The organism is Streptomyces sp. NPDC089919, from assembly GCF_040684615.1.
GTDB lineage: Bacteria > Actinomycetota > Actinomycetes > Streptomycetales > Streptomycetaceae > Streptomyces.
This window is the reverse complement of the sequence record NZ_JBFBGK010000002.1, coordinates 1-115,343: the sequence shown is the minus strand read 5'-3', so window position 1 is coordinate 115,343 and position 115,343 is coordinate 1. Positions and strand designations below refer to the sequence as shown.

Below are 115,343 nucleotides of genomic sequence, written 5' to 3'. Positions count from 1 at the left end.
TCCTCCGGTGATGGAGGCGGTGAGCGAGAAGCCGGCCAGTTCCGCGACGGTCACGGCGAGCCCCACGCCGATCACGGCGCGGCTCGCGGTGCGCAGTCTCAGGTGCCCCGGATCCGGAGCCACGAACATCCTCTTCACGGCGGTGGGCCGCCCCCCTCGTGCTGCTGCTCGCCGGGCCCCGGCCGGCCCGGGGGTGGTGGGCGGCGCAGGCACGACGAAGGCACCGCGGTCCGGTCCGGCCTCGTCGCCGGCCCGGCGCTGCGCGGCGCCGAAAGTATGTGGTTACACCACACATAATCATCCGGAGGGCCCATGGCTCAAGCCGGGCCCGGATCGCTGTGCCATTGGCCCAGGTATTCCGGTAGGCCTTCGGCCATTGGGGTGCCAACGGACCATGCCCCGGCCGGGATGTCCCGAGTGCCCCGCGGGGCGCACGGGTGCCTACTCCCCCGGGAGTACGCCGGGCCACGACGCCCGGCGGACGCGCCGGACCGGGACCGGCCTCTAGCGTGGCCGTATGGAAGACCAGCGGGGACCCCGCCCCGGGCGGCGGCGCGGGCGGTGGGAGCGGCGCGAGCGGTGGGAGCACCGGGAGCGCGAGCGGCCGCGGCGGCACGGCGGCCTGCCGGTGCGCTCGGCGCTGGTCGTGGCGGTGGTGGCGCAGGCCGCCTCCGGCTGGGCGGCGCACGCACAGACCGGGGCCCGGCCGCTGGACGTGCTCGCCCGCCTGCTCCTGCTGGCCGGCCCGCTGCTGCTGCTGGGCCGGGAGAAGTACCCGGTCCCGGTGGTCTTCGGGGTCAGCGCGGTGACCCTGGCCTATCTGGCCGGGGGCTATCCGTACGGGCCGGTCTTCCTGGCGGTGGCGCTGGCGGCGCTGTCCGCGGTGGCGGCCGGGCACCGGTACGCGGCGTGGACGGCGGTGGGCCTGCTGTGGGCGGGGCACCTCGCGATCGCGCACTGGCTCTACCGGTGGCTGCCGCCGGCCGGCGACGGCCCCGCGCCCTGGGAGCCGGAGGCGGGCGCGCTGGCCTGGGTGGTGGCGGTCTTCGCGGCGGCCGAGCTGGTCCGGGTACGGCGGGAGCGGTGGGCGCGGGAGCGGGCCGAGCGGCAGGCCGCCGCCGCCCGCCGGGCGGACGAGGAGCGGCTGCGGATCGCCCGGGAGCTGCACGACGTCCTCGCCCACAGCATCTCGGTGATCAACGTGCAGGCCGGGGTGGGGCTGGCGCTCCTGGACTCCGACCCCGAGCAGGCCCGGGCCGCGCTGACCACCATCAAGGCGGCCGGCAAGGAGGCCCTGGGCGAGGTCAGGCAGGTGCTGGAGGCGCTGCGCACCCCGGGCGCGGCCCCGCGCGCCCCGGCTCCCGGGCTGGACCGGCTGCCCGAGCTGGTGGCGCAGGCCGCGGCGGCGGGACTGGCCGTCGAGGTGGAGTCGGCGGGCGCGGCCGGGCCACTGCCGCCGGGGACCGACCTGGCGGCCTTCCGGATCGTGCAGGAGGCGCTGACCAACGTCGTCCGGCACTCCGCCTCGCGCACCGCGCTGGTCCGCCTCGCCCGCGTCCCGGGAGCCCTGGAGCTGCGGGTGGACGACGCGGGGCCGGCCACCGGCTCGGACGCCGGCGGCAGCGGCACCGGTCTGACCGGGATGCGCGAGCGGGCCGGGGCGCTGGGGGGCACGATCGAGGCCGGTCCCCGCCCGGACGGTGGTTTCCGGGTGGTGGCGCGGCTGCCCCTGAAGGAGACGCAACGATGAGCCGCGTGCGGCAGAAGGAGGTGCGCGGGTGATCCGGATACTGCTGGCCGACGACCAACTGCTGGTCCGGGCGGGTTTCCGGGCACTGCTGGACGCACAGCCGGACGTGACGGTGGCGGGTGAGGCCTCCGACGGCGCGGAGGCGGTGCGGCTGGCCCGGGAGCTGGTCCCGGACGTGGTGCTGATGGACATCCGCATGCCGGTCCTCGACGGGCTGGCCGCCACCCGCGAGATCACCGGCGACCCGGGCCTGGCCGCGGTCAAGGTCGTCGTGCTGACCACCTTCGAGCTGGACGAGTACGTCTTCGAGGCCATCCGCGCGGGCGCCTCGGGCTTCCTGGTCAAGGACACCGAGCCGGCCGAGCTGCTGCGCGCCGTACGTGCCGCGGAGCACGGTGACGCGCTGCTCTCGCCGGGCGTGACCCGGCGGCTGATCGCCGAGTTCGCGGCCCGTTCCCGGCCGCCGGCCGCCGCCGGGACGCTGGACCGGCTGACCGAACGGGAGCGGGAGGTGATGGCGCTGGTCGGGATGGGGCTGTCCAACGACGAGATCGCCCGCCGGCTGGTGGTCAGCCCGCTCACCGCGAAGACCCACGTCAGCCGCACGATGGTCAAGCTGGGCGCCCGGGACCGGGCGCAACTGGTGGTGCTCGCCTACGAGTCGGGGCTGGTCCGGCCGGGCTGGCTGGACTGACCGGCCCGGCGGTCCGTACTCCTCCCGCGCGCGCTCACCGCCCGGCCGTACTCCCCCGGGAGCACCGGGGGTGCCGCCCGGGGGACGACGACCGGCCGGGGCCCCGGGGGTCACTCTCGAAGGGACAACGAGGGACGACTTCCGAGGAGATGGACCGAGATGAACACCCTTGCCTATGGCGGGCCCGGCCCGTGGATCCTGTTCTTCCCGCTCGTCTGGGCGGCGGTGGTGATCGGCACGCTGACCGTGCTGCGCCGTGCCGGGTGGCGCGGCGGCCGGCGGGGCGGACCGTGGCAGGTGCGCGCCGCCGCCAGCGGCGAGCACTCGCCGCTGGCGGTGCTGGGCCGCCGGTTCGCCGCCGGCGAGATCGACGAGGAGGAGTACTGGCGGCGGCTGTCCGTGCTGGAGGAGCAGTTCGGGCCGCGCGCCAAGGACGCCGGCGGGTTGTGAGCCGTCCGGATCCGGCCGCGGATTTCGGCGGAAAACCACCCGTCCGGCACGGAACCGGCGCGGGGCCGGGACACGTCGATCAGGTCAGCGGCGGTCACCGGCGCCGCTGACCGAAGACCGACGGGGAAGGTTCCACTCCATGTTCAAGCTCCTGACCGCCCGCACCGCCGTGACCGCCGCCGCCGCGGCCGCCGCCCTCTCGCTGGCGCTGGTCGCCACCTCGCAGACGCAGGCCGCCGAGCAGCAGACCACGACCACGGTCGCCCCGGTCGCGGCGTCCTCCGCGGCCCAGTCGGTCTCCGGCAGCCCGGTCAGCGCCTTCTCCCGCATCGCGGACTTCTACGGCTCCTACATCGACGCCGTGTACTCCCACACGGACAACGGCAAGGCCGCGCAGGCGCTGCGCTCCTTCTACCTGTCCAAGTCCCTCCAGCGCAGCCTCAAGACGTGGGAGGCCCGGGAGCACGCGGACGGCGTGCTGCGCGCCCAGGACGTCCCGCTGAAGTGGAAGGTCACCTCCACCGGCAGCGGCATGGGCAAGGCCAACGCCACGGTCACCCTGACCTGGGGCGGCGGCACCCACAGCACGATCAAGGTCCAGGCCGACCTGCGCACCAAGGACATCGTCGCGATCAAGGGCTGACCGCCCGGGCCGACGGCCGGGTCCCGGTACCCACGGGGGGGGTGCCGGGACCCGTCGCGTTTCCCGCTTCCGCAGGACGCTTCGTCGAGGTCGACAGGTCCTACGCCTGGGACCCGGCGAAGCTGGTCGGGCAGCTGCCGACCGGGGCCGTGCTGGGCGTGGAGGCGCCGCTGTGGACCGAGACCGCGCGCACCGACGCCGACCTCGACTACCTGGCCTTCCCCAGGCTGCCGGGGATCGCGGAGATCGGCTGGTCGCCGACCGCCACCCACGACTGGGCCTCCTACCGGACCCGGCTGGCGGCCCAGGGGCCCCGGCTGTCCGCCCTCGGTACCGCCTTCTACCGCTCGCCGCTGGTGCCGTGGCCCGCCGGCTGACCGACGGGCCACCGGACCGCCCGGACCCGGGTCCCCCCGGGCCCGGGCGGTCCGGTGGCCGGCCGCTCAGGCCATCCAGAAGAAGACCGCGGTCATCCGCTTGGTCTCCAGGGTGTCGCCGAAGTAGCCGGTGGCGCTGTGGATCAGGTTGGCCGAGTAGAGCAGCAGCCGGTTGTAGCGGTGCGGGACGCTGACGTCCTCGGTGAAGGAGTCGGGTGCCACGAAGCGGGTGCCCAGGGCGTCGACGAGGTTGTTGTGCGGGGCGAGGACCTGGTTGCCGCCGAGCCGGCCGCCGGGCATCGACTGGCGGTAGAAGCTGGTCCCGCAGCCCTTGGGCACGTCCGGGTTGAGGTAGAGGACGGCCGCGTACCGGCACAGACTGCGGGAGTCGGTGTGCGGGCGGGGTTCGCACTCCCCCGCGCCGACGACCTGCACGCAGTTGTGGTTGAAGGTGCCGCCGCCGGTGGGCGGCTGGGCCCAGATCCGGGGGGCGCCGGTGGCCTTGCGGACCAGCGCCTCGACATGGGCCAGCTCGGCCGGCTCGAGGGCGGGGAGGGTGCGCATGCCGGGCCAGGCCTCGGGCTTGTGGGGGTAGCCCTCCGTCCAGTCCTCGCGGGCCAGGCAGCGGGCCCGGACGGCGTCCGGATCGGGCAGGACGTCGTCCAGGACCCAGTAGTCGCGCCCGCGGCCGGGCTTGCGGTAGGGCAGCACGGGCAGGGCCGGGGCAGGGGGTTGTGGGGGCATGGCGGGGACGGTAGTGCGCGGCGGTTTTGGCCCGGGCAAAGCGGTACCCAAGCTTGTGCGCGGCCTGCCCGGCCCGGGCAAAGCGCCGCCCAAGGCGGTGTGCCGGGCCCCCGGCGCGGGCAAAGGGGCCCCCAAGCTTGCGGCAAGAACGCTCCGGATGGGCCGGCGGCGGCCCGGCGGGCGTCCGGACTGGGCCATCGGTATCGTTTGGGGACGTTTGAACGGGATTTCGGCCGGGCCCCTCCGGCGGTTCCCGGACGGGACCGGGAGGCCTGCGGACCATGGCGGTGGACGAGCTCGACGGCCGGATCCTGCGGCTGCTGATCGAGCAGCCGCGCACCAGCGTGCGGGAGTACGCCCGGATCCTCGGGGTGGCCCGGGGCACCCTCCAGGCGCGGCTGGACCGGCTGGAGCGGACCGGGGTGATCACCGGCACCGGGCCGGTGCTGTCCCCGGCCGCGCTGGGCCACCCGGTGCTGGCCTTCGTCCACATCGAGGTCACCCAGGGGCACCTGGACGAGGTGGGCGACGCGCTGGCGGCCGTCCCGGAGATCGTCGAGGCGCACTCGATCACCGGTGGCGGGGACCTGCTGACCCGGGTGGTGGCCCGGGACAACGCCCACCTGGAGGACGTCATCCAGCGGCTGATCCGGCTGCCCGGAGTGGTCCGCACCCGGACGGAGGTGGCGCTGCGGGAGCGGGTGACGCACCGGCTGCTGCCGCTGGTGGAGTCCCTGGGAAAGACAGCCCGCAAACCCTGACATCCTTGAGGTGACAGGTACAAGAGCGGCAGGACGGGCACACCGGATGATTTCCGTCATATTCGATCTCGACGGCACCCTCGTGGACAGCGAGCCGAACTACTACGAGTCGGGGCGCCGGCTGCTGGCCCGGCACGGCGTACCGGACTTCACCTGGGAGGAGCACGCCGAGTACATCGGCGTCGGCACCCGGGAGACCCTGGAGATCCTGCGCGAGCGGTACGGGCTGACCGCGCCGGTGGAGCAGCTGCTGGACGAGCAGAACGCCCTCTACCTGGAGCTGGCCCGCACGGCCACGGAGGCGTACCCGCAGATGCGGGAGCTGGTCGAGCGGCTGCACGCCGAGGGGGTGCCGATGGCGGTGGCCTCCGGCTCCTCGCGGGAGGCGATCGAGGCGGTGCTGGCCGGCACCGGGCTGGCGCCGCTGCTGCCGCTGGTGGTCTCCGCGGAGGAGGTCCCGCGGGGCAAGCCGGAGCCGGACGTCTTCCTGGCGGCGGCCCGGCTGCTGGGCGCGGCGCCGGCCGACTGCGTGGTGATGGAGGACGCCGCCCCGGGCGCCCGGGCGGCCCACGCCGCGGGGATGGCCTGCCTGGCGGTCCCGTACGCACCGGCCGCCGCCCAGGACCCGGCCTTCGCCACCGCCGACCTGCTCTTCCCGGCCGGACACGCGGCCTTCACGGCCGACGAGGCCTATGCCTGGCTGCGGGGCCGGGAGTCGGCCCGCTGAGTCTCAGGGGGCGGGCGGCGGCACGGCGTTGAAGCGGCGGGCCGAGTTGTCGGCCTGGGCCAGCCGGCGCAGGGCGCCGAGCAGGGCGTCGCCGAGCACGGTGCCCACCACCACCCGCTCGACCAGGTCCCCGCGCTCCCGGCGCCGCAGGACGTAGTCGAGGTCGGCGGCGGCGATCTGCTCGCTCGCCCCGGCGAACTCGTCCAGGAAGTCCAGGTAGTCGTCGTGGCCGAGGGCCAGGAAGGCGGCGACGGCCGCGGTGAGCGCGGCGACGGCGGGGTGGTCCGCGGGGACCCGCCAGCCGCGGCGGCCGATCAGCTCGCGGGCCACCTCCGCGGCGTCGTCGAGGTGGTCCCGCACCGGCTCCTCGGGGTAGCGGGGGCAGACGCTGTGGGCGGCGGCGCCCAAGAGGGAGTGCAGGGGGCCTCCGGTGTCCTCGACGGCCGCGAGGACCTTGCCGATCGCGGCCACCGAGAGGCCGCCGACGTCCAGCAGGGCCCGGATCAGCCGGAGCCGGTCGGCATGGGCGTCGCCGTAGTGGGCCTGGTTCGGGCTGGTCAGCTCGCCGGGCGGGAGCAGGCCCTCGCGCACGTAGTACTTGATCGTCGGCACGGGGACACCGGTGGCCCGGCTCAACTCGCCAATCCGCACGGGGAATTCTCCTTCACAGCCTTGCTCCGCAGGACCCCAGCATAGATAGTGGCACTATCAGATAGCGGATAGTGCCGCTATCCGTTAATGATCCGGTGGCGTGGGCCCCCGGAACGCGTTCCGGGGGGAAGCACATGGACCGCTCCGCCGGCCGGCACCGGCCGCTGCTCTGCTTCACCGCCCTCATGGGCGTCCTCGCGCTGGTCAGCGCGGTGGGACTGGTGGTGGACGACCGGATCCTGGTGGGGGCGCGGATCTGGCACAAGCCGCTGAAGTTCGCGCTCTCCTTCGGCCTCTACGGCGGGACCCTGGCCTGGCTGCACTCGCTCCTCACCCGCGGCCGGCGGACCTCCTGGTGGGCCGGGACCGTCATCGCCGCGGCCGGCGCCGTCGAACTGGCGGTCATCGTCGGGCAGGTGCTGCGCGGCAAGCGCAGCCACTTCAACAACGAGACGCCCCTCGACTCCGCGCTGTTCTCGCTGATGGGCACCACCGTCGTGGTCCTGTGGCTGGCCGCGCTGGTGGTCGCGGTCCTGCTGTTCCGCCAGCCGATGGCCGACCCGGCCACCTCCTGGGCGGTCCGGCTGGGCTCCCTCATCAGCCTGGCCGGGCTCGCGCTCGGCTTCCTGATGACCGCGCCGACCGCGGCCCAGCGGGCCGGCCGGGACCCGCTGAGCACCGGCGCGCACGCGGTGGGCGTCCCGGAGGACGGACCGCACCTGCCCGTCACCGGCTGGGCCGCCACCGGCGGCGACCTGCGGATCGGCCACTTCGTGGGAATGCACGCCCTCCAGGTGCTCCCGCTGCTGGCGCTCGCCCTCCTGCACGGCGCGCACCGGCTGCCGCGGCTGGCCCCGGCGGCGGTGCGGCTGCGGCTGGTCGTCCTCAGCGCGGCCGGGTACGCCGCCCTGGTGGCGCTGGTGACCTGGCAGGCCCTGCGCGGCCAGGCCCTCACCGAGCCGGACGGGACCACCCTGGCGGCCGCCGGGGTACTGGCCGCGCTCTGGGCGGTCGGCGCACTGGCCGCGGTCACCCGGACCGGGCGGCCTCCTCGGCGCGCCGCCGGCGCAGGGTCAGCAGCAGGCCCCCCGCGGTGACCACCCAGAAGCCCAGGGCGATCCAGAGCAGCACCCGGCCGGTGCTCCGCAGCCAGTCGACGCCCACGGCATCGGCTGCGGAGAGGCAGGCGGCCGCGGTCATGCCGAGCGGGAAGACCGTCGCCCAGCGCCGGATGTCGTAGGCCGGGCGCGGCCAGCGGGCCTCGGCCGTCAGCAGGACCACGTACCAGGCCAGGTCGAGTCCGACCAGGACGAGGGTGAGCACCTTCAGGGCGTCCTGGCCGCCGCCGGTCCAGCGGTGCGTGGTGATCAGCCCGGAGCCGGCCAGGGCGCAGATGGCGAGCGCTCCCCCGGCGATCCAGTGGTCGCCCGGGCCCTCCCGCACCTGCCGGAAGTCGAAGCGGGCCAGCGCCTCCAGGTACAGCAGGAGGGCGAGCCCGAAGGCCGCGAGGGCCGCGTCGCCGAGCCAGCCGGGGCCGCCGGCGCGGTGCAGGGCGGCGGCCAGGACCGCGAGCCCCTGGGTGGCGACGCACACCAGGAAGGCCGAGCCGGGCATGCCGCGGTGCCAGCGCCGCAGCACGGACACCAGCAGCACCGGCCAGATCAGCGCCGCCGGCGCCAGCAGGGCGTAACCGGCCGCCGTCCAGCCCTGCTGGACGCAGCGGGCGCCCAGCACGGTCGTGGCGGCCACCGCCGTGAGCGCGGGCGGGGTGTCGGCCTCGGCCCGCCATCGGCGCCGGTCCCCCGCCAGCCGGGCCAGGAACTCCCCCGCGAGCACGATCCAGCCCAGGCCCGCCAGGGCGAAGAAGGCCAGGGAGGGGAGCTCGGAGCCGATCAGGTGCAGGTCCACGGACAGGATGCCGGTGGCCATGACGGCGGCGCCCGCGGCGGGCGGCAGCTCGGCCCACCAACGGCCCGGACGATCACGCACGCTCCCAGCGGAACCCGCCCGGGCCCGTTCCGCCACCCGGGGCGGCGCATTCGCGCTGACCACGGGCGGTTCTCGGCCGGATGCCGGGACCGGTGGTTGACGCTTGGACCGGTGGCCGCGACGGTGACCGGCATGAACCCCGTGACCGTGAGGGACAGGGTGCGTCGGCTGCTGCTCGCCGGACTGTGTCTGGCCCTGGTGGGCCTGCTCGGCGTGGCGGCGCTGGGCGCCACCCGGCCGGCCGGCGGGAGCGGCCGGGTGGACCTGCGCGGGGTGGCCCCGGACCGGCCGGCCGCGCGGCCGGGCCCGGACGCCTCGACGGGCCGGGTGCGCCAGGACTGCGGCCGCAACGCGGAGGACCACTTCAACCAGGACAACCTGGTGGTCTCCCCCGGGGTGACCGGCGGCGCCCACCACACCCACGCGTACGTGGGCAACCGGTCGGCCGACGCCCTGTCCACCGACGCCTCGCTCGCCGCGGCCGCCACCACCTGCCGCTCCGGGGACCGCTCCGTCTACTACTGGCCGGTGCTGCGCCGCACCGACCGGCCGGGGGTGCGCCCGTACGAGCGGGACGCCGGCCACGGCAACGCGGGCGAGGTGCTGCGGGAGAGCACGGTGCGGGTAGAGTTCCTGGGCAATCCGAGGAGCAAGGTGGTGGCGATGCCGCGCTTCCTGCAGGCGGTCACCGGCGACGCCCGGGCGGCCACGGCGGCCGACGACTCGCTGGTACGGGCCCGCTGGGGCTGCGCGAGCCTGCCGGACCGGGGCACCACCGGCTATCCGCGCTGCCCGGCCGGCGACCTGCTCACCCGCACGCTGTTCTTCCCGAGCTGCTGGAACGGGCTGGACACGACGAGCCCCGGGCACCGGGAGCACCTGCGCTTCCCGGCCCCGGACGGCACCTGCCCGACGGGCACCTTCCCGGTCCCCGCCCTGCGGCTGTCGCTGGCGTACGAGGTGCCCCCGCGGGCGCCGATCGCGCTGGACTCCTTCCCCGAACAGCGGCACAGCCCCAGGACCGACCACGCGATGTTCGTGAACGTGATGACGGCCGAGGCCATGGCCCGGGTGGTGGACTGCCTCAATTCGGGGCGCAGTTGCTGAACCGGCGGCCCGCCCGGTGCGTGTGTGCCAGGACACGACGAGGGAGAGGGTGAGATGGCCGGACCACTGCGGCCCCGGGCTCGGCGGGGCGGAGCGGAAGAGGCGCTGATCCGCACGCTGTACGAGGAGCACGGCAACGCCCTGCTCGGGTACGCCACCCGGCTGACGGGGGACCGGGCGGCCGCCGAGGACGTCGTGCAGGAGACCTTCATCCGGGCCTGGCGGCACGCCGAGGACATGGTCGACGGCAAGGGGTCGGTGCGGGGCTGGCTGCTGACCGTCGCCCGCAACATCGTGATCGACCGGGCCCGGGCGCGGGCGTCCCGGCCCCGGGAGGTGGCGGGCTCCCCCGCCACCCCGCCGGTGGCCCAGGACCACGCCGAATCGGTCGCCGACGCCCTCTCGGTCCTGGCCGCGCTGGACCAGCTCTCCCCGGAACACCGCGCCGTACTAAGGGAGTTGTACTACCGGGAGCAGAGCGTGGCCGAGACCGCGGACACCCTGGGGATACCGGCGGGGACCGTCAAGTCCCGTTCCCACTACGCCCTGCGCGCCCTGCGCGAGGCCTTCACGCAGGAGATCAGGCCCCGCAGGCCCCGTCGGGCGCCCGGAGCCGAGGAGGTGGTGGCATGAACCGGCAGCGGCGGCCGGAGACGGAACCCGACGGGCCCGCGCACCCGCTCGTCGGGCCCTATGTGCTGGGCGTGCTGGACGCCGGGGAGGCCCGCGGGGTCGCGGAGCACCTGACCGGCTGCGCGGAGTGCACCGGCGAGGCGGCCGGCCTCCGGGAGGTGGCCCGGGCGCTCGGCGAGGTCCCGCCGGAGATCTTCCTGGAGGGTCCGCCGGAGGACGGGGACCTGCTGCTCCAGCGGACGCTGCGTCAGGTGCGGCAGGAGCGCTCCAGCCGACTGCGCCGCCGCCGGGCCCTCGTCGGCCTGGCGGCGGCCGCTTCGCTGGCCGCGGTGTTCTGGCTGGGCGCGCGGACCGGCCGTACGACGGAACCGGTCGCGGTGCCGCCCGCCCCGGCCCCCACGGCGCCGGCCGCCACGCTGCCCGCGGGTACCCGGGTGGCCGAGGCCACGGACGCCTCGACCGGCGCCCGGCTGACCGTCCAGGTGGTGCCGGCGGCCCACTGGGTACGGCTGCACGCGGCGGTGACCGGGATCCCGGCGGGCGAGCGGTGCCGGCTGGTGGTGCTGTCCCGGGACGGCGGACGGGCGGTGGCGGGCGGCTGGGTGGTGGGCGCCCGGGCCGACGGGGAGGGCAGGGGAGCGGCCCTGGACGGGACCGCGGCGGTGGACCCGGCCCGGGTGCGGGGGGTGCTGGTGGAGAACGAGAGCGGCCGGCGGTTCGTGGCCGTCATGCTCTGACCGGTGCGCGGGCGGCCGGCCCGCGCACCGGACCGGGTCAACCCGCCGCGGGCACCAGCCGGTTGGCGGGACGGGCCAGACCGTAGTGGTCGCGCAGGGTGCGGCCGGTGTACTCGGTGCGGAACAGGCCGCGGGCCTGGAGCACCGGCACCACCTGGTCGACGAAGTCGTCCAGGCCGCCCGGCAGGTACGGCGGCATGATGTTGAAGCCGTCCGCCGCTCCCCGGGTGAACCACTCCTCCAGCTCGTCGGCGATCTGCTCCGGGGTGCCGGCGAAGACCCGGTGGCCCCGGCCGCCGCCCAGCCGGGCGATCAGTTCGCGCAGGGTGAGCCCGTCCCGCCGGGCCAGCTCGGCGACCAGGGTGAAGCGGCTCTTGTTGCCGTTGATCTGCCGCTCCTCGGGCAGTTCGGGCAGCGGCCCGTCCAGCGGCAGGCCGGTGAGGTCGGTGCCGAGCATGCCGGACAGCTGCGCCAGGCCGTACTCGGGCACCTGGAGATCGGTCAGCTCCTGCTCCAGCCGGCGGGCCTCGGCCTCGGTCGAGCCGATCACGGGGCAGATCCCGGGCAGCACCAGCAGCTCCCGCTCGCTCCGGCCGAACCGGGGCAGCCGGGACTTGAGGTCCTTGTAAAAGGCCTGGGCGTCGGCCAGGGTCTGCTGGGCGGTGAAGACCGCCTCGGCGAACTCGGCGGCGAACTCCTTGCCGTCCTCGGACGATCCGGCCTGCACCAGCAGCGGCCGGCCCTGCGGGGAACGCGGGACGTTGAGCGCGCCCCGGACCTGGAAGTGCTCGCCGCGGTGTTCGATCGGGTGGACCTTGGCGGTGTCGGCGTAGACGCCCGCCTCCCGGTCCAGCAGGATCGCGTCGTCCTCCCAGCTGTCCCAGAGCTTGGTGGTCACGTCCAGGAACTCGCGGGCCCGCTCGTAGCGCACCGCGTGCTCCAGGTGCTCCTCGCGGTTGAAGTTGCGGGCCTCGTCCACCGATCCGGAGGTGACGATGTTCCAGCCGGCCCGGCCGCCGCTGAGGTGGTCGAGCGAGGCGAACTTGCGGGCCACGTGGTACGGCTCGTTGAAGGTGGTGGAGACGGTGGCGATCAGTCCGACGTGCTCGGTGACGGCGGCCAGGGCGGAGAGCAGGGTCAGCGGTTCGAAGCCGCCCAGGGCGTTGTGCCGGACCTTGCCCCACAGGGCGACGCCGTCGGCGAGGAAGACGGAGTCCAGCCGGCCGCGTTCGGCGGCCCGGGCCAGGTCCTGGAAGTAGCTCAGGTCGGTGATGCGTTCGGGCTGGGTGCGGGGGTGGCGCCAGGCCGCGTCGTGGTGGCCGGCGTTCATCAGGAAGGCGTTGAGGTGCAGGGTGCGCGGAGGGGTCTCGCTCATGGGGTGTGTCCTCGGGTCGGGGCGGTACGGGGAACCGGTGGCGGAGCTGCGCCGGGTCAGGGGGCCGCGGGGACGCGCCAGGCGGTGAGCCGGCGCTCGACGGCGACGAGCGCCTGGTTGAAGACCAGCCCGATGGCGGAGATCGTGATGATCCCGGCGTACATCTGCGGGATGGCGAAGTTGAACTGCGAGGCGTTGATCAGGTAGCCGAGGCCCGCCTTGGCGCCGATCATCTCGGCCGCCACCAGCACCAGGATGGAGACCGCCCCGGCCAGCCGGACGCCGGTGAAGACGGTGGGGACCGAGGCGGGCAGGATGACCTTGCGGAAGAGCTGCGCGGTGGACAGGTCCATCGACCGGGCGAGCTTGACCAGGGTCGGATCGGCGGTGCGGACGGCGCTGATGGTGTTGAGCAGCACCGGCCAGGTGCAGGCGTACACGATGATCGAGATCTTCGAGGTCTCGCCGATGCCGAGCAGCAGGACGAACACCGGCAGCAGGGCCAGGGCGGCGGTGTTGCGGAACACCTCCAGCAGCGGGTTCAGGAGGTCGGCCAGCGGCCGGTACCAGCCGATCAGCAGGCCCAGCGGGACGGCCAGCCCCACCGCGATGCCGAAGCCGGCGAAGGAACGCACCAGGCTGGCACGGGTGTTCTCGCCGAGCTGGCCGTCGGCGGCCAGGCCCCACCAGGCCTTGGCCACCTCGCTGAACGGCGGCAGGAAGGTCCGGTCGACCAGGCCGAGCCGCGGGGCGGTCTCCCACAGCACCAACAAGGCGGCGACGGCCGCCGACTTGAGTGCGGCCCGGCCGAGCAGTCGCAGCACCCGCCGGGACCGCAGCCGCAGCAGACGGGTGAGGCGGGGCGGCCGGGCCGGGGCCGGCGCGGGGCGGTCCTGGGGCGCCTCCTGCTCCGCCGGGCCGGCGGGCCGGGCGGGGGCGGCGGGCTCCTCCGTACCGGCCGGGGTCTTCGTCAGGCTCATGTCCGGACCAACTCCTTCTCCTGGCGCTGCGCCTCGGCCACCTCGTCGTGCAGCAGTTCCCAGATCTCCCGCCGGCGGCGGGCGAACTCCGGGCTGGAGCGCAGGTCCCCGCCCTCCTCCCGGTCGCCGAAGGAGACCGGGACCACTTCCTTGACCCGGCCGGGCCGGGAGGTGAGGACGGCCACCCGCTGCCCCAGGTAGACCGCCTCCTCGATGCCGTGCGTGATGAACACGACGGTCTTGCCGGTGCGTTGCCAGATCCGCAGCAGCTCGTCCTGGAGCGATTCGCGGGTCTGCGCGTCCAGCGCCGCGAAGGGTTCGTCCATCAGCAGGACGTCCGGGTCGTAGGCGAGGCTGCGGGCGATGGCGACGCGCTGGCGCATGCCGCCGGAGAGCTCATGCGGGTGCCGGTCCTCGAAGCCGGCGAGGCCGACCAGATCGAGGTGGGCGCGGGCCCGCTCGGCACGCTCCCGGCGCGGCACGCCGGTGGCCTCCAGGCCGAACTCCACGTTGCCCAGGGCGGTCCGCCAGGGCAGCAGCGCGTACTGCTGGAAGACGATGCCCCGGTCCGGGCCCGGGCCGGTGACCGGCCGGCCGTCGAGGAGGACCTGGCCGGAGGTCGGCCGGGTGAGCCCGCCGAGCAGGTCCAGGAGGGTGGACTTGCCACAGCCGCTGGGCCCCACGACCACGGTGAACTCGCCCGCCGCGATGGACAGGTCGACCCCGTCGAGCGCGGTGAAGGTGCCGCCGCGCCCGGCCCGGCCGGACTCCTTGCGGGGGAAGGTCTTGCCGACCCCGTCGAAGACGATCTTGGGTTGGGGGGTGGATGCGCTCATCGTCAGCTCCCGCTTCCCTTGCCGTAGGCGTTGAACTCGTTCGTGTAGAGCTCGTCCACGCTCTTGATGCGGGACTTCGGGACGTCGCCACGGTCGGCGAGCCAGTCCACCCACAGCCGGAAGGACTTCGGGTCGATCCGGCCGCCGGTCTCGGCGACCCCGTACGAGCGCCAGAACTTCAGCGCGGCGGTGTCCTCCTGGCGGCGGCGCTTCTCGACGATCGCGGTGAAGCGGGCGATCACCTGGTCGCGGGGGGTGGTGCGGGACCACTCGATCGCCTTGGCCACCCCCGTCACGAAGGTCCGGGCCGTCTCCGGGTTGGCCTTCAGGAAGCGCTCGGTCATGACGTACGTGCCGGCGCTGAAGGCCCCGAGCAGCTGGAAGTCGGTGAACAGGGGCCGGATCCCGCCGGTGGCCAGGGCCTTGTCGCGCAGGATGCCGCCGAGGACGCCGACCTGGATCTGCTTCTGGCGCAGCGCCTGCTCGGTGTTGACCGGCGGCACGACCAGGGGCGTGACCTTGCCGATCTCGGCGCGGCTCAGGCCGTGGCGCTCGAGGTAGATGTCCAGCATCGCCTCGGAGTGGGCGCCCAGGGTGTTCATCCCGACCTTCTTGCCGATGAGGTCGCGGGGGGCGCGGATCGGGCTGTCCTCGAGGACGTAGAAGCCGTTGTAGGCGTCCTTGTCCGAGCCGTAGTAGCTGATCACGGCCTTGACGGGAGCGCCCTGCGAGGCGAGCTTGACCACGGCGCCGTTGAACGCGCCGCCGAAGTCGGTCTGACCGGTGGCGGCGGACTGGATGTCCTGGGGGCCGCTGATCGTGTTGCCGACCCACTCCAGCTTCACATCGCCCAAGTAACCCAGGTCCTCGGCGAGTTCGGGCAGGGTCACGGCGCCCGCGGCGCCCTGGTAGCGCAGGGTGCGCTTACGGCCGCCGGCTCCCCCGGCGGTCCCGGCCTCGGCCTTCCCGCAGGCGGCCGCGGCCGCGGCGAGACCGGCGAGGGCGAGGAAGTGGCGTCTGTTCGGCGCCGGGGTGAGGGGCATGGCGGGTTCCTTCGGGTTCACGGGGACGGACGGGGTCGGGCGGGGCGGGTCAGCGTGCGGCGGAACCGGCCAGGGCCGGCCGGGCGGGCAGGGCCTCGACGAACTCCTCGACGGCATCGGCCAGTCCGAGCGAGGCCTCGGGGCGCAGCCGCACGCCCTGGGGCAGCCGCTCGATGTGGGAGTCGAGCAGGAAGCGCCCGGCGGTGACGTGCCGGGCACCGAGCGCGACCAGCACCGGCCGCAGCGCGTAGTCGATCGACAGCACGTGCGCCAGGCTGCCTCCGGTGACCAGCGGCAGCACGGTCTTGCCGGCCAGCCCGTTCTGCGGCAGCACGTCGAGGAAGACCTTGAGCAGCCCCGAGTACGAGGCCTTGTAGACGGGGGTCGCGATGATCAGCCCGTCCGCGGCCGCCACGGCGTCGAGCGCGGCCCGGATCCCGGGCGCGTCGGCCCGGGCGGCCAGCAGATCGGCGGCGGGCAGCTCCCGCACCGCGAGGTGCGCGGCGGCGAACCCGCCGAGCCCCAACCGGTCGACGACGTGCTCCGCGACGAGCGCGGTCCGGGAGGCGGTGGAGGGACTGGCGGAGAGAGCGAGCAGCTGTGACATGGGGCTCCTTGGTGCGCTGGTTGAGACGTTGCGTGTGCCGCGGGGTTCGGGGTGGTGCGCCGGGTTCGGTGTACGTGTGCCGCGGCTGCATGCGATGTGGTGCGTCGGGCCGGGTTCGGCGTACGCGCGCCGCGGGTGGGTGCGGTGTGCGGGGGAGCCGCTTGACGGCCCGTGGCAGGCTGGTCCGGACGCGGGCCCGGGCCGGGGATCGCCGCAGGCGACGGGCGAAGCCCGCTTGTCCCCGGGGTGGGCCTGCCGCAGGGCCCGCAGGCCACGGGCCGTCAAGCGGCGAGGGGACCCGCACACCGCACCCACCCGCCCGAAGCCCCCACCCGCCCCGGAGACCCGCACCGGCCCTGCACCCGGCCGAACCCCCAGCCCCCCAGCCCCAGCCCCCACCCCCCCACCCTCAGACCGACAACCCCCCCGCCCCCGAGGCCGCCCCGAACGGCGGCGCCGGGATCTCCGCCGGCTCCAGCAGCCGGGAGGCCGCACCGTCCGGGCCGACCGGGACGTCGCCGTCGACGGTCACCCGGCGGAGTTTGCGCTCGTGGGCGTCGGAGTCGTCGACGCCGTAGTGCTGGGTGGCGCGGTTGTCCCAGATGGCCACGTCACCGGGCTGCCACTGCCAGCGGACGGTGTTCTCCGGCAGTTCGACGTGCGCCTGGAAGAGGTCCAGCAGCGCCCGCGAGTCCCGCCCGGACAGCCCGGCGATCCGCTCCACGAAGTTGCCCAGCAGCAGCGTCCGCTCCCCCGTCTCGGGGTGCACCCGCACCACCGGGTGCTCGGTCCGGTAGACGGTGGAGGTGAACACCTCCCGGTACTGGGCCAGGAGTTCGGGCTCGGCATCGGGCCGCAGCGCCGCGTAGTCGTACTCGTTGGAGTGCACGGCGCGCAGGCCGTCGGCGAGCGTGCGCAGCGGCTCCGGCAGCCGCGCGTAGGCGGTGGCGGTGTTGGCCCAGAGGGTGTTGCCTCCGTACGGCGGGACGGTGACCGCCCGCAGGATCGAGAAGGCCGGGTAGGCGGGGACGAAGGTGACGTCGGTGTGCCACTGGTTGGCGCGGGCGCCGTGGTCGGAGTCGATGCCGAGGGAGTAACGGCCGTCGGCGGCCGGGACGGTGGGGTGCGCGACCGGCGCGCCGAGCAGGGCGGCGAACCGCTCGTGGGCATCCTCGTCGAGGTGGTCCTGGCCGCGGAAGAAGACCACCTTGTGCTCGAGGAGCGCGGCGCGGATCGCCCCGACGGTGGCCGGGTCGAGGTCCGGGCCGAGCCGCACGTCGCCGAGCAGGGCGCCGATCCGGCCGCCGAGCCTGGTGACGGTGACGGCCGGGGCCGCGGGGGCCGGTGCTGCGGCCGCGGCGGATTCCCCGGCCACGGCGGGTGCGGTGGGTGCGACGGGTGCGGAGGTCATGGAAGTGTCCTTTCCTGATTCTTTTCGCAGCGGAAGGAATGGGGTGCGAGACTTCCCCGGGAGGACGACGGGCGGGGGAAGTGGCCGGAAACGTGGTGGCCTTGGCCGGGAGCGTGTCAGCGCCGCCGAGGCCGGTCAAGGGCGGTGGGGCGGGCCGCGAGCAGCACCCGCTACCCTGCGGTGGACCTCCCGCCGGAGGTCGGTACACCCGCTCTGACCTGCGAAGGACCGGGACGATGCCGGCCGGCGGGGGCACGGCCGGGGCCCGTCGACCGGCCGTACGGGCGGCCCGGGAATTCATTCCGCCGCAACACCGCGCAATCACCCGCAACACTCGGGAAGGGACAGCCGTGACACTCGGGAGGCGACAGCCGTGACGCTCGAGACGCCCGGACCCCGGATGGCGGGCGACGGCCGGCGCGAGGCGAACGCGGCGGCCGTGCTGCGCACCGTCCTCGCCGAGGGGCCGGTGGCCCGCGGTGCGATCGCCCGGGGCTCCGGGCTCAGCCCGGCCGCGGTCTCGCGCCAGTGCGCCGAACTCCTCCGACTGGGCCTGGTGAGGGAGTTGCCGGCGCTGGCGGCACCGGCCGGGGTGGGCCGCCCGCAGATGCCGCTGGACCTGCACACCGGTGAGCTGGCCGGGCCGGTCGCGGGCGCGCTGCACATCGGCGTGCCGGGCTCGACGGTCGGCGTGGTGGACCTGCGGGGCCGGGTGCTGGCCCGCCGGGTGGTGATGCACGAGCGGCTGCCCACCGACCGCATCCCGGCCCGGATGGCGGCCGAACTCCTGGACCTGATCGCGGAGTCGGCCGGCGACCGGCCGCTCCTGGGCGTGGGCGCGGCCATCGGCCGGTGGGTGCGGCCCGCCGACGGGGTCGTGGTCCGGCACGACGCGCTCGGCTGGTACGACCGGCCGCTGGCGGCCGAGTTGGAGCGGCTGCTGGGGCTACCGGTCCGGCTGGACAACCACGCCCGGGCGGTGGCGCACGCGGAGATGCTGTTCGGCCGGCCGGCCGCCCGGCGCAGCCTGGTGCACCTGTTCGTGGGCAACGTGGTCGACGCGGCCTTCGGTACCGCGGGGGTGGTCCACCAGGGCCCGGGGGCCGGCGCGGGCGAGGTGGCCCATCTGCCGGTGCCGGAGTCGACGGTGCCGTGTCCGTGCGGGCGGACCGGGTGCCTGGGCGCCACCGCCTCCGACGAGGCGCTGGCCGCGGAGGCGGTCCGGCGCGGGATCGTCGGTGAGCCCCGGATGGCGGACCTGCTGGCCGCGGCGGCGGCCGGCCACCGGGCGGCGGCGGAGCTCCTGCGGGAGCGGGCCCGGTCCGTGGGCCGGGCGGTGGCGCTGCTGCTGGACGTCTTCAATCCGGACCTGGTGGTGGTCACCGAGCAGTCGAGCCTGGCCGATCCCGGCACGCTGGCGGAGGTCCGCGCGGCGGCGCTGGCCCATTCGCGGGTGTGCGCGGACCCGGAGCGGATCGTCACCCCGCACGCGGGACCCGACGTCCTGGCGGCGGCCGCCGCCACGGTGCTGCTGCACCCGCTCTTCGCCGACCCCACCCGGCCGGCGCCGTTCACGGGACCGCCCTGCTGAACCGGACGACCGGCGGCGTTCGCGGGCTCCCCGGCGCGGGTCGGTCCGGCGGGGTCAGTGGTGGAAGGCGGGCCGGTCCTCCGGGGCCGGGGCCCGGCCGGAGGTGAGCCGGTCCACCGCGGTCTGCAGGTCGGCGGCGAGCAGGGCGACCTTGTCGTGGCTGATGCCGTGCCGGATCAGAGCCCGCTGGATGACGGTCTCCTCGCGGTCGGCGGGCAGCGGGTAGGCCGGCACCTGCCAGCCGCGCAGCCGGAGTTGGTCGCCCACGTCGTACAGGGTGAAGGGGCTCGCCGGGTCGGTCAGCGTCCAGGAGACGGCGGGCAGGGCGCCGTGGCCGTCGTAGAGCAGGGTGAAGGGGCCCATGCCGGCGACCGCCCGGCCGAGCGCGCGGGCGCTGGCGGCGGCGGCCTCGTAGACGTGCTGGTAGCCCTGCCGGCCGAGCCGCAGCATCGTGTAGTACTGCGCGATCACCGCGCCGCCGGGGCGGGAGAAGTTGAGGGCGAAGGTGGGCATGTCCCCGCCGAGGTAGCTGACCTTGAAGACCAGTTCCTCCGGGAGCAGTTCGGGTGAGCGCCAGACGACCCAGCCGACGCCGAGCGGGGCCATGCCGTACTTGTGGCCGGAGGTGTTGATGGAGGCCACCCGGGGCACCTGGAAGTCCCAGACCAGGTCGGGCTGGAGGAAGGGCGCGACGAATCCGCCGCTGGCCGCGTCCACGTGCACCGGTACGTCGAAGCCGGTGTCGGCCGCGATGGCGTCCAGTTCCTCGGCGATGGCCCGTACCGGCTCGTAGTCGCAGGTGTACGTGACGCCGAGGATGGCGACCACGCCGATGGTGTTCTCGTCGACGTACTGGCGCAGTTGGTGCGGGCGCAGGCCGGTGGCATCGGGCTCCAGCGGGACCTGGCGCAGTTCCACGTCGAAGTAGCGGGCGAACTTCTCCCAGCAGACCTGGACCGGCCCGCAGACCAGGTTGGGCCGGTCGGCGGGCTTGCCCTCGGCCTGGCGGCGGGCCCGCCAGCGCCATTTGAGGGCGAGCCCGCCGAGCATGGCGGCCTCGCTGGAGCCGGTGGTGGAGCAGCCCATGGTGGTGGCGCCCTCGGGGGCGTGCCACAGGTCGGCGAGGATGTGCACGCAGCGGGACTCGATCTCCGCGGTCTGCGGGTACTCGTCCTTGTCGATCATGTTCTTGTTGAGGGACGCGTCCATCAGGGCGTGCACCTCGGGCTCGCTCCAGGTGGTGCAGAAGGTCGCGAGGTTCTGCGCGGCGTTCCCGTCCAGGTCGAGCTCGTCCTGGATCAGGGCGCGGATGGTGCGCGGGTCGGAGGTGCCGTCCGGCATCCGGTACTTGGGCAGGGCCTCGCGGCTGACCGGGGTGGCGTAGATGTCGGCGAAGGGGCGCTCGGTCTCCTCGCGGTTCGTCTCGTGCAAGGCCATGAACGCTCCTCCGCTCGGTCGGGTCCCACCCGCCCGATGCTCGGCGACCGGCCGCCGGCCCGCCGCCCCGGTGAGCCGAACGGGTGAGGGCGGGGGCCGGCGCGGCGGCCTACAGGGCGGTCCAGTCGAGCACCGGGCGGACCAGTGCGGCCACGCCCTCCAGCAGGGCCAGCCGGGCCGCGCGGACCGCCGGGTCGGGGTCCATCACCAGGACCTCCTCGAAGAAGGCGTCGACCGCCGCGACCAGCGGAGCCGACACCTCGATCAGTGCGGCGAGGTCGTCCTCGCGCCCGCTCAGCGCCCGGCGGGCGGCCTCCGTCGCCTCGGCCAGGCGCAGCTCGGCGGGGGCGGCCGGGACCGCGCCCGGCTGCGCGGCCGGGGCCGGGGCGGCGCCGGGCAGGATCCGCACCACCCGCTGGACCGCGGCGGTGAGCGCGTCGAAGGCGTCGGTGCCGACCTGCTGCGCCAGCACGGCGAGGGTGCGGTCGGCATGGGCGGGACGGTCGGCCCGCGCCAGGACGGCCTGGACCAGGCGGTGCTCGTGGCCCTCGTCCGTGAGCTGCTGCTCGTAGCGGCGGGTGATCAGTTCGGCGGCCTCCGCCAGCCGTTCCCCGGGTACCTCGACCCCCTGCGCGGCATAGCGGCCGGCCGCCGCGCGCAGCGCCTCGCGCACCCCGGTGCCGGCGAGCGCCGGGACCCTCCGCAGGACGTTGAGCAGGCCGATGGCGGCCCGCCGCACACCGTAGGGGTCGGAGCTGCCGGTCGGCGCCGCACCGATCACGAACATGCCGGTCACCAGGTCGAACCGGTCGGCGAGGGAGAGCACGGCGCCCGGGCCGCCGGTGGGCAGGGCGCCGCCGGCGGACCGGGGCAGCTCCATCTCGGCCAGCGCCCGGGCGACCTCGTCGCTCTCGCCGGCCCGGCGGGCGTACTCCTCGGCCATCACCCCGGCCAGTCCCGAGAACTCGACCACCATCTGCGAGGCCAGGTCGAACTTGGCCAGCTCGCCCGCGCGGCGCACGGTGGCCCGTGCGTCCTCGCCGAGGCCGGCGCGGCCGGCCAGCTCGAGGGCGAGGGCGGCGATCCGGTCGGCCCGGTCGGCGACCGTACCGAGCCGGTCCTCGAAGGTCAGCCGGGACAGCCGGCCGCGGAACTCCTCCGGCGTCACCGCCAGGTCCGCCCGCCAGAAGAAGGCGGCGTCCTCGTACCGCGCCCGCAGCACCGCCTCGTTGCCCGCCCGCACCACGTCGTCGTCGCAGACGCCGTTGGCGAAGGTGACGAAGTGCGGCAGCAGGCGGCCATGGCCGTCCAGCACGGGCAGGTAGCGCTGGTGCTTGCGCATCACGGTGGTCAGCACGCTGGGCGGCAGCTCCAGGTAGCGCTCCTCGAAGGCCCCCCGGACCGGGTACGGGTACTCCAGGATGTCGGTGATCTCGTCGATCAGCCCGGCCTCGCCGGCCACGTCGACGCGCCCGCCCACCTCGGCCGCCGACTCCTCGGCCCCGCGCACCACCGCGATGCGCCGGGTCTCCCGGTCCAGCAGGATCCCGTGCACCGAGAGGAAGCCGGTGTAGCCCTCGGCCGCCATCACCTCGACGACCGGGTCCGGGGCGGTGCGGTGCACCCGGGTGGTGGTGCCCGAGGCCAGCGAGGAGACGGCCACGGGCAGCGGGGTGCGGCCCAGCAGGGCGAGCAGCCAGCGGACCGGGCGGGAGAAGGACAGGGCGGGGTCGTTCCACCGCATGTTGCGGGGGGCCCGCAGCCCGGACACGACCTCGGCCAGCAGCTCGCTCAGCACCTCGACGGCGCTGCGGCCCGCCTCGTCGCGGGTGACCGCGACGTGCGCGACGCCGTTGACCTCGACCACACCGGTCTGCGCCGGGTCCACGCCCTGGCTGCGCGCGAAGCCGAGGAGGGCGGGGGTGGGCGCGCCGTCCCGGTAGGCGGCGGCGACCTTGGGGCCGCGCACCGTCCGCCGGACGTCGGACTCGTGCGGCTGGACGGCCTCCACGGTCACCACGACCCGGCGGGGCGTGGCCAGGACCGTGACCGGTCCGTGGCCGAGGCGGGTGGCGGCGAGCTTGGCCGTGACGGCCTCGCGGACGGCCTCGGTGGTGGCCACCACGTCGGAGTACGGCAGTTCCTCGAGACCGATCTCGAAGAGCAGCGTCTCGGTGCCGGGCACGGTGGGCAGCGGGGCGCGCACGGCGGGCGCGGGTGCCGGGGCCTGCCCGAGCGGGTGGTCCAGGGCGGCGCGGCTCTTCGCCCACAGGCCGGCGGACTCGTGCGTCAGGCCGCGCATCAGGGAGAAGGCCTTGGCGCGTTCGGTGGTGCTGATCGCGCCCCGGGCGTCGAGGATGTTGAAGGCGTGGCTGCACTTGAGCACGTACAGGTAGGCCGGGACGGGCAGCCCCAGGTCCAGCAGCCGCCGCGCCTCGGCGGCGTACGAGTCGAAGAGGCGGTGGTTGGTGGCCACGTCGGCGTCGTCGAGGTAGTAGCGGCTCATCTCGTACTCGTTCTGGCCGAACACCTCGCCGTAGGTGATGTCCGCCGTGTACGCGATGTCCTTGAAGTGGGAGACGCCCTGGAGGTTCATCATGATGCGTTCGAGGCCGTAGGTGATCTCCACCGACACCGGTGCCAGGCCCATCCCGCCGACCTGCTGGAAGTAGGTGAACTGGGTGACCTCCATGCCGTCCAGCCACACCTCCCAGCCCAGCCCCCAGGCGCCCAGCGCCGGCGAGGCCCAGTTGTCCTCCACGAACCGCACGTCGTGCGCGGCGAGGTCGATGCCCAGGGCCCGGAGGCTGCCGAGGTAGAGCTCCTGCGGGTTGCCCGGGTCGGGCTTGAGGATGACCTGGAACTGCGTGTGGGTCTGGAGGCGGTTGGGGTTCTCCCCGTAGCGCGAGTCGTCCGGCCGGACGCTCGGCTCCACGTAGGCGACGTTCCAGGGCTCGGGACCGAGCACCCGCAACGCCGTGGCCGGGTTGGCCGTACCGGCCCCGACCTCGGTGTTCAACGGCTGCGTGATCATGCAGCCGTTGTCGCTCCAGTACTTCTGCAGGGTGAGGATGGCGTCCTGCATGGTCAGCGTCGTCCTGCCGGTACTCATGCGGTGATCATTCCATACGCCGAAATACCGTCACACTCCCGCGATTTAGCGATCCGCCGGCCCGCCCGGGAGCCTCGGCGCCGGGTCAGCCGAGGAAGCTGAGGCGGACCTGGCGGTCGGGGTTGTCCTTGTTGGTGTCGACCAGGCAGACGGACTGCCAGGTGCCGAGGGCCAGGGCGCCGCCGATCACGGGGAGCGTGGCGTGCGGCGGGACGAGGGCGGGGAGGACGTGGTCGCGGCCGTGGCCCGGGGAGCCGTGCCGGTGGCTCCAGCGGTCGTCGGCCGGCAGCAGCTCGCGCAGGGCGGCGAGCAGGTCGTCGTCGCTGCCCGCGCCGGTCTCCAGGACCGCGATGCCGGCCGTGGCGTGCGGGACGAAGACGTTGAGCAGGCCGTCGCGGCCGGCGGCCGCCCCGGCGAGGAAGCCGGCGCAGTCGGCGGTGAGGTCGGTGACGGTCTCGGCGCGGCCGGTGTGCAGGTGCAGGACGTGCGTCGCGAAGGGAGCCATGCGCCCCATTCTGGACCGGTCCGGGCGCCGGGAAGATCCGGCCGGCCGGCCCGGTTGGTAGAACCGTGAACGATTTCGGTGTGCAGGAGCTGCGGAACACGGAACCGGACGTGGTGGTCGTCGGGGCCGGGCAGGCCGGCCTGTCCAGCGCGTACCACCTGCACCGGGCCGGGCTGGTGCCGGGCGAGGACTTCGTGGTGCTCGACCACGCGCCGCGGCCGGGCGGGGCCTGGCAGTTCCGGTGGCCCTCGCTCACCTACGGCCGGGTGCACGGGATGCACTCCCTGCCCGGCATGGAGCTGACCGGCGCCGATCCGGCGCGGCCCTCGTCCGAGGTGATCGGCGGGTACTTCCGGGCGTACGAGGAGGCCTTCGGGCTCGCGGTGCTGCGGCCGGTGGACGTGCGGGCGGTACGGGAGGGCGAGGGCGGGCGGCTGCGCGTGGAGACCTCGGCCGGGGTGCTGGCGCCGCGTGCCCTGATCAACGCCACCGGTACCTGGGACCGGCCGTTCTGGCCGCGCTATCCGGGCTGGGAGGAGTTCGGCGGCCGGCAGCTGCACACGGCGGGCTATCCGGGGCCGGAGGCCTTCCGGGGCGCCCGGGTGATCGTGGTGGGCGGGGGCACCTCGGCGGTGCAGCACCTGCTGGAGGTCTCCGCGGTGGCGGCCGCCACGACCTGGGTCACCCGGCGGCCACCGGTCTTCCGGGAGGGGCCCTTCGGCGAGGAGCAGGGCCGGGCGGCGGTGGCACTGGTCGACGAGCGGGTGCGGCGGGGGCTGCCGCCGCAGAGCGTGGTGTCGGTGACCGGGCTGCCGCTCAACGAGGCGGTCCGGGCGGGTCTGGCGAGCGGGGTGCTGGACCGGCGGCCGATGTTCGAGCGGATCACGCCCTCGGGGGCGCGCTGGGCGGACGGGTCCGTGGTCGAGGCGGACGTGATCCTGTGGGCCACCGGCTTCCGGGCGGCCGTCGACCACCTGGCGCCGCTCCGGCTGCGCGAGCCGGGCGGCGGCATCCGGCTGGCGGGTACCCGGGCGGCCCGGGACGAGCGGGTCCACCTGGTGGGGTACGGGCCCTCGGCGAGCACCGTGGGCGCGAACCGGGCGGGCGGCGCGGCGGTCCGGGAGATCCGGCGGCTGCTGGCTCGTGAGCCGGTGCCGGCCGGCTGAGGGACCCCTCGGGGGCGGGCCCGGGGCGGTCAGCCGGCGGAGCCGGCCGGTCCGGCGGCGGCCCGGCGGTGCGCGTTGAACTCCGCGACGTGCCGCTTGTGTTCTTCGTAGTCGGCGCTGAAGCGGGTGTCCCCGGGCTTGACCGTGACGAAGAAGAGCCAGTCGCCGGGGGCCGGGGCGACCGCCGCGCGCATCGCGGCCAGTCCCGGGTTCCCGATCGGGGTGGGCGGCAGGCCCTGCTTGCGGTAGCTGTTGAACGGACTGTCGATGCGGGTGTCGGCCAGGGTGGTGTCGAGGGTGCTGCGGTGCAGCGCGTAGTTGATGGTGGAGTCCATCTGCAGCGGCATCGACCGGGCCAGCCGGTTGTGCACCACCCGCGCCACCTTCGCCATCTCGGCCGGGGTCTGCGCCTCCGCCTCGATCACGCTGGCCAGGGTGGCCGTCTGGTACGGGGTCATGCCGTGGGTGCGGGCGCCGTCGGCGACCGGCCGGCCGGCGAGCTTCCGGTTGGCCGTGTCGACCATGTACCCGAGCAGCCCGGCGGGGGTGGTCGTGGAGGTGACCGGGTAGGTCGCCGGGAACAGGTACCCCTCCGGGTTGCCCTTGGCCTCCGGCGGGAGGGCGAGGTGGGCGGTGGGGACGGCGGCCGCGGCCGAGCCGGCCGGCAGGCCCAGCGCCTTGTCGACCGCGGTGTACACCTGGGCGGCCCGCCAGCCCTCGGGGATCAGCAGGTAACGGGGCTGTTCCGGCTGCTCGGCGCGCGGCAGGAGCGTGACGAGCAGGCCGGCGCCGGTGGTCAGCAGCAGGCCGAGGAAGAGGGCGAGCCGGCCCCGGCGGGTGAGCCGGGCGCGATGTCGGTGCGGTGCGGGTCGGTGGCTGCGGCGGCGCATGGGGCGACGCTAACCCGGCATTCGTACGCTTTCCGGTATATCGGGCCGGTTATGCCCTCGGGATCCTCCGATCGGCGGGGCTCCCGGCCGGCCGGGCGCCCCACCCCGCCGCCCCGCCCGGCCTCAGCCGGCTGTGGGCGCCAGCTCCGTGTCCCGGCGGACCAGGGCGGCGTACCGGCCCTCGGCGGCGAGGAGTTCGTCGTGGGTGCCGCGCTCGGCGATCCGGCCGCCGTCCAGCAGCACGATCTGGTCGGCGTCCCGCACGGTGGAGAGCCGGTGGGCGATGGTGATGGTGGTCCGGCCCTGCGAGAGGGCGTCGATGGCCTGCTGCACGGCGTGCTCGGTGCGGGTGTCCAGGGCGCTGGTGGCCTCGTCGAGGATCAGCACCGGCGGGTCGCGCAGGATCGTGCGGGCGATGGCGAGCCGCTGCTTCTCGCCGCCGGAGAAGCGGTAGCCGCGCTCCCCCACGAGGGTGTCGTACCCGTCGGGCAGCGAGGTGATGTGGTCGTGGATCTGCGCCGCGCGGGCCGCGTCGGCGATCTCCTCGTCGGTGGCCTCGGGCTTGGCGAAGCGGAGGTTGTCCGCCACCGAGGCGTGGAAGAGGTACGTCTCCTGCGAGACCACGCCCACCGCGCGGGCCAGCGAGTCGAAGTCGAGGTCGCGGACGTCCACGCCGTCGAGCGTGACCCGGCCGCCGGTGACGTCGTACAGCCGCGGCACCAGGTAGCTGAGCGTGCTCTTGCCGGAGCCGGTGGGGCCGACCACGGCGAGGGAGCCGCCGGCGGGGACGGTGACGTCCACCCCGCTGAGGGTCGGGCCGTGCCCGGCCTCGTAGGCGAAGTCGACGTCCTCGAAGCGGACCTCGCCCTTGACCGTCTCCAGCCGGACCGGGTCGGGCCGCTCGGTGATGTCCACCGGCAGGTCGAGGTATTCGAAGATGCGGGCGAAGAGGGCGAGCGAGGTCTGGATCTGCACGCCGGTCGACAGCAGGCTCACGGCGGGCCGGAACAGGCCCTGCTGGAGGCTGACGAAGGCGACGAGGGTGCCCACCGAGAGCGAGGGCGCACCCGACTGGAGGGCCAGCCCGGCCGCCCAGTAGATCAGGGCGGGCATCGCGGCCATCACGATGCCGATGGTGGACATCCGCCAGCGCCCGGCCATGCTGGAGCGCACTTCGAGGGAGACCAGCCGCTCGGACTCCTCGGCGAAGGAGCGGGTGAGCGAGTCGGCCCGGCCCATCGTGCGGCCGAGCAGGATGCCGCTGACCGACAGCGACTCGGTGACCGTGGCCGCCATGGCCGCCATCTGCTTCTGGCGCTGGGTGGTGATCTTCTTGCGCTCGCGGCCGACCCGGCGGCTGATCCACACGAAGACCGGGAGCAGCAGCAGCGAGACGAGCGTGAGCCGCCAGTCGAGCGCGAGCATCGCGACCACGGAGGCGATCACCGCGGTGGCGTTGGAGACCAGGGAGGTGGCGGTGGAGGTGACCGTGGCCTGCATGCCGCCGATGTCGTTGGCTATGCGGGACTGCACCTCGCCGGTGCGGGTGCGGGTGAAGAAGGCCAGCGGCATCCGCTGGAGCTGGGCGTAGACGCCGGTGCGCAGGTCGTGCATGACGCGCTGGCCGACGGTGGTGGAGATGAGGGTCTGCAGGACGCCGAAGACGCTGGTGACCACGGCGGTGGCGATCATGCCGAGGGCCAGCAGCGAGAGCAGGCCGGTGCGGCCCTGCGGGATCGCGACGTCCAGGATCTCCCGCAGCAGGAACGGCGAGGCGACGCCGACCAGCGAGGAGGCGGCGACCAGCAGGCCGACCACGGCCAGCCGGCCGCGGTACGGGCGGAACAGGCCCAGGATGCGGCGCAGCTCGCGCGGCTGCTCCGCGTCGGCCGGGCGGCGGGGGTCGATCGGGCGGGACCCGGGGGTCCACTCAGGTGCTTCGGGGCGCATGGGCTCCTTCACGGAGGTGTGACGACACTGTCTCGTGGAGCATAGCTCATTGTTACCTATACTCACAATGAGCCTGGTCCTGTATCGTTTCCGTATGAGCACCGCCCCCGCCGGCCCCGCCGATCCGCCCGCCCCGTCGACCGCAGCCGCGGCCGGCGACGCCGACGGCCTGCTGGCCGAGCAGCTGCTGCGGCTCACCCGCCGCCTGCACCGCATCCAGAAGCACCACCTGGAACCGCTCGGCATCACCCCCGCCCAGTCCCGGCTGCTGCGCATGGTCGCGCACCAGGACGGCCGGCCGCCCCGGATGGCCGACCTCGCCGCCCGGCTGGAGGTCGTCCCCCGCGCGGTGACCACCCTGGTCGACGGCCTCGAGGCGGCCTCCTGCGTGCGCCGGGTGCCCGACCCGGAGAACCGCCGGGTGGTGCGGATCGAGCTCACCGACACCGGTCGCGCCACGCTGGGGCGGCTGCGCAGCGCGCGGCGGGCCGCCGCAGAGGAGATCCTGGCTCCATTGACCGCCGCTCAGCGGGAAGTCCTCGGCGGTCTGCTGACCGCCCTGGCCGACGGGCCCGGGCTCCGCTGCTGAGACCCGAGGTGAGGGGCCCCGACATGCCGCTGCTGGAGCCGAAGCCGGGAGCCCTCCGCCCCCGTACGATCACCGGCCCCGCGCCCGACCGGGTGCCGGAGCACCGCGCCCAGGGCACCCCCGAGCGGCTGCGGGCCGACCTCACCGAGCTGCTGGGCGCCGAGAAGGTCCTGTGGCGGGTCTCCGACCTGGTCCGGTACGCCTCCGACGCCTCGCCCTACCGCTTCGTGCCCCAGGTCGTGGTGGTCGCCGAGGACATCGACGACGTCTCGGCGGTGCTCTCCTACGCCCACGGCCGCGGCCGCGAGGTGGTCTTCCGGGCCGCCGGCACCTCCCTGAACGGCCAGGCGCAGGGCGAGGACATCCTCGTGGACGTGCGCCGCCACTGGGCCGGGGTCGAGGTCCTGGAGGAGGGCCGCCGGGCCCGGATCCGGCCGGGCACGACCGTGCTGCGGGCCAACGCCGCACTGGCCCGGTACGGCCGGGTGCTGGGCCCGGACCCGGCCAGCGCCATCGCCTGCACCCTGGGCGGGGTGGTCGCCAACAACGCCTCGGGCATGACCGCGGGCACCAGCAGGAACTCCTACCGCACCCTGTCCTCGCTGACCTTCGTCCTGCCCGGCGGCACCGTCGTCGACACCGCCGACCCGCTCGCCGACGAGGAGCTGGCGCGCGCCGAACCGGCCCTGTGCGCCGGGCTGCTGGCCGTCAAGGCCGAGATCGAGGCCGACCCCGCCCTGGTCGCGCGGATCCGCGCCAAGCACGAGATCAAGAACACCAACGGCTACCGGCTGGACGCCTACCTCGACGGCACCACCCCGGTCGAGATCCTGCGCGGCCTGATGGTCGGCTCGGAGGGGACCTTCGGCTTCATCGCCGAGACCGTCTTCGACACCCTCCCGCTGGACCGGCTGCTCTCCAGCGCCCTGCTGTTCTTCCCCTCGCTGACGGCCGCCGCGGCCGCCGTCCCGCTCTTCAACGACGCCGGGGCGATCGCCGTGGAGCTGATGGACGGCAACACGCTGCGGGCCTCCGTCGCCGTCCCGGGCGTCCCGGCCGACTGGGCCCGGCTGCCCAAGGACACCACCGCGCTGCTGGTGGAGTTCCGGGCCCCGGACGAGGCCGGGCGCTCGGCCTACGAGGCGCGGGCCGCCGAGGTGCTGGCGGGGCTGGAGCTGGTCGCGCCGGTCCCCTCGGTCACCAACGCCTTCACCCGCGACGCGGCGGCCATCGCCGGCTACTGGAAGGCCCGCAAGGCCTTCGTGACGGCGGTGGGCGGGGCCCGGGCCGCCGGCACCACCCTGATCACCGAGGACTTCGCGGTGCCGCCGGGCCGGCTGGCCGAAGCCTGCGCGGCGCTGCTCGAGCTCCAGGCCGAGCACGGCTTCGACGCCGCCGTCGCCGGCCACGCCGCCCACGGCAACCTGCACTTCCTGCTCGCCTTCGACGCCGCCCGGCCGGCCGACGTGGCGCGGTACGGCGCCTTCATGGAGGCCTTCTGCCGGCTGACCGTGGAGCGCTTCGACGGCTCCCTGAAGGCCGAGCACGCCACCGGACGCAACATCGCCCCGTTCCTGGAGCTGGAGTGGGGACCCCGGGCCACCGAACTCATGTGGCGCACCAAGCAGATCATCGACCCGGACGGCGTGCTCGCCCCGCGGATCGTGCTGGACCGCGACCCGCAGGCCCACCTGCGGGGGCTCAAGACGATCCCCCGGGTCGAGGCCGTCGCGGACCCCTGCATCGAGTGCGGCTTCTGCGAACCGGCCTGCCCCAGCGCGGACCTGACGACCACTCCCCGGCAACGGATCGTGCTGCGCCGCGAGATGATGCGGCAGAGCCCCGGCTCCCCCGTGCTGGACGGCCTGCTCGGGGCGTACGGGTACGACGCCGTGGACACCTGCGCCGGCGACTCCACCTGCAAGCTGGCCTGCCCGGTGGGCATCGACACCGGCGCGCTCATGAAGGACTTCCGGCACCGCCGGCACAGCCCCCGCGAGGAGCGGGCGGCCGAGTTGGCCGCCCGCCACTTCACGGCGGTGGAGCGGGCGGCCCGGCTCGCGGTGGCGGCGGCGGACACCGTCACCGCCCGGATCGGGGACGCCCCGCTGCGGGCCGTGACCGGCGCGGTGCGCAGGGCCGTACGCCCCGATCTGGTGCCCGAGTGGCTGCCGGAGGTTCCGGGCGCGGCGGCCGGGAAGCTGCCGGACTCCGCCCCGCGCGCCCGGGCCGCGGCGGTGTACTACCCGGCCTGTGTCAACCGGATCTTCGGCGGCCCGGCGGACGCGGCGGGACCCTCGCTGCCGGAGGCCGTGGTGGCCCTCTCCGCGCGGGCCGGGCGCCCGGTGTGGATCCCCGACGACGTGACCGGCACCTGCTGCGCGACCATCTGGCACTCCAAGGGCTACGCCGCGGGCAACGCCCTCATGGCCAACCGGATCGTCGAGGCCGCCTGGGGCTGGACCGCCGGCGGCCGGCTGCCGCTGGTGGTGGACGCCTCCTCCTGCACCCTCGGCATCGCCCACGAGGTGGTCCCGCACCTCACCCCCGACAACCGCGAACTGCACGCCGAACTGACCGTGGTCGACTCGGTGGTGTGGGCCGCCGAGGAACTGCTCCCCCATCTCGAGGTGTTCCGCACGGTCGGCTCGGCGGTCCTGCACCCCACCTGCTCGATGCGCCACCTCGGCGACGAGGACCGGCTGCGGACGGTGGCCGAGGCCTGTGCGCGGGAGGTCGTGGTGCCCGACGACGCGGGCTGCTGCGCCTTCGCGGGCGACCGGGGCATGCTGCACCCGGAGCTGACCGAAGCCGCCACCGCCCGGGAGGCCGCCGAGGTCCGGGGCCGGTCGTACGACGCGCACCTGTCGGCGAACCGGATGTGCGAGGTCGGCATGGCCCGGGCGACCGGCCGGTCCTACGAATCCGTGCTGCTGCAGCTCGAGCGGTGCACCCGCCCCTGACGCGGAAAATCGATTGCCCCCAAGGCTCCCGGAAGGCGAACCTTGCACGGTTTGGACCACTCACCGTTCCTGGGGCGTCATGCAGATCAGCGATCTTCCGTATCCGGACCCCGGCGAACCCGACGCCCGCTCCGGACCCCGGTTCCTCCTGTGGCTGGGCCGCGGACAGCTGGGCGGGCAACTGCGCAGCTTCGCCTGGGGCGTGCTGCACTTCTGCGGGATCGCCGGGCTGCCGTTCGCCGTCGGCACCGGCGTGCAGGCCGTCGTGGACCGCGACGGCGGCCGGCTCGCGCTGGCCGGCGGCCTGCTGGTGCTGTTCGGGGTGGCCGTCACGCTCGGCGACACGATGCTGCACCGCACCGCCGTCACCAACTGGATCACCGCCGCGGCCCGGGTGCAGCAGCTGCTGTCCCGCAAGACCGCGGAGCTGGGCTCGGCGCTGACCCGGCGGGTCGCGGCGGGCGAGGTGGTGGCCGTCTCCACGGGCGACGTGGAGAAGATCGGCTGGTTCGTCGAGGCGGTTTCCCGGTTCCTGGCCGCCGCCTTCGCGGTACTGGTGATCTGCGTGGGCCTGCTCTGCTACGCCCCCTCGCTGGGCATCGTGGTCGCCCTCGGGGTGCCGGTGCTGGCGCTGGCCGTGCTGCCGCTGCTGCCGCACGCCACCAAGCGGGCGGACGTGCAGCGCGAGAAGGCCGGCAAGGCCACCGAGCTGGCCTCCGACACCGTCGCGGGCCTGCGGGTGCTGCGCGGGATCGGCGGCGAGGAGCTGTTCCTGAGCCGCTACCGGGAGGCCTCGCAGGAGGTGCGCCGGGCGGCCGTGCGCAGTGCCCGGATGTGGGCGCTGATCTCGGCCGTGCAGGTGCTGCTGCCGGGCCTGCTGCTGCTGACCGTCGTCTGGTACGGGGCCTCGCTGGCCCTTGAGGGGAGGCTGGCGGTCGGTGAACTGGTCGCGGTCTTCAGCGCCGTGGCGCTGATGTTGTACCCGTTGCGGCATTTCGAGGAGATCGCCATGGCGTACTCCTTCTCCCGTCCCTCGGCGCAGCGCGCCGCCCGGGTGCTCTCGCTGGCCCGCACCGAGGAGCCGGTACCGGCCCCGGCCCCGGGCCCCGAGCTGCCGGAGGGGGAACTGCCGGACGGGGACCTGTACGACCCGCAGACCGGGGTGCTGGCCCCGGCGGGCCGGTTCACCGCAGTGGTCTGCGGGGACCCGGACCTGGCCGGCCGGCTCGCCGAGCGGCTGGGCGGGCACCCCGCCGAGCCGGACGGCGCCCCGTCGGTACTGCTGGGCGGGGTGGCGCTGGGCGACCTGCCGCTGGACGCGGCGCGGACCTGCGTCCTGGTCCAGGACAAGGACCCGGTGCTGCTCTCCGGGACGCTGCGCGAGCTGTTCGAGGTACCGGCCTCCGGCGCGGTGCCGGCGGCCGGGGCGCTGGCCGCGGCGCACTGCGGTGACGTGCTCGACGCGCTGCTGCAGTCCGCTCCGGAGGGGGTGGCCGACCCGATGGACGCCCGGATCACCGAGCGCGGGCGGTCGCTGTCCGGCGGGCAGCGGCAGCGGCTGGCGCTGGCCCGCTCGCTGGTGACGGACCCGCGGGTGCTGGTGCTGGACGAGCCGACCTCGGCCGTGGACTCGCACACCGAGGCGCGGATCGCGGAGGGCGTGGCCCGGCTGCGGGCCGGCCGGACCACGGTCGTGCTGGCCTCCTCGCCGCTGCTGCTGGACCGCGCGGACCGGGTGGTGCTGGTCCACGAGGGCCGGGCCGCCGCGGTCGGCACGCACCGGGAGCTGCTGGCCGGTGAGCCGCGCTACCGGGCGGTGGTGACCCGCGAGACCGAGGAGGAGCAGCGGCTCGCGGACCCGGCCGGCGACGGTCCCGGGGCCGCCGGGACGACGGCGGGTCGGGAATGGGAAGAACTCTCCGAGATCGAGGAGTCGGCATGATCGGCATGGCGCCGCCGGAGCACGATCCGGCGGCCCCTGAATCGGCCGCCACCCTGCCCGTGGGCGCGCCGGCGACGGTCCGCGCGTACGTGCGCGGGCTGGTGCGGCGGCACCGGCGGGCCTTCGCCCTGCTGGTGACCTGCAACGCGGTCGCGGTGCTGGCCTCCATGGTGGGCCCGTACCTGCTGGGCGACGTGGTCGAGGACCTGGCCGACGGCGCCCGGGAGCTCCATCTGGGGCGGATCGGGCTGCTGTTCGCGGCGGCGCTCGTGCTGCAGACCTTCTTCACCCGCATGGTGCGGCTGCGCGGGGCGATGCTCGGCGAGGAGATGCTGGCGGACCTGCGCGAGGACTTCCTCGTCCGGTCGGTCGGGCTGCCGCCGGGCGTGCTGGAGCGGGCCGGTACGGGCGATCTGCTGTCGCGGATCACCACGGACATCGACCGGCTGGCCAACGCGATGCGGGAGGCCGTACCGCAGCTGGCGATCGGCGTGGTGTGGGCGGGGCTGCTCTTCGGGGCGCTGGCCTTCACGGCCCCGCCGCTGGCGCTGGCCGCGCTGGTGGCGCTGCCGGTGCTGGTGATCGGCTGCCGCTGGTACTTCCGGCGGGCGCCCTCGGCGTACCGCTCGGAGGCCGCCGGGTACGCCGCGGTGGCCGCGGTGCTCGCGGAGACGGTGGACGCGGGGCACACGGTCGAGGCGCACCGGCTGGGCCGGTCCCGGATCGCCCTGTCGGAGCAGCGGATCAAGGAGTGGACCGCCTGGGAGCGCTACACGCTCTACCTGCGGTCGGTGCTGTTCCCGGTCATCAACGTCACGTTCGTGACGATCCTGGGTGCGGTGCTGCTGATCGGCGGGTACTGCGTGCTGCAGGGCTGGATGACGGTCGGTCAGCTGACCACCGGTGCGCTGCTGGCGCAGATGATGGTCGACCCGATCGGCCTGATCCTGCGCTGGTACGACGAGCTCCAGGTCGCCCAGGTCTCGATCGCCCGCCTGGTGGGGGTGCGCGAGATCGAACCGGACTCCGGTGACGCGGGGACCGCTCCCGACGGCCGGGACGTCCGGGCGGACGCGGTGCGCTTTGGCTACCGGGAGGGCGTGGACGTCCTGCACGGGGTGTCGCTGTCGGTGCCGCCGGGCACCCGGGTGGCCCTGGTGGGGCCCTCGGGGGCGGGCAAGTCGACGCTGGGCCGGCTGCTGGCGGGCATCTACGCGCCCCGGGCCGGCGAGCTCACCCTGGGCGGGGCGCGGCTGTCGGCGATGCCGGCCGAGCGGGTGCGCGAGCACGTGGCGCTGGTCAACCAGGAGCACCACGTCTTCGTGGGCACGCTCCGGGACAACCTGCGGCTGGCCCGGACGGGCGCGCAGGACGCGGAGCTGTGGGCCGCGCTGGGCGCGGTGGACGCGGACGGCTGGGCGCGGGCGCTGGCGGAGGGGCTGGACACCGAGGTGGGGTCGGGCGGTTCGGCGCTGACGCCGGCGCAGGCGCAGCAGATCGCACTGGCCCGGCTGGTGCTGGCGGATCCGCACACGCTGGTGCTGGACGAGGCCACCTCGCTGCTGGACCCGCGGGCGGCCCGGCACCTGGAGCGGTCGCTGGCGCGGGTGCTGGAGGGCCGGACGGTCGTGGCGATCGCGCACCGGCTGCACACGGCGCACGACGCCGATGTGATCGCGGTGGTGGAGGAGGGCCGGATCAGCGAGCTGGGCAGCCATGACGAGCTGGTGGCGGCGGACGGCGCCTACGCGGCGCTGTGGCGCTCCTGGCACGGCTGATCCGGCGGATCGGGAGCGGACGGCGGGCGGTCACCCCCTGGGGGTGGCCGCCCGCCGCCGTCGGTGCGGGTGCGGGTGCGGGTGCGGGGGTCAGGAACCGGCGGGCGGGAGGTACGCCTGCTTCGACGCGCAGGTCCAGACGACCGGGTGCATCACGTCCGCCGCGTCCACCGCGAAGCCGCCGACCCGGTCGTCGTCGCTGACGGCGTAGGCCCCGGCGTGGGCTCCGGGGGTGCCGGCGAGCCGTGGCAGGGCCAGCACCGGGCCGCTGCCCTTCCAGTACTGCGCCTGGTACGGCGGGGCGGTGTCCGGTGGGAAGGGGCCGATGATGAAGGAGTCGGAGGCGATGCCGACGCTGACGCCGGTGGTGGGGCTGATGTCCTCGAAGGTGCCCTTGGTGCGGTCGCCGAGGTCGGGGGCCGGGGTCCGCGTCGTGTACGGGGGCAGCCAGGTGGTGCCGTTGGTGACGTCGATGCGGGTGAAGCCGTAGGTGCCGGTGATCCGGCCGGACTCGTCGATCTCCCGGGGTTCGTACGTGCTGTAGCTGTCGCCGGGGTAGACCTCGGGGAGCTCGGTGGCGGGCGCGGCCGGGTCAGCCGTCCACAGCAGGGCGGCGTCGTAGCCCGCGTCGTCCGCCAGGCCCCAGGACGTGCCGGTGATCAGTCCCGCGTTGTTGATGGCGGTGACGCTCCGCAGGTGCGTGGTGTGCGCGGGCAGCACCAGCTCGCGGCGCAGGGTCCCGCCGGTCCATTCGAGGCCCACGCCCTTGCCGTCGGGCAGGGCGCGGTAGCCGGCGATGTGGCCGCGGTCGTTGATGTCGGCGGCGTAGTCCCCGCCGGGCAGCCGCTTGGCCGCCCGCATGCCCGGGGCGTAGCGGAACGCCGCCGGCGGGTGCCCGGGGCCGGACATGGCGCCGACCATCACGCCCCAGCGGTTCACGGCCTCCACGGCGCCCGAGGTGTAGCCGGCGGGCAGCGGCACGGCGTGGACCGAGGTGCCCCGCCAGTAGGCGGGGCGGTTCTGGGACCGGCCGACCGCGAGTCCGGCCCGGCCGAGGTCCCGGACCTCGGTGGAGGCCGACCAGGGCGCGGGGCTCTCACCCGGGCCGGGCAGCGAGGCCAGGACCCGCAGAGCGGGCTTGCAGGGCCGGGCGTGCGCCCCGGGGGCGGCGTGCGCCGCCGGCCCGGACAGGGCCAGCGAGGCGAGTAGGGCGCCCGCCGCGACCGCGGCCAGTCTGCTGGTGCTCTTGGGCATACGTGTTCCCCCCACGTGAGTGCCGGCCGCCGGTCCGGCGGCCCGCACTCATCATGGACAGGTCACGCACCCCTGCCTAGACGACGTGGCTCAGATGAAGTTCAGGGCGGCGGCCCCGCCCACCCCGCCGAGCAGCAGGAACGCCGGCATGAGGACCTTCAGCTCGACCCAGCTGCCGGCCCGGAAGCGCAGGGCCTTCGGGGGGCCCAGCGGGTACCAGCGCTTGCCGCCGATGGGGATGGGCCACAGGACCGGGCAGCCGGAGACGGTCAGGGCGTCGCCGATGTCGTGGACCAGGGCGCCCAGCACGATCGGCAGGCCCAGCCAGAGGTATTCCTGGCCGGGGCTCGTGAAGAGCCAGTCGGCGCCGTTGCCCGGCTTGTCGAGGACGCCGGCCAGTATCCAGGCGCTGGTGGCGCCCAGCAGCCACACCAGGACGTCGCTGGACATCCGGGCGGCCCGCCACAGCAGTCCTTCCACGGCGAGGACGAGGTGGACGAAGAGGATCGCCAGCACGCCCCAGCGGTCCCCGGTCACGGCGATGGCGGAGGCGCCCGCGCCGATCAGCACGGCCCAGACCCAGGTGTGGGTGAGCGTCCGGTGGCCGCCGGACCGCCGCGGGTCGCGGGTGGTGCGGGTGGCCTTGTAGACCGCGTAGGAGATCTTGTCGACCACCTCGCACAAACCCCGGGAGAGCGGGCCGAAGGCGCGCGAGATGGTGGCGGACTTGTGGTCCAGGTCCGGCGCGAGCGCCGCCCCGGCACAGACCAGCGCCCCGACCACGAGCACCGGCCAGGGCATCGGATGGCCCGCGGCGGCCGCCGCCGCTCCCACCCCCAGCCAGGCCGCTGCGCCGGAGAGTGAATGCGCCGGTCCCATCATGTCCGTCCCGCCCCAGGTGGTGTGGTGTGCAGGCCCGTCCGACGGTGGTGCGGGGGCCCGGTGACGGCACAGCGTACCTTTGATGATCTTCGTGCCACCGTCCGGTTCCCTCTTCCGGGGTGAAGCCAGGCAAGATGGGGGCGTGACCCTCATTGATCAGCTCCCGCCCGACGCCGACCCCGACGCCCTCTTCGAGGCCTTCTCCACGTGGGCCGAGGACCAGGGCATCACCCTGTACCCGGCTCAGGAAGAGGCGCTGATGGAGGTGGTCACGGGCGCGAACGTGATCCTCTCCACCCCCACCGGCTCGGGCAAGAGCCTGGTCGCGGCCGGCGCGCACTTCACCGCACTGGCCCAGGACAAGGTCACCTTCTACACCGCCCCCATCAAGGCGCTGGTGTCGGAGAAGTTCTTCGACCTGTGCAAGCTCTTCGGCACCGAGAACGTCGGCATGCTGACCGGCGACGCGTCCGTGAACGCCGACGCGCCCGTGATCTGCTGCACCGCCGAGGTGCTGGCCTCCATCGCGCTGCGGGACGGCAAGTACGCGGACATCGGCCAGGTCGTGATGGACGAGTTCCACTTCTACGCCGAGCCGGACCGCGGCTGGGCCTGGCAGATCCCGCTGCTGGAGCTCCCCCAGGCGCAGTTCGTCCTGATGTCGGCCACCCTCGGCGACGTGAAGCGGTTCGAGGAGGACCTGACCCGGCGCACCGGCCGGCCCACGTCCGTGGTCCGCTCCGCCACCCGGCCCGTGCCGCTGTCGTACGAGTACGTCACCACCCCCATCACCGACACCATCACCGAGCTGCTGGAGACCCGGCAGTCGCCGGTCTACATCGTGCACTTCACGCAGGCCCAGGCGGTCGAGCGGGCGCAGTCGCTGATGAGCATCAACATGTGCACCCGCGAGGAGAAGGACAAGATCGCCGAGCTGATCGGCAACTTCCGCTTCACCACCAAGTTCGGCCAGAACCTGTCGCGTTACGTCCGGCACGGCATCGGCGTGCACCACGCCGGCATGCTGCCCAAGTACCGCCGCCTCGTGGAGAAGCTGGCCCAGGCCGGTCTCCTGAAGGTCATCTGCGGCACCGACACCCTCGGCGTCGGCGTCAACGTCCCGATCCGCACGGTGCTCTTCACCGCGCTCACCAAGTACGACGGCAACCGGGTCCGCACGCTGCGCGCCCGGGAGTTCCACCAGATCGCCGGCCGGGCCGGCCGGGCCGGCTTCGACACCGCCGGCTTCGTCGTCGCCCAGGCCCCCGAGCACGTCATCGAGAACGAGAAGGCGCTGGCGAAGGCCGGGGACGACCCCAAGAAGCGGCGCAAGGTGGTCCGCAAGAAGGCCCCGGAGGGCTTCGTCGCGTGGTCGGACACCACCTTCGAGAAGCTGATCGCCGCCGACCCGGAGCCGCTGACCTCGCGCTTCAAGGTCACCAACATCATGCTCCTGTCGGTCATCGCCCGGCCGGGGGACGCCTTCCAGGCGATGCGCCACCTCCTGGAGGACAACCACGAGCCGCGCAAGGCCCAGCTGCGGCACATCCGCCGGGCCATCGCGATCTACCGCTCGCTGCTGGACGGCGGGGTGGTCGAGAAGCTCGACACCCCCGACGCCGAGGGCCGCACCATCCGCCTCACCGTCGACCTCCAGCAGGACTTCGCGCTGAACCAGCCGCTGTCCACCTTCGCGCTGGCCTCCTTCGACCTGCTGGACCCGGAGTCCCCCTCCTACGCCCTCGACATGGTCTCGGTCGTCGAGTCCACCCTGGACGACCCGCGCCAGATCCTCGCCGCCCAGCAGAACAAGGAACGCGGCATGGCCGTGGGGGCCATGAAGGCCGAGGGGATCGAGTACGAGGAGCGGATGGAGCGGCTTCAGGAGGTCACCTACCCCAAGCCCCTCGAAGAACTGCTGCTGCACGCCTACGACGTCTACAGCAAGAGCCACCCGTGGGTCCGCGACCACCCCGTCTCCCCGAAGTCGATCATCCGCGACATGTACGAACGCGCGATGACCTTCACCGAATTCACCTCCTTCTACGAGCTCGCCCGCACCGAGGGCATCGTGCTGCGCTATCTGGCGAGCGCCTTCAAGGCACTCGACCACACCATCCCGGACGACCTCAAGTCCGAGGACCTGGAAGACCTCATCGCCTGGCTGGGCGAGCTGGTCCGGCAGGTGGACTCCAGCCTGCTGGACGAGTGGGAGCAGCTGGCCAACCCCGAGGTGGAGTCCGCCGAGGAGGCCCAGGAGAAGGCCGACCAGGTCAAGCCGGTCACGGCCAACGCCCGCGCCTTCCGGGTGCTGGTCCGCAACGCGATGTTCCGCCGGGTGGAGCTGGCGGCCCTGGACAACGTCGACCAGCTGGGCGAGCTGGACGGCGAGTCCGGCTGGGACGCCGACGCCTGGGGCGAGGCCATGGACGCGTACTGGGACGAGCACGACGACCTGGGCACCGGCCCCGATGCCCGCGGCCCGAAGCTGATCATGATCGAGGAGGACCCGGCACACGGCCTGTGGCGCGTCCGCCAGACCTTCGCCGACCCCAGCGGAGACCATGACTGGGGCATCAGCGCCGAGGTCGACCTCGCCGCCTCGGACGAGGAGGGCCGGGCCGTCCTGCGAGTCACCGCCGTCGGCCAGCTCTGACCCGGACGCCCCGCGCCCCACCTCACGCCCCGCCCCACCGGACGCCCCCGACCGCCCGACCGCCCGACCGCCCGACCGCCGGAACCCGACAGCAGTGGAGACCCTCTGATGACGAACCCAGCCGAGAGACTCGTCGATCTGCTCGACCTGGAGCAGATCGAGGTCAACATCTTCCGCGGGCGCAGCCCGCAGGAGTCGCTGCAGCGCGTCTTCGGCGGGCAGGTCGCCGGCCAGGCACTGGTGGCCGCGGGGCGGACCACCGAGGGCGACCGGCCGGTGCACTCGCTGCACGCGTACTTCCTGCGCCCGGGCATCCCCGGGGTGCCGATCGTGTACCAGGTCGAGCGGGTGCGCGACGGCCGGTCCTTCACCACCCGCCGGGTCACCGCCGTGCAGCAGGGCCGCACCATCTTCAATCTGACCGCCTCCTTCCACCAGCCGGAGGAGGGCAGCATCGAGCACCAGCTGCCCCCTCGCATGGACTTCCCCCACCCGGACACGCTCCCCAAGGTCGCCGACGAGATCCGCGAACACCTGGGCGCGCTGCCCGAGGCGCTGGAGCGGATGGCCCGCCGCCAGCCCTTCGACATCCGCTACGCCGACCGCCTGCGCTGGACCCCCGAGGAGATCAAGGAGGCGGACCCGCGCAGCGCGGTGTGGATGCGCGCGGTCGGGCCGCTGGGCGACGACCCGCTCGTGCACACCTGCGCGCTCACCTACGCCAGCGACATGACCCTCCTCGACGCCGTGCGCCTTCCGGTGGAACCCCTGTGGGGGGTCCGCGGTTTCGACATGGCCTCGCTCGACCACGCCATGTGGTTCCACCGTCCCTTCCGGGCTGACGAGTGGTTCCTGTACGACCAGGAGTCACCGATCGCGCACGGCGGCCGGGGCCTGGCCCGGGGCCGCATCTACGACGTCGAGGGCCGGCTGCTGGTCTCGGTGGTCCAGGAAGGGCTCTTCCGTCCCTACGCACCTCTGAAGGACTGACCTCGCGTGCCCACCCCCTCCCCCGCCGCCTGCCCCTGCGGGCTGCCCGCCGAGTACGCCGCCTGCTGCGGCCGCTTCCACTCGGGCGCCCAGCAGGCCCCCACGGCGGAGCTGTTGATGCGCTCCCGCTTCAGCGCCTTCGCCATCGGTGACACCGCCTATCTGATCCGCTCCTGGCACCCCTCGACCCGGCCCGCGCACCTGGACCTGGACCCGGCCCAGCGCTGGGTGCGGCTGGAGATCCTGGGTACCGAGCGCGGCGGCATCTTCGAGACCGAGGGTGCGGTGGAGTTCCGGGCGCACTACCAGGAGGGCGGGCACGCCGGGTCACTTCAGGAGAACAGCAGCTTCTCCCGGGAGGGCGGCGCCTGGCTCTATGTCGGGCCGCTCACCCCGGTGCTCTTCGACTGACCGCCGCCCGCCCGGCCCGGCCGGCGGTGGCGGCAGCGGTCCGGCCGCCGACCTGGCTTCGGCCAGGGCCAGCTCCAGCCCGGCCCGGTACCAGGCCACTTCGCCGGGCCCCCGGGCCTTGAGCAGCCGGTCCCCGACGGCCCTGGCCCCCGGCCGGACCGGATGTCCGTAGGGCGGGGGCGGGGCCAGCCCGCACAGCAGGATCCGCTCCCCCTCGTCGGGCACCGCCAGGGACAGCTCGGGCGGCTCCAGCACGGCGGCCACCGCCGCCGCCCGCTCCCACGGATCCGCGGTCCGGCGCAGCAGCCGGCCGGTCCGGCGGGCGCGCCAGGTGCGCGGCCGCTGGTCCTCGCCCGCCGCGAGGGCGGTCCGCTGCCCCGGCGCGGGGAACCCCCGGATCAGCTCGGGCTCCCGCGCGGCGAACGCCCGTAGCTCCTGGGCGAGATAGAGCCAGACCACCGCGTGGTAGCGGTTCACCCGGTAGGCCACGGGCGTGACGTACCCGCAGCGGGCCAGGCCGCGCAACTGCTCGGAGCCGATGCCCAGCAGGCCCGCACCGGCCGCGGTCTGGACCGTGCGGACCTGGTCGTACAGCTCCTGCGGATACTCCGGCCGGGACCTGACCCGGTCGATCTCCGCCCTGCTCCACCGCTCCGGCCCGGCGTCCGCGCACACCGCGCCCAGCTCCACGGCGATCTCGAACTCGCTGCGCCGCAGGCCCAGTTCCTCGGCGGCCCGGCCGGCGTCCAGCGCCTTCCTCGCGTCCATGACGGTCTCCCTCACGCATCGTCGATTACCCTGCGTGACGACCGTAGCCCAGATCGCAACCCTCCGTCCGAGCCTGTGGACAACTCACTCCGCTCGCGAGCGCTCCGCGACTCCGAGGTGTTCGCCGACCCGGTTGACCAGCAGCGTCATCTCGTACGCCACCTGCCCGATGTCCGTCTCGGCCGCACTCAGCACGCACAGGCTGCTCCCCGGCCCGGCGGCCATGACGAACAGCACGCCCTCGTCGTACTCCACCATCGTCTGCCGCACCCGGCCGGCCCCGAAGTACACCCCCGAGCCCTTCGCCAGGCTCTGCAACCCGGCCGCCACCGCCGCCAGGTGCTCCGCGTCGGCGCGCTCCAACGCCGTGCTGGCGCCGGTGACCAGACCGTCGTTGGACAGGACCACGGCGAGCCGCACCTGGTCCAGCCTCTGTGTGAGATCGTCCAGCAGCCAGTCGAGCTGCTTGTCCAGCGGCATGTCGTCGCCCTCCCCGTTTCGCACGGTCGCCCCCGCCCCCGCGTCACCTGTCCCGCCAGCCTTCCCCACCAGCGGCTTTCGGGCAAGGAGATGCGCCCTCGGCGAAGAGAATGACTCAAGAGGAGTGGCGGGAGCGCTTCCGGCCCGGCCCCGGCCCCGGCACGCAGTGCCGCGTTCGCGCAGACGGGAGCCCTCACATCACTGCGATACGGTCCCTTCCCGGCGCCGCCGGCCCCGTCCCCGGCTCCCGCGGGACGGCTGTCAAGGGGCACAATCCGGCCCGTGAGGGGCCCGGGAGCACCCCGCCACCGGGCCCGGCCGCACCGCGGCCGCCCCGCCGGGACTTCTCAGACCGGACCCGCCGGGGACTCCACCGAGTCCAGCAGCCGCGCGGTGTGCACCCGTCCCGCGTACTCCACCAGCCGGATCAGCACTTCCTTCCCCGAGTCCTTGTCCCGGGCGTCGCACAGCACCACCGGGGTGCCCGGTTCGAGGTCCAGCGCCCGCGACACGTCGAGCGCACCGTAGGCCCGCGCCCCCGCGAAGCAGTTGACGGCCACCACGAAGGGGATCCGCCGGTGCTCGAAGTAGTCCACCGCGGGGAAGCAGTCCTCCAACCGCCGGGTGTCGGCCAGCACCACCGCGCCGAGCGCGCCCTGCGACAGCTCGTCCCACAGGAACCAGAAGCGGTCCTGGCCGGGCGTGCCGAAGAGGTAGAGCGAGAGCCCCGACCGGATGGTGATCCGGCCGAAGTCCATCGCCACGGTCGTGGTCCGCTTCTGGTCCACGCCCCCGGTGTCGTCGACCAGTTCGCCCGCCTCGCTGAGCAGTTCCTCCGTGCGCAGCGGGCGGATCTCGCTGACCGCGCCGACCAGGGTGGTCTTGCCCACCCCGAAGCCGCCCGCCACGAGGATCTTCAGCGCGAGGGCGGCCAGCTCCCCGCCGTCGGCGGTGGTCCCCTCGGGTCCGACGTCCTGTCCCATCACAACGCTCGCAATCCCTCGATGACTTCCCGCAGAATCCGCTCGTCCGGCAGCCGGGCGGGGGGCACGGGCCGGCTCACCCGCACGTGGCCGGCCTCCAGCAGGTCCCCGAGCAGCACCCGCACCACCCCCACCGGCAGATCGGCCTCCGCCGAGAGCTCGGCGACCGACTGGGTCTCGGCCCGGCACAGCGACAGCAGCGCCCGGTGTTCCGGTCCCAGCAGGGACTCGGCCGCCGCGTCGGCGCCGCCGGGGTCCACGACCACCAGCGCTATCAGGTCGAACCGCACCCCGCTGGGGCCCGGCTTGGTCCGGCCGCCGGTCAGGGCGTACGGCCGCACCAGCGGTCCCGCCTCGGCGTCGTACCAGCGCCCGCCCGCGCCGCCCGGACCGCCGGGGGTCCCCGGTCCCGCCGGGTCGTCCGCGCCGCGTCTGCCGTCCCCGCCGTCCGTCATGGCCGTCCCGCCCGTCGTCGCCGTCGTGCCCGTCATGTGCCCGGCCGTCCCGCTCAGCCCGCGGCCGGCGGGTGGTCGGCGAACCGCGGCGGGGTGTACAGGTGCTCGCCGACGCGTTTGACCAGCCGCGCCATCTCGTAGGCGATCAGCCCGATGTCGGCCCCGGCGGCGGCCAGCACGGCGAGGCAGGAGCCGTCCCCGGCGGCGGCCACGAACAGGAAGCCGTCGTCCATCTCGACCATCGTCTGGCGCACTCCGCCGGCCCCGAAGTGCCGGCCGGCGCCCTTGGCCAGGCTGTTGAACCCGGAGGCCACGGCCGCCAGGTGCTCGGCGTCCTCGCGGCTCAGGGCGCTGGAGGCGCCGACCGCGAGCCCGTCGTTGGACAGCACCACGGCGTGCCGGACCTCGCGCACCCGCATCGCCATGTCGTCCAGCAGCCAGTCCAGTTCACCCGATCTGCGGGTGCCGTCCCGGTCGACCCTCTGGTGTTCGATCACGAGCGCTCTCCTTCGGTGCCTTCGTGGGTGGCTTCGTCGGTGCCCCGCGCCCAGCCGTCGCGGTAGGCGGCCATCCGGTCCCGGGCCTCCTCGGGACTGCGGACGGGCTGGTCCTCGGCGGAGTCGGGTCCCCCGGCCGGGCCGGCGGGCGCCTCGCGCAACTGCGGTACGAGACTGGCCTGGCGGACCCGGCGGGGCAGTTCGGTGACGCCTTCGGGAAGCGCCGCCGTCCCCGGCACCGCGGCGGGCGCCGGCGGCCGGCCGCCGCTCCCGCGCGGCCGCAGGGTCGCCACCGGGGCCGGCGGCGCTTCGGCGACGGACGGCTCCGCCTCGCGCCCGGCCGCCCCGGCCGGACCCGAGGGGCCGATGGACCCCGGCGCTGCGGACGGGGCGGACCCGACGGGCGCCCCGCCGGCCGACCGGCCGGCCATGGCGCGCGCGGTGACCTGCCGGGCACCCCGCCCGACCGCCAGCGGCTCCGGCTCCGGTTCCAGGTCCTGGGGCCGGCCGCCGGGGCGTTCGTTCTCCCCCGGCGGCAGCGCCCCTTGGAGGAGGGCGGTGGGCAGCAGCACCACCGCGGTGGTCCCGCCGTACGGCGAGGGGCGCAGGTGCACCTTGACGTCGTGGCGGGCGGCGAGCCGGCTGACGACGAAGAGGCCGAGCCGGTCGCTGTCGAAGAGGTCCAGCGCCTCGGACTGCTCGATCCGCCGGTTCGCCTCGGCCAGCGTCTCGGGCCCCATGCCGAGCCCGCGGTCCTCCACCTCCAGCACGTAGCCGGTGCCGACCGGCTCCCCGCTGACCCGCACCTTGGTGTGCGGGGGCGAGAACTGCGCGGCGTTCTCCACCAGTTCGGCCAGCAGATGGGTGAGGTCGGCCACCGCGCCGCCGATCACGGCGGCCTCGCCGAGCTGGCGGACCTCCACCCGCGGGTAGTCCTCGATCTCGGAGACGGCGGCCCGCACCACGTTGGTGAGCGGCACCGGCAGTCGCCAGGCCCGGCCCGGGGCCGCGCCCGAGAGGATGATCAGGCTCTCGGCGTGCCGCCGCATCCGGGTGGTGAGGTGGTCCAGGCGGAAGAGGTCGCCCAGCTCGGCCGGGTCGTCGGCCCGCCGCTCCATCGCGTCCAGCAGGTTGAGCTGCCGGTGCACCAGCACCTGGCTGCGCCGGGCGAGGTTGACGAACACCCCGGAGACCCCGCTGGCCAGTTCGGCGCGCTCCACGGCCGCGCTGAGGGCGGCCCGGTGCACGGTCGCCAGGGCCTCGCCCACCTGGGCGATCTCGTCCTCGTCGGAGGGCCCGGACGGCGCCTCGGCCACCACGTCGATCTCCTCGCCGGCGCGCAGCCGGTCCATCGCGTCCGGGAGTTTGCGGTGGGCGATCTCCAGCGCGCCGTTGCGCAGCGAGACCAGTTCGACCACCAGTCCCCGGCCGATCCGGACCGAGATGACCAGGGAGGCGCCGACCGCGAGCAGGCCGAGGAGGACCGCGCCGCCGGCAGTGCCGAGCACCCCGTCGGCCAGCGGGTCGACGCGGTCGGCGGCCGCGGCGCGGGCCTTGGCGTCGAGGTCCCGCATCGCGTCGGCGACCGCGGCTCGGGCGCTCTCCCACCCGGCGGGCACGCCCCGGCCGCCGCCGGCCGTCACCTGGTCCTCGGCCGCGGTGAGCGCGGCGTACGGCCGGCCGCGGGTGACGGCGCGCCAGCTCGCGCGCCGGGCGGCGGGCAGGTCGGGGGCGGCGGCTTCGAGGAGGCCGCGCCGGGTGGCGGCCGCGGCGGCGAAGCGGCGTACGGTGTCGGCGGCCGGCGGACCGGCGGCGCGCAGGGCGAGCAGCGCGTCCTCGCGGGCGAGTTGTTCGGCGGCCCGGCCGTACTCCAGCAGCACCCGGGCCTCGGCCCCGTGCGGGTCGTCGTGACCGGTGCCGAGCGCGCCGCCGACGGCGAAGGCGGCCCCGATCACCGCGGTGTAGTCGTCCAGGGCCGCGACGGGGGTGCGCTTGCGGGCGGTGACGTCGGTGCGGGCCACCTGGAGGCCTTCGGCCGCGGTGACGAAGGTGCCCAGCCGGGCCGCGACCGCGGGCGGGTAGTCCCCGGCGTCGGCGACGGTGTGGCGGTCGCCCAGCCGCAGCGCGGCGATCGCGGCGTCGGTCCGGGCGGCCTGCGCGTCCAGGGCAGCGGCCCGTTCGGGGCCGGGTGCGGCCAGGTAGCGCACCGCGGCGATACGTTCCGCCTGGAGCTCGGCGACCGCGGCGCCGACCGGGGCACGTACCTCCTGGTCGGCCCGCTGCAGGCGGCTCAGCCGGGCCACGTCCTGCGCGGTGCCCACGGTGGCGAACGCCCACAGCGCCAGCAGGGAGACCACCGGCACCATCAGCAGCGAGACGATCTTCGCGCGGACGGTACGGGGCCGCAGGCCCGGGCGGCCGGGGCCGGCGCCCGGGGCCGGCTCGGGCGGACCGGCCGGGGCGCGGTGCTCGGCGGGACGTTCCTCCTCGGCCGGCGGGCCCGCATGCGCCCGGCGGCCGCGCGCCGGTGGCACGGGCAGCGCGGGCCCTCCTGCGTCCGGGGTCCTGCGGGGTGTGCGCATGAGCTCCTCGTTCCGGAAGGTGCGGTCGGTACGTCTGCGGGCGGGCGGCGGTCAGTGGGCGCCGGCGGGGTGCTCCTCGCCCAGCCGGCGGGCCGCGGCCGAGGCGGCGCGCTCGTCGGCGGTCGGGGAGAGGGCCACGAAGGCGGAGGTGAGGAAGAGGTAGGAGCCAAGGCCGACGGCGAGGGGGAAGATGAACTGCACCGCCGTGGCCCCGGGGAGTGCGGCGCCGGAGGGGTCGACCTCGACGGCGATGGCCATCATCCCGGTGTAGTGCATGCTCGTGACGGCGGCACCCATGATGAGCGAGGCGACGGCGGCCACCATGAGCGGGGACCTGATGTTGAGCGCGGCCCAGAGCGCGGCCGTGGCGGCGACCACCGCGATGGCGACGGACAGCCCGACGGTCGCCGGGCGGTACGAGATGTGGCCGTGCAGCCGGAGCGCGGCCATGCCGATGTAGTGCATGCTCGCCACGCCGAGTCCGGTGGTCAGCCCACCGAGCAGCAGCGAGCGGCCGCGGTCCTTGCCGTATCCGACGGCGAACACCCCGGCTCCGACCACCAGCATGGCGACCAGCAGGCTGAGGACGGTCAGCGGCACGTCGTAGTGGATCTCGGTGCCGGTGACGCTGAAGCCGAGCATGGCCACGAAGTGCATGGTCCAGATGCCGGTGCCGATGGCGGAGGCGGCGGTGAGGAGCCAGTTGCGCCGGGAGCGCCCGGTGGCGCCCAGCGCGCGCAGCGTGCAGCGCAGCCCGAGGGCGGCGCCGACGGAGGCCATCACGTATGACAGTACGGGTGTCAGCCATCCATAGGCTGCGTGGTCCAGGTGTCCCATGGCCACGGGACGCTAGTCCGGGTGAGGGCGCGAACAAGGGGCGCATTTCGAAAGCTGCTGGAATATGACAGAGAGACGTTCACACCCGATCACAAGCGGTGACAGGCTGCACACGCTTGGCATGGCCCCGGTACGGAATCATGGACGCATGACTGACGACCAGACACACGTCCAGGAGTTCTTCGGTGCCCGTGCCGCGAACTGGGACGCCAAGTTCCCGGACGACGGACCCGCCTTCGCCCTCGCCGTGGCCGAATTCGGTCTGCGGCCCGGCGACCGCGTGCTGGACGCGGGCTGCGGCACCGGCCGGGCGCTGCCCGCCCTGCGCGCGGCGGTGGGCGCGGCGGGGACGGTCCTCGGCGCGGACCTCACCCCGGAGATGCTGGCCGCCGCGGCCGGCGCCGGGCGGGACGCCGACGGCACCCTGCTCCGGGCGGACGTCGCCCGGCTGCCGCTGCGGGACGGCGTGCTCGACGCGGTCTTCGCGGCGGGGCTGATCGCGCACCTGCCCGACCCGGCCGGGAACCTGCGGGAGCTGGCCCGGACGGTCCGGCCCGGCGGCCGGCTCGCGCTCTTCCACCCGATCGGCCGGGCCGCGCTCGCCGCCCGGCACGGCCGCGAGCTCAGCCCGCAGGACCTCCGCGCCGAGCCCAACCTCGGCCCGCTGCTGGCCGGTTCCGGCTGGCGGATGGTCTCGTACGCCGACGAGGACGCCCGCTTCCTGGCCCTGGCCGTACGTCAGGACTGAGCCGGCTCCCCCGGGCCCGCGGCGGGCTCGGCCGCGTCGGGTCCCGCGGTCGGGCGGGCGTGCGGGACCGGGCAGCCGCGCAGCCCCGGCACCGGCGTGGTGCCCAGCCCGGCCAGCCGGTAGCCGTTCGGGTAGCCCTTGATCTCGGGGTTCTGCCGGGCGTAGTGCGGGGCGGTGCGCGGCGGCAGCAGCCGGACGGCCCGGCCGCGCAGCCGCAGCGCGCCGCGGACGAGGGTGCGCAGCGCCGGGCCGGGGGCCTCGTACCGGAAGGCGCGCAGCAGCGGCTCGTCCAGCAGCGCCAGGCTCGCCGACCGCAGCAGCGGGGCCAGCGGGGCCGGGTACCAGGAGGCCATCAGGTCGAGGGTGGCGTCGGCCACCCGCCGACCGCCCTCGTCCCAGCCGAAGTGCGCGGCCTCGTAGGCGTCGAGGAAGCCCTCGAACTCCTCGAACGTGTCCGGTACGTCCGTGATGCCCAGGTGCCGCCCGAGGGTGGCGTAGTAGCGGGCGGAGGCCTGCCGCTCGACTGCGCACAGCGGGCGCCAGCCGTAGTCGTCCAGCCAGCGCTTGGGGATCACGACGAACGTGCACAGGACGTAGCGCATGTCGTCGTCGGTGATGTCGTAGCTGCGGTGCATCTGGTTGATCCGGCGCACGGCGGTGCGGCCCTGCTCGGTGTCGAAGCCGTGCTCCACCACCGCGTCGAGCAGCAGCGCGGTGTCGTCGTAGCGCTTCTGGGGGCGCTCGGTGAACTCCCCCGTCGCGGCGAGCAGCGCACCGATGCTCGGCACGGTGTAGGTGCGGTAGAGGGCGAGCTCCAGGGCCCGGGTGAAGTCCCAGGGGAACTCGTACGTGGCGGTGAGCCGGTAGATCGCCAGGAAGTCCTTCCCGGGGTCGAGCCGGCGGATCTCCTTGAGCCGGTCGTATCGCTGCACCGCACGCCCTCTCCGTCGTGGAAGGCCAACTCTACGTGCGGGAACATCCCTTGGCCCGCCGCCGGGGCCCGCCGGCCGACCCGCCGGGGACGGCCGCGGAAATCGGTCCCGGCGGGCTCTCGACGCGCGGGTTACCCGCTGGTTAGGGTGCGCCGACAAGCATGCGACGGGGAGGGACACGTGGCCGGTACGGGCGAGGGGACCGCAGGGGCGGACGCCGCCGTGGAGGACGCCGTGGGCGGGGAGCCCGCCGGGGCGGACTCGGGCGGCTCGCTCTTCGTGCTGTCCGCCGTGCTGCTCACCCCCGCGCAGTTCCCCAGCGTCCTGGGGGACGACTACCCGCAGGCCTGCGGGCTGCTCGGGCTGACGCCGTACGAGGAGGGCTACGGCCTGGTCCTGGGGCAGGACGAGGACGGCGCCCGCTGGACGGTCGTGGTGGACGACGTCTCGCTGGTCGCGGTGGCCATCGCCTCCTGGGACTGCGGGATGGAGTACGACCTCTCCCCCGACGAGCGGACCATCGTCTCCTCGCTGGCCGGCTGGCCGATCGCGCTCGCGGTCGCGGCCCCGGACCTGCCCGAGCCGCACGATCCGGAGCAGGGCGCCGACGGCACCAACCGCGTCCCGCTGGCCCCGCCGGCCCCGGACGGCTGGGGCCCCGCACAGCGCCGGCTCGGCGCGGACGAGATCGCCGTGCAGTGGGGGGCCTGGCGCGCGCAGTTCGACATACCGGGACCCGAGGACCCCGAGGACCCCGACGCGGAGGCCGAGACGGAGGCCGCCGACGGCGACGCGCCCCGCTACGGCCACGAGGGCGTGCGCCGGGTGCTCGACGAGGCCCGCGCCTACACGGTCACCCCGCCGCCGCCCGGCCGGATCCGCTCCACTTTCGGCACCGAGGAGGCCCGCACCCTGCGGGTGGACGGCCCCGGCTGGTCGCTGGTCGCCCGGACCGACGACATCGCCTTCGTGCTCCTGGACGAGGAGCCCGGCGGCGTGGTCCCGATCGGCCGCGGCAGCGAACTCCCGGGCCTGCTGGAGGCGTTGGAGAAGATCGCGGTCCGGCCGGCCTGACCCCGCCCGGTCCCCCGGTTACGATCGGGCGCCGGTGTCGGCACGATCACGGGGAGGTACGGGATGACAGTGGTGGAGTGCGAACCCATCGGCGTGGTGCTCGGCGGCCGCACGGCCGTGACCGACGACGACTGGGACAAGGAGAGCGCGGTCATCCGCCTGGACGCCGCGCGGTTCGGCCCCGAGGCCCTGTACGGACTCGACGCGTTCTCGCACATCGAGGTCGTCTTTCACTTCGACCGGGTGCCGGTGGCGAAGATCGAGGCGGGCGCCCGGCGCCCGCGCGGCAACCCCGACTGGCCGCTGGTGGGGATCTTCGCCCAGCGCGGCAAGAACCGCCCCAACCGGCTGGGCGTCTCCCGCTGCCGGATCCTCGCCGTCGACGGGCTGGACGTGCACGTGGCGGGGCTGGACGCGGTCGACGGCACGCCCGTCCTGGACATCAAGCCCTACCTGGCGGAGTTCGGGCCGCGCGGCGAGCTGCGGCAGCCGCAGTGGTCGGTCGAGCTGATGCGCGACTACTACTGACCGGCTCCGGGCAGCGTGCGGCGGGCCGGGACCGCGGTCCCGGCCCGACCCGCCTGCTCAGACCCGCTCGAGCGGGACGTGCGGGCCGGCCGGGGCCTCGACCTCGATCCCGTCGCCGGGCCGGATGGTGCCGCCCTGCCGGACCACGCCCATGACGCCCGCCTTGCGGACCACCGCGCCGCTCTCGTCCCGGCCGACCACCTGCTTGAGCAGGCCGTCCTGGAAGTGGTCGATCTGCAGGCAGGGGTTGCGCAGGCCGGTGACCTCGACGACGGCCTGCTCGCCCAGGCGCAGCAGGGTGCCGGCGGAGAGCGCGAGCAGGTCGATGCCGGTGGTGGTGACGTTCTCCCCCAGCTGACCGGCCCGCACCTCGAAGCCCGCCCGCGCGACCTCGTCGAAGAGCTCCTCATGGATGAGGTGCACCTGGCGCAGGTTGGGCTGCGTCGGGTCCTGGGCCACCCGGGAGCGGTGCTTGACCGTCACCCCCGCGTGCACGTCCCCCTCGACGCCGAGCCCCGCGAGCAGGGTGATGCTCTCCCGGTTGGGCTTGGTGAACGAGTACGCCCCGTTGCTGCTGACCGCTGCGACCGAACCGCTCATGGCCGTCTTCCTCCCCGTAACCGCCGGCCGGCGCGCCGGAGCGACCACCGGACGACATGTCGACATCGCGCCCGGCACGACCCTAACCGGCGGCCGCACGGCAGCTCGTGGCGGCCCCGCGAGGCAGGCCTCAGCGGCCTATGCGCTTGCGCCCCATCCCGCGCACCCGCCGCCGCTGCGAGTCGTCGAGCAGCAGGTACGCGGCCACCGGTACGCCGATCAGGACGAGCAGCCCGGCCCAGAAGCCGACCGTCCAGAACAGCACGACCGCCGCCAGCACTCCCGCCGCGGCCACCTTCCCGCGGTTCGACATCCGCCACCTCCTCGCGCGTTCCGTACCCCCTCAACGGTCCGCCCGGGCCGGCCGTTCCCGCAAGCCGGAAGTGACCCGGGTCACGGCGCGGGCGCCCTCGTCGGGCCGGGGCGCTGGGGTACCCTCGGCCGCCCCCGGCCCCGAGACGTCGAACAAGAGGAACGCGTGCCTCCAGAGTTCTCCGACCTCTTCCTCGAGCTCGCCGACTGCCACGCCGTCTTCCTGCCCGCCGACCCGGCCCGGACCGGACGGATCGCCTTCTGGTTCCCGGGGTGCACCGAACTGCCCGAACTGCCCGGCACCGACGGCGGGACGGTCGAGGAGCTGACCGTCGTCACCGCGGAGCTGCGCACCGCGCTCGTACCCGTGCTGGTGCTGCCGCTGCCCGCGGCGCTGCCCCTGCTCACCCGCGCCCGCGCGGCCGCGGGGGCCGGGCCGACGCCGGCCGGCGGGGCCCCGGCCTTCTGGGGCGCGGCCGTGCTGCTGGCGCTGCACCTCGCCGCCCGCGGGCTGCTGCTCCCCGGACTCAGCCCGGCCGGCCACGACGCCTGGCGGCTCGGCCCGCTCGAAGCGGCCGACGTACAGGCCGTGCGCGACCTTGCGGCCGCGATGCCGCCCGGCGCGCACTGCGTCCCGCTGCCCGGTCCGGGGCCGCTGCGGCTGCCCGATCCCGAGGCCCTGGTCCGTGCCTTCCTCGACGCGGTGGCCGACACGCTGCCGCGCTCCCCCGCAGCCGCGCTGGCCGCGGGCTCCGCCGCCTTCGCCGGCCCGGCGCCCCGGCGGATCGATTCGCCCGCGGTCCGGGCCTGGGCCGCGGAGGTGTCCGCGGGGCACGACGCGGGCGTACGGATCTCGCTGCGGGTGGAGCTCACCGACGTACCGGAGGGGGCGTCCCCCGAGGCCGTCGCCGATCTGTCGGCGGCCGGCTTCCGGGCCGTCCTGCAGGTGCACGGCCTCGGCGACCCGGCCGTGGTCGCGGACGCCGCGGACGTGTGGGCGGGCCGGGGCGCCGCCGCCCGCTCCTTCCCGCCGCGGGCCCGGCTGGACGCGCTGCTGGCGCTGCGCCGGGCGGCCCTGGTGTGGCCCCCGCTGGAGCCGTTGCTCTCCTCGGCGGTACCGGACGCCGTGGAGCTGACCGACGAGGAGGTCGTCGAGCTGCTCGGCCCGGCCGCCCGGGAACTCGCCGCGGACGGCGTCCCGGTGCACTGGCCCCGGGGCCTGGTCCAGGACCTCGACGCCCGCGCGGTCCTCGGCGGGCCCGAGGAGGAGCCGGGGACGCCGGACCGCCGCGACGACCGGGCCCCGGCGCCCGGCGTGCCGGCCCCGCCGGCGGCCTTCACCTGGTGGTTCACCCTGGGCGACCAGCAGTTGGGCCGGGCCGAACTGGACCGGCTGGCCGAAGCGGGCCGCCCGCTGGTCCGGCTGCGCGACCGCTGGGTGCTGCTCGATCCGGCCGAACTCCACCGGGCCCGGCGGCGCCAGGACCACAAGCTCCCCGCGGCGCCGGCGCTGGCCGCGGCGCTCACCGGCACCGCCGAGGTCGACGGCGAGCAGGTACCGGTCCTGGCCACCGGCGCCCTGGAGCGGCTACGGGCCGCGGTCGCCGATCCGGCGGCCCCCGGAGCGGCGCCGGTGCCCCAGCCGGCCGCCCTCGCGGCGACCCTGCGCGACTACCAGCTGCGCGGTCTGGACTGGCTGGCCCGGATGACGGCGCTGGGGCTGGGCGGCTGCCTGGCCGACGACATGGGCCTGGGCAAGACCGTGACGGTGATCGCGCTGCACCTGCACCGGGCCCGGCAGCCCGCCACCGCCGGGCCCACGCTGGTGGTCTGCCCGGCCTCCCTGATGGGCAACTGGCAGCGGGAGATCGAGCGGTTCGCCCCGGGCACCCCGGTGCGCCGCTTCCACGGCCCGGCGCGGAGTCTGGCGGACCCGGCGCCGGACGGCTTCGTGCTGACCACGTACGGCACCATGCGCCTGGACGCCCCGCGGCTGGCGGCCGTCCCCTGGGGGCTGGTGGTCGCCGACGAGGCGCAGCACGTCAAGAACCCCCGCTCGGGCACGGCCAAGGCGCTGCGGACGCTGCCCGCGCCGGCCCGGGTGGCGCTCACCGGCACGCCCGTGGAGAACAGCCTCTCCGACCTGTGGGCCGTACTGGACTGGACGACCCCGGGCCTGCTGGGGCGGCTCGGCGCCTTCCGCACCCGCTACGCGCGCGCCGCCGAGGGCGGCGACCCGGCCGCCGCCGCCCGGCTGGCCGCGCTGGTCCGGCCCTTCCTGCTGCGGCGCCGCAAGTCCGACCCGGGGATCGCCCCCGAACTGCCGCCGAAGACCGAGACCGACCACCCGGTCGCGCTCACCAAGGAGCAGATCGGCCTGTACGAAGCGGTGGTGCGGGAGGCCCTGGCGGAGATCGCGGGGGCCCGGGGTCCGGCCCGGCGCGGGCTGGTGCTCAAGCTGCTCACCTCGCTCAAGCAGATCTGCAACCACCCGGCGCAGTACCTCGGGCAGGCCGACGCGGAGCCGGCGGCCGGGCCGGAGCGCTCCGGGAAGCTGGAACTGCTCGACGAACTGCTCGGCACCATCCTCGCCGAGGGCGGCGCCGTGCTGGTCTTCACCCAGTACGTGGCGATGGCCCGGCTGATCCGGGAGCACCTGACGGCCCGGGGGATCCCCTCGCAGCTGCTGCACGGCGGGACCCCGGTGGCCGCCCGGGAGGAGTTGGTGGACCGCTTCCAGTCCGGTGAGGTCCCGGTGTTCCTGCTGTCGCTCAAGGCCGCCGGCACCGGACTGAACCTCACCCGGGCGGGCCATGTGATCCACTACGACCGCTGGTGGAACCCGGCCGTCGAGGCCCAGGCCACCGACCGCGCCTACCGGATCGGGCAGACCCAGCCGGTGCAGGTGCACCGGCTGATCGCCGAGGGCACCGTCGAGGACCGGATCGCCCGGCTGCTGGAGCGCAAACAGGCCCTGTCCGAGGCGGTGCTGGCGGCCGAGGGCGAGGGCGCCCTCACAGAGCTGACCGACACGGAACTGGCCGAGCTGGTCGAACTGCGGGGAGGCGCGCGATGAACCGCCGTACGGACGACCCGGCGGACGGGCCCGAGGGGCCGGTCCTGACCTTCGCCGCGCTGCCCCCCGCGGCCGGCGGCCGGGCCTTCGCGGGCACCTGGTGGGGCCGGTCCTGGCTGCACGCCCTGGAGGCGAGCGCTCTCGACGGGCAGCAGCTCCGGCAGGGCCGGCGCTCCGCCCGGGCCGGTGCCGTCGGGGCGGTCTCGGTGCGCCCGGGCCGGCTCACCGCCGTGGTCACGGACGGGGACGGCACCGCGCACCGCACCGACGTACTGGTCCGGCCGCTGGACGACCGGGACTGGGCGCGCTTCCTGGCCCTGGCCGCGGCGGAGGCGGGGTACGTCGCGGCGCTGCTGGACCGGGAGGTGCCGCCCGGGCTGGACCGGGACGCCACCGCGGCCGGAGTCGAACTCCTGCCGGGGGCGGGCGATCTGGAGCCCGCGTGCGACTGCGGCGAGTGGGACCACTGCGCGCACACCGCGGCCCTGTGCTACCAGGTGGCGCGGCTGCTGGACCAGGACCCGTTCGTCCTGCTGCTGATGCGCGGGCGCACCGAGCGGGCGGTCCTCGACGGGCTGGCGCAGGGCAGCGCCCCGCCGCCGTCCGGAGCCGGACCCGACGGCCCGGACGGCGCGGAGCCGGCCGGGATGCCGGCCGCGGAGGCCTTCGGGACGGCCGGGGTCCTGCCGCCGCTGCCCGCCCTGCCGGGGCTGCCCGCCGTACCCGGCCAGCCGCCGCTGCTGGAGGCGGAGGCCGAGCCGGACGGCGGGATCGACGTGGACGCGCTGTGGTTCCTGGCCGAGTCCGCCGCGGGCACCGCGCACCGGCTGCTGGCCCGGGCCCTGGAGCCGGACCACCCGGAGCACCCGGCCACCGCGCCGCTGACGCCCGATCAGGACGCGGTACGGCTGGCCGCCGAGGCCGCCGACGCCCGGGTGCTGGCCCGGCTGGCGGCCGGCACCGGTCGGGACCGGGCGGGCCTGGCCCGGGCGGTACGGGCCTGGCGGTACGGGGGCCCCGCCGGCCTGGCCGTACTGGAGGAGGAGTGGGCCCCGGGCCCCGCCGGACTGGCCCGGGCCCGGGCCGCGCTGGCCGCCGCCTGGGAGGAGGGCGAGCGCCCGGACCTGCGGGCGGCCGGCAACCGCTGGACGCTCGCGGACGGGTCGGCCCAGCTGCGGTACGGCCGGGACGGCCGCTGGTGGCCCTACCGGCAGGACCGCGGCCACTGGGCCCCGGCCGGCGGGGCCGAGGCCGATCCGGCGGCGGCCCTGGCTGCGGCGGAGCCGGAGGAGGCGTGAGGTCCGATCACCTCGCGGGACCCCGGCGGCGGGGCGCGACGGTCTCCCGGATCTCCTCCGTCGCCTCGCGGAAGGCGGGCGCGGCCCGCCCGAAGTAGTCGAAGAGCAGGGCCCGCTGCTCGGGGGTGTACGTCTCGATCAGGTCGGCGATCCGGCGGCGGGCCGGGGCCACCGCCGTCTCCACGTCGGCCAGCGCGTACGGCACCGGTTCGACCAGCACCCGGCGGCGGTCGGCCGGATCGTGGGCGCGCCGGACGTAGCCGGCCCGCTGCAGCCGGTCGATCAGCCGGGTGGTCGCGCCCGTCGTCAGGCCGGTGCCGGTGGCCAGCTCACCGGAGGTCAGCGCGCCCGCGCGGGTGAGCAGGCTGAGCGCGTACCACTCGGAGGGCTGCAGGCCGGCCGCCTCCGCCCCGGCCATGCCGTGCAGTCCGACGGCGTCGACGTACTCGCGGAAGACGGCGCGCCGGTCGTCGCCTGCGCTGCTGGCCATGGGGATCCCCCTGGGGTGTTGCCCTGCGGTGGTGCGGCGTGCGTCGCCCGGTCGCACACGGGCGTTCGCAGGGCAGCGTACCCAGCCCCCGCCCGGGCCCGCGGGCGGGGCACACCCAACCGGCCGCGCAGACGGCCCCGCTGGCCGACGCGTGCCTTGCCGGACCCGTCCGGCGGTACGACGATGAGGGCGCGGCGGGGGCGGTGCCGAGGCCTGGAGGGCGAGTTGAGCGATCCGTGGGTGGCGCTGCCGGCCGGCGCCGATCCGGCGGAGCGGTCCCGGGCGCTGCGCCGGGCGCACGCCGCCTTCACGGCCGACGGCCGGCTCGGACCACCGGTCCGCGCCGTGGTCGCCGAGTCCTGGCGGCGCTGCGCCCGGGCCCGGGTGAGTCCCGAGGCCGCGGCGCGGGTGGACCTGTCCGAGGGCGAACTGGCCGCGTACCGCGAGGAACACCCGCTGGCGCGGGTGATGCCGGTGGTCCGGGAGCTGGTGGGCGCGGTGGCCTCGGACGGCGAGCACCTGCTGGCCGTGTGCGACGCGGGCGGACGGCTGCTGTGGGTGGAGGGGCATCCGGCCACCCGGCGCCGCGCGGACCGGCTCGGCTTCGTCCCCGGCTCCCGCTGGGCCGAGTCGGCGATGGGGACGAACGCCCCGGGCACGGCGATGGCCCTGGACCGGCCGGTGCAGGTCTTCGGCGCCGAGCACTTCAGCCGCCGCGTGCACCCCTGGACCTGCGCCGCCGCGCCGCTGCACGATCCGCGCGGCGGCGGCCTGCTGGGGGCGGTGGACATCACCGGCGGCGACGGACTGGCGCATCCGCACTCGCTGGCCTTCGTCCAGGCGGTGGCGCGGGCCGCGGAGGCCCAGCTGGCACTCCTCGGGACGACCGCGCCGGACGTGGCCGAGCTGCGGGTACTGGGCCGGGACGAGGCGGAGTTCAGCTGCGGCGGGCGGCGGCTGCGGCTGGGGCGGCGGCACAGCGAGATCCTGCTGCTGCTCGCCGACCGGCCGGAGGGGCTGACCGGGGACGAACTGCTGGTCGCGCTCTACGAGGACGAGCGGGTCTCACCGGTCACGCTGCGGGCCGAGCTCTCGCGGCTGCGGGGCCTGTTGGGTCCCGGGACGCTGCTGTCCCGCCCGTACCGGCTGGCGGTGCCGGTGGCGACGGACGCCGGACGGGTCGCCGAACGGCTGGCCCTGGGCGCCGTGTCGGCCGCGCTGCGCGGCTATCCCGGGCCCCTGCTGCCGGGGTCGACGGCCCCGGAGGTCGTCCGGCTGCGGCGCCGGCTGACCGACCGGCTGCGCTCGGCGCTGCTGGACCGCGGGGACGCGGGGCTGCTCGGCGACTGGGCGTACAGCCCGTGGGGCGAGCAGGACGTGAGCGTCTGGCGGGCCCTGGCGGCGGCCCTGGCACCGGGGCGGCGCGGGCCGGCGCTGGAGCGGGTACGGGCGCTGGACGCGGAACTGGGGACGGCGGACGGGACCGTGTGAGGGCGTTCGCGGTCGGGCGGCCGGGGTGCGGGCGCGGGTGGTCCCGGCCGGGGGGGGCGCCGCGCGAGCGCAACGTCCGTGCAACGTGCCGGCGCCTAGCGTCCTGCCGACGCCCGCCGCACCCGGCGGGCGCCGGACACCGGGAGGACCAGGGATGACACGTTACGCAGCGCCCGGCACCGAGGGCTCGATCGTCGAGTACGCCGCCCGCTACGACCACTGGATCGGCGGCGGGTACGTGGCCCCCGCCCGCGGCCGATACTTCGAGAACCCCTCGCCGGTCAACGGGCAGCCCTTCACCGAGGTGGCCCGCGGTACCGCCGAGGACGTGGAGGCGGCCCTGGACGCGGCCCACACGGCGGCTCCCGCCTGGGGCCGGGTGCCGGCGGCGGAGCGGGCCCAGGTGCTGCTGCGGATCGCGGACCGGATGGAGGCGAACCTGGAACGCCTCGCGGTCGCGGAGAGCTGGGAGAACGGCAAGCCGGTCCGCGAGACCCTGGCGGCCGACATCCCGCTGGCCGTGGACCACTTCCGGTACTTCGCGGGCGCGCTGCGGGCGCAGGAGGGCGCGCTGAGCGAGGTCGACGAGGACACCGTCGCCTACCACTTCCACGAGCCGCTGGGCGTGGTCGGGCAGATCATCCCCTGGAACTTCCCGATCCTGATGGCGGTCTGGAAGCTGGCCCCGGCACTGGCCGCGGGCAACGCGGTGGTGCTCAAGCCGGCCGAGCAGACCCCGGTCTCGGTCCACTACTGGATGTCCCTGGTGGCCGACCTGCTGCCGCCGGGCGTGGTCAACATCGTCAACGGCTTCGGCGAGGAGGCGGGCAAGCCGCTGGCCTCGAGCCCCCGGGTGGCGAAGATCGCCTTCACCGGCGAGACCGCCACCGGCCGCCTGATCATGCAGTACGCGGCCGAGCACCTGAAGCCGGTCACCCTCGAACTGGGCGGCAAGAGCCCCAACATCTTCTTCGACGACGTCTGGGCCGTCGACGACGACCTGCGCGACAAGGCGCTCGAGGGCTTCACCATGTTCGCCCTCAACCAGGGCGAGGTGTGCACCTGCCCCTCGCGCGCACTGATCGAGCGCGGCCGGTACGGGGACTTCCTCGACGCGGCGGTGGCCCGCACCGAACTCATCGTCCCGGGGCACCCCCTGGACACCGACACGATGATCGGCGCGCAGGCCTCCGCCGACCAGCTGGCGAAGATCCTCTCCTACCTGGACATCGGCCAGCAGGAAGGCGCCAAGATCCTGACGGGCGGTCAGCGGGTCGCGTACGACGGGGAGTTGTCCGGCGGCTACTACGTCCAGCCGACCATCTTCGAGGGCGACAACAGGATGCGGATCTTCCAGGAGGAGATCTTCGGCCCGGTCGTCTCCGTCACGTCCTTCCAGGGCTTCGACGACGCGATCCGCATCGCCAACGACACCGCCTACGGCCTCGGCGCCGGCGTCTGGACCCGCGACATCAACACCGCCTACCGCGCCGGCCGTGCCATCCAGGCCGGCCGCGTCTGGACCAACTGCTACCACGCCTACCCCGCCCACGCTGCTTTCGGAGGAGTGAAGCAGTCAGGCATCGGCCGGGAGACCCACAAGATGATGCTCGACCACTACCAGTCGACCAAGAACCTGCTGGTCAGCTACTCGCCGAAGCGCCTCGGCTTCTTCTAGAGCACGGGAGAAGGGCGCCGTCGGCCACACGTCCAGGGGCGGGTGGCCGAACACACGATGCACGAGATAGCCGGGACTACCTGTCGTCACCGGCCGGGAGTGCGGAGGGCTCCGAGAAGACGAAGGAGAACTCGGCGGGCCCGGCCCGCAGAACGTGCTGCGGCAGCGGGCCCGGGCCGCAGGACTGCGAGCAGATGCCGTGCTGGCCGTGGTCGAGGTTGACCCACACCGTGTGGCCGGGCGTCAGGTCGGTCAGGTGTCGGGCCGTGTCGAGGTGTTCGGTGGTCCAGCACCGGGCGGTGAAGCAGAACTCCGGGCCGCCCTCGATCCGCAGGCCGCCGAGCTCCACCCAGCGGACGTCGGCACGGGCGCCATTCTCCTGCGGGCGGACGTACGGGGTCTGCGGGCTGTCCACCGTGGCCTGCCAGCGGCCGGCCACGGACGCCGACCTGGTGTCCGGGTAGGCCTCGCCCGGGCCGCCGCCGAACCACCTCACCTGGTCGGCCTGCGGCAGGCCGAGGCGGATGCCGAGTCTGGGCAGCGGAACGGTCCAGTCGCCCTCCGGCGTCACCGACACCGTCAGCCGCAGCCACGTGCCGTCGGAGGTCCAGCGGTACGCCGTGGCCAGGCCCACCTCGCGGGTGGCCGGCGCCACCCGGGTCCTGACCGTCAGCGCCTCGCCACTCGCCTCGACTCCGTCGAGCCGATGCTCAATCCGGTGCAGGCCCAGTTCACGCCACAGACGGCTGTAGTGCGTGCCGTCGTACAAGGCGATGCCGTCGTCGTTGTCGGTCGGTGCCCGCCACACATCCAGCAGCGGAGGGACCACCGGGATGCTGCCGACGGACCTGAGCGCGCCGGTGCGGGCGTCGAACGCGGCCGGGCCGAGGGTGATCAGCTCCTTACCGCGCACGGGGCGGTCCCCTGCGGCAACGGGCGGTACCGCCCGGGCGATCACGACGGCCTGTCCCCACGCCACCTGGTGGCCCTTCGCCGCCCACCCGGTGTCGGACGCGAGCAGGGCCCGTACCCGTCCAGTGCCGCTCACCGTCCGGCCCCTCGGCGGTGGACGGCTGCGGCAGCTACACCTCCGCCAACTCGCCCGGCACGAGCGGCGGCACGGGCAACCGGCCCTGCGCCACCGTCTCACGGTCCACCCCACGGAGCTCCCCAGTCGATGCTCACGCCAGTCGGCACGTTCGAATACTCGCAGCCTGTTTCGAGGAGGGCGAGCCTCGATCGCTTCGAGGGCCCGCCCGTACCCGATCCGGCCAGTCAGACCTTCAGGATCAGTGCTTCCACCTGTTCAAGCGTTGTCACGCTGGCGTGTGCCGCGGTCCGTACCTTTGCCAGCTTTTCCATCCACTCGATCCGCTGCTGGGCCGGGAGCGGATCCTCCCCGAGTTGGACGCGCAGGCGGTGCGCCTCCTCGAAGTCCGTCATCAGGGTGTGGGCGGCGTCCACCGCCTTCAGGTAGCTCCCCTCGACGAGCTCGACCCGTGCTGGCAGCTCTCGGCGCAGGGCAGTCAGCTGGTCGCGTGGGTCGGCAGCCGCCTCGCCGTACGTGGTGGTCAAGGTACCGGCGTCCGCCGTATTCCCGTCGCCCGCAAGAGCGTTGACAGGGCTTTCCGGCACCGGGATACCGAGGTCCACGGGGAACAGTTCGTCGAACCACGCCTTGTCGGCGACGTAGTGGGTGGGCCGGCCCTCGGAATCCGGAGCGATCACCATCCCCGCGGTGATCGCTGTCCGGTCTGCTTCGGCCCAGTGCTGCTCCCCGTAGCAGATCAGGGGCGTGCCGTCGTCCGGCTCGGGCGGCCGCGGCGCGTCCGGGTGCTCCAGCACAGTTTTCGCGAACGCGAGGAGAAGGGCCCGGCTGACACCCGGCGCGCCCGCCGTGTACGCCAGCGTCAGGGCGGCGAGGGCGCTCTTGGGGGTGCGGCGCACGCCCTTGCGTCCGGCACCCGCCTCGCTGCCCTGGCCGGGGGTGATGAACGACTGCGGAGCGTGGATCAGCGCCGGCGCCATCCGCTGGACCAGTGCGGCCCATGCGGCTGCATCACCGGCCTCCGCCCCCAGGAACAGTTCTGTGAGCGGCCTCGGATCCTGTCCGGCGCCTTCCCTGGTCTCCGTGGTGCCGAAGAGACCGAGGGCGGAGAGGATGTTGCCCCGGTGTACGAACAGCTGCGCGACGGCGGCGGACCACAAGCGCGTACGCGCCTCGGCCGTCCTCGCCCGGATCTGGCTCCACGCCGGCTCTTGCAGCGTCCCTCTGACGACGGGCCAGAACTGCCCGGTGTCGCGGACGGTGCGCCCGTTCGTCTTCTGTGGAGTCTCGGGCGGGATCCCGGGAAACACCAGCCCGGTGATGGCACGCACCGCGATGTCGCGCAGCACGACCGGGGAGACGTTGGCACCTGCGGGCACGAGCGGCTCCAGCGGATCCAGCGGCCCGTTGACCGTCAGCGCGTCGCGCACCCCTGTCAGATCGAGCAGGTCCACGGCGCGCGCGTCGGGGAACGCCTCGGCGAGCGCGTCCGCGAGGAGGGACTCCCTGGCGTAGGCGTCGACGAGCGTTGCGAACAGGGCGATCAGCCGTGCGTCCTCGTCGTAGGGCTGAATGCCGCGCAGGTGGTCGTTGACGTTCAGGGCCCGCAGGACGTGTTCCAGGGCCTCGGGCTTGGTACAGCCGATCACGATCTCCGCGGACACCGTGGCGATCTTCGCAGCCCTGAGCGATGGGTCGGTCGCCTCCGTTTCCGGCTTCGCACCGTCCCTGTTGAGCCGGGCGGAGAGCCGGTTCAGGATCTCCCGCAAGCTCAGTAGCAGCGGCTCGGGGCCGTCCTTCTTGTCCTTCGGCATGGGCACGAGGGACTGGGGCATGCCCGTGACCAGGTGCTCCGGGCGCACCCGGAAGACGTTGAGCCGGGCCAGCGCACGGTTGTTCCCGGTCACGGCGGCCAGCCGCCACAGATTCGACACCGTGCCAACGGAGTCGGTGATCTGCCACTGCTGCAGGACGTTCATGCCCTTGGAGAGCTGGCCCGCGTCCGCGAGGGACTCGGCCAGGTCGTACCCGCGGGTCTTCCCGGCGCGCTCCAGGTTGTCGGCGGCGTACCGCTGCATGTGGACGGCCACTGCGTAGGGCTGCTCGGCCAAGGAGAGCGCCGCCTTCGGCTGCCCGTCCTCCTGCACGGCGCGGACGACCGGCCGTGGCCGCCGGTGGCCCAGAGCGGAGAGGAGAGCGCGCTTCTGGCTCTCGAACTCGTGTACGCGGCGGACGGCGTCTTGGTGCTTCTGCGTGGCTGCAGCCAGCGCCTGCGGCGCGTACGCGTCGTCCCCAGGCGCTCGGCGCAGGGCTTCCCGCTCCTTCTCCGCGGACTTCGCGCTCTTCGCGGCGTCCTGGAGCGCCAGCTCGGCGGCGACGAGGTCCTTGACGCGCTGGCTGGCCTCCGGAGCAGGCGACGACCAGCAGACGGCGGTCCGGTCGTTGAGGTCCCACGGGACCACTGCGGCGCCGTGAACATCGCAGGTCAGCAGCAGCACCTGCTCGTCACCGGCCTGCACGAGCCGGTAGGCGTTGGGCTTAAGGACCCTCCTGCCACGCAGGGTGGCAATCAGTGCCTTGACCTCCGTGTCCGGGAGCGCTGCGGCCAGACCCTCGAGGATTGCCTGCCGCGGAGGCGGCACGACTCCGTGGTCCGCGCAGGTGTTCTCGATCGCGTCCGCGAGGCGATCGCCCCAGAGGACGTTGCCAATCTGCGGGTAGATGTCATCGGACCGTTTCACGGCCATGGCGTCGTCCTTCCACCCGAGCGTCCCGGGCGAGCACCGAAGCTCCCGACCATCGGGAGCGTGTCACGCGCCCGAGTCCCGAAGCCTCGTGCTGGCAAGGAATCAGGCCGCCCCCTGGAGGGTGCGGCGGTTCCTCGCCCCGTACGGTCCACCTGCCAACGCCCGAAGAACGATCAGCCCCAACAGCGCCTCGGCGGCGCCTGGACCTCTCGCAGCTTGCTCCTGCTCCGCCGACGGCGGCATGAGGCGGACGCCGATGATGAGCCACCGACGTGCATCACCGAGCCTGCCGCTGCCGTCGACACAGCGGCGAGCCGAAGCGGCGGAGTTCACCGGATGAGGTGAACCAGCAGCCCAACGAGGCTGCGCGCAGCCCGGGTTGGGGTATTTGCACGCCAGCGGTGCGTCGGCGTGTTCCACGGAGTGCCGGCGGCGAGCAGCGGCATGTGCCGGGCGGCCCAACCCAAGACCGCAGTCCTCGTCTCACACCTCGCACAGGCGGGCGCCGAGATCACCCTCACCTCTAGGTTCCGCGATTCCATGGACATTTCCGCGTGATCATGGACACCGGTTGGACACTTCCGCATGATCATGGGCAACGGCAACGCTCGGTAGCAGTCAGTTGTCGACTGTTATCGATCTTCCGGTTTGGGCGGCGCGTTCCTTTCGCACCGTCTCAGTATGGCTGCACAGCAGCCAGGAAGATCCGTAGCAAGCACAACACGAGGACGCGACCGAAGTCAGTTGCGCCAGGAGCCCGTGCTTCGGTGGAAAGATCAGGAAGCCCGCCCCTCAATACGTTGCCTCTGCGGGGACTCGTGCGGTGAGATGAGTCGTGCGCAAACAACGGGGACTTGTGATTCTGGGAGGCGTAGCGATAGCTATGGCTGCCATCGGTGCGGTGCTGCTTGTATGGCGCGGGCCCTGGTGGGCTGACGGCGAGTACCTCAGCGACAAGGAACTGCGCACCGGTTCGGCCGCGCTGGTCACTGGCTTTCGGACCTCTGTCGTGCAGTTGTTCGCCCTCTTCGGGGCGGGCATCGCCCTTCTGTTCACCGCATTCAACTACCGACTCACCCAGCGAGGCCAGGTCACTGAGCGCTTCACTAAGGCATTGGAACGCCTCGGCTCAGCAGAGATGTACGTACGAATCGGAGGTCTCCTGGCCCTCGAGCAGATCGTCCAAGATGCCCCTGGCCAGGCAGAGCACGCGACGCAGGTACTGAAAGCCTTCGTACGGGACCGGGCCGCTCGCGGTGCCGCCCCATCACCTCCAGTTGCCCGATCCATGCGCATTGCCGAGGCACGTCGGGCCGCTCGCGGCAGGGGTGGGGTAGCCAGCATCCCGGCCGCCTCCGTACGCACAAGGCCCGATGCGGACGTACAGCAGGCGTTGACCGCACTCATCGGACCACCGGCCCAGCCGGGCGGGCACCCAGACGACAGCATCTGGGAGTGGAACGGGGGCTCTGAGCACGTGGATTCGGGCAGAAAGATCGATCTTGCTGACTTGAACCTCGCCGGAGCCAACTTTCACCGCGCGGACCTGTGTGGAGTCCGGTTGGACGGTGCCGATTTGAGCGGGGCCCGAATGACTCGGGCATACCTGCAAGGTGCCAGCCTGGAGGGGGCGAACCTGACGGGGGTTGAGATGTATCGGGCGAACTGCAACGGGACCCGGATGGACGACGCGGATCTCACCAATGCCTACATCGACGGTGCAGACATGGCGAACGCCTACGGGCTGGCAGTGGAACAAGTGCTGGTGGCGGGGGTGACTAGCCGGACGTCACTTCCGAGCTATATCGCGCAGGACCCCCGTGTGCTCGCGCGTATGGCGGAAGTGGAGAAGATCCTCGAAGACGATTGGGCGGGTGCTCACCGCGCAAGTACCGAAAGGACTGCTTCGCTCCCGGTAGGCGAGTGAACGTGCTGAAACCCTTCAGTTGAGCAGGCCCCGCCGTCGGGGCTTGTTCAAGGGATCGGGCTCGTAGAAGGCCAAGAGCACGGCTTCCGCGCGGTCCGGCGACGTCATGCCGCGGGCCTTCATCGCCTTCTTGCTCTCGATCTGGGTGTAGCCGCTCGTCGTGGAGAGCTGCGCAGCCGCCTTCCTACCGACGTGCAGGCTCAGCCGCCCCGGCCGGACGACGACAGAGACCGGCCGTGGACGGGCCCTGACGACGCGTGGTGCGTGCACCCGCGCGGGTGCGGAGAGGCCGGCCCGGCTCTTCCGGCCTACCGTTCAGCAACACGGTCCCTTGGGATGTTCTGGACGCAGGCCGTCGGGGTCGTCACCTCAGGAACCTGCGAACCGCCGGATTCGCGTGGCCGACACACCAGGGCTGCCCGCTGAGCGCCGTCTGTGGCCCGGCTCATGACCCCGGAGTCACCGCGGCTTCTCCTTCTCGGGCCACCGGGTGCCGGAAAGGGAACCCAAGCGGCGTTCCTGAAGAAGGTGCTCAACGTCCCGAAAGTGCAGCTCAGAGACATCCTGCCTGTTCCGGTGACATGAACGCGGGCGAGCCGACCACCCAGCCGGTCTGGGTCAGCTCGAGACCCCTTTGGCCCGCCGGGCAAGCTCCGGGTAATCCGCCATGCCCTTCGGGAGCCCACAGGCCAGCCCGCGGGCCACGGTCCCCATCTACGGCAGTGGCACTTTAGGAAGCCCGATCAGGACTCGTCTTCGGCTCGGTGAGTGTGTTCGGGTCCGGGGTGGGCCACACCTGGGACGAGTGGATTGTCGTAGTCGAGTTCGATCTTGCTGAAGACTGAGCCCGGGATCGGCGCTGAGTCGTTGTCCGCGATGATCAACTGGGCTTTGGAGCCGTGGACCTCGGCGAGTGTTTGAAATCGTTGGTAGGTCCGATGGCCCCGTGCCTGGTCGTCAAGGTTAGTCCCGGACGCCTTTCGCGGGGAGTCGATGATCAGCATGGACGGCACTCGGACGTCCGGGTGCGTGATTCCGAACTCCAGCAGGGAGAGGCTGTACGCGACATTGATGCAGGTCACGATGCCCCCGCCGTCGGCCTGAAGGCTCTCGAACGAGACGTTGTCCACTACGGGCAGGTACGACGACGGGTCGATGGTCGCGGACCGGATCCACGGCGCAGGGCGCAACTGCGCGATCATCGTGTTGAAGTCCCGTCCAAGGTCGCTCACGAGGGTCTGCCGTGCAGCGAGTTCGGCCGTACGGGCCTTCTTCCCAGCGGTTGCGCGGGTTCGCTGCTCCTTGATGGCTCTGACGTCGCGGGCGATCGCGTGCGCCCGCGTCCAGGAGTCTCGTAGCTGGGTCACGGAGTCGATGGCTGCTCTGAGCGAGGCCGCGCGGGCGCTGGCTTCGGCGATGGCATCGAACCGTGGCGCCACGAGATCGCGGGTCTGCGCGTCGAGTTGCCGGCGGAGGCTGTGGGCAAGGAAGTCGGTCTGCTGGGCTCGCTGTTGTGCGGCCATCAGGACGGCGCTGTCGGCCTCGAGTACGGCTCGGGCGTCCTGGAGCTGGAGGTCAAGGGTCCTGCGGGTCTGCGCGATGACGGCAGGGTCGACGTCTTGGTCGTGTGGGTCGGCCTGCAGGCAGACCACGCAGTGGTCCTCGGGAACGGGGCGGGTGCTGAGGCGCTGCATGCAGCGTGGGCAGACAACAAAGTCGAAGGGTGACAGCTTCTCGATGGCGGTCGTTGAGCGATCGAGCCGGGATAGGTCGAGTTCAACCTGGGCGACGACCGCGGCTCGGGCCTCGACGAGGTCCTGTGCCGCAAGGACGTCCTGCGTGGCGTTGCGGGCACTGTCCACGGCCGCCCGCAGGTCTTGGCGGAGGACGGCGTCGGCGGCGGTGCTCTCCTCCAGTTCATGGCGCAGGGATGCCAGTGCTGAATCGGCTCGCTGCAGCCTGTCCCGCAGGTTGGTAAGTTCGGCCCGCAGTTGGTCCTCGGTGCGGGGGTCAGTGGCACCGAGGAAGTTCTTGACGTTCTCGTACTCGTCCGTCTTCTTGCGGAGCTCCTCCTTAAGCTCCCCCAGCTTGCGGCTGAGTTCCAGCACGGTGCTGTCGGTGAGCGCGAACATCAGCTTGAAGAGGGCGGTGCGTTTGGTTCTGAACCAGGTGTCGAGGTGTCCCACGACTTCGCGGTCGATGTTGCGGGCTTCCCGGTACACGTAGGCGAACAAGTCGGTGAAGGTGAGGTCCCGCGTGGTGGCTTTGCCGTCACGGCTGGAGGGGATCGTCTCGCGGGGGAAGTCGAGCGCCGTCAGGAGGTAGTCCGACAGGAGTGGCAGGCCACCGTCCGCCTGTACGGCATAGGTGTTGAGGGTGGTCAGGGTCCGTGGATCCAGGACATCGACCTGGCCGGAGCGGGTGTCGTTCACGGTCCTCTTGAGGATCACGTGCTGCTCGCCGATTACGACCTCGGCCCGGGCCGAGAGGACGTGGTCGCGGACGGCCGGGGTCAGTACTGCCTTGCCACCCACCACATGCTTGAGCAGCATCAGGAGGCTGGACTTGCCGGTGCCGCTGGGACCGCTGACGACCGTGGCCCCCCCCCGTCGAAGCGGTAGGTCTTCTCCGCGTCGGCGGTCGTGACAGTGAGGGATCGGAAACGAAGGTGGACTGCCATTTCAGATCTCCGTCCGCCAGGGCCTGTCGACCGCGTCCGGCAGACGGTCGTAGATGAGGGTCTTCAGCGTCGAACCCGACTTGTTGAAGTGCTCCTTGAGAAGCGCGATGCGTTGCGCCACGACAGCCCACTCGTCCGTTTCTCGCAGCATTGCCGCGGCGACCGCGCCGTTCGCTGTGATGCGGAACTCGGCCCGGTCAGTCCCGCCGTATGTGATCAGGTCGCGGGCTGCCAGGGATCCCAGGACGGTGTAGTAGCGGTGATCCCAGGGCCCGTACTTGTAGCGGGTCATGCGGCTCTCGACGGAGAGTCGTTCAGCGGAGGTGGGTTGGGCTCCGTCGGGCCACGGAATCCCGTCTACGGCCAGGAGTCGCTCCGGCCATCTTCTTGCGCAGGATGCCGCCGCCCGGGGCGACGATCGGCAACTGGCCGCGGGCGAAAGTGGGCACGACGGAATGGCTGGAGACGAACGTGTCGAGGACGGTGTCCTTTGTCAGCCGGCGCCTCGCGATGCGCTGCTGAATCTGCACGCTGTGCAGGACCCTCGCCGGGTCTGCAATGTAGACAGCGAGCTGTCCACGATCGCTCTGGTCACGGTTGGACTGCTCGATTCGCTCGATCAGTGCCCGATAGGTGGCCTCGACATCCACGCGTCCCCGCTGCAGGGTCGCGATCGCAGGCATGAGGAGACTCTGGAGGTTGACGTCCGTGATGTGCCGGCGGGACGGCAGTTCGTCGTCGAGTTGCAGCGCACCGAAGAACAGCTCCACCACGCCGGTGAAACCGTCCGGGATGGCGATGTCGGCAAGCCGCGAAACCTGGGGGACTTCGGGGATCGTGGCGTAGGGCTGCTTCCACCGGACTTTCAACAGGTACTGGGCGACGACCTTGGCCATATCGTCCACGCCAGCAGTGACCGCCGGTTCGGGCCCGCACATCGCCTTCAGCATTGTGGCGCCACCCTTGCCTGTGGTGAGGCCGGCGTTCGTGGCAAGCCGAAGGCGGACATTGCTCAGGCCATCACACGCACGCCATCGGTCGAAGAGGTGTGCCAGCCCGCCGTCCTTGCAAAGGTCCGCCACGTTCCAGGGGTTGCGCCGCTTTCCCCGGTGCTTCACTGAAACTAGTTCGACCGAACCGTCCGCGTAAGAGACCACGAAGTCCTCGTGCCACTCACAGACAACCGATTCGACCGAATCCTGCGTGAGCAGCGCAATACAGATCTGGGCGGCTACCTCTGCCTGATACCGGTAGTTGCCCAGGGTGTCCGACCCGCTGTCCTCCTGAGGTGCCACACGGAAAATCGGATGCACGAACGCTTCATCAGAATCCGCGTCCTCTGCCGTCTCAGCCTCAACCGCCACTGCACACCCCCCACCCCGCCGCTGGAGGTACGGCCCCAGGGCCGACAGCGGAAGATCACCACAGATACCACAGCACCCATGCACCCCGTAACCGGTCGATCACATTCGAGGTGGGCCGGTAGACGTGGAGCTCTCTCCGCCTCGGCCGACGTCGGCGCACGACCGTTCCGACGCCCCCTGGTCTTGGAGCAGCCCACAGGCCTGCAACCACATGTCGCCTTGCTTGGCTGGCGTCCAGCCCGGTGGCCGAAGACCCAGCGGTCACTCGTCTTCGTCCTCGGTCAGGTGCTCCATGAGTAGCTCCAGGGTCTCCGTTGAGAGAGCCGGAGCCCGTTGCAGCCAGCGATCGAGCCACTCTGCATCCGTCATCATGCCTGGTCAGCCACCTTCCCCATATACGGAACTTCATCAAACTCCGCACACAGTGCTTTTGGAGGCTACAAGCAGTCGGGCATCGGCAGGGAGACCCATAAGATGATGCTGGAGCACTACCAGCAGACGAAAAATCTCCTCGTCTCGTACTCGCCGAAGAAGCTCGGCTTCTTCTAGGAGCAGGCGAAACGGCGCCTGACGTGGTCTTTGCCGTCAGGCGCCGCGGGCCGCCGGCCCGGTCCCCGCTGCCGGCCAACCGGCTTGCCTTCAGAAGGCTTCGTCCTGTCACCACCCGGCGGTATCGAAAGGTGGCGGAACGAGCATGGGGAACGCGAGGTGGAGCCGGTTCTCACCCGGGGGGGCTGGGCAGACGCCTGCCCCCCCGGGTCGCCTCGGTCCAGCCGAGTCGTTTTCTCAGATGGCTCGTACCTCTTGGACGAACCGGTCGGCCAGCGCCTCGTAATAGCGCTGGTTGGGCAGTTTGTGGCCGCTCGGATCCGTGAAGTGGTACTTGCCCGCGTCCACCGGACCGGTCGCGGTGCCGTCGGTGGAGACGGCCGCGGCGAAGTCGACCGAGCCGTCGGCGTTCCCGCCGAGGGCCGTGCCGGCCCCCGTGCAGGCGCCGTTGGCCGGGTCCGACCTGCTGCACAGGATGTAGTTGTTCACGGCGCGCCGGACGTTGTCCTGTTCCGGTGTCATGGCCAGGACCTGGGGGATCGTGGCGACCCGGACCTGGATCTTGCGTGACGTGCCGACCTGTTCGTCGACGTACCTCTGGCGGATCTGCTGTGCCAGGGCACCAAGGCGTTGCTGCACGTCCGTGGCGGTGGCGTTGTTCATGATGTCCGACGCCCCCGTCGACAGGAGGACGGTCCGCACGTTCGCCTGGCCGAGGACCACCCGGTCCACCGGGTTCGCCGCGCTGGGCGGGCTGAGCCTTTCCGGGCTCGTGGACAGGGCGGGCAGCAGGTTGTTGGTCGTGTTCCAGCTGTTGCGGCCCAGATTGAGCACGCCGTACGGTGCCGGGTTCTCGAGGGGGTCACTCGCGTACTGGGCCGCCACCCGCTCGTAGATGAGGTCCGACAGGTGGTGGGCGTTGTCACCGGTGGTCGTGTCGCTGTTGACCGTCTGGTCGCCGTAGAGCGCCAGTGCGCCGCTGTTCTGCTCGGTCGGTGTCACGTCGACCGCCGCCAGGTACGGGATCTGGGACTTGACGGTGGTGAAGGCGTCGGGGGCGGTGTCCGTCGTGTGGTCGCCCGCGCCCTCGCCGGTGGCCCAGATCTTGGCCTGCGCGTCGTTGTGGACGGGGACGTTCGGCACCATGCCCTTGATGTGGAGGCTGACCAGTAGCGTGCTCTGCTGCGGGACGTCGAGGTCCAGGGCGTCGCTGGTGACCTCGCTTCCGGAGGGGATCGTCACCGAGGCCGACCCTGTCACGGAGGCCGACCCTCCGAACACCAGCCCGATCGGGGCCCCTGAGGTCTGCGCGGTGCCCGCGGCCCCCTGTCGGGCGACGGTGACATGGGACAGGGTGACCGGGTGGCTGCTCACCGCGTTCGAGAGCCGGATGCGGACCTGGCCGCCCGCGCCGTTGCCGACGGTGACCCGGGCCGGGATACGGACGGTCTGCTCGTTCCACGTACCGCCGTTGGAGTCCAGGTTGGCGCCCCAGGTGCCGTTCCAGTTCTGGGCGTTGCCCGCGTCGGGCACGTACGAGGCGGTGCGGATGCCGACGCCCATGATGTGCAGGGCGGTGGTTCCGTAGGTGAGCTGGTCGGTGACGACCGGGAGGCGGATGGCGCTGATCGGCAGGCCCGGGCAGGGCAGGGCGACCGACACCGCGAAGAGCTGCGGCTTGTAGGGGTCAGTGGCTCCGCCCCGCAGGTTGCGGGTGGTGAAGCCGGCAGCCCGGGTCCTGGGGTCTCCCGTGACCCAGTCGGGGACGCTGTCGAGGGTGTAGGTGTGGGTGAGGGACGCCCCGCAGGGGCTGGTGCCGTCCTCCTTGGGCCGGTAGGTGATGGACCCGCTGGCCCCTTGGACGGTGCCTGCGGTGGAGAAGGCGAGGAACACCAGGGCGTTGCCGCTGTTGGCCGCGCCGGCGGTGTCGACGGTGACCGTCTGGCCGCTGGCGAGGATGTTGTCCGCCTTGCCGGTCCCGTACGAGGGCACCTTCATCGGGGCGCCGTTGATCGTGAGGGCAGTACCCGGGGCCCAGCCCGCGTCGCTGAGATCGCGGGCGGAGAAGCTGACGCCGCCGCCGTCGGCGTCGGCGCTGTCGTGGTCGGCGTCCGGGCTGATCGAGATGTTGTTGCGGCAGTCGGTCAGGTCGGTGAGCTTGCAGCTCGGGCTCATCAGGGCGATGCGGAGGGTGTCGATGCCGAGTTGGTGGCCGCCGGAGGAGGCGTTCTTGCCCGTGACCTTGACGGTGAGGGTGTGGACGCCCCGTGCCAGCTCGATCGGCTTGTCGTTCGCGCGCTTGGGCGCCCCGAAGTCGCGGTAGACGGTGGTGACGGAGGGGTTGTAGCCGTCGATGTCAGTGGCGAGCGCCGCTTCGGTGGCGGCGCCCTGGTCGAGGGTGAGGCTGTAGCGGCCGTAGTCGTAGGACTGCGTCAGGCTGGCGCCGAAGTTCCAGTATCCGGTCTGGGGCACTACGAACCGGAAGGTGGCCGTGTCTCCCACGGAGACGGGTCCTGCCAGCATGGCCTGCGTCTCATCGCCCCACCGCACACCGCCGTTCCAACTGTGCTGCGCGATGACCTTGGCACCGCCGTCGGCGGTCGTCCAGCTCGCGGGCGGCGTGCTCAGCGAGTCCTTCGTGTAGCCGTTGGCGAGAGCGCTGCCGTAGACGAACTCGGCTCGTGTCAGGCCTGCGTAGAAGGGGTGCTGGCCCTGCTGTGCTGAGGTGTGGCCGGCCTTGTCGACGGCCTTGACGTTCAGCCAGTGGGGGCCGACCGTGCCGGGCGCGAGGCGCACGGCTGCGAGGCCGGAGGCGCCGACCCAGTACTGCCGGCCGCGGACGACCGGCTGCCCCGGGACCCAGGGCTGGGGCTGCCGCTGCTCGCTCCACACGGCCGAGCCGAGGTCGCCGTCGAGGGAGAAGATGTAGCCGGCGATGTCGTTCGCGCCGGGGGCGTCGATGTTGAAGGTTCCCTGGTCGCTGTAGACACCGCCGTAGCTGTTGCGGGGGAAGTCCAGCGACGAGATCGTCGGCGTCGGCGGAGGCGTGGTGTCGACGATGAAGTCCTCCCACGGCGACCAGTCCGACCAGAGGTCGCCCTCCTCGCTGTGGATGGCGGCGTGCCAGGCGTAGGAGCCTTCAGGGAGCCCGCCGTACGTGTAGGGACCCCCGTTGCCGGTGTGCGCCGTCACGAGCCAGGGCGTGCGGGTCGAGGTGGGCTGGCCGTTGGACCAGTTCCAGATCTCGTAGACGCTCGCGACCTTCTCACCGGCGCTGTTGCCACCGGTGATCTGCATGGTCACGTCGCTCGAGTTCAGGTACCGGCCGCCGAAGGCGGTCATGAGGGGGGTGGTGCTCTGGCCGGGGTTGCGGTACGGCGTGAGGAAGTAGGTGACGGTCCAGTACGTCCTGGTGGGGTCGATCTTCTTCCACTGGTACTTGTCCGACTCGTTCTGCGCCTTCACCAGGAAGGTGTGGCGACCGCCGCCGGCGGCTCCCTGCGCGGCGCTCAGGACGTCGAACCACACCTCGCCGTCACCGCAGGAGTCGTTGCCCTTGCACGAACTCTCGGCCCGGAGGTACCAGGGGTCGCCGGGCTGGCTGCCCCAGCCCATGTTGCCCGGTATGTCCTGCGTGAGCCAGGCCTCGGTGGGCTGGGGGCTGGAGTCTGCGGCGTGGAAGAAGTACGGGCGGAAGGAGGCCGCGGTGACCTTTCCGGCGCCGCGGAATCCGTCGGTGTTCATGGTGAAGTACGACCGCGCGGTGGAGTTGCAGTACGAACCGCAGCCCGCCCAGTTGCCGAGGTAGCCGACGCGGGCCTCGGTGCCGGTGGTCGCCTTCCAGCCCATGCTGTTGATCGATGCCCAGCTCGTCACCGAGGGATTTCCCTGCCAGACCGGATCGATGTACAGCGGGTACACGACGTCCCGGCTCCGGAGCAGTGCCTTGTCCGGCGCGAGGGAGATCCGGTCGTTGCGCACGGTCATCGCCATGCGGGTGTGGTGCGCACGGGATCCGGGACCGCGGACAGTCGAGCGGGTCGAGGCCTCGGAGGCGGCCTTCGTGGCGGGCCCGCCACGCGCCGTGCCGCCTGCGGCAGGACTGACGGGCCGCTCGCCCGCGGAGTCCCACACGAGCGGCGGGTCGGCCCGGAAGACCGTCCGGCCGGCCTTGTCCGTGGCGACCACGTCGCCGCTGCTGTTCTCCGTGAGGGTCACACCCCGGGTGTCGGCGCCCAGCTTGAGCTGCGCAACGGCCGGGTCCGATGCGGCCTTGGGCGTCTTGACGACCAGGACGTGCCGGAATCCGTCGGCGTTCGCGGTGACGGCCAGGTCGACGTCGGGTAGGACCGAGCGGTACGTGGCGGTGTCACCCGTGACGACGGGCGCGGGGAGCCTGGTGGGCCAGGAGAGGGAGATCTTCTTGCCGTCCCGGACCATCGACACGAGGGGTCCGTCGCCACCGGGGGAGAAGGACACCTCGGTCACGACGGCGGCCGGTGCGAACCGTCCGTCCGAGCGCCGGCCGAGCGTGGTGTCGACGGGAACCCACCCGCGGGCCTTCTTGACGCGGACGGGCTCGGCGTTCTGGGTCATGGTGAAGGACCCGTCGGGGTTCGCGACGGTCCGGGCGTTCGCGGTGGTGAGCGCGTCGACGGGCGCGGCCTTCCCGGCCTTCCTGGCCCGGACGGATGCCGCCTCCTGCGCCGCACGGCCGGGCGGGATCCTCCGGATCTCGTGCCCGGGCGCTCCTCCGGTGCCGGGGTTGCGCCCTGCGGACGCGGCCTTCCCGCCCTCGGGTCGCGGGTTGGGCTGCGCCGGCGGCAGTTTCGGTGCCGCGCCGGGCGACGGCACGGCGTGCGGCACGGGCCCACCGGTCGTCGCCGCTGCCGGCGCCGCGGCCCCTGCGAGCAGCCCTGCCGTGAGGGCGGCGACGGTGATACCCGAACCGGATCGGAGCAGGCCGCCCATTCGCGACCTCCGGTCGCGGACATGTCTGAAGAAGGCCATGTGGCCGAATTCCCCCCTGTTGGGGCGCGCCGACTTCTCCGGCCGCGCCCGAGGTCAACATTCTGCGTTCCTTCGGCCGGAAGTCGCCTTGCACCCAGGGCGAGTTCACTGCAAGCGAACAGCCATCTGTGGAGCATTGCGGGATCTTGTCGGATTTTGGGAGGCAGAAACGAGACGCACGACCCCCGGGGTGAAATCGGCACGCCTGTAAGGATGTTGCTTGATCGCAACCTCTTGTGAACAGGAGTAGGTCTCCATGGGGGAAAGAACGTCCCGCCGACTCAGCCGAAGAAAAAAGGGGGTGTTGGCTTCCGCTTCCGTCCTGGTGGCCGGCGTACTCCTGGTCCCGGGGGTGACCCCGTGGTCATGGCCAGGCCAGCGCAATACATCGGAGGCCCTTCAGGGCGACCGACTCGAATACAGCCTGAGCAAGCCGGGTGAACTGCCACGGCCGGCCGAGTACCGTACCTACGACCCGACTCGCGCGCGGACTTTGCCTTCCGCCGACTCGGCAACCGTCGAACTGCACGCCGCGGCAGGTGAATTCAAACGGAATCGACCGGTCCGCGCCGGAAGGCTTCCTATTCTGCTCGCGGACAGCAGCAGAACGCCCGACGGAAAGGGGAAGTCACCCCTCCGGATAAAGGTGACGGCAGCCGCCACCGGCAAAGCACAGGCCGCCGGGATCCGCGGCCTGCTTTTCTCCCTGGAAGCCGAGGACGGAACCAGGGCGGCCAGAACCGCCACCGTCACCGTCGACCCCGCCTCCTTCCGGTCCGCTTACGGCGGCGACTATGCCTCCCGGCTCCGCCTCGTCCGGCTGCCCGCCTGCGCGCTCACGACGCCCGAGCGGCCCGCGTGCCGCGAACGCACACCGGTGAAGACCCTCGCCGGTACGGCACTCAGCGCCGACATCGCCATGGGAACCACCCGTTCGGCAGCCAAGGGCGCCTCCGCAACGGCCGGCACGGGCCCCGTCGTCCTGGCCGCCACGGCCACCGCGGCCGGTGCCGCGGGTAGCTACCAGGCCACGTCCCTCTCGCCGACCGGTACCTGGACGTCCGGCTCCAACACGGGCGGCTTCACCTACACGTACCCGATCGTGGTGCCCGCCGCCGCCGGCGGCCCCACTCCGGACGTCTCGCTGCACTACGACTCCTCCCTCCAGGACGGCCGTACCGCCGGCACCAACAACCAGTCCTCATGGCTCGGGGACGGCTGGACCTCCGGCGAGTCGTACGTCGAGCGCAGCTACCGGCCCTGCACCGACGACTCCTCCTCCGGGGCGCCGTCCGACTCCGGAGACATGTGCTGGGGCGGACAGGTGCTGAGCCTGTCCCTGAACGGCACGACGACCCCGATCGTCGCCGACGGCAACTCCTTCCGACTGCTGTCCGACGACTCCACCACTAAGGTCGAACGCCTGACCCTGACCGGTGGGGCCTCCAACGGCACGCGCAACGGCGAGTACTTCAAGGTCACCGAGAAGGGCACCGAGTACTACTTCGGCCTCAACCAGCTGCCGGGGCATGCAGCGGGGAAGGAGGAGACCGGGTCCGCCTGGACCCTCCCCGTCTACCGCACGCCCGAAAGCGCTTGCCAGGGCACGGACTTCGCTTCCACGGCCTGCCAGCTCGGCTGGCGCTGGAACCTGGACTACGTCGTCGACCCGCACGGCAACGCCACCGCGTACTACTACCAGCCGGAGACCAACCGCTACCGGGCGGCCGGCACCTCCACCGGCAGCCCCTACACCCGCGGCGGATACCTGCGACGCATCGACTACGGCATGACGTCGGCGACCGTGAACACGACGACGGCGCCCCAGCAGATCGTCTTCCAGGTCGCGGAGCGCTGCATACCGGGCACCCCCGCCGGAGCCACCTGCGGCGAGGGGGAACTCTCCACCGCCCGCGCGTCCTGGTGGCCGGACGTGCCCGCCGACCTCGACTGCGCCGCCGGAGCCGTCTGCTCCTCCTCGTCGCCGTCCTTCTGGTCACGCAAGCGGCTGACCGGCCTGACCACTCAGGTGACGGTCGGCGGTGAAACCAAGCCCGTCGACAGCTACGCCTTCACGCACTCCTTCCCCGACGGCGGCGACCACGCGCCCACGCTGTGGCTCCAGAGCATCAAGCGCACCGGCCTGGACACCACGGCCGACAGCCCCACGTCCGTCGAGATGCCCCCGACCGACTTCGGGAAGCCGGCCCAGCTGGCCAACCGGGTGGGCACGGTGACGGAACAGCCCGCGATGTTCCACGACCGCATCCAGGCCATCACCACGGAGACCGGCGCGAAGATCACGGTCGACTACAACCCGGCCACCTGCACCCCGGCAAACGTGCCCGCCGACCCGGCGGCCAACACGATGCCCTGCTTCCCCGTCATCTGGCAGCCACCGGGCTACAGCTCGAAGCAGAAGGACTGGTTCCACAAGTACACGGTGGCCTCGGTCCGCACCCAGGACCAGAACACCGACAACCAGGACGGCACGTACCCGAGCCTGCTCACCACCTACCGCTACCTCGGCGGCGCCGCCTGGCACCACGACGACTCCGACTTCACCACCGCCGACGCCCGCACGTACAGCCAGTTCCGCGGCTACGCGGCGGTGGAGACCCGCACCGGTGACACCGCCGTCTTCCACCGCAGGAACGGCGACCGCGTCGACGACCAGCTGACGAAGACGAAGACCGTCTATTTCCGGGGCATGTCCCGCAACACCAAGGACGGCACCGGCGGCACCCCGGTCACTCTGTCGTCCGAGGACAACCGCTTCAGCTACGAGGACCGCGACGAGCTCAGCGGCCTGCCGTTCGAGGAGACCACCTACCTCGGCGACACCAACACCGTCGCCACCACCAAGGTCTCCCTCCCCACCACCCTCGGCCCCACCGCCACCCGTACCCGCACCGGCCTGCGTCCCCTGAACGCCCTCATGGTCCGCACCGCCCGCGTGCACGAGCGCGAGGCCGTCTCGTACGGCTGGCGCGACACCGAGAGCGCCACCTTCTACGACACGACACTGGGCAGGACCACCACCGGCATGCCCGTGCGCGAGGTCGACCGGGGTGAACCGACCGCGGCCGGCAACACGGCCGAGTGCACCTGGCGGTACTACGCCGTCAACGCCGACAAGGCCATGGCCCTCGAAGCCGAGACCATCACCACCGCCCAGGACTGCAACGGCCCGGACGACACCCGCTCCGGCACCCTGCTGTCCCACAGCCGCACCTCCTACGACGGCCACGCGTTCACCCGTGAGGGCCTGTCCGGCGGCACCGCCCCCACCCGGGGCCTCGCCACCACCCAGGAGGTCGGGAAGACGGCGGCCGGATCCGAGGCCGCGTCCTTCATAGTGGCCTCCCGCCAGAGCTACGACGGCCAGGGCAGGCTGGTCTCCGAGACCCGCACGCCCGACTCGACCGCGCCCGACGGCAGCAGCCTCGCCCGCACCGTGACGACGACGTACACGCCGGCCACCGGTCTGCCCACCAGCGTGCAGACCAGGCAGCAGGTGACGGGCGGCGCCTCGCCGACCTACCACGTCTCCACCGACACCCTGGCCCCGACCCGGGGACAGCCGGTCGAGAAGATCGACATCGCGGGCACGCGCACCAGCCTGCGGTACGACGGCCTGGGCCGACTCGCGGCCGTGTGGCTGCCCACCCAGGCGAAGGCCGCCAACCAGCCGGCGACCCGGCGCTTCGAGTACCGGATCAACCAGAACGCGCCGAGCGCAGTCACCTCGTCCACCCTGCTGGAGAACGGCTCGTACGCGAACAGCACGGAACTCTTCGACGCCCTGCTGCGCAGCCGCCAGACCCAGTCGCCCGGTGACAACGGCTCGATGGTCGTCACGGACACCCAGTACGACTCGCACGGCTGGACCGTCCGCACGAACAACCGCTACACCCTGGCCGGGTCCCCCGTGCCGACCGTCGTCCGGGTCGCCCAGAACGACGTGCCCAGCAGTACGGTCACCGACCACGACGGCCTCGGCCGCGTCACCGCGACGCACGAGGAGTCGGCCGGGAAGGTTCCCGCCGGCATGAGCACTGCCATCGCCTACACGGGCGACACCACCGTCACCGTGCCGCTCGCCGGCGGGGTCGTCACCCGGACGGTCACCGACGCGCGGGACCGCCGCACCGAGCTCGGCCAGTACACCGCACCGCCCACGATGACGGGCAGCCCCACCACCGGCTACACCGCCGGCGGCGGCACGCTCGCCCGGACCGCGTTCACCTACACGCCGACCGGGAAACCGGCCACCACCACCGGTCCGGACGGCAGCGTCTGGACCTCGCAGTACGACCTCCTCGGCCGCCGTACCGTGCAGGACGACCCCGACGCGGGCCGAACCGTGTCCACGTACGACGACGCGGGCAACCTCGTCGCCACCAAGGACGGGCGCGACACCGAGATCGCGTACACCTACGACCTCGCCGGCCGCAAGGTGGCGGCGGTCGACAAGACGCACGGCAACTTCACCTTCGGCGTCTGGAAGTACGACAGCCTCCGGCCCGGCAAGCTGACCTACTCCGCCCGCTACGTGCCGGGGGTGAGCGGCGCGTACGCGGTCCACAACACCGGCTTCACCGCACTGGGCCAACCGTCCGGTACGAAGATCACCCTGCCCGCGAGCGAGGCGCCCCTCCCCACCACCTACTCGACGACCTACTCCTACTCCCCCGCGACCGAGCAACTCCTCACCGAGCGCGCACCGGGCGTCGGCGGCCTCCTCACCGAGGACGTCACCTACGGGTACACGCCGCTCGGCAAGCTCTCCGGTGTCAGCGCGACCGGTGTCAAGGCCACGACGAGCTTCACCGATGACGGGCTGGCCAAGGAGATCACCTACGGGACGTCCGACAACCCGGCGTCCACCAACTATCAGTACGACAAGCAGACCCGCAGGCTGCTCCGGGCCATCGTCCACCGCAGCCAGTACCCGAACCTCGTCGACGACACCGCCTACGCCTACGACCCGGCCGGCAACCCGCTCTCCGTCACCGGCTCGGCGACCGAGACCGGTGCGACCGTCACCGACGCGCAGTGCTTCCAGTACGACGCGCTCGGCAGGCTCGCCGAAGCGTGGACGGCCGGCGCGACCTGCCCGGCCCCCGGATCGGCACCGGCTGACATCGCCTCCGGCCCGGCCGCATACTGGCAGTCCTTCCGTTACGACCCCGTCGGCGTACGGACCTCCTCCGTCGACCACGCCACCGCGGGCCAGACGGGCGACACCACCACCACGTACACCCACGGCTGCACCGGCAACGCCGCGCAGTGCCCCCAGGGGCCGCAGCCGCACACCCTGACCGCCACCGCCCTCAGCGGCCCCGGCGGCAGCGCCAGCACGTCCTTCACCAACGACAAGACCGGCGCCATGACCTCGCGCGCCCCCTCCACCGGTACCGCACAGGACTTCACCTGGGGGCCCGAAGGGAAACTCGAGCGCATCGCCCACGGCAGCACCGACACCCGGTTCGTCTACGACGCCGACGGCAACCAGCTGATCCGCCGTGACCCGGGCAGCACCACGCTGTTCGCGGGCAGCACCCAGATCGTCGTGAACACCGCGGTCACCCCCAAGGTGATCAAGGGTGCCATCCGCGGCTACGGCATCGGCGACAAGCAGGTCGCGGTGGCCTCCACCTTGCCCGGCGGCGGCGTGCACTACACGGTCGCCAACCTGCAGGGCACCGTGAACCTGACCCTGGACAGCACCACGCAGGCCGTCTCGCGCAAGCGCTACAAGCCGTACGGCGAGACCCGCGGCACGGTCACGGGCTGGCCGGACCCCTCACGCGGATTCCTCGGCGCGCCCGTCGAGGCGACCGCCGGCTACAGCGACATCGGGGCACGCAAGTACGACCCGGCTCTCGGCCGCTTCCTCAGCGCCGACCCGCTCTTCACCCCGGACGATCCCCAGCAGTTCGGCGGCTACGACTACGCGGGCGGCAACCCGGTGACCCGGAGCGACCCGAGCGGCCTGATCGCCTACGACGACGCGACCGGCTCCACTGCCGGCTCGGCCGCGCAGCTCCAGCAGAAGGTCAACACCGTCCGCGCCGAACCCGAGTACAGGGACGACTTCGCCCCGTTCCCCTGCGGCAAGCTCTGCAAGACACTGGGCTACAAGTCCGAAGACGACGAGGGGTACCGGAACCTGATCAAGTCGTTGGACCACCCGCGCAAGATGGAGTTCAACGCGAAGCCCCAGCCCGGCTGGAACCTGGGCAATCTGAAGCCGCTCAAGCCGGTCTGGGACCATGCGTTCGTCGGCGGCTCGGTCTGCAAGAAGGCCTGTATCAACGTCAGCCTCCAGCAAGGTGACCTGAGCGTCAACGTGACCTACGGAGTCACCAAGGACTTTCCAAAACTCCCCAACCGCGGCCTTTTCGGTGCGATTCCCGGTGGAGACCTCATGGGCGCGTCCGCGGGCTGGAACACCGCCACCCCGGCGGACGGCGCGACCCAGGTCGGCGCCGCCACCGCAGCCTACGGGCCCTACGGCGCCACGTACGCGTACCAGAGGAACGCGCAGGGGAAGTCCTTCCACCAGTTCGGGTGGGCCGGCGGCCGGGGTTACACCCTCCAAGGCCCGCCCATCGCCGGATTCACCGTCAGCAGCCAGGGCACGAGCTGGTTTGCCCCCTGGAAGAAGTAGCAGCGCCCCGGTGATCCAGGAGGCGACCTCCCCGTACGCGGACAGCCCGTCACGCCTACCACCACGGTGACCTGGCACACCCCACCTACCGGCGGGCCCCGACGAAGTCGGGGCCCGCCCTCGTGCGCGGCCCACACCTTGGCCCGACGTCAGGTCGGCGCCCCATGGCGGACGGCGACCCCACATACCGTGTCCGGCCGCCCGCCACGCCGGTCCACGAGACCGCGCCGCTCCCCTACATCCCGGCACCCCGCTCTTGCGAGTCCCTCTCGAGCACAGCGCCCGCGGCGACGGGGGCGCTGCCGATCGCCTACCGGGGCAAGTGCGGGGCAGGAGTACCGCCATGCGGGGCGCACGCGCACTTCTATCGCGCCGGATGGCTCTGCGCCGACCACCAGCCGCCGCCGACGGCAAGGGCCACCTGCGGGAGTCTCCCCATCAGGCCACTCGCAGTGGATTCGTCCGTGGTCTTCCCTCCGAGCCGACTTCGAGCCTCGCAAGCCCGAACTGGCTGCGCAGACCCGGTGATCACTCGCCTTCGTCCTCGGCGAGGTGCTCCGTGAGGCGCTCCAGGGATTCCACCGAAAGGGCCGGAGCTTGTTGCAGCCAGTGATCAAGCATTCCGCTTCCGTCATCATGCCTGGTCGACCTCCTGCCAGCCCTACGGAGTTGAATCAAACTCCGCACATTCTGCTTTTGGAGGCTATAAGCAGTCGGGCATCGACCGAGAGACCCACAAGATGATGCTGGAGCACTACCAGCAGACGAAGAACATGCTGGTCAGCTACTCCCCGAAGAAGCTCGGCTTCTTCTAGGGACGCAGCCATTGCTGCTCAGTCCGGCTCGCACCCCTGCCGGACGGGGGTGCGGGCCGCTGGGTAGGAGCTGCGGCCTCGGTGTCCGGGAGGGCGTCGTCCCGCAGGCCTCGTGGGTCAGGCTCGCAGGTAGGCGAGGACGGCCTGGACCCTGCGGTGGGCCTTGTCCGTCGGGGGCAGGTCCAGCTTGGTGAGGATGTTGCCGATGTGCTTGCCGATCGCCGCGTCGGAAACCACCAGCTCCTTCGCGATCGCGCCGTTGGACCTGCCTTCGGCGATCAGTGCCAGCACCTCGCGTTCGCGCGGGGTGAGCTGCTCCAGCGGATCGCGGCGGCGGCGCAGCAACTGGCGCACCACTTCGGGGTCGACCACCGTGCCGCCGTCCGCCACCTCGTGCAGCGCTCGTACGAACTCCTCGACCTGGCCGACCCGGTCCTTGAGCAGGTAGCCGACGCCCGTTCCGTCGCCGGAGTCGAGGAGTTCGGCGGCGTACGTCCGCTGCACGTACTGGCTGAGGACCAGGACCGGGAGCACGGGGTGCTTCTCGCGCAGCCGCACGGCCGCGTGCAGCCCTTCGTCCTGGAAACCGGGCGGCATGCGGACGTCCGTCACCACGATGTCGGGGGCATGCTCCTCGACAGCGGACATCAGTGCCCGCGCGTCCCCGACGGCCGAGACCACCTCGTGGCCGCAGCGGCTGAGCAGGCCGATGAGTCCTTCCCGCAGCAGCACGCTGTCCTCGGCCAGCACTACCCGGAGCGGTCGGCCGCCGTGGTCAACTCGCAAGGAAACTCCACACGCAACAGGGTCGGTCCGCCCGGCGGACTGGTCAGGGCAAGTCTGCCATCCAGGACCGATACCCGGTCCGCGAGACCGGTGAGGCCGCTGCCCGCCGAGGGGTCCGCGCCGCCGCAGCCGTCGTCGCGCACTTCGAGGAACAGGCGTCCGTCGCGATGGCCGCCGCTCACCTGCGCGCGGCCGGCCCCGCTGTGCTTGGCGACGTTGGCCAGCGCCTCGCAGACCACGAAGTACGCTGCGGACTCGACCGGCTCGGCCGGCCGGCCCGGCAGCTCGAGGTCGACGTCGACGGGGACCACGCAGCGGTCCGCGGCGTCGCTGACCGCGGCGTGGAGGCCGTAGTCCGTGAGGACCTTGGGGTAGATGCCCTGAACGAGCTCGCGCAGTTCCGCGAGCGCCTTGCCCGCCTCCTCGTGGGCCTTGGCGAGCTGGTCGGCGAGCGGGCCGGGCGGGGCGTCGAGGCGGGCCAGCCCGAGGGCCATCGTCAGGGCCACGAGGCGTTGTTGGGCGCCGTCGTGCAGATCGCGCTCGATCCGGCGCCGCTCGGCATCGAAGGCGTTCACCAACCGGGCCCGGGAGCGGGCCAGTTCGAGCACCTCGGCACCGAGCTCGCCCTCGCGGGAGGCGATCAGCAGCCGGGCCAGCTCTGCGCGGGCGCCCGCCGTGGCGCCGAGCACGTACGCGCCCAGGCCCATCAGGATCAGGCCCAGTACGGCGACGCCGAACGCGGTCGGCCAGGTGGTGACCGTCCACTGCTTGAGCACCTTCACCTCGTGGCCGTCGCCGACCGCGGCCATCAGCAGCGGGGTGGCGACCATGGACAGGGGGAAGAGCAGGGCGACCGTGATCGCCAGGGCGTCGAGCGGCCACAGCAGCCCGGCGAACAGCAGTGCGTACCCGAGCTCCCGCCAGGTCCCCCGTTCGCGCAGCCGGGTGGTCAGCCAGGCCCACAATCCCGGCGCGGCCGGCACCTGGTGCCAGCCGGATGCCGGGTTGCGGTCGATGAGGCGCAGTCTGCGCCGCTCCACCCAGGCCACCGGGATGCCGCTGAGGGCGACGACGACGAGCAGGGGCAGCCCCACCAGGACGACGGCGAGTGCACCGCAGACCGCTGACACCGTCACGATCCCCAGCAGGGTGGCGATACCGGTCACCGTTCCGGTGAGCAGGTACGCGGCGGCGCGCCAGGGCCAGGCCGACAGCAGGAAGCCCGGCCGGGACATGGCCTGCCACACGTTTCGAGGGTGCATGTGCATGACCGTAAGCGGCCCCACCCGCCGGGTGCCATCGGTCCCGGGCCCGTATCGGGGGTAGGCCTGGCACTACCCCAAGTCTCGTCCGGGCCGTACTGCGCCGCGCGGGGCTTCCGCGGTTTCGTGGAGGGACCGACGAGCCGAGGAGCAGGTACTGGTGGTCAGACGTATGAGCAACGACGCGATCCGATTGCGGTCCGTGACCCGGCGATACGGCTCGGGCGGCACCTCCGTCACCGCCCTCGACGAGGTGTCGCTCGCCTTCCCGAGGGGGACCTTCACCGCCGTGATGGGCCCGTCCGGGTCAGGCAAGTCGACCCTGCTGCAGTGCGCCGCGGGCCTGGACCGGGCCACGTCCGGCTCGGTCACCGTGGGCGACACCGAGCTGACCGGGCTGAGCGAGACCAAGCTGACCCTGCTGCGCCGCGAGCGCATCGGCTTCGTGTTCCAGGCGTTCAACCTGCTGCCCGCGCTGACCGCCGAGCAGAACGTGGCCCTGCCGCTGCGGCTGGCCGGCCGCCGTCCGAAGAAGGCCCAGGTGCGCGAGGTGCTGGAACAGGTCGGGCTCGCCGACCGTGCTCGGCACCGCCCGACGGAGATGTCCGGCGGCCAGCAGCAGCGGGTCGCCCTGGCCCGCGCCCTGATCACCCGCCCCGAAGTGCTCTTCGGCGACGAACCGACCGGCGCGCTCGACTCGCAGACCGGTCGCGAGGTGCTGACCCTGCTGCGCGGCATGGTCGACCGGGACGGCCAGACGATCATCATGGTGAGCCACGACCCCGTAGCGGCCTCCTACGCCGACCGCGTCGTCTTCCTCGTCGACGGCCGGGTCAACGGTGAGTTGAGCGGCGCCTCCGCCGGGGACATCGCGGCGCGCATGACCACGCTCGAGGCGGCGCCGTGCTGAGCACCACGCTGCGTACCCTGCGCACCCGTTGGGTCACCTTCGTCGGCAGTTTCCTCGCCGTCTCCCTGGGCGTGGCGCTGATCGCCGCGATGGGGCTGGCCCTGGCGTCCTCGCTGGACGCACCCGACCGGGGGCCGGAGCGGTTCGCGGCCGCGCCGGTGGTCGTCAAGGGCCGGGACACCCTCCAGGTGCCCACCCCGGTCGGCGAGCGCAGCCAGAAGCTCGCGCAGCCGCGGGCCGTGCCCGAGGACGTGGTCGCGAAGCTGCGGGGCCTCGGGACCGTCGTCGAGGACCGGTCGTTCGCCGTACGGGCCGAGGGCGGGCCGGCCGGCCTGGTGGGCCACCCCTGGTCCACGGCGGCCTTCGCGCCGTACCACCTCGACGCCGGACGCCCCCCCGAGGCCGCGGACGAGGTCGTCGTCACCGGTGACTGGGCCCGTCCGGGCACCGGGGTGCGGACCGACCGCGGCACGGTGCGCGTCGTCGGCACCGTGGCCGGGCTCGGCATCGAGAACGCCGTGTTCTACACCGACACCCGCGCCGCCGAACTGTCGCCGCGCAGCCGCCAGCTCGTGGTCGACGCCGGTGCGGCGGCCGTGCGCAAGGCGGTACGCGGCAGCGGGGGCGTCCAGGTCCTCACCGGCGACGCGCGCCGGTACGCCGACGCCGACCCCGACCGGGACAGTGCGGCCCTCACCGCGATGAACGCCATGTTCGGCACGGCCGGCGGCGTCACCGGGTTCGTGTCGGTGTTCGTGGTGGCCTCGACCTTCGCGTTCGCGGTGGCCCAGCGGCGCCGCGAGTTCGGGCTGCTGCGCACCGCCGGGGCGACCCCGGGCCAGATCCGCCGCATGGTCCTCCACGAAGCGCTCGCGGTCGGTGCACTCGCCTCGGCCGCCGGCTGCGTGCTCGGTTCCTACCTGGCTCCGAAGCTCGCCGAGTGGGCGGTCGGCCAGAGCCTTGCGCCCCGATGGTTCACCATCGGCGACTACGCCTGGCCCTACCACATGGCTTTCTGGACGGGCCTGTTGGTGGCCCTGTGCGGCGCGCTGGCAGCATCCTGGCGGGCCGGGCGCACCGGTCCCACCGAGGCGCTGCGCGAGGCGTCCGTCGACACCGGGCCCATGACGTGGGGCCGCCGGCTGTTCGGCGCGGCCCTGCTGGTCACCGCCGCCGTGACCCTGGCCCTGGCCCTGGTGACGAACCCGGGCGACCTGCTGCAGCGCAAGACCTACGTGAGCCGGCCCATGCTGCTGATCACCGCGGTCGCGCTGCTCGCACCGGTGCTGGTGCGGCCACTGGCCCGGCTGGTCGCCTGGCTGCCGGCCCGGCTGCCGGGCGCCGGCGGGATGCTGGTGCGGGAGAACGCCGCGACCGGGGTCCGCCGCACCGCCGCCGTCGCGGCGCCCGTGCTGGTCACGGTCGCGCTGGCGGGCTCGCTGCTCGGCGCCGCCGCCACCCTGAACGGGGCGAAGGCGACCGAGGTGCGCGAGCGGACGGCCGCCGACTTCGTGGTCACGCCGGCGGGCGACGCCGGCTTCGGCGAGGCGACGCTGCGGCGGCTTCGAGCCGTGTCCGGTGGCGAGGTCTCGGCGAGCTCGTCGAGCGCCGTGTACGTCCTGGAGGACGGTGTGGCGCTCATCAGGTCCGATGCCCGGGCCGTCGAACCGGGACCGCTCGCGGCGACGACCCGCCTCCCGCTCGCCGCGGGGACGGTGGGCGGTCTGGACGACGACTCGATCATCGTCAACGAGGAGTGGGAGAAGCACACCGTGGGTGAGCGGGTGGACGTGTGGCTGGGTGACGGCACGAGGAAGTCCCTGAAGATCGCCGCGGTCATGACCACCGGCACCGGCGACAACGGCGCGTACGTCACCCCGCGCAACGCCCCCGCGGCGCCCGTCGACCGGGTCGACGTACGCCTGGCGCACGGCGCCGACGCGGACACCGTGGCTGCCGGTCTGCGTCAGGCGGTGGGGGCGTCGGGCGGGGAGGTTCTGACCAGGGGAGCCTGGGTGCGGGCGAGGTATCCCGAGAGCAGCCGGACGACCCGGACGGGGTTCTTCCTGGTCCTGGGGATCGCTCTCCTGTACACCGGCATCTCACTGGCCAACACGATGGTCATGGCGACCTCCGACCGGGTCCGCGAGCTGGCCGTGCTGCGGCTGGCCGGCGCCACCAGGTGGCAGGTGCTGCGGCTGGTGGGCGCCGAGGCGCTGATGGTCGTCATGGTCGGCGGACTGCTGGGAGCGCTGGTCGCCGGGCTGAACCTGGTGGGCATGTGGGGCGCGCTGGGCCTGCTCTCGGTGTGGACGTCCCTCGTGATCCCGTGGGGGACGCTCGCGGCGGCCCTGGGTGCCTGCGCGGTGCTCGCGGTGATCTCGGCGATCGCTCCGGCCGGCCTCGCCCTGCGCCGCAGAGCGGTGGAACTGGCGGGCGTACGCGAGTGACCACCGACCTGCGCCGCCCCGGCGGCCGCGGCAGCGCGTGAGCCGGAGCGCCGAGGGTCCGCGGAAGGGGTCCGACAAGGCGTCTTTTCGTCCTCTTGACGATAGGCGGGGGGATGGTTATCGTCATGGTGACGAGATCGAGGGGGTTTCTCATCGTGGCCGACATCACGCGGCGCTTCGGCTGGCGTCATCTGCGCTCCGCGCCCACCACGCACATCCGGCACCACAAGCGAGGGCGTCTCGTGCACGACGGGCGGGGGCTCAGCTTCTGGTACCGGTCGCTGTCGGCGGCGCTGTCGGAAGTGCCGGTCGACGACCGGGAGTTGGCCATGGCGTTCCACGCCCGCACGGCCGACTTCCAGGACGTCACCGTGCAGGCCACCGTCACCTACCGGATCAGCGATCCGGGTGCGGCGGCGGACCGGCTCGACTTCTCCGTGGACCCGGACAGCGGGAGCTGGCGCGGTGCGCCCCTGGAGCAGATCTCCACCCTGCTCACCGAGACCGCGCAGCAGCACACGCTGGACGTACTGGCCCGGACCCCGCTGGCCGTGGCCCTGGTGGACGGCGTCGCCTCGGTACGGCAGAGCGTCGCCGCCGGTCTCGGCGCCGAGCCCCGGCTCCCGGACACCGGCATCGACGTGGTGGCCGTGCGCGTGGTGGCGATCCGGCCCGAGGCCGAGGTGGAGCGCGCCCTGCGCACCCCGGCCCGCGAGCAGATCCAGCAGGAGGCGGACCGGGCCACCTACGAACGGCGGGCCGTGGCCGTCGAGCGGGAGCGGGCGATCGCCGAGAACGAGCTGGCCAGTCAGATCGAACTGGCCCGGCGCGAGGAGCAGTTGATCGAGCAGCGGGGCGTCAACTCCCGGCGCGAGGCGGAGGAGAGCGCGGCGGCCGACAGCGTGCGGACCGAGGCCGAGGCGGCGCGCAAGGTCCGGCTGGCGCAGGCGGAGGCCGCGGCGGCGCGCGAGACGGGATCGGCCAGGGCCGAGGCGCAGGCGTCCTGGCTCCAGGTGCACGACGAGGTCGGCGCGGGCACGCTCTACGCCCTGGCGGCGACCCGGCTGGCGGAGAACCTGCCGCGCGTGGAGAGCATCACGCTCACTCCGGACGTGCTCACCGGCCTCCTGAGCAGGCTCGGGCGCCCGGACACCGGGGCGGATGCGTGAGCCTGGCTCCCCGGGCGGTGCTCGTGCACCGCAGGACCGAGTACGAGGAGCTGATCGACCGTCATGGGACGCACGGGCAGGCGGCGTTCTTCCTCTCCAGCCGGGGCCGCTCGATCGACGACGTGGTCGGCCGCCACGACCGGACCCGGCGGGCGCTGCGCGAGGTGGCGGCGGCGGTACCGCTCACCTGGCGCAGCTCCCAGGTGGAACGGGCGGACCTGGACCGCTTCCTGTTCGCGCCGGAGGACGTGGTGGTCGTGGTCGGGCAGGACGGCCTGGTGGCCAACACCGCGAAGTACCTCGCCGGGCAGCCCGTGGTCGGCATCGACAGCGACCCGGGGCGCAACCCCGGAGTCCTGGTCCGGCACCGCTGCACCGACGCGGCCGCCCTCCTGCGCGCCGCGGCCGGCGGGGGGCCGACGGAGGACCTGACCATGGTCGAGGCCGTCGCCGACGACACCCAGCGCCTCCTCGCGCTGAACGAGATCTACCTGGGCTCGCCCGGCCACCAGACGGCCCGCTACCGCCTGGGCCCGGACGGCGAGGACGGTCCGGGTGAGGCCCAGGCCTCCTCCGGCGTGCTCGTCGGCACCGGCACCGGCGCCACCGGCTGGCTGCGTTCCCTGTGGCTGGAGCGCGGCGGCACGGAGCAGCTGCCCGCACCGTCGGACCCCCGGCTCCTGTGGTTCGTCCGCGAGGCCTGGCCGTCGCCCGCGACCGGCACGTCGAGGGTCGGCGGCCACCTGGACCGGCGCGAGGGGCTGCGGCTGACGGTGGAGTCGGACCGGATCGTGGTCTTCGGCGACGGCATGGAGGCGGACGCCCTCCAGCTGACCTGGGGGCAGAGCGTACGCCTGGGCATCGCGGCGACGGCGCTGCGCCTGCTGACGTGAGAGCGCCCCGCCCGGCGGGACGTCTCATCAACTCCACCAAATGCATGCGGACTTGACTCACCGGTCAGTAACATCCGGTCGGAAGTGACACCTCGTCAGAACCGTCACCCCGAAAGGGTCTCCTGCATGCGCCGGACCTCCCGCCTCGCCCCCGTCGCCCTCGCCGTGGCAGCCCTTCTCCTCGGCGTCCTGCCCGCGCAGGCCCAGGCCCGCCCCCACCGGGCTCCCGACCGTGTCACCGTCGGCGACCGCACCTTCATCACCGACGGCCAGGGCCGCGCACTGCAGTGGCGCGGCTTCAACCTCGCCGACAAGAGCAGCCGGGGCGCCGAGGCCTTCGCCGACATCCACGAGAGCGACCTCCGGTCCATGGCCGCCAAGGGGTTCAACCTCGCACGCCTGGCGTTCTTCTGGGACGACCTCGAACCGAGCCCCGGTCACTACGACCGCGGCTACCTCGCCAAGATGCGCCGCATCCTCGACTGGGCCGACCGCTACCACGTCAAGGTCGTCCTCGACGCCCACCAGGACGTGTACGGACCGCACTTCGGCGCCCGGGGCGTGCCCGCCTGGGCCACGCGCGACGAGGGCCTGCCGTTCTGGCCGATCCCCGAGGACTGGTTCTCCGAGTACTTCGAGCCGTCCGTACAGGCCGCCTTCGACCACCTCTACAAGGACGCCGACCTGCGCACCGCGCACGCCCGGATGTGGACGACGGTCGCCGCCGCCCTGGGCGGGCACCCCGCGCTGCTCGGCTACGACCTGATGAACGAGCCGTTCGCGAGGTTCCTCGAGGGCGAGGACCTCCCCGCCGCCGCGGCCCGCTTCGAGGCCGGCGAGCTCACCGAGATGTGGAACCGCCTCGCGCGCGCCGTCCGCCTGGTCGACCGCAGGTCGTGGGTGTTCGTCGAACCCACCGTCATCGTCGGCCTCGGCATACCCACCCGGTTGGGGGCCATCGACGACCCGCATGCCGGGTACGCGCCGCACTTCTACGAGACCGCGATGGAGACCGGCGGCGACTACGACCCCGACGGCCCCTTCATCCCCGCCTACGAGGCCGCGATCGGCGACTACCCGGCCCGCCACCGCATGCCGGTGATCGTCGGCGAGTGGGGCGGCAACCCGGACGTCGCGCACGGCAGCCGGTTCGTCACCGACATGACGGCCGCCCTGGACCGCTTCTCCAGCGGCTGGACGTGGTGGCAGTGGTGCAAGGGCGGGGGCTACTGCTTCCTCGACCGGACGGGCGCGGTGAAGCCCAACGCCCGGCTGCTGGTCCAGCCCTACGCGCGGGCCGTCGCGGGTGACCCGCTCGGCTTCGCGTACGACCCCGCCACCCGCACCTACACCCTCACCTTCCGCACCCGCGACACCGCCGGGGGCCCCACCCAGATCACGGTGCCCGAGGAGGCCTACCCGGACGGTTACCGCGTCACGGTCCAGGGCCGCCACGCCGGGTGGGACGCCCACGGCCGGACCGTCACCGTGCACACCCGGGGCAGGAGCGGGACCACGTACACGGTCGCGATCAGCCCGAGGTAGCCCGCCCGCGCGGTCACGGCGGCCCCGGTTCCGCCGCGAGCGCGTCCAGCACGGCCGCCGCGACGTGCCGTTGACCGGTGGGGGTGAGGTGGACGCCGTCCTCCTCCCAGTGGCCGTGCGCGGCGGCCCGGGTGTCGACCGTGACCTCGGGCTCGGTGAGCAGGAGGTCCGCGACGGCGTCGAGATCCGCCCCGGCCCAGCCGAGACCGGCCCGCCGGAAGTGGACGTACTCAGCGACCCGACCGGGATCGACCCCGGTCGGGGTGAGCCAGACCCAACGGGCCCCGGTCCGCCGGACCGCCAGGTCGCGCAGGGCCCGCAGGGCGCGGCGGGTCTCGGCGGCAGAGACCAGCGGGACCCCGTCCAGCCGCTGGACGTCGTTCGCCCCCAGCATGCACAGCACCCAGTCGGGCCGCTGGAACGCGAGCGCCGGGAGGTTCGCCAGCGCCTGGGTCGTCGTACTGCCCGTCACGGCCAGGTTCGTGCAGCGCACCCCGTCCGGGAGCAGGTGGCGCAGGATCTCGAACCAGGACAGCCGGTCGGCCGTGGTGCTCTCCCCCACGGCCACCACGTGCTCGCCCGGCCGGAACGGCAGGCCGGCCAGGCGTGCCGCCGCTCCCGGTTCGGCCGCGAGCGCGGCGGCGGCCGCCCGGTTCCTCGCCTCGAAGTCGTCCAGGCGCGTCCGGTAGCCGGCCGGGTCGAGCCCGAACAGAGCTCCGAGCGCGGCCTCGTCGGGGGCGGGGCCGAGGTGCCGCAGGACCTTCTCGGGCTGGTGGAAGCGGAGCATGCGGGCGGCCGGGTCGGGGGCGGCGGCAGCGGTGGCGCTCGTCATGGCGGTCAGCCCTCCGTACGGACGCGGCGGCGCGGCAGCAGGAACCCGGCCGCGATCAGCCACAGCAGGCCGGCGAACCGGGCGACCGGCAGCAGCGGGGCGGCCCCGTCGGCCAGCAGGACCAGCGTGGACAGTTCGGCGACCGCCGCGACGGCCAGTCCCGCCCAGGCCAGGGCGCGCGGGAGCAGGCCGGCGAGCAGCCCCGGTACGGCGATCCCGGCGACCAGCAGTCCCAACAGAACGACGTGACCGGGTCCGCCGAGCCCGAAGGCCAGGTACTGGAGGGCCCGGACGACATCGCCGTGTCCGGCGACCTCGGGCCGGGACAGCACCCAGGTGACCAGCCCGGAGCAGGCGAGGAAGGCCGAGGCGAGGACGCCTCCGGCGAGCGCGATCGTGGCGCCGGGGGCGCGTACGCCGAGCTTGTGCAGCCGCGCCGAGACGGTCGCGGCGTAGATCGCCAGCGGCACCGCCGCCGCGAACTGCAGGGCTCCGGACAGGCGTACCGCGTCGGTGTTGTCGCGGAAGTACGAGGTCACCGTGTCGGTGGCGCCGAAGGGCGAGGGGAAGGCGTCCCCGCCGGCGAGGAGGGTGCTGAGCACCAGCCCGGTGAGGAAGAGGGCGGCGAAGACCACCGCGAGGACGCCGGGCGGCGGCCCGGCCTGCGGGTCCCGTCGGCTGTGCGGCTCTCGGGCGGCGGCGGCGGTCTCTGGGGTGGCGGTCACGGCAGAATCCGTTCTCTGAAGTTAATCGTTCACCAAGGAGAATCATTTCGCGTGGCTTACGATAGGCCGGTGACCAGCTCCCGGCAACCGCATACGACGGACTCCGCCCCGGCCACCCGGCCGCGCGGGGCCGCCTTCCTGCTCGCCCAGCTCGGCGCGCACGCCGCCGGACGCTTCGCGGAACGCGTCGGCACGCTCGGACTGACCCCGGCGGACGTCGGGCTGCTGCGCATGATCGCCGGGCAGCCGGGGCGCAGCCAGCGGGCCCTCGCAGAGGACCTGGGCGTGGTCCCGAGCCGCGTCGTCGCGCTGATCGACGGTCTGGAGGGCAAGGACCTCGTCGAGCGACGGCGCAGCGCCGAGGACCGCCGCAACCACGAGCTCCACCTGACGGCGGAGGGCAGGCGCACCCTCGGCGCGGTCTCCCGCGCGGCCGCGGCCCACGAGGACGCCCTGCTCGCCGCGCTCGACCCGGAGCAGCGCACGCACCTACTCGACCTGCTCGAACGCGTCGCGGCCGAACAGGAACTGACCCCCGGGGTCCACCCCGGCTACCGCACCCGCGGCTGACGGCCGGCCGCCGTCCCACCGCGCTCGACCACACCCAACAGGGTTGATCCCACAGCGAGTTGGCCCCCGCAGCGAGTTCACTCTCCGCTCTATCGTGGGCACGCTGGGTGGGGCATAGTGGCGGCAAGGGGAGTTCGGATGTGGGGGGTTGTTCCGTGATCGATCAGGCCTACGTTCAAGCCGACGACAAGACCACGCCGGCGGTCAAGGACATCAGGGAGCGGATCGCGACGGCGGTGGACGCGACCACCGGGACCGCGCTGGCACGGCTGACGTGCTGGCTCCAGATGCCGCAGGACGTCACGTTCGCCAAGATGGTGGACCCCGACTGCAAGCCGCGCGCCACGAGGGTGGGCGGTCTGCTGAGCGGGGAGGGCGGTCTGTACGAGCCCGCCGACCTCTCGGTGGCCCTCGGTGTCCCGGCCAAGTGGGCCGCCATCGACAAGGCCCTGGCGGCCGACCGGGCCGTGTTCGTCAGCGGCTCGACCGGACACGTGGGCGGGGACAAGAGCAAGTTCCTCAACGACCGCGGCACCGGATTCCACGTGATCGTCTTCCTGGCCGTCGGGAAGGAGTCCGACGGACGCGTCTACTACCTGGGCCTCGACCCGGACGTCAGCGCCACGAAGGAGTCCCGGGAGGCGTGGGAGGGCCTGGTCAAGGTCAAGAGCGTCGAGACGAAGCCGGCGGACTTCACCGCCGAGAAGAGCGTGGAGCTCGTCAAGGCGATGATCCTCGGCACCGCGGACGGCGGCTTCGGCCCGCTGGTCCGCAAGTACTACGTCGACACCACCAAGGCCTTCCCCAAGGTCCTGCGCGGCTGAGCCCGTCCACTGCGCCCACCGGCCCCGGCGAAGATCCTCTCGCCGGGGCCGGTGGGCGTGGGCTGCGGTGTCAGGTGCGGGTGGGGGGCTGGTGGAGGTCTTCCGGGTGGGTGGTGTGGTGGACGGCCTGGGCGTGGGTGATGGTGCCGGCCGCCATCAGGGCGTTGAGGCTGGATTCCAGGGTCTGCATGCCGTCCCGGTGGCCGGTGGCGATCATGTTGCGGATCTGGCGGCTCTTGCCCTCGCGGATGAGGTTGCGGATCGCCGGGGTGCCCACCAGCACCTCGAAGGCCGCCACCCGGCCGCCGCCGGTCCGCGGGATCAGCGTCTGGTTGAGGATGCCCACCAGGGTGTGCGCCAACTGCAGCCGGACCTGCGGCTGTTGTTCGGCCGGGAAGACGTCGACGATGCGGTCCAGGGTCTGCGACGTGTCGTTGGTGTGCAGGGTGGCGAAGACCAGGTGCCCGGTCTCGGCGATGGTGAGGGCCGCAGAGATGCTCTCCGGGTCGCGCATCTCGCCGAGGAGCAGGACGTCGGGGTCCTCGCGCAGGGCCGAACGCAGCGCGGCGGGGAAGGAGTCGGTGTCGGTGCCCACCTCGCGCTGGTTGACCGCCGAGCGCTTGTGCCGGTGCAGGTACTCGATCGGGTCCTCGATGGTGAGGATGTGCACCGAGCGGTGGGTGTTGACGTGGTCGAGGAGCGCCGCCAGGCTGGTCGACTTCCCCGACCCGGTCGGCCCGGTGACCAGGACGAACCCGCGCGGCAGGCCGGCCCACCCGGTGACGACCGGGGGCAGTCCCAGCTGCTCGGCCGAGGGCACGGTGAACGGGATGATCCGCAGCGCCAGCGCGGACGCGCCGCGCTGCACGAAGGCGTTCCCGCGCAGCCTGGCCTTCTCCCCCCAGCTGAACGCGAAGTCGACCTGCTTCTCCCGCCGGAAGCGTGCGGTGAGTTCGGGGCCCAGTACCCCGGTCACCAGGCGGTCGGCCTCCGGCTCGGTCAGCGGGGGACCCTCGACGGGCACCAGGGCGCCGTCGACGCGCAGGAAGGGCGCCGATCCGGTGGTGAGCAGCAGATCGCTGCCGCCCCGCTCCCACAGCTCACCGAGCAGGTGGTCGATGGTCGCGGAACCCGGCCCGGACATGGTGGTCTCCAAGGTCTCGTGCGTGTCGTACGTGTCTCGCGTGTCGTGCCTGTCGTGCCTGTCGTGCGGGTCATGCCTGTCGTACGTGGCGTACGCGTCGTGCGTGTTCATGGCAGGACCGTCCACTGCCTGACGGTCGCGGCATGGCCGTCGAAGGAGACGGCGGCCTGGACCAGGGGCCCGGACAGCAGGGCGATCCGGGTGCCGCCGAGGTGGGCGGTCCCGCCGCCGCTGCCGGCGGTCACGGTGTACGTCACCGTCAGCCCGTCCAGTTGGGAGGCCCGGGTCAGGCCGCAGGGCGCCAGGTCGACCTGGTCGGTCACCGGGTCGCTCGAACCGGTGCGGACCGGGACGGTGAGCGGGTCGGCGGCCGTGCAGGTGCTGCCGGTGAACTCCACCGCCAGCCGCAACGACCCCACGTCGCCGTCCTCTTGGTGCGCCACCTGGAGGACGGCGTGGTCGAGCGCCGCGGTCGCGGCCGGGGCCGGCGGGGCGTAGCCGCCGAGCGTGACGGCGGCCCGGCCCCCGCCGGGGACGGTCGCCGCAGTGACGTCGACGGGAGCCCCGGCGGCCGGGGGCGTGAAGCCGGTGACCGCGGTGGCCGAGTCCGGTCGTGCCGTGACCGCCGGGTAGGTGGTGAACTGCACCGGCTCCGGCGGGATCCCGATCACCGGACGGCGGTACCCGGGGGCCGGGGTGATGCCGAGGGCGATGGTCCGGGCGATGATGCCGCGGGTGACCACCTGGGAGTCCACCCGGCTCATCGACAGGTCGACCGCGCCGGTCGGTGCGTAGACGGTGCCGTTGACCAGCAGGCGGCTGTGCCCGGTGGCGGTGTCGGCCCCGTCGGTCGACTTCAGCAGCGGGCACGGGCGGTCGGCGGTGAGGCAGCCGGACAGCGGCCGCAGGGACGGGGCCCGGAAGGCGATGTCCAGCTCGACGCCGTCGAGTCGGAGGGCGGCGCCGGTGCTGTCCTTGCCCAGCCGCGCCGTGTACCCGACGGCCAGTTCGGCGAGCTGGTCGGCGGTCCTGACCCCGCAGGCGCCGAGGTCGACCTGGTCGAGACCGAGCGCCCCCTCGCGGGTGGTCAGGGGGTGCGGCGCGTCGCAGGCGGTACCGGTGCCGGAGACGGTCAGCCCGGTCGTGGGCGGGGTGGCCGAGGGCGCAGGCGGTGGCCCCGGGGCGGGCGGTGCCGGGGTGGTGTCGTCCTCCTGGTGCGCGACGCGCAGGACGGCCTTGTCGAGGACCGCGCCCGCCGGCAGCGGCAGCATGGTGAACGCGCCGAGGCGGAGGGAGGCCGACGCGGTGTCCGCGGCGAGTGCGGCGGTGGCGGCGGTGCCGTCGATCGCCTCGGCCTGCTGCGGATCGGTGAACGCGGCGGCGTCGGGGGTGCCGGTGCCGTCCGCCGTGGTGGGTCGTACCGAGAGCACGGGCCGGTAGGCCAGTTCCAGGGTGATGCCGTCGAGTCGGTCGGTGGCGGCGGTGCTGCCGGCGCCGAGGGCGGCCGTGTAGGTCACGGTCAGGCCGGTCAGCTGGGCGGGATCGGTCAGCCCGCAGCCGGCCATCAGGTCCACGGTGTCGGTGGCCAGGGCGTCCTGATGGACGCCCAGCTGCTGCGGGGTGCTGCAGGAGCGGGGCAGGCCGGGTCCGGCCAGGGTCACCGCGACGGTCGGCGGCGGCCCGCCGGCCGGCCCCGGCTCGTCCTGGTGCGCGATGTGCAGCAGGGCCCCGTCCAGGACCGCGCCGGGCGGCACCGCCGGGGTGTCGTACCCGCCGAGGGTGAGGGCGGCGGTGGGCGTGGTGACCGGGTCGAGCACGGCGCGGGCCGTGTGCGTGCCGTCGATCGCCTGGGCGTCGCTCGGGGAGTCGAACGTCGTCGACTGCGCGCTCAGCGCCGGCCGGGCCGGCGGCGGGTCGTGGACCACCTCGAGCCAGACGCCGTCCAGGGCGTCCGTGCCCGCGGAGCCGTCCGCCTCCAGTGCGGCGGTGTAGGTGACGGTCAGGCCGGTCAGCCGGGCCGGGTCGGTGATGCCGCAGGCGGCCAGGTCGATGCGGTCCTCGCCCGGGCCGGGCCGCGCGGTGAGCGGCCGGTCGGCACACCCGCCGCCGCCCGCGGGGGTGACGGTGATCCGGGGGGCCGCCGCGTCGCCGGTCTCCCGGTGCGCCACCCGCAGCACGGCGGACTCGATCCTCGACCCCGGCGGGAAGGGCAGCTGGACGAAGCCGCCCAGGGTGAGCGACGCGGCCGGGGCCGCCTCCGTCAGGTCGGCGGCGGCCACCGAGGGCTCCGGCTGTTCGCCGATCTCCAGGGCGTTGCCGGCGGCGGTGAACCCGCTCGACGCGGTCACGGCGGTCGGCTTGAAGGTGGTGGGCGTGCGGTAGGCGACCTCCAGCCGGATGCCGTCCAGGCGTTCCGTGGCCGCGCCGCCGTGGGCGTCCAGGGTGGCGGTGTAGGTCACCCGCAGCCCGGCGAGCCGGGCCGGGTCGGTGAGCCCGCAGGCGCCGAGCAGGTCGATCGGGGGATCCTCGGTGAGCTCCGGGTGCCGGGGCAGCCGGTCGGTGCGGCAGGTGTCCTCGCCGACCGCGGTGGTGGCGGTCACGGCCCCGGGGTCGGTCAGGTCGCCCTCGTCCTGGTGCCGGATGCGCAGCGTCGCGCTCGTGATGACGGAGCCCGGCGGCACCTTGGGGGTGAAGCCGGCGAACTGCACCGTCGCCGAGCGGCGGCTCACCGGGTCGAGGACGGCGTCGGAGGTGCAGCCGGCGGTGCCGGTGGGCTGCGGGCAGCCGGGCGGGGTGGGCCGTTCGCCGGTGGTGAGGGCCTGGCCCGGGGCGGCGAAGCCGCTGTCGGTGACCACCGCCGTCGGCTTCAGCGTGTGGACCGGCTTCGGCGGCTGCACTCCGTACACCGCCACCTGCTGGGCGTCCGGGGTCACCGGGGCGCACAGTTCGGCGTGGCCGCGGTCGACCTGGAGGCGGCTCTCGCCGCCCATCATGACCTGGACTCCCTCGGGCCGGGTCCGGTCGCAGCCGCCCGGGGCGGGGACGGTGGGACGGGTGGCGGCGCCGGGGTGCCAGCCCGCCGGTGTGCCGCCGACCACACTGACCGTGGGGTCGTCGACCGTCCAGGCCGCGGGGCCGCCGGTGAACGTGAAGTCGAAGTAGTAGAGGCCGGGTTGCAGCCATACGACGACGTGCGGGCAGTCGCCACCGGTGAGCCGGGTCAGGGCGCGGGCGTCGTCGTAGGAGCCGGGCGCCAGCTTCACCAGCCAGGAGCCGGCGGCGGGGCAGGCGGGCACCGTCCGCCGGACCGGGACGGCCGTGGCGGGCGGGGTGAAGTCCGGGTCGCCGCCCACGGCCTCGTCGGCCGGGGCCGGCGGGGTGTCGTCGGCGCAGCCGTGCGCGTACGGCGCCTGGGTCGCGGGCAGTTCGGTCTGCGACACGGCGCGCGAGCAGTCGCCCACGGCGGACACGTCGCCGGAGACGGTCATCGAGGCGCCGGGGCCGGTGGTGATCTTCGAGTGGGAGAACACCCCGCCCTGCACGCGCAGTCCGGGGGTGCGCACCGCGAGGCCGTCGTCGGCGGTCCGGCCCAGGCTGAGCAGTGCGTGCTGCGGCTGGGTCGCGCGGGTGGCCCCGGCGGAGGCGTTGAGCGGGTCGCAGTGGACGGTCATCTGCCGGCCGTTGACCGGCGGGGCGGTGTAGTCCGTGCACGGGTTGCCCTGCGAGAAGTTCTTGATCGCGAGCTGGGTGGCCCCGTCGGCGCTGTACGCGCGCCTGCTCTGGTCGGCGTAGGCGACCGTGGCCTTGAGCCCGGTGCCGACGAAGGCCAGTACCGAGACGGTGAGCAGGCCGAAGACGACGACGAAGACCAGCGCGAGGATCAGCGTCGCGCCCTGTTCGTCCCGGCGCGCGCGGCGCGGGCTGCGGCGGCCGGTCATGAGGCGCCCGCCCGTCGGACGGCGGTCAGGGCCGTCGGGGGCGTGCCGGGGTCGCTCTGCACGGTCAGGGTCACCTCCATGGGCGAGGTGCACGAGGTCTCGGCACCGCAGGTCAGCGTCACGGGACGGGTCGACGCGGCGGGGTCGAGCCGGCCCAGCAGCGTGGTCACCACGCCCCGGTCCGTGCACGTGACCCGCTCCAGGGCGGCCGTCGGCGGGTCGTAGGTGTAGACGATGTCGGTGCCGGGCCGGCCGAGGTGGACGATCACGGCGGTGACCCCGCAGGCGGGGGCGGTCGTGACCTCGTCCGCGCCGTGCACGTCGCCGTAGAAGTAGCGGCCCAGGGCGCCGAGCGCGCTGGTGGCCGCCACCCGCTTCTCGGTGCCCGCGGTGACCCGCAGTCCGAGGACGATCGCCTGCGGCAGCAGGGTCGCGATGATGCCCAGGATGACGATCGTGACCAGCAGTTCGGGCAGGGTGAACCCCGACTCCCGCTGCTCTGCGGGCTGTTGGGTCCTCATGACGGCATCGGCTCCCGCTTGACCACTTCGAGCGTGGCGTCCCCGACCGGGCGCGGGCCGGTGGCGTGCACGGTGAGCCTGACCTTCTGCACGCCACTGTCGGCCGCCGGGCAGGCCGGGCCGAAGGCACCCGTCCCGTCCCAGTACTCGACCTCGACGGTGAGGGTGAACCCGGCCGGTGGCGCCGGGGTCTCGTAGCCCCGGGCGCAGGACACGTACGGGGCGCCGACGACCGTCTCGGCGGCGCTGCGGACCAGCGAGTCGGCGCCGGTCACCTGCTGCTGCCTGACCGCGCTGACGATCGCGGTGCCAATGCCGCCGAGGATGGTCACGAAGGCGATGCCGATGAGCACCACGGCGACCAGCACCTCGACCAGGGTCTCGCCCTCCTCGCCGCGGCCGCGCCGCGGACGGTGCGCCGGGCCGGTCACTGGACGCCGGCCTGGTCGTAGACGCCGTAGATCGCGGAGATGAGGGCGACGGCCACGAAGCCCACGACCACCCCGACCATGATCACCACGGCCGGCTCGAAGAGGCTGGTCAGCCGCTTGACCTTGTGCTGCAGTTCCTTCTCGTAGAACTCCGAGACGTTCTCGAGCTGTTCGTCGAGGGTGCCGGTCTCCTCGCCCACCCGCATCATCTGGGTGACCGCGCCGGGGAACAGCTTGGTACGGGCGATCGGCCGGGAGATGCCGCCGCCCTCCAGCATCTCGGTGCGGGCCGCGTCGATGGACCGCTCGTACACCCGGTTGTTGGCGCCCGCCCCGGCCAGGCTGAGGGCTTCCGGGATGGGCACGCCGGCCTTGATCATCGAGGTGAGGATGCGGCAGAAGCGTTCGATGACCATGTACCGGACCACGTCCCCGACCACCGGCGTCGCCAGCAGGAGGCGGTCCCGCAGGACCCGGCCCCGCTCGGTCCGCAGCGCACCGATCAGCGCCGCGGCCAACGCGACGAGCGCACCGCCGATGACGGGGTACCAGGCGGTGACGAAGTCGGTGAAGCCGAGCAGGATCCGGGTCGGCAGCGGCAGTTCGGCGTGGAAGGACGCGAAGAACACCTTGAACCGGGGCAGTACGAAGATGACCAGGACCAGGACCACGGCCAGCGCCAGCCCCATCACCAGCAGCGGGTAGGTCAGGGCCGAGCGGATGCTGCGCCGGCCCTCCACGTCGCGCTCGATGTAGCGGGCCAACTGCGCCATGACCACGTCGAGTTCACCCGTCGCCTCGGCCGAACGCAGCACGGACATGTAGAAGGGCGGGAGCGCCGCCGTGTGGACGGCCATCGCACCGGCGAAGCTCTCGCCGAAGCGCAGCGAGTCCATGACGGCCACGAGCACCTTGCCGAGCTTCTTGTCCTTGGTCTCGCCGCGGATGATCTCCAGGGCGTCCAGGATGGGCACCCCGGCCTTGATGAAGGCGGCCATCTGGCGGGAGAAGTTGCTCAGTTCGACCAGGTCGACCTTCTCCGCGGTGAGTTCGAGCTGCAGCAGGTTGCGGCCCGCGGCCTTGACCGACTCGACGGCGTAGCCCTGCCGGGTGAGGCTGTCGGTCACGCCCTCGACGCTGGTGCCGGTGAGCGCGCCGGTGGCGCGCGTCCCGTCCGGGCCGACCGCCACGTAGTTGAAGGTGGCCATGCCGATGCCTTCCTGGTTTCCGGTGTGAGAGGTTCGGGTGGTGGCCGCGGGCTAGAACACGTACACGCTGGACATGATCTCGGCGATGGTGGTGGTCCCCTCCTCCACCAGCCGGACGCCGCCGTCCAGGAGGCTGTCCATGTGCTGCTCGCGGGCGGCCCGGCGCAGGCTGTCGACGGGTGCCTTCTCGACCAGCAGCCGCTTGACCTCGTCGCTCATCACGAGCAGTTCGAAGACGCCGATCCGCTCCTGGTAGCCGGTCCGGGAGCAGAAGTTGCAGCCCCGGCCCTGCCAGAAGGCGGTGTCCGGCGATCCGCCGGCCTTGGCGAAGAAGTCCAGTTCTGCCACGCCCGGCCGGTAGGGCTCGCGGCACTGGTCGCAGATCCGCCGCACCAGCCGCTGGCTGACCACCCCGGCGACGGTGGAGGAGATCAGGAACGGCTCGATGCCCATGTCGGTGAACCGGTGCAGTGCGGAGCAGGCGTCGGCGGCGTGGATGGAGGACAGCACGAAGTGGCCGGTGAGGGCGGACTCGACGGCGATCCGCGCGGTCTCGGCGTCGCGGATCTCGCCGACCAGGATCACGTCCGGGTCCTGGCGGAGGATGGAGCGCAGCCCGGTCGCGAAGGTGATGCCCGCCTGGTCGTTGATCTGGATCTGGTTGACCGAGGGGAAGACGTACTCCACCGGGTCCTCGATGGTGGTGATGTTGCGCTCGCTCTGGTTGAGCTCGCCGAGGGTGGCGTACAGGGTGGTCGTCTTGCCGCTGCCGGTCGGGCCGCCGCAGGCGACCATGCCGTACGGGGAGCGCAGCAGCGACGCGAAGCGTTCGTAGGTCGCGGGGGGCATGCCGAGCTCGCCCAGCCGGATCAGCACCCGGTTGCTGTCCAGCAGCCGCAGCACCGCCTTCTCGCCCCAGATGGTGGGGGTGGTGGCGACCCGGATGTCGACCGGGCGGCCGTCGATCTCGGTGGTGATCTGCCCGTCCTGCGGGCGTCGCCGGTCGACGATGTTCATATTGGCCATGATCTTGATCCGGCTGACCAGGGACGGGCCCATGTTCTCCGGCAGGCTCAGGACGTCGTGCAGGGCGCCGTCGATGCGGAAGCGGACCCGGACCCGGTCGCCGTGCGGTTCGACGTGGATGTCCGAGGCCCGGTCGCGCAGGCCCTGGGTGAGCATGAGGTTGACCAGGTGCACGACCGGCGCGTCCTCGCTCACCACCCTGGCCCCGGCGGCGGCGCTGCGGAGGTTCTCGGTCGCCTCGAAGGCCTCGACCAGGCTGCCGACGCCGGCCAGCGCGCGGTAGGCGCTGTCGATCGAGCGCCGGATGTCCGAGGGGGACGCGATCGCGAGCCGCACCCGGTCCGGTGCGACGGCCCGGCCGAGCCGGTCCAGCAGGCCCGGGTCGCCCGGGTCGCCCGCCGCGACCAGCAGCACGCCCCCGGTCCGCTCCACGGCGACCACGCCCAACTCGCGGGCCAGCGCCTCCGGCACCCGGGCGGCCGCCTCGGGGTCCGGTTCGCTCTGGCGCAGGTCGGCGACCGGGACGTCGAGCCGGACCGACAGCGCCTCGATCAGGGACGGTTCGTCGACCATGCCCAGTTCGACCAGCAGGGCGCCCAGGCGCTTGCCCGAGGCCGACTGCTGGAGCAGCGCCTCGTCCACCTGGGCCGGGGTGATCAGCCCGCGCGCCACCAGCAGTTCGCCGATCCGCGGCCGCTGCTCCCCGGCGGGGGACGGCTGCGCGGCGGCGGAGCCCGCGGCCGGGGCCGGTACGCCGACCGGGGCCGGGTTCCCCTCCCCCTCGGGCCGGGTGCCGCCCTCGCCGGCCGGGCCGGTCGTCGCCCCGAGGCGCCGCAGAAGCCGACGGTTCGCCAAGGAACCCACCCCATTTCACGCATGCCGCCGGGCGACCGGTCCACCGGTCGCGGGCACATCCACAATAATGTCAACTACTGATTAGTCAGCGGGATACTACAACACGCCACAGCGCCGACGGTCGCACCGCCCCAGGGGTGGACACCCCTTGTGGGCCCCCCGCTCCCTACGTAGTCTACGGCTGATTAATCAAGAAGTTACTATCGCCCGGCTCTGCTCCTTCCCGGGCGCCGCAGATGGAGAAAGATGTTCACTCACCCGCAAGCCACGTTGCGTCAGCGAATGCGCACACCGAACGAGACGACGGAAGGGGGCTTCACGCTGATCGAGCTCCTCGTGGTCATCGTGATCCTCGGCGTCCTGAGCGCCATCGTCGTCTTCTCCGTCCGCGGCATCAACGACAAGGGCCAGGACGAGGCGTGCAAGACGGACAAGTCCACGATCGCCACCGCCGAGGAGGCCTGGCGCGCCACCGACGGCCACACCGGGTACGCCACCATGGAGCAGCTGTGGAAGGGGGGTCTCCTGTCGGCCGCGTCCCAGTGGTACGACGCCAAGCCCGACGGGACCTCGTACGCCATCACGCCGCTGCCGTCGAGCCCCTGCACCAGCTGATCCAGGTCCCCGCCGGACGCCGCCGGTAGGCGTCCGCCAGAAGGTCGAATCCGCCAGGTGGCCGCTCCGGCGCCACCTGGCGGACGCACGGAAGGCCCCCCTCGTGTCCATGCCCACGGCGCTCGCCGCGATCACCGGTCTGCTCGGACTCGCAGTGGGGTCCTTCCTCAACGTCGCCGTCTCCCGGGTGCCGGCCGGCCGCTCGGTGGTGCGGCCGCGCTCCGCCTGCCCCGGCTGCGGGACGCCGATCGCGGCCCGGGACAACATCCCCGTCGTGTCCTGGCTCCTGCTGGGCCGCCGCTGCCGCACCTGCCGGGTCCCGATCCCGGCGCGCTACCCGCTCCTCGAAGCGCTCACCGGGCTCCTCTTCTTCGCCGAGGCACTGCGCTTCGGCCGGTCGGAGACGCTGCCGGCCGCCCTCGTCTTCACCGCCGGGCTGCTGGCCCTGGCCGCCTGCGACGCCGAGCGCTTCCTGCTCCCGCTGCGGCTGGTCTACCCGACCCTCGCCCTCACCGCCGCCTGCCTGCTCGGGGCCGCCGCCGCCACCGGCCAGTGGCACCGCCTGGGGGTGACCGCCGCCTGCGCGGTGGGCGGCTTCGCCGTCTTCTTCACCCTGCACTGGATACGGCCGGCCTGGCTCGGCTTCGGCGACGTGCGGCTGGCCGGACTGCTCGGCACCGGACTGGGCTGGCTCGGGCCGTGGTACCTCGTCCTCGCGCTGCTGGCCGGCAGCCTCGTCGGACTGCTGGTGGGCGTCGGGCTGATGGCGGCCGGGCGGGCCACCCGCCGGACGCGGCTCCCCTTCGGCGTGTTCCTCGCCGCCGGCGCCATCGCCGCCCTCCTCGTCGGCGGCCCCGTCGTCCGCTGGTACGAGAGCCTGAGCGACCCGTACGCCACGGGTGCGCCCCTCTCCACGGTCCACGACCGACGGTAGTCAGCCGCTGCGGACCCCGGCCGCGCGCCGGTGCCCGGCGCCCCCTGCCCTGTACCGGCAGACCGGGACGAGCGCCATTGGTCCTCTCTACAGTGCCCCCGGCCGGACCGGCGTCACCGACTGGTCCATCACACAGCCGTTCGGCGGATCGATCGCCTACCCTGACACCATGGAGCGACCTGACCTGCCCCTCACCGAGTGGATCGTGCTGGCCCTGGTGGCCGAGCGGCCCAGCCACGGCTTCGCCATCGCCGCCCTCACCGCCGAGGGAGCCGAAATCGGTGAATTCTGGTACATCTCGCGCCCCATGGTCTACCGGTCGATCACGCGGCTGGTCGAGCGCGGGCTGATCACGCCGGTCGGCAGCGAGGAGAGCGACCGCGGTCCGCAGCGCATGATCTACGCGGCCACCCGCGCGGCGAAGACGGCCGTCACCCGGTGGCTCGTCGAACCGGTCCCGCACCTCCGCGACATCCGCGCCGACCTCGCGATCAAGCTCGTGCTGCTCCAGCGCCGTGAAGCCAGCCCGGCCCGGCTGGTCCAGGCGCAGCGGGTCGTGATCGACCAGATCGAGGAGTCGCTGCGGGCCAAGGAGGGCCCCAGCGACCAGCTGACCCGGGCGATCTACGACTGGCGCCTGGAGCACGTCCGCGCCGCGCACCGGCTGCTGGACGCCCTCGACGCCGATGCGCCGCAGCCGGCCGTCAAGGCGAGCTGAGGTCCGTGCCCCCGGCCCGCTCCCCGTGCGGGAGCGGGTACGCCGAAGGGCCCGGCGGTCGCGGTATCGCGACCACCGGGCCCCCGTTTCAGTACCGGTTCAGCACCGGCTCCAGCGCCGGTTACGGCACCTCGACGACCGTCTCGCAGGAGCCGCCGGAGGTGACCGAGTCCGAGCCGGGCAGCGTCGGGCCGCCGTTGCCGTCACCGGCGCACAGGTCCGTGCCGTTGCCGCCGGCGAGGGAGTCGCTGTCGGCGCCGCCGACCACGGTGTCGTTGCCGCTGCCGCCGGAGAGCGCGTCGTTGCCGGCGCCGCCCAGGATGACGTCGGTCCCGTCGCCGCCGGTGACGGCGTCGTTGCCGTCACCGGTGTCGACGTAGTCGTCGCCGCTGCCGCCCGTGACGGCGTCGTTGCCGCCGAAGGTGCAGATGGTGTCGTTGCCGCCGTTGCCGACGACGCTGTCGCTCCCGCCGCCGGTCACGATCACGTCGGCGCCACTGGTGCCGTAGACGACGCCGTTTCCGGAGATGGTGGCGGCGAGCCCGTGGCAGCCGGCCGAGACGGTGAGCGTCACGGTCGCGGTGTTCGTCTCGTCGGTGCCGTCGGTCGCCTTGTAGGTGAAGCCGTCGCTGCCGACGTAACCGGCCGTGGGCTGGTAGGAGAACGAGCCGTCGGCGTTGAACGTGAGGGTGCCGTGGGTGGGCGCGGTCACCAGCGACGCCGTCAGGGCGTTGGCGTCGGGGTCGGTGTCGTTGCCGAGGACGCCGGGGGCGGCGACGACGAGCGGGGTGTCCGCCCCGATGTGGCCGTACGCGTCGGCCACCGCCGTCGGCGGCCGGTTGGTGGTGTTGAGCAGCACCGAGGCGTCCTTGACGTACAGCGCCGAGCCGTTGCTGTTGGCGGTGACGACATCGGGACGGCCGTCGCCGTCGAGGTCGGCGACCGCGGCGGCCTGCGGGTTGCTCGCGCCGTTCAGGCCGAAGGCGAGGGGGCTGCCGAAGGCACCGGTGCCGTCGCCCTCGAGCACCACGACCTGGCTGGTGTCGGCGCTGGAGACGACCAGGTCGGCGTGGCCGTCGCCGTTGGTGTCGGCCACCGCCGCGGAGCTGAGGTTGACCCCCGCCGACAGGACGTTCGCGGTGCCGAAGCCGCCCGCGCCGTCACCGAGCAGGACGGCGACGCGCCCCGGGGAGCCGGGGGCCACCACGACGGCGTCGGAGTCGCCGTCGGCGTCGACGTCGGCCAGCGTGAGCCGGGACGGCAGGGTCACACCGGCGGCGACGCCCGCCGCGGCGGCGAAGCCACCGTGTCCGTCACCGGCCAGCACGGAGAGCGTGCCGGCCGCCGAGTTGGCGGTGACGAGGTCCAGGTGGCCGTCGCCGTCGAGGTCCGCGGCCGCGATGCCCTGCGGGACGGTACCGGTGCCGGTGCCGAACTGCGTCGCGGTGCCGAAGGTGCCGTCGCCGTTGCCGAGCACCGCGGAGACGTTGTTCGTGTTCGCGTCGGCCGTCGCGAGGTCGGGCTTGCCGTCCTCGTCGAAGTCGCCCGCGGTGACGTCCATCGGGAAGCGCGCCACGCACGGGTTGTCGCCCGTGGTGTCGCAGCCGGGCGTCGGGTTGAGCTCCACGGCCGCGCCGGTGCCGAGCGCGCCGGTGCCGTCGCCGAGCCAGACGAGGGCGACGTTGCCCCGCGCGTCCTGGCTGACCACGTCCGGGTGGCCGTCGCCGTTGACGTCCCGGATCACGACCGAGTTGAGGAAGACGCTGGAGACGGTGCGCGGCGCCTGGTACTTGGTCACGGCGCCGAAGGCGCCGCCGCCCGAGCCGAGGAAGACGCCCAGGCCCTCGGCCCGGATGGCCGTCACGAGGTCGGGGGTGCCGTCGCCGTCGAGGTCGCCGATCGCGACGGCGGAGCTGCCGCGGCCGGTGTTGTCCAGGTGCGCCGCGGTGCCGAGGGCGGTGGTGTCGGCGCCGGCCGCGGCGGCCGGGCTGGCGGCCAGGGCGACGGTCGCCATGGCGAGGACGAGCGTGGGAACCCGTCTGGGACGGCGGTTCTCGGGGCGCCGGCGAGTGGATCTGTTCATGGGTGGGGCCCCTCCTCAGGGACCGGTGAAGACGAGGTGGTGGGGCGGGGCCGCCGGCCGGGCGGTGTCCTTGCCCGGCCGGCGGTCCCTGGTCCAGTGCTCCGGATCGCCTAGTAGCCGTAGGCGGCGAGGGTGGACTGGATGGTGCCGTTGCTGTCCCACTTGTTGTTGAACAGGTCGTCCCAGGCGGCGGCCGCGCCGGCGTTGCCGCCGGTCAGGGCGACGCCGAACTGCTGGATGTCGCCGTAGCCGGAGTACGCGCTCGGGTTGACGTCGGTCCAGGTGTTGGGGTCACTGCTCGTGGTGCCGCTCAGCGAGCTGGAGTTCCAGCTCACGTTCATGATGTTCGACTTGGCGACCAGGCCGATCTGGGTGTTGCCGCCGGCGTTGGCCGTGACGGCGCCGCGCACCTGGCTGATGCCGGACTCCAGGCGCACCTTGCAGGCCGAGCCCGCGGCGTCGCAGGCGCTACCGGTGTAGACGTTCTGCCCGGCCCCGCTGGTGACCCAGGAGAAGCCGGCCTGGATCAGCGCCTGCTTGGAGGCGGCACCGAAGGGCGCGGAGGCCGGGTCGGCGACCGCGACCCGGCGCCCGCTCGCGCCGTTGACCCAGTTCACCAGCTGGCCCACGGTCGTGGGCGCACCGCCGGCGACCGGCGTGGCGTCACAGCGCGGCGACTGCGCCTTGCCGTTGCCGCTGCCGTTGGCGTCCGGGCCGAAGGCCAGCGGCGGGGTCGCGCCGTTGGAGGGGTCGTCGCCCTTCCCGGAGCCGGCCCAGCTGCCGCTGCAGCTGTAGATCGCCAGGTGGCCGATGGCCACCGGGTGCTTGCTCAGGAAGGAGCCGTTGCACTCGACGGTGCCGCTCGCCGTACAGGTGCCGCCGTCCGCGGTGGGGATGACCGCGTCCACGTTGGCCTCGTCGGCCGACAGGAAGGCGTCGATGTGCAGCGGCCCGTCGGTGCAGTTGTTCGACGTGGACGGGTTGCACGTGGTGTAAGGGCCGGCGCTCTTGAGCTGCTGGCGCAGGCTGCCCGAGGTGATGCCGCGCATGGTCGAGGTGTCGATCGCGGCCTTGTTCCAGTACCCGCCGACCTGCGAGGCGGCGTTCGCGCTGAAGGTGGTGAAGGACTCGAGGGACTCGATCGTGTTCTTCATGGCCTTCGTCGCGGGGTACATGTTGTTCGCGATGCCGACCTGCGAACCGGTCGTGGCGAGTGCCACCGGCGTCGCGGTGGCGACCAGCGCCGTCGCCAGGGCGCCCACCGCGAGCGCCTTCCGTACCCGGCGCATCGCGGTGCTGCCGGAATTCCGAGCGCTCCGAGTGAATCTGGGCCCTCGTTGCATCTGCTACTCCTTGTTGATCCGATTGGCGGCCGTTGCCGCCCGGGCACCCTGCCGGTGGGAGCGGGCACGGGTCCGCGGACTCCCAGGCATCTGTGCCGTTTCCGGCATGGCGGTGCCTCAAGCGCCTAGATGGTGCGCACTTGGGCACCCAGTAGTCAATCATTGACAACCGGACGGGCGGTGGATGTAATGCACGCATCCAGCCTGGAGCGGGCCGACAGTCGAACACCGTCGGCCCGCTGCATGACGTGAAGAAGGGGCTGGCGGCACGATGGGCAGAGGCGTCTTATGGCAGGTTTGAGCAGGTTGTCGCGCTCGCGCGCGACCAAATGGGGTGCGCTGGTTCTCGCGCTGGCCGCGGTGTCGCTGGCCGTCGTGGCGCTGGTCCGCGGCGGATCGGACACGGCCACCGCCGCCCAGCGGCCCGACCCCGCCTGGTGCACGCCGGGCACCCCGCGCAGCGCGCTCTGCCCGAACGGCAAGACGTTCGTGGCAAAGGACTACGCCACCCACGGCGATGCGTACGAATGCATCAACTTCGCCACGCAGGCGGACGCCCAGGCGGTGCTGCGGGCCGACCCCGCGGATCCGAACCGCCTCGACGACGGCGGCGGCGTCGCCTGCCGGGGCCTGCCGGCACCGCGCGACACCAAACCGGTGGTCGGCAAGGCCCAGCAGGCCGGGTGCGGTCCGGCCGACACCCGCAGCGCCCGCTGCCCGCAGCCGAAGCGCTCCTTCGACGCCCGCTCCTTCCTGCGCTTCGGCAACGACGCCTACGACTGCGCGGACTTCGCGAGCCAGGCGGACGCACAGGCCGTCCTGCGGTTCCAGCCGACCGACCCGAACGACCTCGACGAGGACGACGACGGCATCGCGTGCCCGGACCTGCCGGCACCGAAGGACGTCAAGACCGTGCTGCGGACGGCTCCGTGACCCGGCAAGGGCCCGCGCGTGCGGCCGGCCCGGAAGTGACCCACCAAGTGAAGGAAGCCCCGACCCTCATGACCCCCGACCCGCGCCCGTTCTCCGTGCGCTCCAGACGCCAGGACGGCTTCACGCTCATCGAGTTGCTCGTGGTGATCGTGATCCTCGGCGTCCTCTCCGCCATCGTGGTGTTCTCCGTGCGGGGCATCGGCGACAAGGGCCGCGCCAGCGCCATCGCCGCCGACGCCGCCACCCTGCGCACCGCGGAGGAGTCCTTCTGCGCGCGGCACGGGCACTACGGGACGTTCGAGGACCTGAGGGGCGACGGTCTGCTCGACAGCGATCCGGGCTACAACACGGTGGTGGTCGGCGAGGAGGACAAGTGCGGCCGGGGGCCGAAGTCGTCCTACGCGCTGCACGAGACCGCCCCGACGGAGAGCGGGGCGGACAGGATCCCGGTGGGTGCCGCCCCGGCCGACCTCGCGGTCGACGAGAAGGCCGACCGCGTGTACGTGGTGGCGAGCAGCGGCAACACCGTGACCGTGATCGACGGCAAGACGGACGAGCCGATCGGCGATCCCATCGGCCTGGCCGGCCTCGTCTCGACCCCGAGCCGGATCGCGGTCGACCCCGGCAGGGGACGGGTCTACGTCGGGGGCGTGAACGGCGTCGCGGTCATCGACACCCGGGCCGGCAACCAGGTGACCCGCATCGACGACTTCGACACCGCCGTCACCGGGCTGGCCGTCTCCCCCGAGAACGGCGAGGTCTACGTCGGCAGCGGTGTCTCGGGCAGCTCCAAGGTCGCCTACATCGCGCCCGGCGGTTCCTCGGCGACGACGGTCACGCTGCCCGCCGTGAGCCTCCCCGGCGCGGGCAACGGCATGGAGTTCTTCTTCGACCCCGGGCGCCACTCCGTGTACTTCGCGAAGCTGGGCATCGGTAAGGGCACGGCCCCGGCCGCCACCATCGGCCTCTTCAGGATCTCGTCGCAGACCCACGCCGTCGACATCACGGCGCAGTTCCCGACCACGACCTCGTGCAACCCCGGGTCCGACAACCTCTTCGTCGTCAGCAGCGTCCGCGGCAGCATCGCCGTCGACACCGCCCGCAACCGCGTCTACCTCCTGGCAAAGAAGTGCGTCCCGGACGCGTCGGGCGCGCTCAAGGCGGTCGCGACGACGATCGTGATCAACCCCGGCGACGGCACGTCGACACAGATCACCGACCCGGTGGGAGTTCCCTACACCCCCAACTCCGTCGTCTACAACCCGGCGGCGGCCTCGGTCTACGTCTACCTGACCGGCGGGCCGACCTGCAACGGTGACGGCGGGCGCATCGACGTGATCGTCGGCGCGAGCGCCACCGGCCAGATCGCATCCTGCGCCGTGTCGTCCACCGATTCCGGGAATTCGGCGCACAAGTTCGCCCTGCTCAAGAACTACAACAGGGTCTTCGTCGCACAGCAGAACTCCGGCACGGCGCCGGGCGGCATCGGGGTGGCCGACGGCAGCACGCTGCTGACGCAGGAACCGCTCGGCACGGGCCGCGCGTTCGGCGCGGTCGCCGTGAACAACACCACCTCGAAGGTGTACGCGGTCGACCCGAAGAACAACCAGGTCGCCGTGTTCCGGTCGGGATCGGCGTGACCATGATGCAGACACAGCCACTCCTCCTCCCCCGGCGCCCGGGCCACCGCCTCCGTCCGGCTCGTCGCACCTCCCTCGCGACTGTCGGCCTGCTCGCCTCGATCGTGCTGACCGCCTGCGGGTCCGGCGGCGGGCCCCCGGCGCGCGCCTTCGACGTGGCCCCGTACCTGCACAAGGGGAACGTGGCCGACTGCCCCGCCTTCAAGGCCCAGGCCGACGCGCAGGCGGTGCTCCGGGCGGACCCGCTCGACCCCAACGACCTGGACCGGGACGGGGACGGCATCGCCTGCCCGGACCTGCCCGGGCCGAAGGACGAGAAGGAGGTCCACCGCGACTTCATGACCGACAAGGACGGCGCCCCGATCGTCGCGCCGGCCGAGCCCTCGGCGGGGTGACCGGGACGACCCGGTATGTTCTCCAGTCGCAAGGACTCCCCGGAAGATGACGAGGCCGCGATGAGTGAACCGACCAAGCCCGAGGTCGTCGTACCGGAGGGCGCGGCCCCGGCCGAGCTGACCGTGCGGGACCTTGTGGTGGGCGACGGTCCCGAGGTGAAGTCGGGCATGGTCGTCCGGGTCCACTACGTCGGGGTGACCTTCGCCTCGGGCAGGGAGTTCGACGCCTCCTGGGACCGGGGCGAGCCGTACAAGTTCGCCCTGGGCAGCGGGAAGGTCATCAAGGGCTGGGACCGCGGGGTGCGCGGGATGCGGGTCGGCGGCCGGCGCGAGATCGTCGTGCCGCCGCGCCTGGGGTACGGCGACCAGTCGCCCTCGCCACTGATCCCGCCGGGCTCCACCCTGGTCTTCGTGGTGGACCTGGTCGACTCGTACTCCCGCACGACGGGGTGGAGCAAGGGCGGCTGAGTCCGCCCGCCGACGGCGCCTGCACCAGGTACCCGCCCGGCAGGCGCCGTCGTCGTGCTCACTCCCCGAGGAGCCGGCGGGCCTCGCCGAGCAGCCGCAGCAGCTCGCCCCGCGAGGGGTCGTCCGCGGCCTCCGCCTCGGGCCGCGGCGCGCGCGTGACCAGGACGTCCAGGGCGACCGCGGCCTGCCGGGCGAAGAGCCCCAGCAGGTCCAGCTCCGGCAACCCGGACCGGGCCTGCGGCGAGGGGTCGAGCACTTCCAGGACGCCCAGGACCCGGCCCCGGCGGATGAGCGGGGCGGCCATCAGCGCGTCCGGGACGTACCCGGTGGACTCGGCGATGTCCCGGTCGAAGGGGGTGCCGTCGCGCAGGTCGTCGACCACCATCGACTCCCCCGAGGCGGCCACCCACCCGGCGATCCCCCGCCCCGCCGGGAACCGCCGGCCGACCAGGAACTCCTGTCCCTGACCGGAGACGGCCTCGAAGACCAGCTCGTCCGCCGGGGCGTCGAGGAGCATGATGGAGCTGGCCTGCGCGCCGAAGATGGCGCGCGCGGTGTCCACCACCGACTGCAGGAGTTCGGCCACGGCCGGATCCGCCGGGGGTGTGGCGGACACGACGGGGGCGATCGTCTGAACCATGAGGGCTTCCCTTCCGGCGCCGGTCGTTACCGGCGTCCGTGGACACGGACGTTGGCTGCGGACAGGTACAGGGCGTTCTTCAGCTGGAACGGCGTCAGCCGGGGGCCGCTCGAGAGGATCCGCGCGCACAGGCCCGCGATGAACGGGGTGGCGTAGCTGTTGCCCGAGCTGCGGATCGAGGTGCCGCCGAGCCAGGCCACCTGGACCTTCTGGCCGGGGGCGAAGAACTCCACCGGTGGCTCGGGGTTGTAGAGGTGCAGGTCCGGGTCGTCCTCCTGGTGGCTGCCGACCGAGATCACGGAGGAGAAGCGCCAGGGGAAGCTCTCCACGCGCGTGTTGTGCGCGGAGGCGACGATCACGGTCTGCTGGAAGTACGCCTCGTCGGCCAGCCGGCGCAGTTCGTCCACGAAGCGGTCGTGGGTGGTGGACAGGCTCAGGTTCACCACGTCGAAGCGCTGGCGCACGGCCCACCGGATCCCTTCGAGCAGGACGTCCCCGCTGCCGGAGAAGCGGTCGCCGAGCACCCGGATGCTGGAGATCTCGCAGTCCGGGGCGGTGCGCCGGATGATCCCGGCGCAGGCGGTGCCGTGGCCGCAGGCGTCCCCGTCCTCGGTCTCCTCGACGTGCACCCCGTCCTCGTCCTTGAAGACCCGCCAGGACCGGTCGACCGGGCCGACCATCGGGTGGTCGAGCTCGATCCCCGAGTCGACGACGCAGACGCGTACGCCGCGGCCGGTGCCGCCGAGCAGGCCCTCCTCGGGCGGGTCGGGCGGGCCGTCGGCCTCCACGGGTACGTCCGCGGGGCCGCGCCCTCGCAGACCCCAGGTGAGCGCGGGGGCCGGTTGCTGCGCGGTGGTCATCGTGGTGCTTCCTTTTCGGGTCCGGTGACGCGTACGGCGGGGCCGTGCCCGGGCGGGCCGTCCTGGCAGCGGGCGGCCACCGCCTCGGCCCGGCGGACGGCGGGCAGGTGGCCCTTCGCCTCGAAGTGGCGGCGGGCCCGGCCGGCCGCCGCGGCGGCCTCGGCCGGGCGTCCCAGCGCCAGTTCGGTGCGGGCCAGGTCGAGGGCGGCGGTGCCCTGGACGAGGGGCGAGTCGGTGCGGGCGGCGGTGGCCACCGCCCGGGCGGCCAGCCGGGCGGCCGTCGCGGCCCGGCCGCGGGCGGCCGCGATCCGGGCCCGCAGGCCGTCCAGGTCCGCCGACTCGGCCCGGG

Annotated in this window: 91 protein-coding genes and 3 pseudogenes (1 of these 94 running past the window's edge); 45 read left to right on the top strand and 49 right to left on the bottom strand. The window is 73.4% G+C overall.

Going from position 1 to position 115,343, the window contains the following annotated elements:
- Positions 1–129: the beginning of an FUSC family protein gene (locus AB0O40_RS01605; RefSeq protein ID WP_365034476.1), read on the bottom strand. The gene continues 1,380 nt to the left of window position 1, outside the view; the window shows 129 of its 1,509 coding nt (coding positions 1–129); the start codon lies at positions 127–129; its stop codon lies beyond the left edge, outside the window.
- A gap of 388 nt (positions 130–517) precedes the next feature.
- Between AB0O40_RS01605 and AB0O40_RS01600 the strand changes: the two genes are divergently transcribed.
- From AB0O40_RS01600 to AB0O40_RS01580, 5 genes and pseudogenes are all read left to right on the top strand, one after another.
- Positions 518–1,750 carry a sensor histidine kinase gene (locus AB0O40_RS01600; RefSeq protein WP_365034474.1) on the top strand — a complete coding sequence of 411 codons (1,233 nt, stop codon included), beginning with the start codon at positions 518–520 and terminating at the stop codon, positions 1,748–1,750.
- 28 nt (positions 1,751–1,778) lie between these two features.
- The gene (locus AB0O40_RS01595) at positions 1,779–2,444 is read left to right on the top strand and encodes a response regulator transcription factor (RefSeq protein ID WP_365034473.1); all 666 of its coding nucleotides are present in this window, start codon (positions 1,779–1,781) and stop codon (positions 2,442–2,444) included.
- A gap of 159 nt (positions 2,445–2,603) precedes the next feature.
- On the top strand, positions 2,604–2,894 hold the full coding sequence (locus tag AB0O40_RS01590; RefSeq protein WP_365034471.1) for an SHOCT domain-containing protein: 291 nt from the start codon (positions 2,604–2,606) through the stop codon (positions 2,892–2,894).
- A 139-nt stretch (positions 2,895–3,033) separates the two neighbouring features.
- Entirely contained in the window at positions 3,034–3,537 is a 504-nt protein-coding gene (locus tag AB0O40_RS01585) for a hypothetical protein (protein WP_365034469.1), read from the top strand.
- A gap of 71 nt (positions 3,538–3,608) precedes the next feature.
- Positions 3,609–3,914 (top strand): annotated as a pseudogene (locus tag AB0O40_RS01580) (family 20 glycosylhydrolase); the annotation flags it as partial.
- Between the two features lie 66 nt (positions 3,915–3,980).
- On the opposite strand, the gene AB0O40_RS01575 reads toward AB0O40_RS01580, so the two are convergent.
- Complete coding sequence (locus tag AB0O40_RS01575; protein WP_365034467.1) at positions 3,981–4,658, bottom strand: DUF6445 family protein; 678 nt, start codon at positions 4,656–4,658, stop codon at positions 3,981–3,983.
- Positions 4,659–4,939: 281 nt separating this feature from the next.
- Here AB0O40_RS01575 and AB0O40_RS01570 point away from each other — a divergent pair, with 281 nt between their 5' ends.
- Together AB0O40_RS01570 and AB0O40_RS01565 are read left to right on the top strand one after the other, a co-directional pair.
- A complete protein-coding gene (locus tag AB0O40_RS01570) occupies positions 4,940–5,419 on the top strand; it encodes an Lrp/AsnC family transcriptional regulator (protein ID WP_365034465.1) in 480 nt (159 codons plus the stop codon).
- A gap of 46 nt (positions 5,420–5,465) precedes the next feature.
- Positions 5,466–6,146, top strand: coding sequence for an HAD family phosphatase (locus AB0O40_RS01565; protein WP_365034463.1), 681 nt, complete (start codon positions 5,466–5,468; stop codon positions 6,144–6,146).
- 3 nt (positions 6,147–6,149) lie between these two features.
- Here AB0O40_RS01565 and AB0O40_RS01560 read toward each other — a convergent pair whose 3' ends face one another.
- Positions 6,150–6,797: a MerR family transcriptional regulator gene (locus AB0O40_RS01560; RefSeq protein WP_365034461.1), complete on the bottom strand. Its 648-nt coding sequence runs from the start codon at positions 6,795–6,797 to the stop codon at positions 6,150–6,152.
- 134 nt (positions 6,798–6,931) lie between these two features.
- Here AB0O40_RS01560 and AB0O40_RS01555 point away from each other — a divergent pair, with 134 nt between their 5' ends.
- Positions 6,932–7,894: a hypothetical protein gene (locus tag AB0O40_RS01555; RefSeq protein WP_365034459.1), complete on the top strand. Its 963-nt coding sequence runs from the start codon at positions 6,932–6,934 to the stop codon at positions 7,892–7,894.
- Here AB0O40_RS01555 and AB0O40_RS01550 read toward each other — a convergent pair.
- The gene (locus AB0O40_RS01550) at positions 7,827–8,786 is read right to left on the bottom strand and encodes a tellurite resistance/C4-dicarboxylate transporter family protein (protein WP_365034457.1); all 960 of its coding nucleotides are present in this window, start codon (positions 8,784–8,786) and stop codon (positions 7,827–7,829) included. The two genes, AB0O40_RS01555 and AB0O40_RS01550, sit on opposite strands and share 68 nt — an antisense overlap.
- A 132-nt stretch (positions 8,787–8,918) precedes the next feature.
- On the opposite strand from AB0O40_RS01550, the gene AB0O40_RS01545 reads away from it, so the two are divergent.
- From AB0O40_RS01545 to AB0O40_RS01535, 3 genes are read left to right on the top strand one after another with little or no spacing between them, the layout of a single operon-like run.
- Complete coding sequence (locus tag AB0O40_RS01545) at positions 8,919–9,893, top strand: DUF1996 domain-containing protein (RefSeq protein WP_365034456.1); 975 nt, start codon at positions 8,919–8,921, stop codon at positions 9,891–9,893.
- A 54-nt stretch (positions 9,894–9,947) separates the two neighbouring features.
- Entirely contained in the window at positions 9,948–10,526 is a 579-nt protein-coding gene (locus tag AB0O40_RS01540) for a sigma-70 family RNA polymerase sigma factor (protein ID WP_365034454.1), read from the top strand.
- Positions 10,523–11,263, top strand: coding sequence for a zf-HC2 domain-containing protein (locus tag AB0O40_RS01535; protein ID WP_365034452.1), 741 nt, complete (start codon positions 10,523–10,525; stop codon positions 11,261–11,263). The genes AB0O40_RS01540 and AB0O40_RS01535 overlap by 4 nt, the downstream gene beginning before the upstream one ends.
- A 37-nt stretch (positions 11,264–11,300) precedes the next feature.
- Here AB0O40_RS01535 and AB0O40_RS01530 read toward each other — a convergent pair whose 3' ends face one another.
- The 6 genes from AB0O40_RS01530 to AB0O40_RS01505 form a co-directional block, all read right to left on the bottom strand.
- Complete coding sequence (locus tag AB0O40_RS01530) at positions 11,301–12,638, bottom strand: LLM class flavin-dependent oxidoreductase (protein WP_365034450.1); 1,338 nt, start codon at positions 12,636–12,638, stop codon at positions 11,301–11,303.
- 56 nt (positions 12,639–12,694) lie between these two features.
- On the bottom strand, positions 12,695–13,618 hold the full coding sequence (locus tag AB0O40_RS01525; protein WP_365034449.1) for an ABC transporter permease: 924 nt from the start codon (positions 13,616–13,618) through the stop codon (positions 12,695–12,697).
- Positions 13,615–14,454 carry an ABC transporter ATP-binding protein gene (locus tag AB0O40_RS01520; RefSeq protein WP_365034447.1) on the bottom strand — a complete coding sequence of 280 codons (840 nt, stop codon included), beginning with the start codon at positions 14,452–14,454 and terminating at the stop codon, positions 13,615–13,617. The genes AB0O40_RS01525 and AB0O40_RS01520 overlap by 4 nt, the downstream gene beginning before the upstream one ends.
- A gap of 2 nt (positions 14,455–14,456) precedes the next feature.
- Positions 14,457–15,497 carry an ABC transporter substrate-binding protein gene (locus AB0O40_RS01515; RefSeq protein WP_365034445.1) on the bottom strand — a complete coding sequence of 347 codons (1,041 nt, stop codon included), beginning with the start codon at positions 15,495–15,497 and terminating at the stop codon, positions 14,457–14,459.
- Positions 15,498–15,546: 49 nt separating this feature from the next.
- Positions 15,547–16,104 (bottom strand): NADPH-dependent FMN reductase, encoded by a 558-nt coding sequence (gene ssuE, locus AB0O40_RS01510; RefSeq protein ID WP_365034443.1) that lies wholly within the window; start codon positions 16,102–16,104, stop codon positions 15,547–15,549.
- Between the two features lie 409 nt (positions 16,105–16,513).
- The gene (locus AB0O40_RS01505) at positions 16,514–17,515 is read right to left on the bottom strand and encodes a TauD/TfdA family dioxygenase (protein ID WP_365034441.1); all 1,002 of its coding nucleotides are present in this window, start codon (positions 17,513–17,515) and stop codon (positions 16,514–16,516) included.
- A gap of 400 nt (positions 17,516–17,915) precedes the next feature.
- Between AB0O40_RS01505 and AB0O40_RS01500 the strand changes: the two genes are divergently transcribed.
- The gene (locus tag AB0O40_RS01500; protein WP_365034608.1) at positions 17,916–19,106 is read left to right on the top strand and encodes an ROK family transcriptional regulator; all 1,191 of its coding nucleotides are present in this window, start codon (positions 17,916–17,918) and stop codon (positions 19,104–19,106) included.
- Positions 19,107–19,160: 54 nt separating this feature from the next.
- Here the strand turns inward: AB0O40_RS01500 and AB0O40_RS01495 are convergent, their stop codons facing one another.
- The 3 genes from AB0O40_RS01495 to AB0O40_RS01485 all read right to left on the bottom strand — a co-directional run bounded on the left by AB0O40_RS01495 (position 19,161) and on the right by AB0O40_RS01485 (position 24,160).
- On the bottom strand, positions 19,161–20,543 hold the full coding sequence (locus tag AB0O40_RS01495) for a glutamate decarboxylase (RefSeq protein ID WP_365034439.1): 1,383 nt from the start codon (positions 20,541–20,543) through the stop codon (positions 19,161–19,163).
- A 109-nt stretch (positions 20,544–20,652) separates the two neighbouring features.
- Positions 20,653–23,655, bottom strand: coding sequence for a glycine--tRNA ligase (locus AB0O40_RS01490; RefSeq protein WP_365034438.1), 3,003 nt, complete (start codon positions 23,653–23,655; stop codon positions 20,653–20,655).
- Positions 23,656–23,740: 85 nt separating this feature from the next.
- Positions 23,741–24,160 carry a YjbQ family protein gene (locus AB0O40_RS01485; RefSeq protein WP_365034436.1) on the bottom strand — a complete coding sequence of 140 codons (420 nt, stop codon included), beginning with the start codon at positions 24,158–24,160 and terminating at the stop codon, positions 23,741–23,743.
- A gap of 65 nt (positions 24,161–24,225) precedes the next feature.
- Here AB0O40_RS01485 and AB0O40_RS01480 point away from each other — a divergent pair, with 65 nt between their 5' ends.
- Complete coding sequence (locus AB0O40_RS01480; RefSeq protein ID WP_365034434.1) at positions 24,226–25,326, top strand: NAD(P)-binding domain-containing protein; 1,101 nt, start codon at positions 24,226–24,228, stop codon at positions 25,324–25,326.
- Positions 25,327–25,355: 29 nt separating this feature from the next.
- Here the strand turns inward: AB0O40_RS01480 and mltG are convergent, their stop codons facing one another.
- A complete protein-coding gene (gene mltG / locus AB0O40_RS01475; RefSeq protein ID WP_365034433.1) occupies positions 25,356–26,216 on the bottom strand; it encodes an endolytic transglycosylase MltG in 861 nt (286 codons plus the stop codon).
- 123 nt (positions 26,217–26,339) lie between these two features.
- Entirely contained in the window at positions 26,340–28,166 is a 1,827-nt protein-coding gene (locus tag AB0O40_RS01470) for an ABC transporter ATP-binding protein (RefSeq protein ID WP_365034431.1), read from the bottom strand.
- A gap of 94 nt (positions 28,167–28,260) precedes the next feature.
- Here AB0O40_RS01470 and AB0O40_RS01465 point away from each other — a divergent pair, with 94 nt between their 5' ends.
- The 4 genes from AB0O40_RS01465 (at position 28,261) to AB0O40_RS01450 (ending at position 35,438) form a co-directional block, all read left to right on the top strand.
- Positions 28,261–28,755, top strand: a complete 495-nt coding sequence (locus AB0O40_RS01465; RefSeq protein ID WP_365034429.1) for a MarR family transcriptional regulator — start codon at positions 28,261–28,263, stop codon at positions 28,753–28,755.
- A gap of 23 nt (positions 28,756–28,778) precedes the next feature.
- Complete coding sequence (locus tag AB0O40_RS01460) at positions 28,779–31,718, top strand: FAD-binding and (Fe-S)-binding domain-containing protein (protein ID WP_365034427.1); 2,940 nt, start codon at positions 28,779–28,781, stop codon at positions 31,716–31,718.
- Between the two features lie 79 nt (positions 31,719–31,797).
- Positions 31,798–33,660, top strand: coding sequence for an ABC transporter ATP-binding protein (locus AB0O40_RS01455; protein ID WP_365034425.1), 1,863 nt, complete (start codon positions 31,798–31,800; stop codon positions 33,658–33,660).
- Complete coding sequence (locus AB0O40_RS01450; RefSeq protein WP_365034424.1) at positions 33,657–35,438, top strand: ABC transporter ATP-binding protein; 1,782 nt, start codon at positions 33,657–33,659, stop codon at positions 35,436–35,438. The genes AB0O40_RS01455 and AB0O40_RS01450 overlap by 4 nt, the downstream gene beginning before the upstream one ends.
- 90 nt (positions 35,439–35,528) lie before the next feature.
- On the opposite strand, the gene AB0O40_RS01445 is transcribed toward AB0O40_RS01450, so the two are convergent.
- Both AB0O40_RS01445 and AB0O40_RS01440 read right to left on the bottom strand, forming a co-directional pair.
- Positions 35,529–36,692, bottom strand: coding sequence for a hypothetical protein (locus AB0O40_RS01445; protein WP_365034422.1), 1,164 nt, complete (start codon positions 36,690–36,692; stop codon positions 35,529–35,531).
- 90 nt (positions 36,693–36,782) lie between these two features.
- Positions 36,783–37,574 (bottom strand): metal-dependent hydrolase, encoded by a 792-nt coding sequence (locus AB0O40_RS01440; protein ID WP_365034420.1) that lies wholly within the window; start codon positions 37,572–37,574, stop codon positions 36,783–36,785.
- A gap of 82 nt (positions 37,575–37,656) precedes the next feature.
- Between AB0O40_RS01440 and AB0O40_RS01435 the strand changes: the two genes are divergently transcribed.
- The 3 genes from AB0O40_RS01435 (at position 37,657) to AB0O40_RS01425 (ending at position 41,631) form a co-directional block, all read left to right on the top strand.
- Positions 37,657–40,230 carry a DUF3516 domain-containing protein gene (locus AB0O40_RS01435; RefSeq protein ID WP_365034418.1) on the top strand — a complete coding sequence of 858 codons (2,574 nt, stop codon included), beginning with the start codon at positions 37,657–37,659 and terminating at the stop codon, positions 40,228–40,230.
- Positions 40,231–40,338: 108 nt separating this feature from the next.
- A complete protein-coding gene (locus AB0O40_RS01430; protein WP_365034416.1) occupies positions 40,339–41,220 on the top strand; it encodes an acyl-CoA thioesterase II in 882 nt (293 codons plus the stop codon).
- Positions 41,221–41,226: 6 nt separating this feature from the next.
- Positions 41,227–41,631 (top strand): YchJ family metal-binding protein, encoded by a 405-nt coding sequence (locus AB0O40_RS01425; protein WP_365034414.1) that lies wholly within the window; start codon positions 41,227–41,229, stop codon positions 41,629–41,631.
- On the opposite strand, the gene AB0O40_RS01420 is transcribed toward AB0O40_RS01425, so the two are convergent.
- From AB0O40_RS01420 to AB0O40_RS01390, 7 genes are all read right to left on the bottom strand, one after another.
- Positions 41,548–42,399: a DUF6397 family protein gene (locus AB0O40_RS01420; protein ID WP_365034412.1), complete on the bottom strand. Its 852-nt coding sequence runs from the start codon at positions 42,397–42,399 to the stop codon at positions 41,548–41,550. The two genes, AB0O40_RS01425 and AB0O40_RS01420, sit on opposite strands and share 84 nt — an antisense overlap.
- A gap of 84 nt (positions 42,400–42,483) precedes the next feature.
- Positions 42,484–42,879 (bottom strand): roadblock/LC7 domain-containing protein, encoded by a 396-nt coding sequence (locus tag AB0O40_RS01415; RefSeq protein WP_365034606.1) that lies wholly within the window; start codon positions 42,877–42,879, stop codon positions 42,484–42,486.
- 347 nt (positions 42,880–43,226) lie between these two features.
- On the bottom strand, positions 43,227–43,862 hold the full coding sequence (locus tag AB0O40_RS01410) for an ATP/GTP-binding protein (protein ID WP_365034410.1): 636 nt from the start codon (positions 43,860–43,862) through the stop codon (positions 43,227–43,229).
- On the bottom strand, positions 43,862–44,317 hold the full coding sequence (locus AB0O40_RS01405) for a DUF742 domain-containing protein (protein WP_365034604.1): 456 nt from the start codon (positions 44,315–44,317) through the stop codon (positions 43,862–43,864). Before AB0O40_RS01405 ends, AB0O40_RS01410 begins: the two co-directional genes overlap by 1 nt.
- 53 nt (positions 44,318–44,370) lie before the next feature.
- Positions 44,371–44,814: a roadblock/LC7 domain-containing protein gene (locus AB0O40_RS01400; protein ID WP_365034409.1), complete on the bottom strand. Its 444-nt coding sequence runs from the start codon at positions 44,812–44,814 to the stop codon at positions 44,371–44,373.
- Complete coding sequence (locus AB0O40_RS01395) at positions 44,811–47,396, bottom strand: nitrate- and nitrite sensing domain-containing protein (protein WP_365034407.1); 2,586 nt, start codon at positions 47,394–47,396, stop codon at positions 44,811–44,813. Before AB0O40_RS01395 ends, AB0O40_RS01400 begins: the two co-directional genes overlap by 4 nt.
- 51 nt (positions 47,397–47,447) lie before the next feature.
- Entirely contained in the window at positions 47,448–48,233 is a 786-nt protein-coding gene (locus tag AB0O40_RS01390; protein ID WP_365034405.1) for an MHYT domain-containing protein, read from the bottom strand.
- A 148-nt stretch (positions 48,234–48,381) separates the two neighbouring features.
- Between AB0O40_RS01390 and AB0O40_RS01385 the strand changes: the two genes are divergently transcribed.
- The gene (locus tag AB0O40_RS01385; RefSeq protein WP_365034403.1) at positions 48,382–48,981 is read left to right on the top strand and encodes a methyltransferase domain-containing protein; all 600 of its coding nucleotides are present in this window, start codon (positions 48,382–48,384) and stop codon (positions 48,979–48,981) included.
- Here AB0O40_RS01385 and AB0O40_RS01380 read toward each other — a convergent pair.
- On the bottom strand, positions 48,972–49,913 hold the full coding sequence (locus tag AB0O40_RS01380; RefSeq protein WP_365034401.1) for an oxygenase MpaB family protein: 942 nt from the start codon (positions 49,911–49,913) through the stop codon (positions 48,972–48,974). The genes AB0O40_RS01385 and AB0O40_RS01380 overlap by 10 nt on opposite strands.
- A 222-nt stretch (positions 49,914–50,135) precedes the next feature.
- On the opposite strand from AB0O40_RS01380, the gene AB0O40_RS01375 reads away from it, so the two are divergent.
- Positions 50,136–50,987, top strand: coding sequence for a hypothetical protein (locus AB0O40_RS01375; RefSeq protein WP_365034602.1), 852 nt, complete (start codon positions 50,136–50,138; stop codon positions 50,985–50,987).
- Between the two features lie 63 nt (positions 50,988–51,050).
- Positions 51,051–51,515, top strand: coding sequence for an SAM-dependent methyltransferase (locus AB0O40_RS01370; protein WP_365034400.1), 465 nt, complete (start codon positions 51,051–51,053; stop codon positions 51,513–51,515).
- Positions 51,516–51,572: 57 nt separating this feature from the next.
- Here AB0O40_RS01370 and AB0O40_RS01365 read toward each other — a convergent pair whose 3' ends face one another.
- Together AB0O40_RS01365 and AB0O40_RS01360 are read right to left on the bottom strand one after the other, a co-directional pair.
- A complete protein-coding gene (locus AB0O40_RS01365) occupies positions 51,573–52,115 on the bottom strand; it encodes an MOSC domain-containing protein (RefSeq protein WP_365034398.1) in 543 nt (180 codons plus the stop codon).
- Positions 52,116–52,245: 130 nt separating this feature from the next.
- Positions 52,246–52,428, bottom strand: coding sequence for a hypothetical protein (locus AB0O40_RS01360; protein WP_365034396.1), 183 nt, complete (start codon positions 52,426–52,428; stop codon positions 52,246–52,248).
- Positions 52,429–52,593: 165 nt separating this feature from the next.
- Between AB0O40_RS01360 and AB0O40_RS01355 the strand changes: the two genes are divergently transcribed.
- The gene (locus AB0O40_RS01355; protein WP_365034395.1) at positions 52,594–55,503 is read left to right on the top strand and encodes a DEAD/DEAH box helicase; all 2,910 of its coding nucleotides are present in this window, start codon (positions 52,594–52,596) and stop codon (positions 55,501–55,503) included.
- Positions 55,500–56,801: an SWF or SNF family helicase gene (locus AB0O40_RS01350; RefSeq protein WP_365034393.1), complete on the top strand. Its 1,302-nt coding sequence runs from the start codon at positions 55,500–55,502 to the stop codon at positions 56,799–56,801. Before AB0O40_RS01355 ends, AB0O40_RS01350 begins: the two co-directional genes overlap by 4 nt.
- A gap of 7 nt (positions 56,802–56,808) precedes the next feature.
- On the opposite strand, the gene AB0O40_RS01345 is transcribed toward AB0O40_RS01350, so the two are convergent.
- On the bottom strand, positions 56,809–57,291 hold the full coding sequence (locus AB0O40_RS01345) for a MarR family transcriptional regulator (protein ID WP_365034391.1): 483 nt from the start codon (positions 57,289–57,291) through the stop codon (positions 56,809–56,811).
- Positions 57,292–57,516: 225 nt separating this feature from the next.
- Between AB0O40_RS01345 and AB0O40_RS01340 the strand changes: the two genes are divergently transcribed.
- Together AB0O40_RS01340 and AB0O40_RS01335 are read left to right on the top strand one after the other, a co-directional pair.
- On the top strand, positions 57,517–58,782 hold the full coding sequence (locus AB0O40_RS01340) for a GAF domain-containing protein (RefSeq protein WP_365034389.1): 1,266 nt from the start codon (positions 57,517–57,519) through the stop codon (positions 58,780–58,782).
- 154 nt (positions 58,783–58,936) lie between these two features.
- Positions 58,937–60,460 (top strand): aldehyde dehydrogenase family protein, encoded by a 1,524-nt coding sequence (locus AB0O40_RS01335; RefSeq protein WP_365034388.1) that lies wholly within the window; start codon positions 58,937–58,939, stop codon positions 60,458–60,460.
- Between the two features lie 76 nt (positions 60,461–60,536).
- Here AB0O40_RS01335 and AB0O40_RS01330 read toward each other — a convergent pair.
- Both AB0O40_RS01330 and AB0O40_RS01325 read right to left on the bottom strand, forming a co-directional pair.
- Positions 60,537–61,617: pseudogene (locus AB0O40_RS01330) on the bottom strand (beta-galactosidase domain 4-containing protein); the annotation flags it as partial.
- Between the two features lie 118 nt (positions 61,618–61,735).
- Positions 61,736–64,255, bottom strand: a complete 2,520-nt coding sequence (locus tag AB0O40_RS01325; RefSeq protein WP_365034386.1) for a hypothetical protein — start codon at positions 64,253–64,255, stop codon at positions 61,736–61,738.
- A gap of 883 nt (positions 64,256–65,138) precedes the next feature.
- Here AB0O40_RS01325 and AB0O40_RS01320 point away from each other — a divergent pair.
- A complete protein-coding gene (locus tag AB0O40_RS01320) occupies positions 65,139–66,182 on the top strand; it encodes a pentapeptide repeat-containing protein (protein WP_365034384.1) in 1,044 nt (347 codons plus the stop codon).
- A 743-nt stretch (positions 66,183–66,925) separates the two neighbouring features.
- Here AB0O40_RS01320 and AB0O40_RS01315 read toward each other — a convergent pair.
- The 3 genes from AB0O40_RS01315 to AB0O40_RS01305 form a co-directional block, all read right to left on the bottom strand.
- The gene (locus tag AB0O40_RS01315; protein ID WP_365034382.1) at positions 66,926–68,734 is read right to left on the bottom strand and encodes a hypothetical protein; all 1,809 of its coding nucleotides are present in this window, start codon (positions 68,732–68,734) and stop codon (positions 66,926–66,928) included.
- Between the two features lie 129 nt (positions 68,735–68,863).
- The gene (locus AB0O40_RS01310; protein WP_365034380.1) at positions 68,864–69,154 is read right to left on the bottom strand and encodes a hypothetical protein; all 291 of its coding nucleotides are present in this window, start codon (positions 69,152–69,154) and stop codon (positions 68,864–68,866) included.
- Between the two features lie 22 nt (positions 69,155–69,176).
- A complete protein-coding gene (locus AB0O40_RS01305) occupies positions 69,177–70,226 on the bottom strand; it encodes a dsDNA nuclease domain-containing protein (RefSeq protein WP_365034378.1) in 1,050 nt (349 codons plus the stop codon).
- Between the two features lie 333 nt (positions 70,227–70,559).
- On the opposite strand from AB0O40_RS01305, the gene AB0O40_RS01300 reads away from it, so the two are divergent.
- Positions 70,560–70,775 (top strand): aldehyde dehydrogenase family protein, encoded by a 216-nt coding sequence (locus AB0O40_RS01300; RefSeq protein WP_365034376.1) that lies wholly within the window; start codon positions 70,560–70,562, stop codon positions 70,773–70,775.
- A 237-nt stretch (positions 70,776–71,012) separates the two neighbouring features.
- Here AB0O40_RS01300 and AB0O40_RS01295 read toward each other — a convergent pair whose 3' ends face one another.
- Entirely contained in the window at positions 71,013–75,641 is a 4,629-nt protein-coding gene (locus tag AB0O40_RS01295) for a hypothetical protein (protein WP_365034374.1), read from the bottom strand.
- A 790-nt stretch (positions 75,642–76,431) separates the two neighbouring features.
- Here AB0O40_RS01295 and AB0O40_RS01290 point away from each other — a divergent pair.
- Both AB0O40_RS01290 and AB0O40_RS01285 read left to right on the top strand, forming a co-directional pair.
- A complete protein-coding gene (locus tag AB0O40_RS01290; RefSeq protein ID WP_365034373.1) occupies positions 76,432–82,461 on the top strand; it encodes an RHS repeat-associated core domain-containing protein in 6,030 nt (2,009 codons plus the stop codon).
- A 689-nt stretch (positions 82,462–83,150) separates the two neighbouring features.
- Positions 83,151–83,276 (top strand): annotated as a pseudogene (locus AB0O40_RS01285) (hypothetical protein); the annotation flags it as partial.
- A gap of 117 nt (positions 83,277–83,393) precedes the next feature.
- Here AB0O40_RS01285 and AB0O40_RS01280 read toward each other — a convergent pair.
- Positions 83,394–84,026: a response regulator transcription factor gene (locus tag AB0O40_RS01280; protein WP_365034600.1), complete on the bottom strand. Its 633-nt coding sequence runs from the start codon at positions 84,024–84,026 to the stop codon at positions 83,394–83,396.
- Positions 84,026–85,297: a sensor domain-containing protein gene (locus AB0O40_RS01275; RefSeq protein ID WP_365034598.1), complete on the bottom strand. Its 1,272-nt coding sequence runs from the start codon at positions 85,295–85,297 to the stop codon at positions 84,026–84,028. The genes AB0O40_RS01280 and AB0O40_RS01275 overlap by 1 nt, the downstream gene beginning before the upstream one ends.
- Before the next feature lie 199 nt (positions 85,298–85,496).
- On the opposite strand from AB0O40_RS01275, the gene AB0O40_RS01270 reads away from it, so the two are divergent.
- The 5 genes from AB0O40_RS01270 (at position 85,497) to AB0O40_RS01250 (ending at position 92,291) form a co-directional block, all read left to right on the top strand.
- On the top strand, positions 85,497–86,234 hold the full coding sequence (locus tag AB0O40_RS01270; RefSeq protein ID WP_365034371.1) for an ABC transporter ATP-binding protein: 738 nt from the start codon (positions 85,497–85,499) through the stop codon (positions 86,232–86,234).
- Positions 86,228–88,684, top strand: a complete 2,457-nt coding sequence (locus AB0O40_RS01265; protein ID WP_365034369.1) for an ABC transporter permease — start codon at positions 86,228–86,230, stop codon at positions 88,682–88,684. The genes AB0O40_RS01270 and AB0O40_RS01265 overlap by 7 nt, the downstream gene beginning before the upstream one ends.
- 155 nt (positions 88,685–88,839) lie before the next feature.
- Entirely contained in the window at positions 88,840–89,853 is a 1,014-nt protein-coding gene (locus tag AB0O40_RS01260) for an SPFH domain-containing protein (protein ID WP_365034367.1), read from the top strand.
- Positions 89,850–90,746 carry a hypothetical protein gene (locus tag AB0O40_RS01255; protein ID WP_365034366.1) on the top strand — a complete coding sequence of 299 codons (897 nt, stop codon included), beginning with the start codon at positions 89,850–89,852 and terminating at the stop codon, positions 90,744–90,746. The genes AB0O40_RS01260 and AB0O40_RS01255 overlap by 4 nt, the downstream gene beginning before the upstream one ends.
- Positions 90,747–90,872: 126 nt before the next feature.
- The gene (locus AB0O40_RS01250; RefSeq protein ID WP_365034364.1) at positions 90,873–92,291 is read left to right on the top strand and encodes a cellulase family glycosylhydrolase; all 1,419 of its coding nucleotides are present in this window, start codon (positions 90,873–90,875) and stop codon (positions 92,289–92,291) included.
- A 13-nt stretch (positions 92,292–92,304) separates the two neighbouring features.
- Here the strand turns inward: AB0O40_RS01250 and AB0O40_RS01245 are convergent, their stop codons facing one another.
- On the bottom strand, positions 92,305–93,123 hold the full coding sequence (locus AB0O40_RS01245; protein ID WP_365034362.1) for an SGNH/GDSL hydrolase family protein: 819 nt from the start codon (positions 93,121–93,123) through the stop codon (positions 92,305–92,307).
- A 5-nt stretch (positions 93,124–93,128) separates the two neighbouring features.
- Complete coding sequence (locus AB0O40_RS01240) at positions 93,129–93,848, bottom strand: hypothetical protein (RefSeq protein ID WP_365034361.1); 720 nt, start codon at positions 93,846–93,848, stop codon at positions 93,129–93,131.
- 51 nt (positions 93,849–93,899) lie between these two features.
- Here AB0O40_RS01240 and AB0O40_RS01235 point away from each other — a divergent pair, with 51 nt between their 5' ends.
- Together AB0O40_RS01235 and AB0O40_RS01230 are read left to right on the top strand one after the other, a co-directional pair.
- Positions 93,900–94,418, top strand: a complete 519-nt coding sequence (locus AB0O40_RS01235; protein WP_365034359.1) for a MarR family transcriptional regulator — start codon at positions 93,900–93,902, stop codon at positions 94,416–94,418.
- A 155-nt stretch (positions 94,419–94,573) separates the two neighbouring features.
- A complete protein-coding gene (locus AB0O40_RS01230) occupies positions 94,574–95,242 on the top strand; it encodes a hypothetical protein (RefSeq protein WP_365034357.1) in 669 nt (222 codons plus the stop codon).
- 70 nt (positions 95,243–95,312) lie between these two features.
- On the opposite strand, the gene AB0O40_RS01225 is transcribed toward AB0O40_RS01230, so the two are convergent.
- From AB0O40_RS01225 to AB0O40_RS01200, 6 genes are read right to left on the bottom strand one after another with little or no spacing between them, the layout of a single operon-like run.
- Complete coding sequence (locus AB0O40_RS01225; RefSeq protein ID WP_365034355.1) at positions 95,313–96,497, bottom strand: type IV pilus twitching motility protein PilT; 1,185 nt, start codon at positions 96,495–96,497, stop codon at positions 95,313–95,315.
- Positions 96,494–100,324: a hypothetical protein gene (locus AB0O40_RS01220; RefSeq protein WP_365034354.1), complete on the bottom strand. Its 3,831-nt coding sequence runs from the start codon at positions 100,322–100,324 to the stop codon at positions 96,494–96,496. The genes AB0O40_RS01225 and AB0O40_RS01220 overlap by 4 nt, the downstream gene beginning before the upstream one ends.
- Positions 100,321–100,845, bottom strand: coding sequence for a type II secretion system protein (locus tag AB0O40_RS01215; RefSeq protein ID WP_365034352.1), 525 nt, complete (start codon positions 100,843–100,845; stop codon positions 100,321–100,323). Before AB0O40_RS01215 ends, AB0O40_RS01220 begins: the two co-directional genes overlap by 4 nt.
- Positions 100,842–101,276 (bottom strand): type II secretion system protein, encoded by a 435-nt coding sequence (locus AB0O40_RS01210; RefSeq protein WP_365034350.1) that lies wholly within the window; start codon positions 101,274–101,276, stop codon positions 100,842–100,844. The genes AB0O40_RS01215 and AB0O40_RS01210 overlap by 4 nt, the downstream gene beginning before the upstream one ends.
- On the bottom strand, positions 101,273–102,484 hold the full coding sequence (locus AB0O40_RS01205) for a type II secretion system F family protein (protein WP_365034348.1): 1,212 nt from the start codon (positions 102,482–102,484) through the stop codon (positions 101,273–101,275). The genes AB0O40_RS01210 and AB0O40_RS01205 overlap by 4 nt, the downstream gene beginning before the upstream one ends.
- A 51-nt stretch (positions 102,485–102,535) precedes the next feature.
- Positions 102,536–104,365: a GspE/PulE family protein gene (locus AB0O40_RS01200; RefSeq protein ID WP_365034346.1), complete on the bottom strand. Its 1,830-nt coding sequence runs from the start codon at positions 104,363–104,365 to the stop codon at positions 102,536–102,538.
- A gap of 282 nt (positions 104,366–104,647) precedes the next feature.
- Here AB0O40_RS01200 and AB0O40_RS01195 point away from each other — a divergent pair, with 282 nt between their 5' ends.
- The 3 genes from AB0O40_RS01195 (at position 104,648) to AB0O40_RS01185 (ending at position 106,632) form a co-directional block, all read left to right on the top strand.
- Positions 104,648–104,980: a prepilin-type N-terminal cleavage/methylation domain-containing protein gene (locus AB0O40_RS01195; RefSeq protein ID WP_365034344.1), complete on the top strand. Its 333-nt coding sequence runs from the start codon at positions 104,648–104,650 to the stop codon at positions 104,978–104,980.
- A gap of 109 nt (positions 104,981–105,089) precedes the next feature.
- Positions 105,090–105,914 carry a prepilin peptidase gene (locus AB0O40_RS01190; protein ID WP_365034596.1) on the top strand — a complete coding sequence of 275 codons (825 nt, stop codon included), beginning with the start codon at positions 105,090–105,092 and terminating at the stop codon, positions 105,912–105,914.
- A gap of 169 nt (positions 105,915–106,083) precedes the next feature.
- Positions 106,084–106,632 (top strand): PadR family transcriptional regulator, encoded by a 549-nt coding sequence (locus AB0O40_RS01185; protein ID WP_365034343.1) that lies wholly within the window; start codon positions 106,084–106,086, stop codon positions 106,630–106,632.
- 121 nt (positions 106,633–106,753) lie between these two features.
- Here the strand turns inward: AB0O40_RS01185 and AB0O40_RS01180 are convergent, their stop codons facing one another.
- Both AB0O40_RS01180 and AB0O40_RS01175 read right to left on the bottom strand, forming a co-directional pair.
- Positions 106,754–108,715 carry an FG-GAP-like repeat-containing protein gene (locus AB0O40_RS01180; RefSeq protein WP_365034341.1) on the bottom strand — a complete coding sequence of 654 codons (1,962 nt, stop codon included), beginning with the start codon at positions 108,713–108,715 and terminating at the stop codon, positions 106,754–106,756.
- Positions 108,716–108,825: 110 nt separating this feature from the next.
- On the bottom strand, positions 108,826–110,004 hold the full coding sequence (locus AB0O40_RS01175) for a hypothetical protein (RefSeq protein ID WP_365034339.1): 1,179 nt from the start codon (positions 110,002–110,004) through the stop codon (positions 108,826–108,828).
- Between the two features lie 351 nt (positions 110,005–110,355).
- On the opposite strand from AB0O40_RS01175, the gene AB0O40_RS01170 reads away from it, so the two are divergent.
- The 4 genes from AB0O40_RS01170 to AB0O40_RS01155 all read left to right on the top strand — a co-directional run bounded on the left by AB0O40_RS01170 (position 110,356) and on the right by AB0O40_RS01155 (position 113,494).
- Positions 110,356–110,991, top strand: a complete 636-nt coding sequence (locus AB0O40_RS01170; protein ID WP_365034337.1) for a hypothetical protein — start codon at positions 110,356–110,358, stop codon at positions 110,989–110,991.
- 68 nt (positions 110,992–111,059) lie between these two features.
- The gene (locus tag AB0O40_RS01165; RefSeq protein ID WP_365034335.1) at positions 111,060–112,631 is read left to right on the top strand and encodes a prepilin-type N-terminal cleavage/methylation domain-containing protein; all 1,572 of its coding nucleotides are present in this window, start codon (positions 111,060–111,062) and stop codon (positions 112,629–112,631) included.
- A 2-nt stretch (positions 112,632–112,633) separates the two neighbouring features.
- Complete coding sequence (locus AB0O40_RS01160) at positions 112,634–113,026, top strand: excalibur calcium-binding domain-containing protein (RefSeq protein ID WP_365034333.1); 393 nt, start codon at positions 112,634–112,636, stop codon at positions 113,024–113,026.
- Between the two features lie 60 nt (positions 113,027–113,086).
- The gene (locus tag AB0O40_RS01155) at positions 113,087–113,494 is read left to right on the top strand and encodes an FKBP-type peptidyl-prolyl cis-trans isomerase (RefSeq protein WP_365034331.1); all 408 of its coding nucleotides are present in this window, start codon (positions 113,087–113,089) and stop codon (positions 113,492–113,494) included.
- 58 nt (positions 113,495–113,552) lie between these two features.
- Here the strand turns inward: AB0O40_RS01155 and AB0O40_RS01150 are convergent, their stop codons facing one another.
- From AB0O40_RS01150 to AB0O40_RS01140, 3 genes are all read right to left on the bottom strand, one after another.
- Positions 113,553–114,134, bottom strand: coding sequence for a GAF domain-containing protein (locus AB0O40_RS01150; RefSeq protein WP_365034329.1), 582 nt, complete (start codon positions 114,132–114,134; stop codon positions 113,553–113,555).
- 26 nt (positions 114,135–114,160) lie between these two features.
- Complete coding sequence (locus AB0O40_RS01145; RefSeq protein WP_365034327.1) at positions 114,161–114,994, bottom strand: S8 family serine peptidase; 834 nt, start codon at positions 114,992–114,994, stop codon at positions 114,161–114,163.
- On the bottom strand, positions 114,991–115,343 hold a 353-nt coding region (locus AB0O40_RS01140; RefSeq protein ID WP_365034325.1), incomplete at its 5' end, for a hypothetical protein. The genes AB0O40_RS01140 and AB0O40_RS01145, both read right to left, overlap by 4 nt.

Coding starts and splice junctions, on each gene's coding strand:
- AB0O40_RS01600 (WP_365034474.1), top strand. CDS start 518: ATGGAAGACCAGCGGGGACCCCGCCCCGGGCGGCGGCGCGGGCGGTGG.
- AB0O40_RS01590 (WP_365034471.1), top strand. CDS start 2,604: ATGAACACCCTTGCCTATGGCGGGCCCGGCCCGTGGATCCTGTTCTTC.
- AB0O40_RS01585 (WP_365034469.1), top strand. CDS start 3,034: ATGTTCAAGCTCCTGACCGCCCGCACCGCCGTGACCGCCGCCGCCGCG.
- AB0O40_RS01575 (WP_365034467.1), bottom strand. CDS start 4,658: ATGCCCCCACAACCCCCTGCCCCGGCCCTGCCCGTGCTGCCCTACCGC.
- AB0O40_RS01570 (WP_365034465.1), top strand. CDS start 4,940: ATGGCGGTGGACGAGCTCGACGGCCGGATCCTGCGGCTGCTGATCGAG.
- AB0O40_RS01565 (WP_365034463.1), top strand. CDS start 5,466: ATGATTTCCGTCATATTCGATCTCGACGGCACCCTCGTGGACAGCGAG.
- AB0O40_RS01555 (WP_365034459.1), top strand. CDS start 6,932: ATGGACCGCTCCGCCGGCCGGCACCGGCCGCTGCTCTGCTTCACCGCC.
- AB0O40_RS01545 (WP_365034456.1), top strand. CDS start 8,919: ATGAACCCCGTGACCGTGAGGGACAGGGTGCGTCGGCTGCTGCTCGCC.
- AB0O40_RS01540 (WP_365034454.1), top strand. CDS start 9,948: ATGGCCGGACCACTGCGGCCCCGGGCTCGGCGGGGCGGAGCGGAAGAG.
- AB0O40_RS01535 (WP_365034452.1), top strand. CDS start 10,523: ATGAACCGGCAGCGGCGGCCGGAGACGGAACCCGACGGGCCCGCGCAC.
- AB0O40_RS01530 (WP_365034450.1), bottom strand. CDS start 12,638: ATGAGCGAGACCCCTCCGCGCACCCTGCACCTCAACGCCTTCCTGATG.
- AB0O40_RS01525 (WP_365034449.1), bottom strand. CDS start 13,618: ATGAGCCTGACGAAGACCCCGGCCGGTACGGAGGAGCCCGCCGCCCCC.
- AB0O40_RS01520 (WP_365034447.1), bottom strand. CDS start 14,454: ATGAGCGCATCCACCCCCCAACCCAAGATCGTCTTCGACGGGGTCGGC.
- AB0O40_RS01515 (WP_365034445.1), bottom strand. CDS start 15,497: ATGCCCCTCACCCCGGCGCCGAACAGACGCCACTTCCTCGCCCTCGCC.
- ssuE (WP_365034443.1), bottom strand. CDS start 16,104: ATGTCACAGCTGCTCGCTCTCTCCGCCAGTCCCTCCACCGCCTCCCGG.
- AB0O40_RS01505 (WP_365034441.1), bottom strand. CDS start 17,515: ATGACCTCCGCACCCGTCGCACCCACCGCACCCGCCGTGGCCGGGGAA.
- AB0O40_RS01500 (WP_365034608.1), top strand. CDS start 17,916: ATGGCGGGCGACGGCCGGCGCGAGGCGAACGCGGCGGCCGTGCTGCGC.
- AB0O40_RS01495 (WP_365034439.1), bottom strand. CDS start 20,543: ATGGCCTTGCACGAGACGAACCGCGAGGAGACCGAGCGCCCCTTCGCC.
- AB0O40_RS01490 (WP_365034438.1), bottom strand. CDS start 23,655: ATGAGTACCGGCAGGACGACGCTGACCATGCAGGACGCCATCCTCACC.
- AB0O40_RS01485 (WP_365034436.1), bottom strand. CDS start 24,160: ATGGCTCCCTTCGCGACGCACGTCCTGCACCTGCACACCGGCCGCGCC.
- mltG (WP_365034433.1), bottom strand. CDS start 26,216: ATGCGCCGCCGCAGCCACCGACCCGCACCGCACCGACATCGCGCCCGG.
- AB0O40_RS01470 (WP_365034431.1), bottom strand. CDS start 28,166: ATGCGCCCCGAAGCACCTGAGTGGACCCCCGGGTCCCGCCCGATCGAC.
- AB0O40_RS01465 (WP_365034429.1), top strand. CDS start 28,261: ATGAGCACCGCCCCCGCCGGCCCCGCCGATCCGCCCGCCCCGTCGACC.
- AB0O40_RS01460 (WP_365034427.1), top strand. CDS start 28,779: ATGCCGCTGCTGGAGCCGAAGCCGGGAGCCCTCCGCCCCCGTACGATC.
- AB0O40_RS01455 (WP_365034425.1), top strand. CDS start 31,798: ATGCAGATCAGCGATCTTCCGTATCCGGACCCCGGCGAACCCGACGCC.
- AB0O40_RS01450 (WP_365034424.1), top strand. CDS start 33,657: ATGATCGGCATGGCGCCGCCGGAGCACGATCCGGCGGCCCCTGAATCG.
- AB0O40_RS01445 (WP_365034422.1), bottom strand. CDS start 36,692: ATGCCCAAGAGCACCAGCAGACTGGCCGCGGTCGCGGCGGGCGCCCTA.
- AB0O40_RS01440 (WP_365034420.1), bottom strand. CDS start 37,574: ATGATGGGACCGGCGCATTCACTCTCCGGCGCAGCGGCCTGGCTGGGG.
- AB0O40_RS01435 (WP_365034418.1), top strand. CDS start 37,657: ATGATCTTCGTGCCACCGTCCGGTTCCCTCTTCCGGGGTGAAGCCAGG.
- AB0O40_RS01430 (WP_365034416.1), top strand. CDS start 40,339: ATGACGAACCCAGCCGAGAGACTCGTCGATCTGCTCGACCTGGAGCAG.
- AB0O40_RS01420 (WP_365034412.1), bottom strand. CDS start 42,399: ATGGACGCGAGGAAGGCGCTGGACGCCGGCCGGGCCGCCGAGGAACTG.
- AB0O40_RS01415 (WP_365034606.1), bottom strand. CDS start 42,879: ATGCCGCTGGACAAGCAGCTCGACTGGCTGCTGGACGATCTCACACAG.
- AB0O40_RS01410 (WP_365034410.1), bottom strand. CDS start 43,862: ATGGGACAGGACGTCGGACCCGAGGGGACCACCGCCGACGGCGGGGAG.
- AB0O40_RS01405 (WP_365034604.1), bottom strand. CDS start 44,317: ATGACGGACGGCGGGGACGGCAGACGCGGCGCGGACGACCCGGCGGGA.
- AB0O40_RS01395 (WP_365034407.1), bottom strand. CDS start 47,396: ATGCGCACACCCCGCAGGACCCCGGACGCAGGAGGGCCCGCGCTGCCC.
- AB0O40_RS01390 (WP_365034405.1), bottom strand. CDS start 48,233: ATGGGACACCTGGACCACGCAGCCTATGGATGGCTGACACCCGTACTG.
- AB0O40_RS01385 (WP_365034403.1), top strand. CDS start 48,382: ATGACTGACGACCAGACACACGTCCAGGAGTTCTTCGGTGCCCGTGCC.
- AB0O40_RS01370 (WP_365034400.1), top strand. CDS start 51,051: ATGACAGTGGTGGAGTGCGAACCCATCGGCGTGGTGCTCGGCGGCCGC.
- AB0O40_RS01365 (WP_365034398.1), bottom strand. CDS start 52,115: ATGAGCGGTTCGGTCGCAGCGGTCAGCAGCAACGGGGCGTACTCGTTC.
- AB0O40_RS01360 (WP_365034396.1), bottom strand. CDS start 52,428: ATGTCGAACCGCGGGAAGGTGGCCGCGGCGGGAGTGCTGGCGGCGGTC.
- AB0O40_RS01350 (WP_365034393.1), top strand. CDS start 55,500: ATGAACCGCCGTACGGACGACCCGGCGGACGGGCCCGAGGGGCCGGTC.
- AB0O40_RS01345 (WP_365034391.1), bottom strand. CDS start 57,291: ATGGCCAGCAGCGCAGGCGACGACCGGCGCGCCGTCTTCCGCGAGTAC.
- AB0O40_RS01335 (WP_365034388.1), top strand. CDS start 58,937: ATGACACGTTACGCAGCGCCCGGCACCGAGGGCTCGATCGTCGAGTAC.
- AB0O40_RS01325 (WP_365034386.1), bottom strand. CDS start 64,255: ATGGCCGTGAAACGGTCCGATGACATCTACCCGCAGATTGGCAACGTC.
- AB0O40_RS01320 (WP_365034384.1), top strand. CDS start 65,139: ATGGCTGCCATCGGTGCGGTGCTGCTTGTATGGCGCGGGCCCTGGTGG.
- AB0O40_RS01315 (WP_365034382.1), bottom strand. CDS start 68,734: ATGCTGCTCAAGCATGTGGTGGGTGGCAAGGCAGTACTGACCCCGGCC.
- AB0O40_RS01310 (WP_365034380.1), bottom strand. CDS start 69,154: ATGACCCGCTACAAGTACGGGCCCTGGGATCACCGCTACTACACCGTC.
- AB0O40_RS01275 (WP_365034598.1), bottom strand. CDS start 85,297: ATGTCCCGGCCGGGCTTCCTGCTGTCGGCCTGGCCCTGGCGCGCCGCC.
- AB0O40_RS01270 (WP_365034371.1), top strand. CDS start 85,497: ATGAGCAACGACGCGATCCGATTGCGGTCCGTGACCCGGCGATACGGC.
- AB0O40_RS01250 (WP_365034364.1), top strand. CDS start 90,873: ATGCGCCGGACCTCCCGCCTCGCCCCCGTCGCCCTCGCCGTGGCAGCC.
- AB0O40_RS01245 (WP_365034362.1), bottom strand. CDS start 93,123: ATGACGAGCGCCACCGCTGCCGCCGCCCCCGACCCGGCCGCCCGCATG.
- AB0O40_RS01225 (WP_365034355.1), bottom strand. CDS start 96,497: ATGAACACGCACGACGCGTACGCCACGTACGACAGGCATGACCCGCAC.
- AB0O40_RS01220 (WP_365034354.1), bottom strand. CDS start 100,324: ATGACCGGCCGCCGCAGCCCGCGCCGCGCGCGCCGGGACGAACAGGGC.
- AB0O40_RS01215 (WP_365034352.1), bottom strand. CDS start 100,845: ATGAGGACCCAACAGCCCGCAGAGCAGCGGGAGTCGGGGTTCACCCTG.
- AB0O40_RS01205 (WP_365034348.1), bottom strand. CDS start 102,484: ATGGCCACCTTCAACTACGTGGCGGTCGGCCCGGACGGGACGCGCGCC.
- AB0O40_RS01195 (WP_365034344.1), top strand. CDS start 104,648: ATGCGCACACCGAACGAGACGACGGAAGGGGGCTTCACGCTGATCGAG.
- AB0O40_RS01190 (WP_365034596.1), top strand. CDS start 105,090: ATGCCCACGGCGCTCGCCGCGATCACCGGTCTGCTCGGACTCGCAGTG.
- AB0O40_RS01185 (WP_365034343.1), top strand. CDS start 106,084: ATGGAGCGACCTGACCTGCCCCTCACCGAGTGGATCGTGCTGGCCCTG.
- AB0O40_RS01180 (WP_365034341.1), bottom strand. CDS start 108,715: ATGAACAGATCCACTCGCCGGCGCCCCGAGAACCGCCGTCCCAGACGG.
- AB0O40_RS01175 (WP_365034339.1), bottom strand. CDS start 110,004: ATGCGCCGGGTACGGAAGGCGCTCGCGGTGGGCGCCCTGGCGACGGCG.
- AB0O40_RS01165 (WP_365034335.1), top strand. CDS start 111,060: ATGACCCCCGACCCGCGCCCGTTCTCCGTGCGCTCCAGACGCCAGGAC.
- AB0O40_RS01160 (WP_365034333.1), top strand. CDS start 112,634: ATGATGCAGACACAGCCACTCCTCCTCCCCCGGCGCCCGGGCCACCGC.
- AB0O40_RS01155 (WP_365034331.1), top strand. CDS start 113,087: ATGAGTGAACCGACCAAGCCCGAGGTCGTCGTACCGGAGGGCGCGGCC.
- AB0O40_RS01150 (WP_365034329.1), bottom strand. CDS start 114,134: ATGGTTCAGACGATCGCCCCCGTCGTGTCCGCCACACCCCCGGCGGAT.
- AB0O40_RS01145 (WP_365034327.1), bottom strand. CDS start 114,994: ATGACCACCGCGCAGCAACCGGCCCCCGCGCTCACCTGGGGTCTGCGA.